Source organism: Pelagibius marinus (assembly GCF_014925385.1).
In the GTDB taxonomy this organism is placed as follows: Bacteria; Pseudomonadota; Alphaproteobacteria; order Kiloniellales; family Kiloniellaceae; genus Pelagibius; species Pelagibius marinus.
Window position 1 is genome coordinate 56,690 of record NZ_JACSDK010000013.1, and the last position, 111,038, is coordinate 167,727.

107 protein-coding genes (1 of these 107 cut by a window edge) are annotated in these 111,038 nt (G+C 67.8%); 56 read left to right on the forward strand and 51 right to left on the reverse strand.

Annotation, left to right across the window (positions count from 1 at the left end; genetic code table 11):
- Both H7X47_RS15020 and H7X47_RS26350 read right to left on the reverse strand, forming a co-directional pair.
- On the reverse strand, positions 1-984 hold the 5' portion of the coding sequence (locus tag H7X47_RS15020; RefSeq protein ID WP_193369531.1) for a DUF4350 domain-containing protein. It extends 327 nt beyond the left edge of the window; 984 of the gene's 1,311 nt are visible here — the first part of the coding sequence; it begins with the start codon at positions 982-984; the stop codon falls past the left edge of the window.
- A 25-nt stretch (positions 985-1,009) separates the two neighbouring features.
- A complete protein-coding gene (locus tag H7X47_RS26350) occupies positions 1,010-1,723 on the reverse strand; it encodes a DUF4129 domain-containing protein (RefSeq protein WP_193369532.1) in 714 nt (237 codons plus the stop codon).
- 277 nt (positions 1,724-2,000) lie between these two features.
- On the opposite strand from H7X47_RS26350, the gene H7X47_RS15030 reads away from it, so the two are divergent.
- From H7X47_RS15030 to H7X47_RS15050, 5 genes are all read left to right on the forward strand, one after another.
- A complete protein-coding gene (locus tag H7X47_RS15030) occupies positions 2,001-2,927 on the forward strand; it encodes a PfkB family carbohydrate kinase (protein ID WP_193369533.1) in 927 nt (308 codons plus the stop codon).
- The gene (locus H7X47_RS15035) at positions 2,927-3,838 is read left to right on the forward strand and encodes a pseudouridine-5'-phosphate glycosidase (RefSeq protein ID WP_193369724.1); all 912 of its coding nucleotides are present in this window, start codon (positions 2,927-2,929) and stop codon (positions 3,836-3,838) included. Before H7X47_RS15030 ends, H7X47_RS15035 begins: the two co-directional genes overlap by 1 nt.
- A gap of 144 nt (positions 3,839-3,982) precedes the next feature.
- On the forward strand, positions 3,983-4,351 hold the full coding sequence (locus tag H7X47_RS15040; protein ID WP_193369534.1) for a VOC family protein: 369 nt from the start codon (positions 3,983-3,985) through the stop codon (positions 4,349-4,351).
- Between the two features lie 313 nt (positions 4,352-4,664).
- A complete protein-coding gene (locus H7X47_RS15045; RefSeq protein ID WP_193369535.1) occupies positions 4,665-5,210 on the forward strand; it encodes a TetR/AcrR family transcriptional regulator in 546 nt (181 codons plus the stop codon).
- A 144-nt stretch (positions 5,211-5,354) separates the two neighbouring features.
- Positions 5,355-5,768: an ester cyclase gene (locus tag H7X47_RS15050; RefSeq protein ID WP_193369536.1), complete on the forward strand. Its 414-nt coding sequence runs from the start codon at positions 5,355-5,357 to the stop codon at positions 5,766-5,768.
- Between the two features lie 389 nt (positions 5,769-6,157).
- Here H7X47_RS15050 and phnF read toward each other — a convergent pair whose 3' ends face one another.
- Complete coding sequence (gene phnF, locus H7X47_RS15055) at positions 6,158-6,880, reverse strand: phosphonate metabolism transcriptional regulator PhnF (protein WP_193369537.1); 723 nt, start codon at positions 6,878-6,880, stop codon at positions 6,158-6,160.
- A 122-nt stretch (positions 6,881-7,002) separates the two neighbouring features.
- Here phnF and phnG point away from each other — a divergent pair, with 122 nt between their 5' ends.
- The 11 genes from phnG (at position 7,003) to H7X47_RS15110 (ending at position 15,414) form a co-directional block, all read left to right on the forward strand.
- Positions 7,003-7,515 carry a phosphonate C-P lyase system protein PhnG gene (phnG, locus tag H7X47_RS15060; RefSeq protein WP_193369538.1) on the forward strand — a complete coding sequence of 171 codons (513 nt, stop codon included), beginning with the start codon at positions 7,003-7,005 and terminating at the stop codon, positions 7,513-7,515.
- A gap of 15 nt (positions 7,516-7,530) precedes the next feature.
- The gene (gene phnH / locus H7X47_RS15065; protein ID WP_193369539.1) at positions 7,531-8,160 is read left to right on the forward strand and encodes a phosphonate C-P lyase system protein PhnH; all 630 of its coding nucleotides are present in this window, start codon (positions 7,531-7,533) and stop codon (positions 8,158-8,160) included.
- Between the two features lie 4 nt (positions 8,161-8,164).
- Positions 8,165-9,265: a carbon-phosphorus lyase complex subunit gene (locus H7X47_RS15070; RefSeq protein ID WP_193369540.1), complete on the forward strand. Its 1,101-nt coding sequence runs from the start codon at positions 8,165-8,167 to the stop codon at positions 9,263-9,265.
- A complete protein-coding gene (locus H7X47_RS15075) occupies positions 9,265-10,203 on the forward strand; it encodes an alpha-D-ribose 1-methylphosphonate 5-phosphate C-P-lyase PhnJ (RefSeq protein ID WP_193369541.1) in 939 nt (312 codons plus the stop codon). Before H7X47_RS15070 ends, H7X47_RS15075 begins: the two co-directional genes overlap by 1 nt.
- Complete coding sequence (phnK, locus tag H7X47_RS15080; RefSeq protein WP_322096493.1) at positions 10,200-10,985, forward strand: phosphonate C-P lyase system protein PhnK; 786 nt, start codon at positions 10,200-10,202, stop codon at positions 10,983-10,985. Before H7X47_RS15075 ends, phnK begins: the two co-directional genes overlap by 4 nt.
- Positions 10,982-11,704: a phosphonate C-P lyase system protein PhnL gene (gene phnL, locus H7X47_RS15085; RefSeq protein WP_227010518.1), complete on the forward strand. Its 723-nt coding sequence runs from the start codon at positions 10,982-10,984 to the stop codon at positions 11,702-11,704. The genes phnK and phnL overlap by 4 nt, the downstream gene beginning before the upstream one ends.
- Positions 11,704-12,861: an alpha-D-ribose 1-methylphosphonate 5-triphosphate diphosphatase gene (locus H7X47_RS15090; protein ID WP_193369542.1), complete on the forward strand. Its 1,158-nt coding sequence runs from the start codon at positions 11,704-11,706 to the stop codon at positions 12,859-12,861. The genes phnL and H7X47_RS15090 overlap by 1 nt, the downstream gene beginning before the upstream one ends.
- Before the next feature lie 17 nt (positions 12,862-12,878).
- Positions 12,879-14,045 carry an alpha-D-ribose 1-methylphosphonate 5-triphosphate diphosphatase gene (locus tag H7X47_RS15095; RefSeq protein ID WP_193369543.1) on the forward strand — a complete coding sequence of 389 codons (1,167 nt, stop codon included), beginning with the start codon at positions 12,879-12,881 and terminating at the stop codon, positions 14,043-14,045.
- Between the two features lie 241 nt (positions 14,046-14,286).
- Entirely contained in the window at positions 14,287-14,775 is a 489-nt protein-coding gene (locus H7X47_RS15100) for a GNAT family N-acetyltransferase (protein ID WP_193369544.1), read from the forward strand.
- Positions 14,765-15,037: a hypothetical protein gene (locus H7X47_RS15105; RefSeq protein ID WP_227010519.1), complete on the forward strand. Its 273-nt coding sequence runs from the start codon at positions 14,765-14,767 to the stop codon at positions 15,035-15,037. The genes H7X47_RS15100 and H7X47_RS15105 overlap by 11 nt, the downstream gene beginning before the upstream one ends.
- 134 nt (positions 15,038-15,171) lie before the next feature.
- Positions 15,172-15,414 (forward strand): PA2433 domain-containing protein, encoded by a 243-nt coding sequence (locus H7X47_RS15110; RefSeq protein ID WP_193369545.1) that lies wholly within the window; start codon positions 15,172-15,174, stop codon positions 15,412-15,414.
- A 93-nt stretch (positions 15,415-15,507) separates the two neighbouring features.
- Here the strand turns inward: H7X47_RS15110 and H7X47_RS15115 are convergent, their stop codons facing one another.
- From H7X47_RS15115 to H7X47_RS15130, 4 genes are all read right to left on the reverse strand, one after another.
- Complete coding sequence (locus H7X47_RS15115) at positions 15,508-16,542, reverse strand: CBS domain-containing protein (protein ID WP_193369546.1); 1,035 nt, start codon at positions 16,540-16,542, stop codon at positions 15,508-15,510.
- A 34-nt stretch (positions 16,543-16,576) separates the two neighbouring features.
- On the reverse strand, positions 16,577-17,026 hold the full coding sequence (locus H7X47_RS15120) for a CBS domain-containing protein (protein ID WP_193369547.1): 450 nt from the start codon (positions 17,024-17,026) through the stop codon (positions 16,577-16,579).
- Positions 17,027-17,303: 277 nt separating this feature from the next.
- Positions 17,304-17,444: a hypothetical protein gene (locus tag H7X47_RS15125; protein ID WP_193369548.1), complete on the reverse strand. Its 141-nt coding sequence runs from the start codon at positions 17,442-17,444 to the stop codon at positions 17,304-17,306.
- 181 nt (positions 17,445-17,625) lie between these two features.
- Positions 17,626-18,972 (reverse strand): alginate export family protein, encoded by a 1,347-nt coding sequence (locus H7X47_RS15130; protein ID WP_193369549.1) that lies wholly within the window; start codon positions 18,970-18,972, stop codon positions 17,626-17,628.
- Positions 18,973-19,252: 280 nt separating this feature from the next.
- Between H7X47_RS15130 and H7X47_RS15135 the strand changes: the two genes are divergently transcribed.
- The 3 genes from H7X47_RS15135 (at position 19,253) to H7X47_RS15145 (ending at position 23,181) form a co-directional block, all read left to right on the forward strand.
- A complete protein-coding gene (locus tag H7X47_RS15135; protein WP_193369550.1) occupies positions 19,253-21,049 on the forward strand; it encodes a calcium-binding protein in 1,797 nt (598 codons plus the stop codon).
- Positions 21,050-21,161: 112 nt separating this feature from the next.
- Positions 21,162-21,839 (forward strand): response regulator transcription factor, encoded by a 678-nt coding sequence (locus H7X47_RS15140; RefSeq protein WP_193369551.1) that lies wholly within the window; start codon positions 21,162-21,164, stop codon positions 21,837-21,839.
- Positions 21,817-23,181: a sensor histidine kinase gene (locus tag H7X47_RS15145; protein ID WP_193369552.1), complete on the forward strand. Its 1,365-nt coding sequence runs from the start codon at positions 21,817-21,819 to the stop codon at positions 23,179-23,181. The genes H7X47_RS15140 and H7X47_RS15145 overlap by 23 nt, the downstream gene beginning before the upstream one ends.
- Before the next feature lie 71 nt (positions 23,182-23,252).
- Here the strand turns inward: H7X47_RS15145 and H7X47_RS15150 are convergent, their stop codons facing one another.
- Positions 23,253-23,678 carry a RidA family protein gene (locus tag H7X47_RS15150; RefSeq protein ID WP_193369553.1) on the reverse strand — a complete coding sequence of 142 codons (426 nt, stop codon included), beginning with the start codon at positions 23,676-23,678 and terminating at the stop codon, positions 23,253-23,255.
- Positions 23,679-23,917: 239 nt separating this feature from the next.
- Between H7X47_RS15150 and H7X47_RS15155 the strand changes: the two genes are divergently transcribed.
- The 5 genes from H7X47_RS15155 to H7X47_RS15175 all read left to right on the forward strand — a co-directional run bounded on the left by H7X47_RS15155 (position 23,918) and on the right by H7X47_RS15175 (position 27,714).
- Positions 23,918-25,234 (forward strand): flavin-containing monooxygenase, encoded by a 1,317-nt coding sequence (locus H7X47_RS15155; RefSeq protein WP_193369554.1) that lies wholly within the window; start codon positions 23,918-23,920, stop codon positions 25,232-25,234.
- Positions 25,231-25,905, forward strand: a complete 675-nt coding sequence (locus H7X47_RS15160; RefSeq protein ID WP_193369555.1) for a DUF1028 domain-containing protein — start codon at positions 25,231-25,233, stop codon at positions 25,903-25,905. The genes H7X47_RS15155 and H7X47_RS15160 overlap by 4 nt, the downstream gene beginning before the upstream one ends.
- A 123-nt stretch (positions 25,906-26,028) precedes the next feature.
- Positions 26,029-26,382 carry an ArsR/SmtB family transcription factor gene (locus tag H7X47_RS15165; protein ID WP_322096494.1) on the forward strand — a complete coding sequence of 118 codons (354 nt, stop codon included), beginning with the start codon at positions 26,029-26,031 and terminating at the stop codon, positions 26,380-26,382.
- Positions 26,379-27,131 (forward strand): hypothetical protein, encoded by a 753-nt coding sequence (locus H7X47_RS15170; RefSeq protein WP_193369557.1) that lies wholly within the window; start codon positions 26,379-26,381, stop codon positions 27,129-27,131. Before H7X47_RS15165 ends, H7X47_RS15170 begins: the two co-directional genes overlap by 4 nt.
- Positions 27,132-27,183: 52 nt before the next feature.
- Positions 27,184-27,714 (forward strand): SRPBCC family protein, encoded by a 531-nt coding sequence (locus H7X47_RS15175; protein WP_193369558.1) that lies wholly within the window; start codon positions 27,184-27,186, stop codon positions 27,712-27,714.
- Positions 27,715-27,744: 30 nt separating this feature from the next.
- Here the strand turns inward: H7X47_RS15175 and H7X47_RS15180 are convergent, their stop codons facing one another.
- The 3 genes from H7X47_RS15180 to H7X47_RS15190 form a co-directional block, all read right to left on the reverse strand.
- The gene (locus H7X47_RS15180; protein WP_193369559.1) at positions 27,745-28,467 is read right to left on the reverse strand and encodes a response regulator; all 723 of its coding nucleotides are present in this window, start codon (positions 28,465-28,467) and stop codon (positions 27,745-27,747) included.
- Between the two features lie 39 nt (positions 28,468-28,506).
- Entirely contained in the window at positions 28,507-31,983 is a 3,477-nt protein-coding gene (locus H7X47_RS15185) for a hybrid sensor histidine kinase/response regulator (RefSeq protein WP_193369560.1), read from the reverse strand.
- A 309-nt stretch (positions 31,984-32,292) separates the two neighbouring features.
- Complete coding sequence (locus H7X47_RS15190) at positions 32,293-32,619, reverse strand: DUF1127 domain-containing protein (protein ID WP_193369561.1); 327 nt, start codon at positions 32,617-32,619, stop codon at positions 32,293-32,295.
- 628 nt (positions 32,620-33,247) lie between these two features.
- Here H7X47_RS15190 and H7X47_RS15195 point away from each other — a divergent pair.
- On the forward strand, positions 33,248-33,970 hold the full coding sequence (locus tag H7X47_RS15195) for a LuxR C-terminal-related transcriptional regulator (RefSeq protein ID WP_193369562.1): 723 nt from the start codon (positions 33,248-33,250) through the stop codon (positions 33,968-33,970).
- A 107-nt stretch (positions 33,971-34,077) separates the two neighbouring features.
- Here the strand turns inward: H7X47_RS15195 and H7X47_RS15200 are convergent, their stop codons facing one another.
- Complete coding sequence (locus H7X47_RS15200) at positions 34,078-34,812, reverse strand: helix-turn-helix transcriptional regulator (RefSeq protein ID WP_193369563.1); 735 nt, start codon at positions 34,810-34,812, stop codon at positions 34,078-34,080.
- A gap of 418 nt (positions 34,813-35,230) precedes the next feature.
- The gene (locus H7X47_RS15205) at positions 35,231-35,947 is read right to left on the reverse strand and encodes a Crp/Fnr family transcriptional regulator (protein ID WP_193369564.1); all 717 of its coding nucleotides are present in this window, start codon (positions 35,945-35,947) and stop codon (positions 35,231-35,233) included.
- Between the two features lie 350 nt (positions 35,948-36,297).
- Here H7X47_RS15205 and H7X47_RS15210 point away from each other — a divergent pair, with 350 nt between their 5' ends.
- Positions 36,298-37,509, forward strand: coding sequence for an AGE family epimerase/isomerase (locus tag H7X47_RS15210; protein ID WP_193369565.1), 1,212 nt, complete (start codon positions 36,298-36,300; stop codon positions 37,507-37,509).
- Here H7X47_RS15210 and H7X47_RS15215 read toward each other — a convergent pair.
- From H7X47_RS15215 to H7X47_RS15225, 3 genes are all read right to left on the reverse strand, one after another.
- Positions 37,506-38,981, reverse strand: a complete 1,476-nt coding sequence (locus tag H7X47_RS15215) for a mannitol dehydrogenase family protein (RefSeq protein WP_319633616.1) — start codon at positions 38,979-38,981, stop codon at positions 37,506-37,508. The two genes, H7X47_RS15210 and H7X47_RS15215, sit on opposite strands and share 4 nt — an antisense overlap.
- A gap of 15 nt (positions 38,982-38,996) precedes the next feature.
- The gene (uxaC, locus tag H7X47_RS15220) at positions 38,997-40,412 is read right to left on the reverse strand and encodes a glucuronate isomerase (protein ID WP_193369567.1); all 1,416 of its coding nucleotides are present in this window, start codon (positions 40,410-40,412) and stop codon (positions 38,997-38,999) included.
- A gap of 130 nt (positions 40,413-40,542) precedes the next feature.
- Positions 40,543-40,875, reverse strand: a complete 333-nt coding sequence (locus H7X47_RS15225; protein ID WP_193369568.1) for an elongation factor Tu — start codon at positions 40,873-40,875, stop codon at positions 40,543-40,545.
- Between the two features lie 178 nt (positions 40,876-41,053).
- Between H7X47_RS15225 and H7X47_RS15230 the strand changes: the two genes are divergently transcribed.
- Complete coding sequence (locus tag H7X47_RS15230) at positions 41,054-41,359, forward strand: DUF2061 domain-containing protein (RefSeq protein WP_227010520.1); 306 nt, start codon at positions 41,054-41,056, stop codon at positions 41,357-41,359.
- 7 nt (positions 41,360-41,366) lie between these two features.
- On the opposite strand, the gene H7X47_RS15235 is transcribed toward H7X47_RS15230, so the two are convergent.
- The 4 genes from H7X47_RS15235 to H7X47_RS15250 form a co-directional block, all read right to left on the reverse strand.
- The gene (locus tag H7X47_RS15235; RefSeq protein ID WP_193369569.1) at positions 41,367-41,627 is read right to left on the reverse strand and encodes a hypothetical protein; all 261 of its coding nucleotides are present in this window, start codon (positions 41,625-41,627) and stop codon (positions 41,367-41,369) included.
- Between the two features lie 76 nt (positions 41,628-41,703).
- Positions 41,704-42,804 (reverse strand): Ldh family oxidoreductase, encoded by a 1,101-nt coding sequence (locus tag H7X47_RS15240; RefSeq protein WP_193369570.1) that lies wholly within the window; start codon positions 42,802-42,804, stop codon positions 41,704-41,706.
- The gene (locus H7X47_RS15245; protein ID WP_193369571.1) at positions 42,801-44,339 is read right to left on the reverse strand and encodes a UxaA family hydrolase; all 1,539 of its coding nucleotides are present in this window, start codon (positions 44,337-44,339) and stop codon (positions 42,801-42,803) included. The genes H7X47_RS15240 and H7X47_RS15245 overlap by 4 nt, the downstream gene beginning before the upstream one ends.
- 18 nt (positions 44,340-44,357) lie before the next feature.
- Complete coding sequence (locus H7X47_RS15250; protein WP_193369572.1) at positions 44,358-44,732, reverse strand: hypothetical protein; 375 nt, start codon at positions 44,730-44,732, stop codon at positions 44,358-44,360.
- A gap of 105 nt (positions 44,733-44,837) precedes the next feature.
- Here H7X47_RS15250 and H7X47_RS15255 point away from each other — a divergent pair, with 105 nt between their 5' ends.
- The 9 genes from H7X47_RS15255 (at position 44,838) to H7X47_RS15295 (ending at position 59,006) form a co-directional block, all read left to right on the forward strand.
- Entirely contained in the window at positions 44,838-45,824 is a 987-nt protein-coding gene (locus tag H7X47_RS15255) for a zinc-dependent alcohol dehydrogenase family protein (RefSeq protein WP_193369573.1), read from the forward strand.
- Between the two features lie 225 nt (positions 45,825-46,049).
- On the forward strand, positions 46,050-47,879 hold the full coding sequence (locus tag H7X47_RS15260; RefSeq protein ID WP_193369574.1) for a long-chain-fatty-acid--CoA ligase: 1,830 nt from the start codon (positions 46,050-46,052) through the stop codon (positions 47,877-47,879).
- Positions 47,880-47,882: 3 nt separating this feature from the next.
- The gene (locus tag H7X47_RS15265; protein WP_193369575.1) at positions 47,883-49,022 is read left to right on the forward strand and encodes a thiolase family protein; all 1,140 of its coding nucleotides are present in this window, start codon (positions 47,883-47,885) and stop codon (positions 49,020-49,022) included.
- Positions 49,022-51,352: a 3-hydroxyacyl-CoA dehydrogenase/enoyl-CoA hydratase family protein gene (locus H7X47_RS15270; RefSeq protein WP_193369576.1), complete on the forward strand. Its 2,331-nt coding sequence runs from the start codon at positions 49,022-49,024 to the stop codon at positions 51,350-51,352. The genes H7X47_RS15265 and H7X47_RS15270 overlap by 1 nt, the downstream gene beginning before the upstream one ends.
- 24 nt (positions 51,353-51,376) lie before the next feature.
- Positions 51,377-53,164 (forward strand): acyl-CoA dehydrogenase C-terminal domain-containing protein, encoded by a 1,788-nt coding sequence (locus tag H7X47_RS15275; protein WP_193369577.1) that lies wholly within the window; start codon positions 51,377-51,379, stop codon positions 53,162-53,164.
- Positions 53,165-53,261: 97 nt separating this feature from the next.
- Positions 53,262-56,099 carry a DEAD/DEAH box helicase family protein gene (locus tag H7X47_RS15280; protein WP_193369578.1) on the forward strand — a complete coding sequence of 946 codons (2,838 nt, stop codon included), beginning with the start codon at positions 53,262-53,264 and terminating at the stop codon, positions 56,097-56,099.
- On the forward strand, positions 56,096-56,260 hold the full coding sequence (locus tag H7X47_RS15285; protein WP_319633617.1) for an acyl-CoA dehydrogenase C-terminal domain-containing protein: 165 nt from the start codon (positions 56,096-56,098) through the stop codon (positions 56,258-56,260). The genes H7X47_RS15280 and H7X47_RS15285 overlap by 4 nt, the downstream gene beginning before the upstream one ends.
- Before the next feature lie 55 nt (positions 56,261-56,315).
- Complete coding sequence (locus tag H7X47_RS15290; protein ID WP_193369579.1) at positions 56,316-57,206, forward strand: serine hydrolase domain-containing protein; 891 nt, start codon at positions 56,316-56,318, stop codon at positions 57,204-57,206.
- Between the two features lie 156 nt (positions 57,207-57,362).
- A complete protein-coding gene (locus H7X47_RS15295) occupies positions 57,363-59,006 on the forward strand; it encodes a reverse transcriptase domain-containing protein (protein ID WP_193369580.1) in 1,644 nt (547 codons plus the stop codon).
- A gap of 29 nt (positions 59,007-59,035) precedes the next feature.
- Here the strand turns inward: H7X47_RS15295 and H7X47_RS15300 are convergent, their stop codons facing one another.
- Positions 59,036-59,509, reverse strand: a complete 474-nt coding sequence (locus H7X47_RS15300; RefSeq protein WP_227010522.1) for a DUF1203 domain-containing protein — start codon at positions 59,507-59,509, stop codon at positions 59,036-59,038.
- A gap of 124 nt (positions 59,510-59,633) precedes the next feature.
- On the opposite strand from H7X47_RS15300, the gene H7X47_RS15305 reads away from it, so the two are divergent.
- Complete coding sequence (locus tag H7X47_RS15305; RefSeq protein ID WP_193369581.1) at positions 59,634-60,434, forward strand: SDR family NAD(P)-dependent oxidoreductase; 801 nt, start codon at positions 59,634-59,636, stop codon at positions 60,432-60,434.
- A 120-nt stretch (positions 60,435-60,554) separates the two neighbouring features.
- Here the strand turns inward: H7X47_RS15305 and H7X47_RS15310 are convergent, their stop codons facing one another.
- A complete protein-coding gene (locus tag H7X47_RS15310) occupies positions 60,555-61,187 on the reverse strand; it encodes a MarC family protein (protein WP_193369582.1) in 633 nt (210 codons plus the stop codon).
- A gap of 270 nt (positions 61,188-61,457) precedes the next feature.
- Here H7X47_RS15310 and H7X47_RS15315 point away from each other — a divergent pair, with 270 nt between their 5' ends.
- A complete protein-coding gene (locus H7X47_RS15315) occupies positions 61,458-61,964 on the forward strand; it encodes a PAS domain-containing protein (protein WP_193369583.1) in 507 nt (168 codons plus the stop codon).
- Positions 61,965-61,979: 15 nt separating this feature from the next.
- A complete protein-coding gene (locus H7X47_RS15320; protein WP_193369584.1) occupies positions 61,980-62,438 on the forward strand; it encodes a hypothetical protein in 459 nt (152 codons plus the stop codon).
- A gap of 281 nt (positions 62,439-62,719) precedes the next feature.
- Here H7X47_RS15320 and H7X47_RS26550 read toward each other — a convergent pair whose 3' ends face one another.
- Positions 62,720-63,040: an EF-Tu C-terminal domain-related protein gene (locus H7X47_RS26550; RefSeq protein WP_367575730.1), complete on the reverse strand. Its 321-nt coding sequence runs from the start codon at positions 63,038-63,040 to the stop codon at positions 62,720-62,722.
- On the reverse strand, positions 63,034-64,041 hold the full coding sequence (locus tag H7X47_RS15330; protein WP_193369586.1) for an aldo/keto reductase: 1,008 nt from the start codon (positions 64,039-64,041) through the stop codon (positions 63,034-63,036). The genes H7X47_RS26550 and H7X47_RS15330 overlap by 7 nt, the downstream gene beginning before the upstream one ends.
- Before the next feature lie 226 nt (positions 64,042-64,267).
- Here H7X47_RS15330 and H7X47_RS15335 point away from each other — a divergent pair, with 226 nt between their 5' ends.
- The 5 genes from H7X47_RS15335 to H7X47_RS15355 all read left to right on the forward strand — a co-directional run bounded on the left by H7X47_RS15335 (position 64,268) and on the right by H7X47_RS15355 (position 67,699).
- Positions 64,268-65,239, forward strand: a complete 972-nt coding sequence (locus H7X47_RS15335) for an ABC transporter substrate-binding protein (RefSeq protein ID WP_193369587.1) — start codon at positions 64,268-64,270, stop codon at positions 65,237-65,239.
- Between the two features lie 55 nt (positions 65,240-65,294).
- The gene (locus H7X47_RS15340; RefSeq protein ID WP_193369588.1) at positions 65,295-66,218 is read left to right on the forward strand and encodes an ABC transporter permease; all 924 of its coding nucleotides are present in this window, start codon (positions 65,295-65,297) and stop codon (positions 66,216-66,218) included.
- Positions 66,215-67,009, forward strand: coding sequence for an ABC transporter ATP-binding protein (locus tag H7X47_RS15345; RefSeq protein ID WP_193369589.1), 795 nt, complete (start codon positions 66,215-66,217; stop codon positions 67,007-67,009). Before H7X47_RS15340 ends, H7X47_RS15345 begins: the two co-directional genes overlap by 4 nt.
- 79 nt (positions 67,010-67,088) lie before the next feature.
- Complete coding sequence (locus H7X47_RS15350) at positions 67,089-67,313, forward strand: AbrB/MazE/SpoVT family DNA-binding domain-containing protein (protein ID WP_193369590.1); 225 nt, start codon at positions 67,089-67,091, stop codon at positions 67,311-67,313.
- A complete protein-coding gene (locus tag H7X47_RS15355) occupies positions 67,310-67,699 on the forward strand; it encodes a type II toxin-antitoxin system death-on-curing family toxin (protein ID WP_193369591.1) in 390 nt (129 codons plus the stop codon). Before H7X47_RS15350 ends, H7X47_RS15355 begins: the two co-directional genes overlap by 4 nt.
- Before the next feature lie 10 nt (positions 67,700-67,709).
- Here H7X47_RS15355 and H7X47_RS15360 read toward each other — a convergent pair whose 3' ends face one another.
- Positions 67,710-68,618 (reverse strand): DMT family transporter, encoded by a 909-nt coding sequence (locus tag H7X47_RS15360; protein WP_193369592.1) that lies wholly within the window; start codon positions 68,616-68,618, stop codon positions 67,710-67,712.
- A gap of 157 nt (positions 68,619-68,775) precedes the next feature.
- On the opposite strand from H7X47_RS15360, the gene H7X47_RS15365 reads away from it, so the two are divergent.
- Positions 68,776-69,711: a LysR family transcriptional regulator gene (locus H7X47_RS15365; protein WP_193369593.1), complete on the forward strand. Its 936-nt coding sequence runs from the start codon at positions 68,776-68,778 to the stop codon at positions 69,709-69,711.
- Positions 69,712-69,732: 21 nt separating this feature from the next.
- On the opposite strand, the gene H7X47_RS15370 is transcribed toward H7X47_RS15365, so the two are convergent.
- Positions 69,733-70,344, reverse strand: a complete 612-nt coding sequence (locus tag H7X47_RS15370) for a LysE family translocator (protein WP_193369594.1) — start codon at positions 70,342-70,344, stop codon at positions 69,733-69,735.
- 193 nt (positions 70,345-70,537) lie between these two features.
- On the opposite strand from H7X47_RS15370, the gene H7X47_RS15375 reads away from it, so the two are divergent.
- Positions 70,538-70,966, forward strand: a complete 429-nt coding sequence (locus H7X47_RS15375) for a YfbO family protein (protein ID WP_193369595.1) — start codon at positions 70,538-70,540, stop codon at positions 70,964-70,966.
- Between the two features lie 16 nt (positions 70,967-70,982).
- Here H7X47_RS15375 and H7X47_RS15380 read toward each other — a convergent pair whose 3' ends face one another.
- Positions 70,983-71,249: a hypothetical protein gene (locus H7X47_RS15380; RefSeq protein WP_193369596.1), complete on the reverse strand. Its 267-nt coding sequence runs from the start codon at positions 71,247-71,249 to the stop codon at positions 70,983-70,985.
- A gap of 427 nt (positions 71,250-71,676) precedes the next feature.
- Between H7X47_RS15380 and H7X47_RS15385 the strand changes: the two genes are divergently transcribed.
- Positions 71,677-72,351, forward strand: coding sequence for a hypothetical protein (locus tag H7X47_RS15385; protein ID WP_193369597.1), 675 nt, complete (start codon positions 71,677-71,679; stop codon positions 72,349-72,351).
- 31 nt (positions 72,352-72,382) lie between these two features.
- Here the strand turns inward: H7X47_RS15385 and H7X47_RS15390 are convergent, their stop codons facing one another.
- Positions 72,383-74,065 (reverse strand): thiamine pyrophosphate-binding protein, encoded by a 1,683-nt coding sequence (locus H7X47_RS15390; protein WP_193369598.1) that lies wholly within the window; start codon positions 74,063-74,065, stop codon positions 72,383-72,385.
- A gap of 93 nt (positions 74,066-74,158) precedes the next feature.
- Between H7X47_RS15390 and H7X47_RS26130 the strand changes: the two genes are divergently transcribed.
- The 5 genes from H7X47_RS26130 (at position 74,159) to H7X47_RS15415 (ending at position 80,615) form a co-directional block, all read left to right on the forward strand.
- Positions 74,159-76,693, forward strand: a complete 2,535-nt coding sequence (locus H7X47_RS26130) for a mechanosensitive ion channel family protein (RefSeq protein ID WP_193369599.1) — start codon at positions 74,159-74,161, stop codon at positions 76,691-76,693.
- A gap of 126 nt (positions 76,694-76,819) precedes the next feature.
- Positions 76,820-78,469, forward strand: a complete 1,650-nt coding sequence (locus H7X47_RS15400) for an ABC transporter substrate-binding protein (RefSeq protein WP_193369600.1) — start codon at positions 76,820-76,822, stop codon at positions 78,467-78,469.
- A 153-nt stretch (positions 78,470-78,622) separates the two neighbouring features.
- The gene (locus tag H7X47_RS15405) at positions 78,623-79,045 is read left to right on the forward strand and encodes a rhodanese-like domain-containing protein (RefSeq protein ID WP_193369601.1); all 423 of its coding nucleotides are present in this window, start codon (positions 78,623-78,625) and stop codon (positions 79,043-79,045) included.
- A gap of 59 nt (positions 79,046-79,104) precedes the next feature.
- Positions 79,105-80,298 (forward strand): O-succinylhomoserine sulfhydrylase, encoded by a 1,194-nt coding sequence (locus H7X47_RS15410; RefSeq protein ID WP_193369602.1) that lies wholly within the window; start codon positions 79,105-79,107, stop codon positions 80,296-80,298.
- Between the two features lie 11 nt (positions 80,299-80,309).
- Positions 80,310-80,615: a hypothetical protein gene (locus tag H7X47_RS15415; RefSeq protein ID WP_193369603.1), complete on the forward strand. Its 306-nt coding sequence runs from the start codon at positions 80,310-80,312 to the stop codon at positions 80,613-80,615.
- Between the two features lie 338 nt (positions 80,616-80,953).
- Here the strand turns inward: H7X47_RS15415 and H7X47_RS15420 are convergent, their stop codons facing one another.
- The 5 genes from H7X47_RS15420 to H7X47_RS15440 all read right to left on the reverse strand — a co-directional run bounded on the left by H7X47_RS15420 (position 80,954) and on the right by H7X47_RS15440 (position 86,816).
- The gene (locus tag H7X47_RS15420; RefSeq protein ID WP_193369604.1) at positions 80,954-81,841 is read right to left on the reverse strand and encodes an ABC transporter substrate-binding protein; all 888 of its coding nucleotides are present in this window, start codon (positions 81,839-81,841) and stop codon (positions 80,954-80,956) included.
- A gap of 163 nt (positions 81,842-82,004) precedes the next feature.
- On the reverse strand, positions 82,005-82,670 hold the full coding sequence (locus H7X47_RS15425) for a DUF6655 family protein (protein ID WP_193369605.1): 666 nt from the start codon (positions 82,668-82,670) through the stop codon (positions 82,005-82,007).
- 165 nt (positions 82,671-82,835) lie between these two features.
- Positions 82,836-84,596 carry an adenylate/guanylate cyclase domain-containing protein gene (locus H7X47_RS15430; protein ID WP_193369606.1) on the reverse strand — a complete coding sequence of 587 codons (1,761 nt, stop codon included), beginning with the start codon at positions 84,594-84,596 and terminating at the stop codon, positions 82,836-82,838.
- Positions 84,597-84,808: 212 nt separating this feature from the next.
- Positions 84,809-85,753: a DMT family transporter gene (locus tag H7X47_RS15435; RefSeq protein WP_193369607.1), complete on the reverse strand. Its 945-nt coding sequence runs from the start codon at positions 85,751-85,753 to the stop codon at positions 84,809-84,811.
- A gap of 13 nt (positions 85,754-85,766) precedes the next feature.
- On the reverse strand, positions 85,767-86,816 hold the full coding sequence (locus H7X47_RS15440; RefSeq protein WP_193369608.1) for a cobalamin-independent methionine synthase II family protein: 1,050 nt from the start codon (positions 86,814-86,816) through the stop codon (positions 85,767-85,769).
- Positions 86,817-86,953: 137 nt separating this feature from the next.
- Between H7X47_RS15440 and H7X47_RS15445 the strand changes: the two genes are divergently transcribed.
- Positions 86,954-87,958 (forward strand): zinc-dependent alcohol dehydrogenase family protein, encoded by a 1,005-nt coding sequence (locus H7X47_RS15445; protein ID WP_193369609.1) that lies wholly within the window; start codon positions 86,954-86,956, stop codon positions 87,956-87,958.
- An 11-nt stretch (positions 87,959-87,969) separates the two neighbouring features.
- Here the strand turns inward: H7X47_RS15445 and H7X47_RS15450 are convergent, their stop codons facing one another.
- From H7X47_RS15450 to H7X47_RS15465, 4 genes are all read right to left on the reverse strand, one after another.
- Positions 87,970-88,593 (reverse strand): sulfotransferase family protein, encoded by a 624-nt coding sequence (locus H7X47_RS15450; protein ID WP_193369610.1) that lies wholly within the window; start codon positions 88,591-88,593, stop codon positions 87,970-87,972.
- Positions 88,594-88,701: 108 nt separating this feature from the next.
- Positions 88,702-89,406, reverse strand: a complete 705-nt coding sequence (locus H7X47_RS15455; protein ID WP_193369611.1) for a glutathione S-transferase family protein — start codon at positions 89,404-89,406, stop codon at positions 88,702-88,704.
- Complete coding sequence (locus tag H7X47_RS15460; protein ID WP_193369612.1) at positions 89,403-90,617, reverse strand: CaiB/BaiF CoA transferase family protein; 1,215 nt, start codon at positions 90,615-90,617, stop codon at positions 89,403-89,405. The genes H7X47_RS15455 and H7X47_RS15460 overlap by 4 nt, the downstream gene beginning before the upstream one ends.
- 99 nt (positions 90,618-90,716) lie before the next feature.
- Positions 90,717-91,334, reverse strand: a complete 618-nt coding sequence (locus H7X47_RS15465; protein WP_193369613.1) for an ABC transporter substrate-binding protein — start codon at positions 91,332-91,334, stop codon at positions 90,717-90,719.
- Positions 91,335-91,437: 103 nt separating this feature from the next.
- Here H7X47_RS15465 and hpnA point away from each other — a divergent pair, with 103 nt between their 5' ends.
- Positions 91,438-92,430, forward strand: coding sequence for a hopanoid-associated sugar epimerase (hpnA, locus tag H7X47_RS15470; RefSeq protein ID WP_193369614.1), 993 nt, complete (start codon positions 91,438-91,440; stop codon positions 92,428-92,430).
- 163 nt (positions 92,431-92,593) lie between these two features.
- Positions 92,594-93,736 carry an adenosyl-hopene transferase HpnH gene (hpnH, locus tag H7X47_RS15475; protein ID WP_193369615.1) on the forward strand — a complete coding sequence of 381 codons (1,143 nt, stop codon included), beginning with the start codon at positions 92,594-92,596 and terminating at the stop codon, positions 93,734-93,736.
- Here the strand turns inward: hpnH and H7X47_RS15480 are convergent.
- From H7X47_RS15480 to H7X47_RS15530, 11 genes are all read right to left on the reverse strand, one after another.
- Positions 93,719-94,441 (reverse strand): phosphorylase family protein, encoded by a 723-nt coding sequence (locus H7X47_RS15480; RefSeq protein ID WP_193369616.1) that lies wholly within the window; start codon positions 94,439-94,441, stop codon positions 93,719-93,721. The genes hpnH and H7X47_RS15480 overlap by 18 nt on opposite strands.
- Positions 94,442-94,455: 14 nt before the next feature.
- On the reverse strand, positions 94,456-96,486 hold the full coding sequence (shc, locus tag H7X47_RS15485) for a squalene--hopene cyclase (RefSeq protein WP_193369617.1): 2,031 nt from the start codon (positions 96,484-96,486) through the stop codon (positions 94,456-94,458).
- 183 nt (positions 96,487-96,669) lie between these two features.
- Complete coding sequence (gene hpnE / locus H7X47_RS15490; protein ID WP_193369618.1) at positions 96,670-97,980, reverse strand: hydroxysqualene dehydroxylase HpnE; 1,311 nt, start codon at positions 97,978-97,980, stop codon at positions 96,670-96,672.
- Positions 97,981-97,983: 3 nt separating this feature from the next.
- The gene (gene hpnD, locus H7X47_RS15495; RefSeq protein ID WP_193369619.1) at positions 97,984-98,835 is read right to left on the reverse strand and encodes a presqualene diphosphate synthase HpnD; all 852 of its coding nucleotides are present in this window, start codon (positions 98,833-98,835) and stop codon (positions 97,984-97,986) included.
- 10 nt (positions 98,836-98,845) lie between these two features.
- Positions 98,846-99,775 carry a squalene synthase HpnC gene (gene hpnC / locus H7X47_RS15500; protein ID WP_193369620.1) on the reverse strand — a complete coding sequence of 310 codons (930 nt, stop codon included), beginning with the start codon at positions 99,773-99,775 and terminating at the stop codon, positions 98,846-98,848.
- A 43-nt stretch (positions 99,776-99,818) separates the two neighbouring features.
- Complete coding sequence (locus tag H7X47_RS15505) at positions 99,819-101,018, reverse strand: glycosyltransferase (protein WP_193369621.1); 1,200 nt, start codon at positions 101,016-101,018, stop codon at positions 99,819-99,821.
- Between the two features lie 120 nt (positions 101,019-101,138).
- A complete protein-coding gene (locus H7X47_RS15510) occupies positions 101,139-101,645 on the reverse strand; it encodes a PAS domain-containing protein (protein WP_193369622.1) in 507 nt (168 codons plus the stop codon).
- Positions 101,646-101,843: 198 nt separating this feature from the next.
- On the reverse strand, positions 101,844-102,386 hold the full coding sequence (locus tag H7X47_RS15515; protein WP_193369623.1) for a PAS domain-containing protein: 543 nt from the start codon (positions 102,384-102,386) through the stop codon (positions 101,844-101,846).
- Between the two features lie 127 nt (positions 102,387-102,513).
- Positions 102,514-103,101 carry an HD domain-containing protein gene (locus H7X47_RS15520; protein WP_193369624.1) on the reverse strand — a complete coding sequence of 196 codons (588 nt, stop codon included), beginning with the start codon at positions 103,099-103,101 and terminating at the stop codon, positions 102,514-102,516.
- A 139-nt stretch (positions 103,102-103,240) separates the two neighbouring features.
- Positions 103,241-104,764 (reverse strand): methyl-accepting chemotaxis protein, encoded by a 1,524-nt coding sequence (locus H7X47_RS15525; protein WP_193369625.1) that lies wholly within the window; start codon positions 104,762-104,764, stop codon positions 103,241-103,243.
- Between the two features lie 28 nt (positions 104,765-104,792).
- The gene (locus H7X47_RS15530; protein WP_193369626.1) at positions 104,793-105,176 is read right to left on the reverse strand and encodes a hypothetical protein; all 384 of its coding nucleotides are present in this window, start codon (positions 105,174-105,176) and stop codon (positions 104,793-104,795) included.
- A gap of 236 nt (positions 105,177-105,412) precedes the next feature.
- Here H7X47_RS15530 and H7X47_RS15535 point away from each other — a divergent pair, with 236 nt between their 5' ends.
- The gene (locus H7X47_RS15535; protein WP_193369627.1) at positions 105,413-106,945 is read left to right on the forward strand and encodes an alkaline phosphatase family protein; all 1,533 of its coding nucleotides are present in this window, start codon (positions 105,413-105,415) and stop codon (positions 106,943-106,945) included.
- Between the two features lie 12 nt (positions 106,946-106,957).
- On the opposite strand, the gene H7X47_RS15540 is transcribed toward H7X47_RS15535, so the two are convergent.
- The 3 genes from H7X47_RS15540 to H7X47_RS15550 form a co-directional block, all read right to left on the reverse strand.
- Complete coding sequence (locus H7X47_RS15540; protein WP_193369628.1) at positions 106,958-109,060, reverse strand: methyl-accepting chemotaxis protein; 2,103 nt, start codon at positions 109,058-109,060, stop codon at positions 106,958-106,960.
- A gap of 267 nt (positions 109,061-109,327) precedes the next feature.
- Positions 109,328-109,837: a DUF1523 family protein gene (locus tag H7X47_RS15545; RefSeq protein ID WP_193369629.1), complete on the reverse strand. Its 510-nt coding sequence runs from the start codon at positions 109,835-109,837 to the stop codon at positions 109,328-109,330.
- Positions 109,838-109,986: 149 nt separating this feature from the next.
- Complete coding sequence (locus H7X47_RS15550) at positions 109,987-110,991, reverse strand: Gfo/Idh/MocA family protein (protein WP_193369630.1); 1,005 nt, start codon at positions 110,989-110,991, stop codon at positions 109,987-109,989.
- Positions 110,992-111,038 lie beyond the last annotated feature (47 nt).

Here is a 111,038-nt window from a genome sequence, read left to right on the forward strand (position 1 = left end):
GATGTCGGCCAGATTTCCGGCGTACTCGAAGAGGCTGGCGGTGTTGGCGATGAGCACCTGCTTGCCGGCCTTGAGGCGCGGGCGCGGCGGCAACGGCGCGCCGAAGCGCCCGGCGGCGGCCCAGACCAGGATGGCGGCGGCGAAAAGACCCTGAAGCACCGCCAGGTTCAGCGGGAAGCTCAGCAGCGCCTTCCAGAGATCGGGCGACAGGGTGAAGCCATGGCTGGTTTCGTCGAAGACCGCCGCGCCGCCGCCCTGCAGCAGGGCGTCGACCATGGCCACGGCGAAGACGGCGTTGTCACCCTCGTCGATGCCGCTGTTGTTGATGATGTCGGGATCGGAGAGGACCCAGACGGTGGTGTCCCCGACCCTGTACTCCCCCAGCAGCACGCCGGCGTCGCTGTGGACGATGGGCGTGATGGTGTCGGACTTGATGAGCTGGGCGCCGTCCAGGCTGGGCGCACTGTCCCAGGCGATGCGGCGCCAGTCCGGAGTCTCTTCGCTGCGCACGATCGAGGCGTCTTCGTCGACGACGTGCAGGATCTTCTCGACATCCTTCACCTCCAGCTCGCGCAGCAACTTGATCCAGGTGCGGTTCTCATAGCCGGGAAAGCCGGACCAGCGCGGCAGCACCAGCAGCACCCGGTCGGTGTCGAACATCAGCTCCATGGACTCGATGGCGTCGGTGCTGCTGTAAGGCTGGGCCAGGATCAGCAGGCCGCCGCCGTCGTAGGCCTTGGCGGCGGAGTCGTTGCGGCTCAGCAGGACCGGAACCTCGAGGTCCTGCAGGATCTCGGTCCAGGCCCGGTGGCCGATGGCGGAGTAGGAATAGGCGTTGGTGCCGTAGGTGCCTTCGGTCTGCGGGTCGGAATAGATGGCGACCAGGGCCGCCGCGGTGAAGGCCATGAGGCCGGCGGCGATCAGCAGGACGACCGCGCGCAGGCTGAAGGTGTCGCCCGAGGGTCCGCGGGGCGGCGCGCTCATCGGGCGTTCTCCCTGCATGGGGGCCTCATGCCGGCGTCCCTTCCATGCCGTTGAAGCGCAGGAAGTCGTCGCGGCAATTGCGGTATTCGGGCTCCCTGGCGCTGCGCCCGCCGAAGTGGTTGATCTCCGAGAGGGCCACCATGCGCGTCAGCGGCGCGGTGGCTTCCCCGGGGATGGCGCTCAGGCGCAGCACCTCCCGGCTGGTCATGGCCGGGGCGACTCGCGGGCCGAGCTCGCGGCGCAGGCGCTCCATGGCGACCAGCAGCAGCAGGTGGATGGCCTCGCTGAAGCGCCCTTCGGCCGCCAGGGCGTCGGCCTCGGCCAGGGTGCGGTGCTCCGCCTCGCGGCGGGCCGGCGGCACCGCCTGCACCTTGGCCGCTTCGGCCGGCGCCACCTTGGGGCTGCGCTTGATGCCGAGACGGCTTTCAAGCAGCTCGCGGGCCAGATTGAAGAGAAAGAAGAGGATGATGCCTGCGACCACGGCGCCCAGGCCCCAGAGGATGGTGTCGACCAGCCAGGGCGGAATGGTCCACTGGTCGACCTCGGGCGCAACCTCGGGTTCCGGCTTCTCGGTCTGATAGCGGCTGTCGCCGAGCACGCGGTCGCGGCTGGCCGCGACGTCCCCAGGGGTATGCAGATTCTGCTGGGCCAGCGCAGGAAGCGCCGTCGCCACCGCCACAAGGACCGGTCCGGCGAGCGCCAGGGCGAGGCACAGCGCCAAACCTTTGATGAGACGCACGGCCCCTGCGCCGCGCGGGGCCGGCCGCCTTGGCCCTGCCTCTGTCTTCAACTCATAGTTCATTCACTGACCGATATACCCCGCAGCGCCCCGGCATTCCATGGCGAAGTTGCCGGGACGGGCCGGGCTTCTCAGCCTCCGGTCCCTTGGCAGGCTTCCAGAAACACGATCATTGTGGCGTTTTTCGGGTGGTGCCCTAGCGTTTGCCTCCCCGGTTGCCTATGGGGCCTCCCTCGGCGAAGCTGCGCCGGTCGGCAAAGTCGAAGGGGAGGAATGCTTGGAAAGCGACAGGCCGCTCAGGGTCACCGTGGTCGGGGCCTGCCACCTGGACCGCAAGGCGCGCGGTGTCGCCCCATTCGTTGCGGGGGCCTCGAATCCGGCGGAGCTGCAGAGCTGTCCCGGCGGCGTGGCGCGCAACGTCGCGGAGAACCTCTGCCGTCTCGGCGCGGAGGTCGAACTGGTGACGCGTCTGGGCGCGGATGCCGAGGGCGACGCCCTGCTGGCGGGCCTGCGGACCTCGCCCCTGGGGCTGGCGGGCGTCAGCCGTTCGCCGGCCGCGCCTACCGCCTTCCACCTCATCGCCCTGCAGCCCGACGGCGAGATGCTGGTCGCCGTCGCCGACATGCGGGTCTACGACGAGATCACCCCGGCACTGATACGGAACCTGCCGGAGAGCGTCTGGGAGTCGGAGGCGCTGATCGCGGACTGCAACCTGCCGCAGGAGACCCTGGCCTTCCTGGCCGGGCTGCGGCAAAAGGGGCGGCGGATGGCGGCGATCGGCGTCTCACCGGCCAAAGCCGGGCGCCTGCGCCCGCATCTGGCGGCCTGCGACTTCCTGCTGGTGAACCGCCGCGAGGCGGCGGTGCTGACCGGGCTGGACCCGGAAAGGGCCGCGCCCGCGGCTCTGGCGGAGGCGCTGCTGGCGGCCGGGGCGGGCGAGGTCGTCCTCACCCTGGGCGCGGCGGGGATCTGCCTCGCCGGGGCCGGGGCGGTTGTGGAACTGCCTACACTGCCGGGCCGCCTGGTCGACGTGACCGGCGCCGGCGACGCCCTGGCGGCGGCCTTCCTGGCGGCACGCCTGCAGGGCCGGGACCTGGAAAGCGCGGGGCGGCGGGCGCTGGCGGCGGCCCGCCTGACCGTGGAGACCACCGACAGCGTCAGCGCCGAGCTGACGCCCGAGAGACTGGAGCAGATCAGCGCGTGATGAAGCCCTTCGTCGAGATCCTGCCGGAGGTGCAGGAGGCCCTAGCCGCCGGCCGGCCGGTGGTGGCGCTGGAATCCACCATCATCACCCACGGCATGCCGGCGCCGCGCAATCTGAAGACGGCGCGGGCGGTGGCGCGTGAGGTGCGCGCCGGCGGCGCCGTGCCGGCCACCATCGCAATCCTCGACGGGCGGATCCGCATCGGCCTGGAGCCGGATGAACTGGAGCGCCTGGCCGGGGAGCGGGACGTGGCCAAGGTGAGCCGCGCCGACCTGCCCGCCGTGCTGGCGGCCGGCGGGGTCGGCTCCACCACCGTGGCGGCGACCATGATCTGCGCCGCGCTGGCGGGCATCCGGGTCTTCGCCACCGGCGGCATCGGCGGCGTGCACCGCGGCGCCGAGCTGAGCTTCGACGTCTCCGCCGACCTGCAGGAGCTGGCGCGCACGCCGGTCGCCGTCGTCTGCGCCGGCGCCAAGGCGATCCTCGACCTGCCCAAGACCCTGGAGGTGCTGGAGACGCTGGGCGTGCCGGTCATCGGCCACGGCTGCGACGAGTTGCCGGCCTTCTACAGCCGTGCCTCGGGCCTGGCGGTGCCGCTGCGCCGCGACAGCGCGGCGGAGATCGCCACCGTGATGCGCACCAAGTGGGATCTGAACCTGGGCGGCGGCCTGGTGGTCGCCAACCCGATCCCGGCGGAGGCGGAGATCCCCGCCGCCGAGATCGCCGGCCACATCGACACCGCCCTGGCCGAAGCGGCGGCGCAGAGCATCCAGGGCAAAGAAGTCACGCCCTTCCTGCTGGCGCGCCTGGAAGAGCTCAGCGGCGGCGCCAGCCTGGACGCCAACGTCGCCCTGGTGCTGAACAACGCGCGCCTGGCGGCGGAGATCGCGGCAGCCTACGCTGCGCTGTAGAAGCGAACTCTGGACCCAGCAGACAGTCAAGCTGGCGAGGACTGGCACTCGCTCCGGCGTCCGGTTCGTTATCGGCGCATGCGCTTGCCCGGGCCTGCAAAACACGTTAGGCCTCGCGCGGACTCACACACCTCAGGAGACCCCATGTTTGACCACGTGGTATTCGGAGTCAGCGACTATGCAGCGAGCAAAGCGTTCTTCCTCAAGGCACTCGAGCCGCTCGGCTTAGCGGTTGTCGCGGAGGGGCCGTGGGGTGTCGAGCTAAGCTCCGACGGCAAGTCTTCCTTGTGCCTGTTCCAAACCGAGGAGAAGCCGGCGTATCTTCACTTGGCCTTCGCTGCCGAAAATCGCCAGCAAGTCGAGGCATTCTATCGCGCGGCTCTGGAGGCGGGCGGTAAAGACAATGGCGCGCCTGGTCTGCGACCGCAGTACCACGCGAACTACTATGCGGCTTTCGTCATTGGCCCGGATGGCCACAATGTCGAAGCGGTTTGCCACGAACCCAAGGCCTAGAAGCCTTTGCAGCCAGATTGAATCAATTCTGTTTGCGAGCGGTGCGACGAGGACGGATCACGCCCGGGGCGACTGTGGGATGACAGCGGGGCGAGGAGCGGCCAAGTGATCCGATGAGCCGCAGGGGAACTGCGCAACCCGCTGCGGCTGCATCACGAGCCGGGCGCGCTCTGCGGCGATGCGGCCCCAGCCGTATTCGACGACGCGCTGCCTTTCGAAACCCGGACACAACCTCTGCAGCGCCATTGAAATATTAAAACGAGTATTCTATTTTCTTGCTATGGGAAGAAACAGAAAATACGAGCGCCAAGACGTGCTGGAAAAGGCGATGCATCTGTTTTGGCGGAACGGTTTCCAAGCCACCTCGATAGGTGAAGTGGCTCAGGCGACCGGAATGAATACGGCAAGCATGTACAAGGAGTTCGGCGACAAGGACGGACTGTTCGCCAACACCCTGGAGCATTACCGGGGCAATGTCATTTCACCTCGCTTCGAGATGCTGTCCAAGGAGCCGAATTTGAACGGGGTGTTCAAATTTCTCCAGAGCGTCGTGACGGGGGCGTCGAGGGACGAGTACAAGGGCTGCCTGATGATGAATCATATGACCCAGAAACATGCGATCAGTTCTGAGGCGTCAGAGATGATCGATGACTTCTGCGTCGCAATGGAATCACATCTTGAGGCGGCTTTCCGGGGTGCGCAGGCTGCCGGCGAACTGCCCGAGGATAAGGATCCGGCAGCTCTTGCAAGCTATGTCATGTGCTGTGTCCACGGCCTTGTGCTCTATGGACGGCATAAGAGCAAAAAAGCTGAAATACCAAAGCTTTATGACACAATTCGTCATGCGATTCTCTCGTGACTCCCGCTGACGCGGGCGCCGGCCTTTTGTAAAATTGACATTTTAAAATGGCCGTTCTAAAATGTCCTTATCGGGTTCCTGTCGCTCCTGACGCGGCTTGGAAACGTGGCGAAGAGACACTTTAGGACAGGGGAGACCACAAGCATGTCGATCACTGATACCGCAAAGAATTTCTTTGAAGCTTGCGAAGCCGGTAAGGGCTGGGAGGTCTGCAAAGCCTGGTGCCATGACACGGCCAGTTTTTCCTGTCAGTCGGGCGCGCTGTCCGAGACGACGACGCTCGAAGGCTATACCGATTGGATGAGAGGGCTTCTGACCCCGATCCCGGACGGGGACTATGAACTGAAGGGGTTTGCCGCGGACGAAGCGCGCAATGTTGTTCTTGCCTATGGTGTGTTTCACGGCACCCACACCGGTGACGGCGGACCGGTCGCGCCGACTGGCAGGTCCCTGGCGGCCGACTATGTCTACTCGATGGAGTTTGACGGCGGCAAGATCCGGCACATGACGAAGATCTGGAACGACGGGCATTCCTTGGCCCAGCTTGGCTGGGCATAGCGCGGCCGCTGACGACGTTCCCCGTGAGGGCTTCATTTGCCTGAGCAGGCGCACTTGTGAGCAGGCGTCCATGGGGGAGCGTCCGCTTTATCCGCTCAGCGGACATCCTCCGGCAATCGCCAATCGTTCGTCCTGGCACTCAGCGGCTGTCGTCATCGCCTCACGGTCGGCTCCGTTTCCTGATGCTGGCCTGACAGGGGCGGACAGTGTCTGCGGGTTCGATGGTCTGCCTTCATGAGAGAGTCCGGTGCCCCCTGATCCGAGACGAGTTCCGGCTCGGTCATTGAGCTCGTGGCGGTCTAGGCGGCGATGCGGCGACCGCGCCCCTTGTCACCCTCGGGACAAGCCCGAGCATGACACCCGGGGTGGTGGCGCGAGAGGGAATGTGATCAGGGCTGTACCACGAGCTGGGCGCGCTCTGCGGCCATGCGGCCCCAGCCGTATTCGACGACGCGCCCCTCGGCGTCGACGTTGACCGATTCGGTGACCAGCACCGGCTGGCTGCGCGGCAGCTCCAGCAGGCGGCATTCGTTGGCGGTTGGCAGGCGCGCGGTGATGCGGGTTTCCTTGCGCGTGTAGTCCTCGACACCGTAGTGGGCCAGCGCCTTGGTGATGGAGCGCGTCTTCTTGTAGACCTCGATCATCTCAGGAAAGCGCTTGGCCGGGAAATGGTGCGCGGCGACCGAGATCGGCCGGCCGTCCACCTTGCCGACGCTCTCGATCAGCACCACCGACGCGCCTTTGCGGAGGTGCAGATTCCTGGCCAGACTCTCGTCGGCGCTGAGGGTGATGGCCCGCACCAGGTCGCCGGAGGGAATGCGCGACTGCTTTTCGATGTTCTCGCTGAAGCGGGTGCGCTTGCCCAGCTTGTAGTCGACCATGCGCTCCTGCACGAAGGTGCCGCGGCCCTGCTCGACGCGCAGCAGCCCTTCCTGCTCCAGGAAGGCGATGCCGCGGCGCACCGTGTGGCGGTTGACGGAGAAGCGCTCGGCCAGCTCCGCCTCCGTCGGCAGCTGCTTGCCGGGGGCGAAGGCCTGCGCCTTGATGTCGCTTTCCAGGGTCTCGGCGATCTGGCGCCACAGCGCCACGCCGTCACGCCTCTGCAAGGTCATCACCGCCATCCTCTTTTCGCGGTTCCGTCATCCAAGTTTCATGAAGTTCTGCTTTACATCTCTTCGGCGCCCCTTCTAACATCAAAACATACAGACGTCTAGACGAATATGGGACTTGTCTAATGGATGCGGCTCCACGCTCGGCCGCCCCGCAAGGGGACGGCCAGTCGGCTCCGGGAGAGCGGGATCCGGCGCAGGCGGCACGCCGGCGCTGGATGTCGGTTCTGGCCAAGGCCAAGCTGAACGAACTGGAAAGCGCCTGGGAAGACCTGGCGCAAAAGCCGGCCTACGACTGGCTGCGCCGGCCGGAGGTCGGCATGGTCATGGTCCGCGCCCGCACCGGCGGCACCGGCGGCCGCTTCAACCTCGGCCAGATGACGGTGACCCGCTGCGCCCTGCGGCTGGCCTCCGGAGAGGCGGGTCTGGGGTACGTGCAGGGGCGTTCCAAGCGCCATGCCGAGCTGGCGGCGCTCTTCGACGCGCTGCTGCAGGACGAGGGCCGGCGCGGAGAGCTGGAGGACAGCGTGATCGCGCCGCTGGAAGCGTCCCACCTGGACCGCCGCACGGCGCGCAGCCGCAAGGCCAATTCCACCAAGGTCAACTTCTTCACCATGGTGCGTGGCGAAAACGAATAGGGGGCAGAACGCGTGATGGCACTGGCAACTTCACTCAACGCCAGCGGCGGCATCGACACCGCGGAGCTGAGGCCCGGCCTCGCCGATCCTGTGCACGACTCCCAGCACATCTTCCGCGGCCTGCTGACGGCGCTGGCCCATCCGGGCCGGCCGGTGACCCTGCCCGGAGACGTCGCGGGGCCGGAGCCGCTGGACCCGGCGACCACGGCGGTGGCGCTGACGCTGCTCGACTACGACACCCCGCTGTGGATCGACTGGATCGCCGATACCCCGCCCTTGCGCGCCTATCTGAAGTTCCACTGCGGCTGCCCCCTCGTGGAGCGCAGCCAGGACGCCGCTTTCGGCCTGGTGACCGACCCGGAGAACATGCCGCGCCTGGCGCTCTTCGCCCAGGGGCGCGACCAGTACCCGGACAGCTCGGCCAGCCTGCTGCTGCAGGTCCCGAGCCTGGAAGAGGGGCCGGCTGTCACCCTGAAGGGCCCCGGCATCCGCGAGACGGCGACCATCCGGCCGGCGGGGCTGCCGGACTGGTTCTGGAACGACTGGCGGCTGAACGCGGCGCAGTTCCCGCTGGGTGTCGATATCTTCTTCACCTGCGGGCGGAGCGTCGTCGGCCTGCCGCGCAGCATCCTGGCGGAGGGCTGAAGCCATGTACGTTGCAGTGAAGGGCGGCGAGCAGGCCATCCTCAACTCCCACAAGCTGATCGCAGAGGAACGCCGCGGCGATACCGAGGTGCCGGAGCTGAGCCTGGCGCAGATCAAGGAGCAGATGCAGCTCGCCGTCGACCGGGTGATGACGGAAGGCTCGCTCTACGACCGCGACCTGGCGGCGCTGGCCATCAAGCAGGCCCAGGGCGACCTCCTGGAGGCGATCTTCCTGCTGCGCGCCTACCGCACCACGCTGACCCGCTTCGGCGAGAGCGAGCCCATCGACACCTCTTGCATGGCGGTGCGCCGGCGCATCTCCGCCGCCTACAAGGACCTGCCGGGCGGCCAGGTGCTGGGCCCGAGCTACGACTACACCCACCGCCTGCTCGACTTCGCCCTGGCGGCGGAGGAGGGCGTCGGCGCGCCCGAGGCGGAGGCCGCCGAGGCCGGCGTCGACGAGAGCATTCCGCGGGTCACCGACATTCTGAACCACGAAGGCCTGATCGAGGAGGAGACCGCCCTGGACGGCGACGCGGGCGCCGTCGCGGACCTGACCCGCGAACCCCTGCGCTTTCCCGCCGGGCGCGACCTGCGATTGCAGAACCTGGCGCGCGGCGACGAGGGCTTCCTGCTGGCGCTGGGCTACTCCACCCAGCGCGGCTACGGGCGCAACCACCCCTTCGCCGGCGAGATCCGCCTGGGCGAGGTGGCGGTGGAGTTCGTGCCCGAGGAGCTGGGCTTTCCCATCGAGCTGGGCGAGATCACCGTCACCGAATGCCAGATGATCAACCAGTTCGCCGGCTCCGCCGGGCGGCCGCCGCAGTTCACCCGCGGCTACGGCCTCTCCTTCGGGCACTGCGAGCGCAAGACCATGGCCATGGCCCTGGTGGACCGGGCGCTGCGGGCGCGCGAGCTGGACGAGACCGTGGAATACCCGGCCCAGGACGAGGAGTTCGTCCTCTACCACTCCGACAACGTGGAGGCCTCCGGCTTCGTGCAGCACCTGAAGCTGCCGCACTACGTCGACTTCCAGTCGGAGCTGCAGCTCATCCGCTCGCTGCGCAGGCGCCACGACGAAGAGCAGCAGGAGGCCGCCGAGTGATGAGCGCCGCACAGCAGCAAGCGACAGAAGGCGATGACGGCTACAACTTCGCCTACCTGGACGAGCAGACCAAGCGCATGATCCGGCGCTGCCTCCTGAAGGCCGTGGCGGTGCCCGGCTATCAGGTGCCCTTCGGCGGGCGCGAGATGCCGCTGCCCTACGGCTGGGGCACCGGCGGCATGCAGGTGACGGCCAGCATCATCGGCAGGGACGACACCCTGAAGGTAATCGACCAGGGCGCCGACGACACCACCAACGCCGTGAACATCCGCCGCTTCTTCGCCCGCGTGGCCGAGGTGCCGACCACCGAGTCGACGGCGGAGGCGAGCATCGTGCAGACCCGCCACCGGGTGCCGGAAGACCCCATGAGGGAGGACCAGATCATCGTCTACCAGGTGCCGCAGCCGGAACCCCTGCGCCCCCTGGAGCCGCGCGAGATCGAGTGCCGCAAGATGCACGCCTACAAGGAGTACGGCCTGATGCAGGTCTCGCTCTACGAGGACATCGCCCGCTTCGGCGAGATCGCGACCTCCTATTCCTATCCGGTGATGGTGGGCGACCGCTACCTCATGTCGCCGACGCCGATCCCCAAGTTCGACAATCCCAAGATGGACGACTTCCCGGCCCTGCAGCTCTTCGGCGCCGGGCGCGAGAAGCGCATCTACGCCATACCGCCCTACACCAAGGTGAAGAGCCTGGACTTCGACGATCATCCCTTCGCGGTCCAGCAGTGGGAGGAGGACTGCGCCCTCTGCGGGGCCGAGGATACTTTCCTGGACGAGGTCATCCTCGACGATCAGGGCGGCAAGATGTACGTCTGCTCCGACTCCCACTACTGCGCCCGGCGGCGCGCGGAGGGCCACGAAGGCAAGCTGTCGGAATCGGCGGCCAGGGCCTACGCGGCCGCGGTAGGCGCCGCCGAAGAAGAGGAGGCGTGATCGTGGACACTTCCTCGCCTCTGCTGCGCGTACGCAACCTGACCCACGCCTACGGCAATCTTCTGGCCTGCTCCGACATCTCCTTCGAGCTGCACAGCGGCGAGGTGCTGGGCATCGTCGGCGAGTCCGGCTCCGGCAAGACCACGCTGCTGAACTGCCTCTCCGCGCGCCTCGCGCCGACCAACGGCATCGTCGAGTACGACCTGCGCGGACGCGGCCTCAGCGATATCTACGCTCTCTCCGAGCCGGAGCGCCGCTTGCTGCTGCGCACCGACTGGGGCGTGGTGATGCAGAACCCGCGCGACGGCCTGCGCATGGACGTCAGCGCCGGCGGCAACGTCGGCGAGCGGCTCATGGCCGTGGGCGCGCGCCACTACGGCGCCATCCGCCAGGAGGCGGAGGACTGGCTGACCAAGGTGGAGATGGACCTGGGCCGCATGGACGACAAGCCCAAGCACTTCTCCGGCGGCATGCAGCAGCGCCTGCAGATCGCCCGCAACCTGGTGACCAAGCCGCGCCTGGTCTTCATGGACGAGCCTACCGGCGGCCTGGACGTTTCCGTCCAAGCACGACTCCTCGACTTGCTGCGCGGGCTGGTGCGCGAGCTGCGGCTTTCTGCCATCATCGTCACCCACGACCTGGCCGTCGCCCGCCTGCTGGCCGACCGCCTCATGGTGATGAAGGACGGCAAGGTGGTGGAGACGGGCCTCACCGACCAGGTGCTGGACGACCCGCACCACCCCTACACACAGCTTCTGGTCTCCTCGGTGCTGCAGGTATGAGCGACATGACAGATGACAAGAAGGATGCGGTGATCCGCGTCGAGAACCTCTCCAAGGCTTTCGTCCTGCATGTGCAGGGCGGGGCGCGCCTGCCGGTCTTCTCCAACTTGAATCTGGAGGTGGCCGCCGGGGAAAGCGTGGCGCTCTACGGCCCCTCGGGGACCGGCAAGTCGACGCTGCTGCGTTCGCTCTACGCCAACTACAAGCCCGGCAGCGGCCAGGTCTGGGTCCGGCACGACGACGACTGGGTCGACATGGCCGGGGCTGCCCCGCACCGGGTGCTGGAGGTGCGGCGCCGGACCGTCGGCTACGTCAGCCAGTTCCTGCGCGTCATCCCGCGCATCTGCTCGCGCGATATCGTCGCCGAGCCGCTGCACGCCCTGGGCGCCGACCTGGACCAGGCCCGCGCCAAGGCCGAGGCGCTGCTGGCGCGCCTCAACATCCCCGAGGCCATGTGGGACCTGGCGCCGGCGACCTTCTCCGGCGGCGAGCAGCAGCGCGTGAACATCGCGCGCGGCTTCGTGGCCGACTATCCCGTGCTGCTGCTCGACGAGCCGACCGCCTCGCTGGACGCCGGCAACCGCGCCGTGGTCATGGACCTGATCGGCGAGGCCAAGGCGCGCGGCGCGGCCATCGTCGGCATCTTCCACGACGACGAGGTACGCGAGGCCGTGGCCGACCGGGTCTTCGACCTCTCCAAGGAAAGGGCCGTCGCCTGATGCCCCGGAAAACGTCAGGCGAACAAGTCCTGAGCAACGCCCGCATCGTGCTGGCCGACGAGGTCGTCCACGGTTCCCTGCGGCTGCGCGACGGCAGGATCGTCGAGGTGGCCTCCGGCGCCACCCCCGTTAAGGGCGCCGAGGACCTGGGCGGCGACTACCTGCTGCCCGGCCTGATCGATCTGCACACCGACCACTTCGAGAAGCACGTGCTGCCCCGCCCCGGCACCCGCTGGGACATGGTCTCCGCCGTCATGGCGCACGACGCCCAGATGGCCGCCGGCGGCATCACAACCACCTTCGACTGCGTCTGCGTCGGGGTCAGCATCAAGCATCCGGAGCGCCGCGAGATCTTCCGCCCGATGATCGACGCGGTGCGCGAGGCCCGCGACAACGACATGCTGCGCGCCGACCACATCGTGCATCTGCGCTGCGAGGTGACCGACGAGGTGGTGGTCGAGCTCTTCGACTCGGTAGCAGACCACGCCGCCGTCGGCATGATGTCGCTGATGGACCATGCCCCGGGCCACCGCCAATATCCTGACATCAGGCGCTTCCGCGAGCGCACGATGAAGAACCTGAAGCTCAGCGAGGCCGAGGCCGACGCCCACATCGAGCGCCTGCTGGCGGCGCAGGAGTACACGGTGCCGCGCAACCGCCGCGACCTCGCCCGGCGCGCCAAAGAGCGCGGCCTGGCGCTGGCCAGCCACGACGACGAAACGCCGGAGCACGTGGCGGAAGCGGCCGAGCTGGGCATCACCGTTTCCGAGTTTCCGACCACCCTGGCGGCGGCCAAAGCGGCGCGTGACAATGGTATGAAAATCATCATGGGCGCGCCGAACCTGATGCGCGGCGGGTCCCATTCCGGTAATGTATCGGCGGCGGAGCTGGCCGCCGAAGGACTGCTCGACAATCTGGCCTCCGACTATGTACCGGCTAGCCTGGTGCAGGCGGCTTTCCGTCTCGCCGACCCGGCGCACGGTCTGGATCTGCCCCAAGCTGTAGCCACGGTCAGCGCCGTCCCGGCGGCGACGGCGGGCCTCGACGACCGGGGCCGCATCGAGCCGGGCCTCAAGGCCGATCTGCTGCGCGTGGCGCTGATCGGGGACCAGCCCTTCGTGAAGACAGTCTGGCGTGACGCAAAACGGGTGATGTGATGCTGCAGGAAGAATTTATGGAACGGCTGGTCTCGGCGGAAGACAACTCGCTGCGTCTCGCCAACGCCGAGGTGGTGACGGCCGAGGCGGTGTTCCGCGGCAGCGTCACCGTGGAAGACGGCGTCATCACCGCGGTGGAGGAGGGCGGCGCCGTGCCGGGCGACGCCCTGGACTGCGGCGGCGAGCTGCTGATCCCCGGCCTGGTCGACCTGCACACCGACCACTGCGAGCGCCACGTGGTGCCGCGCCCCGGCGTCCACTGGGAGCCCCTGCAGGCGGCCATCGCCCACGACGCCCAGGTGGCGGCGGCCGGCATCACCACGGTCTTCGATTCCCTGGTGGTCGGCCTGCGCGACGCCGACCAGACCCGCCGCGACCTGCTGGGCGAGATCATGGCCGCGGTGGAGAAGGGCGAGGAGCTGGGCGTCTTCCGCAGCCAGCACCTCTTGCACCTGCGCTGCGAGGTGACCGACCCGACGCTCTTGGACCAGATCGCCCCGCAGATGGACCACCCGCTGCTGCAGCTCGTCTCGGTCATGGAGCACACCGTCGGCCAGCGCCAGTTTCCCGACCCGGAGAAGTACCGCGAGGTTCTGGTGAAGCTGTTCCACGTGCCCGCGGACCAGGTGGACGAGCGTTTCCGCCGCGATGCCGAGGCTTCGCGCACCTTCGCGCCGACCTACCGCGAGGCGGTGGCCAGGATGGCGGCCGAGCGCGGCATCCCCGTGGCCGCCCACGACGACGAGACCCCGGAGCACGTGGAGGAGGCGTCGCGCCTGGGCATGACCCTCTCCGAGTTTCCAACCACCATGGTCGCGGCGGAGGCGGCCAAGGAACGCGGCATGACCACCATCATGGGCGCGCCCAACGTGGTGAAGGGCGGCAGCCAGTCCGGCAACCTCTCGGCCCTCGACCTCGCCAGGGCGGGCCTGCTGGACGTGCTGGCCTCGGACTACGTGCCGATCTCCCTGCTGGCCGCCACCCTGCGCCTCACCGAGGATGACGTCGGGATGTCGCTGCCCGAGGCGGTGAAGATCGCCAGCCTCAACGCCGCCAGGGCCGCCGGGCTGGACGACCGCGGCGAGATCGCCCCGGGCAAGCGCGCCGACCTGCTGCGCGTGCGCCAGGTCGGCGACCACCCGGTGATCCGCACGGTTTATACCGCGGGCAGGCGGGTGGCGTAAGGCGCCGCGCGCCCACCCCCTCACCCAGCTTCGTCTAGGCTCGCTTCGCTCACCAAGACTGCGCAACCCTCTCCCCCTTTCAGGGGGCGAGGGTTCGTTTTTTTGCCCCTCGGCCCACTTGCGGGGAGAGGAAGGGGCTCGCGTCAGCGGGAGGGTGAGGGGTTGTTGCCACTTGCGCGCTGCGGGCCGACTGGGGCAACTTCCGGCTGGTTCACCAAGAGCAATGATTGTAAGTCCACCCATGATCATCCGAGAAGACGACCTCAGCGGGCCTGAGATATTGGCCCTGCTGGAAGCCCACCTGGACCTCATGCGGTCGATCTCGCCGCCGGAGAGCGTGCACGCGCTGGACCTGGATGGGTTGCGATCGCCCGATGTCACCTTCTGGACGCTCTGGGACGGTCCGGCGCTGCTCGGCTGCGGCGCGCTGAAGCAGCTCGATCCCACCCACGGCGAGATCAAGTCCATGCACACGGCGGCGGCGGCGCGCGGCCGCGGCGTGGCGCGCCGCATGGTGGAGCACATCCTGGAAGAGGCGCGCGCGCGCGGCTACCGGCGCCTCAGCCTGGAGACCGGCGCCACCGAGGATTTCGCCCCGGCGCGCGGGCTCTACAGCCGCTTCGGCTTCGCCACCTGCAGGCCCTTCGCCGACTATGTCCTCGACCCCTTCAGCGCCTTCATGACCCTGGAGTTGCGGGAAGGCGAAGTGGAATCGTCGCGTGGAGCATAAGAACAAGGTGGTGGCGTCGATCAATGCGCCCAGTTCATACGCAGGGGGCGAAAGCCGCTGCGTCGATGTCTTCCGGCGGCCGGACGGGACCTTCGGCTTCGAGGAATACCGCCGCGATGTGGAGGACGCCCGCGGCTGGTTTCCCGTCGGCTTCTTCGGGGAGCGGGTCTTCGGAAGCGCCGAGGCGGCGCTGGATGAGGCACGGCAGAAGGTGTCCTGGCTGGGCGCCGCCGCGCAGCGGCCCGACGCCTCCGAAAGCTGAGGCGATCACGAGTTTGTGATCGCCCGCTGCCCCTTGGCCCGCGAATGGCCCTGGCCGCCGGACGGGGGGATGGGGTTCACTTGGGCTTGCCGCTCTGCCTTGATCTTCACAGCCATCCTTGGAGGAAGTTCGAGATGAAAGCACTTGTATCCGCGGCTCTCCTGTCCCTGGCCCTTGCCGGGCCGGCCTTCGCCTCTCAATGCCCGTCCGACATCGCCAAGATCGACCAGGCGTTGCAGACGGCCAGCCTGAGCGCCGACCAGAAGGCGCAGGTCATGGAACTGCGCAACGAAGGCGAGCGCCTGCACCAGGGCGGCCAGCACGCCGCCTCGGTGGAGACCCTGGCTCAGGCCAAGGAAATCCTCGGCGTCCAATAGCCAGTCCCGGCGGCGGACTCGGTAGGGCGGACCCGGCGGTCGGCCGGGCCCGCCCAGACGCTAAACCGTTTCCGGGGCCGCTTCGCCAGCGGGTCAAGCCGCATGGTGAAAGATCGGCGCGTCGGGCAGCTCGTGAAGAATGTGCCGGTACAGCTTTTCGAACTCTGCCCTGCGTTCCCGCCCGAACAGGGGATCACTGTCGCGCCTGAAGGCCGCGGCGATCTGCCGCCAATCCGCGTCCGTCAAGTACCTTGCCGCCAGGGGCATGAATACCCTCTCTTCCTGGCGCATGTGCGCCCCTTCGAATTCGACGTAGTGCTTCACCGCCTGCCGAAAGCGCTCGCGGCTGGCCGGGTCGCGGGCCAGGTCCGGCAGCGTGGCTCGAAGTCCTGTAAGCAGCAGCTTTCCGGTCTCGTGTTCCTTGACCAACTGGTCGATCACTTCCGACTCGCCGGGCCTCCGGCGGCGCAGGGCAGAGAAGAGGAAACGCTCTTCCTTGGGGTGGTGGATCGTGTCCGGGAAGGCATCCATGTAGTCAAGAATCGCCGAAAGCAATCCGCTGTCCACCTCATGCTCCATTTTGCCGAGGCTTTGTGCGAGATGCCGCAGGCACACAAGAACGCATCCGATTCTGCGGTGCTCCTCGTGCAGGATATTCAGGACTTCCGGCATGTCCTCTCCGCGTGCCGCCGGCGGAGCAATGAAGAATTCGAACTCATGGGCCTCCAACTGCTTTTCATGACGGAGCAGATGGAAGATGTCCCGCAGGTTGATGATGCCCAGGAACTTCTCATCCTCACCGACTACGGGGATCCGCCTGAGACCGTGGCTGTCCAGGCGCGACCAAGCATCGCTGAGCGTCTCATCCGGCCTGCAAGTGACGACCTTACGGGTCATCACGGCATCGATGCGCGACCCGCAGTTGCACGTCTCGCCCGGGCAACAGGCGATGTGCCGCATGATGTCGCTATCGGTAACGATGCCCAGCACCCGCCCTTCGTTGTCGCAGACGACGATGACGCCGACATGCTTGTCCAGAAGCATCGCGGCGGCCTCGGCAAGTGTCGCATCCGAGGGCATTGTCGCGGCCTCTCTGTCTTTCTTGCGAAGGGCTGTCTCAACGAGCATTGTCCGTCTCCTCGTCACAGCCGCGGATCAAGGCTTACTGATATCCGACCCCGAAGAAATAGTGCTCGAGGTCACCTTCCTCGATCTCAGCCGCTTGGTACTGGTGGAGCAGAAGTTCGCGCAAACTGACAAGACCGATCAACCGGCCATCGCCATCAACAACCGGAACCCGCCGCAGGCCCCGCTCAATCATCATTGCCCGAACGTCATCCAGATCATCTTTCCTGCTGCAGCTTGCAACTTCCTGCACCATGATCTTGGAAACCGGGGCGTTGCAGAGGTATGCGCCTCCCTTGCAATTCACGATGTCGCCTAAGATGTCGCTCTCGGTGACGACGCCGAGGACCCTGTGTTCGGAATCGCAGACGACAACCACATCAATATGTTGCGCCGCCAGCAAGGCCGCCGCCTCAGCGACCTTGGCCTGGGCCCCGATTGTCGCTTCCGTCCCGCGTTGCTTTTGCAGAAGATCTTTGATCATCATAGCGGCCCTCCCGCACCGGTCTTGGTGCTTCTGCCGAGCGCTCATGACCACACCGCATATATGGGTACCGGGCCTGCGCCGATCAAGCCGGGATCACAGATGGTCTTCGCCGGGTAGTGGAAGTCGGAGGGCAACGGACATCTGCGGTATCGCGTCGGTGCCGGAACGAGTACCCAGAGACGATCCGGCCGGCGGCTAGAGGGTCATCGCCGCATTTCCGCTAAAGCCTCAGCCTTGAGTTCGCCTGGCTCGCCCGGGATGGCGGTTGTGAAGGCCGTCAACTCTTCCCGGTCGAGTAGATGTAGTCGGCGCCGCGCACGGTCTTGATGCGGGCCAGCAGTTCGCGCAGGTCGACCGGCTTGCCGAGATCGTCGGGGCCGCCGGCTTCGACAAGCCCGACGACCTGCAGCCGCGCCACATCATGGTGCGCCAGAAGAACGGCGAGACCCTCTCCGCCGAGGAAGCCTACTGGACGCTGGAAAGGGCGCCCTCATCAACGGCGACTGTGAAAAGTCCGACTACACCCGCTTCTGGAACATGGCGCGGGCCGAGAGCTTCCAGCCGGTGGGGTGAGGGCAACCGACCGCCTCGCGCCGCTTCTAGAAGTCGAAGCTGACCTCGACTCTGGCTAGGAAGGCAGCGTCGTTCTCTGCGGAATAGGCCTTGCCCGGCAGGAAGACTCCGACAGCCGCCTCGATATCGACCGCTTCGATCTCGCTCAAGCCCAGCACCAGGTCGATCTCGTCGCCAAGGTGGTGGTGGCGCCCGCCGGGATCCGCGTCCAGCGCGGCTTCGCGCAGAAAGTCCGCCGCCTGAGGCTGCCAGTAGCGATGATAGACGAGATCGAGCGAACTGCCTTCGCTCGGGCGCAGGCCGAGCCCGGCGGTCAGCACGACAAGGTTGCTGAGTTCGGGATCGAGGACCTCGCCGTAGTACTTGAAGCGCGTGATTCCGTTGAATCCATCCTGGTTCTCCTGCAGGCCGCTCTGGCGGAACGCATGGTCATGGCCGTCCTCCGGGTCGCTGTCGCCCGATCCGAAGGCGGCGGCCAGGGTGCCCGACAGCCCGAGCGGCGCGTCGGACACCACGGTAACGCCGGCGTCGAGCGCGAAGCCGCTGACCTGGCTTTCGTCTTCGCGGCCGAATACAAAAGCGCTGTCCAGCCACCATCCACCGCCGCCCGGCCAGTCGGCGATGGCCTGCACGCCGAGGAAGGTGAGGTCGTCCGCGTCGGCGTCCCGGTTGTCGCGGATGAGGACATAGCCGTTCGCCTCGAAGGTTTCATCGGGCCTGTAGCGCAGCTTGGCCAGGTAGTTGTCGATCGCGGTGATGGAGTCCTTGTGCAGCAGGTCGTAGTCGAAGAACTGCTCGCGGTTGGCGGCCAGCTCCAGACCAAAGGGGCTGAGGCGCAGAAAGGTGCGCAGGCCATCCAGTTCCTGGTCCATCAACCATTCGCGCCGGTCCCGCAGGCGCGCCCGGCCCACCTGCAGGGAGAGGCTCTCGACGATATCCGAAAAGGTCAGGTAGGCCTCGTCAACGATCAGCTTAGTTTCCGGATCGGGCTCGTCGCCCGGCGCGCGGAAATCGAAATCCCTTTCCAGGTGAACCTCAAGGTAGGCGAAGATGTTCTCCGAGACGTCGAGTCCGAAGCTGACCGCGAGTTCGGGGTTCAGGCGGGCAAGGTCCTGATCCTCCGAGGCGTCGAGATCGAAGTCGCCTTCGTAGTTGAATTCGCTGTCCAGTGCCGCCCCGAAGGACAGCTGCTCGGTGAGCCGGTAGCTGAGCTCAGGCGGGTTCTCGATGTCGAAGAGGATGTGGCGGTCTTCAAGCTCTTCTTCTTCCTGCTGCTCCTGGGCCAGCGCCAGTGGGGCCCATAGCAGCGTCGCGGCGGAGAGCGCTGCAAGCGGACCGAAGGCGGGGCGCCGCGCATGCCGTATCTTTAGCATTGCCGGAAAGCCCTCTTCGGTGATCTCGGACCCCTCTCTGACCTGACTGCATGATGGCCGCTCCTCCACGTGTCATGTCAAGGCAGAAGCGAGCAGCACCGTGAAACATAGGTGCAGTGCAGCAGGTTCCTTACCGATCCGTAAGGTGCGCGGCTGTCCTGCGGTAAGCCCGGTGCTCGCAGACTGCAGGGGCCAGCGCCGGTTCGGTGGACCCGGTCGGAAGCTCCTCTCGCGTATTGCAGCGCTGGTCGGGAGGAGCCCGGAGAAAGGTGGACGAGAAATGGCGATCCTTCCCAACTACGGGGCGGCGGTCTTCGTGCCCGGAGCGCCGGTCGACAATACCTACTTCCCGCTCATCGAAGGCAGTGTGCTGAGCTACAGCGGCAGCAAGGTGGACGAAGACAGCGGCGAGACCGAGACCGAGAGCAACGACGTCTTCGTCACCTTCGAAACGACGAGCATCGACGGAGTGCAGGTCGTCGTGGTGCATGATACCGGCTACCTGGACGGTGTGCTGATCGAGGACACTCTCGACTATTATGCCCAGGACACGGACGGCAACGTCTGGTACCTCGGCGAACTGTCCTACAGTTACGAGTACGACGACGACGGGCAGTACATCGCCACCAGCACGGAGGGTTCCTGGGAGACCGGCGTCGACGGCGCGCTGCCCGGCTGGGCCATGCCGGCGGACCCGCAGGTGGGTGACAGCTACTACCAGGAGTTCCTTGCCGGCGAGGCCGAAGACGAGGGGCTCGTGCTCGGCACGGACGAGGATGTCTCCATCGCCTTCGGTGATTTCGATCAGGTGTTGCAGACCCAGGACACCACCGCCCTGGAACCCGATGTCCTGGAGTACAAGTACTATGCCCCCGGCGTCGGTCAGATCCTGACCGAGGAGGATATCGACGAGGAAGGTGAGCCGGAGCTCAGCGTCGAGCTGATCGGCATCCGCCAGACCGGCCCCGGCGCCCTCGGCGAGGACGTCGACCACCCGGACATCGAGGACTTCACGCCAAACTCGCCGCTCTACGTCACCTATCTCGGCCAGGAAGCTCTCTACGAGAGCGCCCTCGGCGCCTACGTTTTCGACCTGGAGACGCATGAGATCGGCGAGGGTTGGATCCTCTTCGACAGCTCGGAAGACCTGGAGTTCGGCGAGCAGATCGAAGTCGACCTGGAAGAAGGCCAGGGGCTCGGCCTGTTCCTGATCTCCGATGTCGAGGACTACCCCCTCGACCTCTCCGAGTTCGAGGAGGGTGGTCTCTACTTCCAGAACTTCCTTACCGGCGAGGCCGCGACCCTGGACGACAACCTCGCGCCGCTGATCACCGACGAGGAGGGCGTGCCCCTGCCGATCCAGGGCTTTCATGCGCTGGGTGGCGAGGACGGTTTCAATTTCCTCAATCCGGCGGCCGGCTCTCAGGCCACCGAGCTGGATTTCGACTGCCTCGATGTCGGAGGGGAAGACGGCCTCACCGTCGTCGGCTTCGAGGACCTGCGCATCACGGATCCGGACTTCGACGGCGACTACAACGACTTCCTGGTCGCGGTCAGCCGTGACCCGGCGGAAGACCTGCTCGAGTTCGACGACCTGATTGTCGGAGATAACCACAACGATCACTTGATCGGCGGCAGGGAGGACGAGATTCTGCTCGGCCTCGGCGGCAATGATCGGCTCTTCGGCGGCCGCGGCGGTGACGGGCTGCAGGGTGGTGATGGCGACGATCGGTTGTTCGGCGGCGCCGGCGACGACCGGCTGTGCGGCGATGACGGCGACGACTGGCTTTTCGGCGGCCGCGGCGACGACACGCTGACCGGCGGCGCCGGGGACGACCGCATGAACGGCGGCCTGGGGAGCGACGTCTTCTCCTTCGGCCTCGACGAGGGCGACGACATCGTCTACGGCTTCGAGGCCGATTGCGACAGCATCGATCTCAGCGCCACGGCACTCACCTTCCAGGATCTGACCATTCAGCAGATTGCGTCCGGGACTCAGATCGACCTGGGTGCCGGCTCGATCCTGCTGGCGGGGGTGCAGGCGCCCGAGATCGACGAGACCAGCTTCGTGTTCTGAGGCGTGCCGGGGCGGCAGCCGCGCACTCCGGCCGCACGCTCAGGCTGTGGCGGGCCGCGGCAGGTGGTGTAGACTCCCTGTCCGCGGCCCCGCGACGGAGGTGCGAGGTGCTTTGAAAGTACTGCTGATCGAAGACGACGACGAAACGGCCGAATTCATCGAGCGTGGCCTGAGGGAGCAGGGCGACATGATCGACCGTGCCGCGACCGGCCGCGATGGGATGTTCCTGGCCGGCGACGGCGATTACGACGTCTTGATCGTCGACCGGCTTCTGCCCGGCATGGATGGGCTGAACGTGGTACGGCTGCTGCGCGAAGCCGAGGTGACCACGCCGGTGCTGTTTCTCAGCGCTCTCAGCGGGCTGGACGACCGAATCAGCGGCCTTGATGCCGGCGGCGACGACTACCTGGTGAAACCCTTCGCCTTTGCCGAACTGCGCGCGCGGCTGCGCGCGCTGGTGCGGCGGCCGCCGATGGCCGCGACCAGCAACCTGCTGCAGGTGGCGGATCTGACGCTGGACCGGCTTGCCCGCCGGGTGGAGCGTGCCGGCCAGCGCATCGAGCTGCAGCCGCGCGAGTTTCGCCTGCTCGAATACCTGATGGAGCACCAGGGTGAGGTGGTTACCAGGACCATGCTGCTCGAACACGTTTGGGAGTATCACTTCGAGCCGAAGACCAGCGTCGTCGAGACCCACATGAGCCGGCTGCGCACCAAGATCGACAAGCCCTTCGAGGCAGAACTGATCAAGACCGTCCGAGGATCGGGATATGTTCTCACGGCGCCCGACTAAGATCTTCGCCTCGGCCTCGTTCCGCCTGACGATGGCCTATGCGGCGGTCTTCGTCGTCGTCACGCTCACCGTGATCTTCGCCGGCGGCGCCGCAGCGATGGCGATCTTCCGGGCAGAGCTGAAGGACGAGGTGGCCGAGGAGCTGCGCGCACTGGCGGCCGAGGCGGCGCAGGGGCGGGAGACGCTCCTAAACGCGCTGGCGGCGCGCGCGGCCAAGACGGGCGAGACCGGCCTATCCTATCAGCTGGCCGGGCCAAGCGGAGAGGCGCTGTTCGGCGACCTCGGCCTCTCCCGTTTCGAGAGCGACTGGTTCGAATTCGTGCCGGTGGGCGAGGACGACGAAGAGGAATGGCTGGGCAGGGCGGAGCGGCTGCCGGACGGGTCGTGGCTGGCGGTGGTGAGCGACCTGGAACAGGTGCACGACACCTGGGAGCTGATGGTCGCGGGCACCGGCTGGACGCTCGCCATCTCGCTACCGCTGGCCCTGCTGTGCGGCGCCATGATGAGCGCCATGGTGCTGCGGCGCATAGAGGCGATCGACGCGACGGCAGCGCGCATCCGCGACGGTGGTCTGCACGAGCGCGCGCCGCTGCGCGGTAGCGGCGACGAGTTCGACCGCCTGACCGCCAACATCAACGCCATGCTCGACAGCATCGAGGCGCTGACCCGCAACATCCGCGACGTGTCGAGCGGCATCGCGCACGATCTGCGCACGCCCCTGACCCGGGTCAGCAACCGCTTGGAGTCGCTGCAGGAACGCCGGCCGGCGGGCGCGGAGCTCGAGTCTGAGATCGAGGCGGTGAAGTCCGAGATCAGCACGCTGCTCGTCACCTTCGACGCGCTGCTGCGCATCGGCGAGATCGAGGCGGGCACGCGCCGGGCGGGCTTCCGCACTCTCGACTTTTCGGCGCTGTCCGGCGAGTTGGCGGAAACCTATGAAGTGATGGCGGCGGAGAGCGGCAAGCGCCTCAGCAGCCAAATCGCTCCGGGGGTGCAGCTGCAGGGCGACCGCGCCCTACTCGTGCAGATGATCGCCAATGTACTCGAAAATGCCATTGTTCACACCGCGTCCGGCACCGAAATCTCGCTGTCGCTCTCCCCTGCCACCGACGGCGCCCGCCTGGTCATCGCCGACACAGGCCCGGGAATACCGGAAGCAGAGCGCCAGCGGGTCTTCACACGCTTCTACCGCGGCGACCGCAGCCGCCGCACGAATGGCAACGGGTTGGGCATGAACATCGTGCGCTCGATCGCCGGGCTGCACGGGATCAAGGTGACCCTCGCGGACAATGCGCCCGGACTGCGTGTAGAGTTCCTGGTGCCGAGGGAGTCGCTTCGCTAGTCCAGCCCCCCGTAGTTCTCCGGCAAAATCTCGATCTGCAGGCCGTGGCGATAGCGGCGGGAAACGACGGATTATGACGGCTCGTCGGGAATCACCGCCGTGCCGTCGATCTCGACCAGCCATTCGGGGCGGGCCAGGGCCTGCACCACCAGCCCGGTGGAGACGGGGTGCACGCCTTTGATGTACTCGCCGATGGTGCGGTAGACCGCCTCGCGGTGGCGCACGTCGGTGATGTAGACGACGATCTTCACCAGGTGCTCCATGCCGCCGCCGGCCTCTTCGATCAGCTGCTGGATGTTCTGCATCACCTTGTGGGTCTGCGCCGCGGGATCGTGGCTGTCGATGTTCACCGCATCGTCCAGGTTCTGCGGACACTGACCGCGCAGCCAGACGGTCCTGCCGCCGGTCGTGACCACCGCCTGGCACAAGTCGTTGTCCAGTCTCTGTTCCGGATAGGTGTCCTTGGTGTTGAACTTGCGGATGCGGGTATGGGCCATCTCGGTCTCCGTCGGATCAGGCACGAGGTGAAGGGAACTGCGGGGGTCTTCGGCTCTCCATTCTGCCGGCCGGGACAGCTTGACGGCTTTCGGCTGCGCCCTCCAGCCCTATCAGACGCTGTTCTCGGCGAGGCGGCCGAGGCGGGAGGATTTCATATTTTTCCCGGTCGAAGGTATCCCCTAGACTGGCGGCAGATCCGCCGAGACACTTGGAAAGCCGAACCATTGGGGGCCCACGCATGTCCGCTGAGAAAGTAGAGGCCCTCGTTGTCGGCGGCGGCCAGGCGGGCCTGGCCATGAGCGAGCACCTGAGCAAGAGCGGTGTACCTCATCTGGTTCTGGAGCGGCACCGCATTGCCGAACGCTGGCGCTCGCAAAGATGGGACTCCCTGGTCGCCAACGGCCCGGCCTGGCACGACAGGTTTCCGGGCATGACCTTTCCCGGGATCGATCCCGATGCTTTTCCTCCGAAGGAGAGGGTCGCGGACTACTTCGTCGCCTACGCGGAGATGATCGCGGCGCCCCTGCGCTGCGGTGTGGAGGTGAGGGAGGTGCGACGGCATGCGGATCGTCCCGGCTTCCGTGTCGAAACCTCTGAGGGTGTGATCGAAGCCGACTGCGTGGTTGCCGCCACCGGGCCGTTTCAGCACCCCGTCATCCCGGCCATCGTGCCTGAAGAGGCGGGTGTCCTGCAGATCCATTCCAGCGCCTACCGGAACCCCGGCCAGTTGCCGGAAGGTGCGGTGCTGGTGGTCGGGGCGGGATCGTCGGGGGTGCAGATCGCGGAGGAACTGCTGCGGGCGGGAAAGCCCGTCTACCTCTCGGTCGGCCCGCACCAGCGTCCGCCACGCAGCTATCGCGGGCGCGACTTCGTCTGGTGGCTGGGGGTTCTCGGCAAGTGGGATGCCGAGACCCCCGAGGCTGGCGCGGAACATGTCACCATTGCGGTGAGCGGCGCCCAGGGCGGCCATACGGTCGACTTCCGGCGTCTTGCCGAGCAGGGGATGAACCTCGTCGGCCTGACGAAAGCCTTCAAGGACGGCGTGCTGAGTTTCGCGCCGGATCTGGGGGACAATATCGCGCAAGGCGACGCCTACTACCTCTCGCTCCTGGCCGAAGCCGACGCCTATGTCGCCCGCAACGGCCTCGACCTTCCGGAGGAGCCGGAGGCCCGCAAGTTCGCGCCGGACCCGCCCTGCATGGCCGATCCCCTTCTTGCGTTGGACCTGGCGGCGGCCGGGATCGCCTCGATCATCTGGGCAACCGGCTTTGCGCTGGATTTCAGCTGGCTGAAGGTCGACGCCTTCGATCGGGACGGCAGGCCGAAGCACCAGCGCGGGGTTTCATCTGAGCCCGGGGTCTATTTCCTGGGGCTGCCCTGGCTGTCGCGGCGGGGATCCTCCTTCATCTGGGGGGTCTGGCACGACGCCAAGTTCCTGGCGGACCATATCGCCACCCAGCGCAAGTACCTGGCTTACCGTCCTGCCGCGGAGGAGAAAGCCGAAGCCTCATACCCGGATCATTCCCGGCATGAACCACAGGAACCCCGGCCATGACGTTTTCCATTGCGGCGCATTGCCCTGACACGGGCATGTTCGGCGTCGCCGTTTCGTCGTCGTCACCGGCCGTTGCGGCCAGGTGTGCCTTCGTCCGCCCGCGCACGGGGGCCGTGCTGAGCCAGAACATCACGGACCCGAGACTGGGAACGCGCCTGCTCGATCTGCTGGGCGAGGGGGCGAGCGCCGAGGACGCCGTCGCAACTGTGGCGAAGACGGCGGAGCATATCGCCTACCGCCAGCTCATCGCCGTGGACGGGCGCGGCGGATCGGCGGTCTATTCCGGTTCCCATGCGCTGGGCATCGTCGGCGAGGCGCGCGGCCGCGGCGTCGCCAGCGGCGGCAATCTCCTGACCACCGACTCCATTCCGCAGGTGATCGTCGACGCCTTCCTGGCGAGCCGCGGGCACCTTGCCGCCAGGCTGCTGACCGCCCTGCAGGCCGCCGTCGCTGCCGGCGGTGAGGCGGGCCCGGTCCATTCGGCCGGCCTGAGTGTCGTCGGTGAGGTCGACTGGCCGATCGCCGACCTGCGCGTCGACTGGACCGAGAACTGCCCGGTCGCCGAGCTGACCAAGCTTTGGCAGCTCTACGAGCCTCAGCTCGAGGCCTATGTGACGCGGGCGCTGGACCCCTCAGCCGCACCACGCTACGGCGTGCCCGGGGACCGCTAGCCGGCGCACTTTACCGCGCGGTCCCTCCGCCACGGACAGCAGAATCTATCATTCAACTATTTTGTTGACTGATCCGCCGGGCGGCTTTAATTTAACAATATGGTTGAACGAGAAACCCACCCGATGGATGCCATTTTCCATGCCCTCAGCGACGAGACCCGGCGCCGGATGCTTCGCGACCTCGCAGCCGGCGAACGCACTGTCGGCGAACTGGCGGAACCGCATCCGATGTCGCTCGCCGCGGCCTCGAAACACATCAAGGTCCTGGAAAAGGCGGGCCTCATTCGCCGCGAGATCCGGTGGCGGACCCATGTGTGCCACCTGGAGGCCGCGCCGCTGGAACGCGCGCATGACGAGATCGCTTTCTACGAGCAGTTCTGGACACGCAAGCTCGACACCCTGGAACGCCTCCTTCGCGAAGAAGACGCCCAGAATGCCTCCGAGCTCTCCGATCCCCCGAAAAGAGAAGACGAATGACCAGCCAACAATCACTCGCCTGCCTGGCAATAGCCGCAGGCCTCGGCCTGGGTGGGATGATACTTTCCACTGCCGCGGCCGGCACCGCTGGAACCGCTATCGAGAAGATGCCCGCCGACCTCGAAACCCGCTTCGCGCTCAGCGCCGCGCCGGCGCACATCCGCGCGGAGGCGACGGTCTACCTGCTCGATCCCGCGAAAGGCTATGAAGTCGCCAAAGAGGGGAGCAACGGCGTCGCCTGCATGGTGTCGCGGACGGCCTGGGAGCAGGCCGAGTACCGCAACGATATCTATGTGCCGCTGTGCTACGACGCCGCCGGGGTCGAGACCTACTTCAAGGTCCTGATGGACGTGGCGGCGCTGCGGATCGAGGGGCTGGCCCCCGAGGCGCTGAAGGCGGAAATCGAGGCGCGCTACGGCAACGGAACCTATACGGCGCCTGAACAGCCCGGCCTTTCCTACATGGTCGCTCCGGTGTTGCGCACCTGGATGCTTCCCGACATGAAGGTCCACACCAGGCCGATGCCGCATCTCATGTTCTATGCCCCGAATCTGACCGACAAGGATATCGCCGCCAATCTGGCGGCAGACGTGAGCTATCCCTTTATCTTCGCGGAAGGGCATCCGGCGCAGAGTTACATGATCCAGGTCGTCGGTTCTGCTGAGAGCGAAGCGATCCTTACCGCGGAGAAAGACCTTCTCGACAAGCTCTGCGCCTATCGCGATGTCCTTTGCGTGGAGGAGCGTTGAGCGCCGCCGGCTTCCGTCAGTCCGGAATTATCAAGACCGAAAGAGATGCGACATGACTGATCAAAACCAGGCCGATGACTTCGGCACCCTGACCGACAGGTCGACCCTTGTGATCCAGCGCTGGCTGCCAGGCCCGGTGGAGCGGATCTGGAGCTACCTGACCGAGAGCGACAAGCGCCGCAAGTGGCTCGCCTCGGGCGAGATGACGCTGAGCCCCGGCGCGCCGCTGGAGCTGGTCTGGCGCAACGACGACCTCAGCCGCCCGAACGACCCGCGTCCCGACAGCTTTCCCGCCGAGCACCGCTTGGAAAGCCGGGTGATCGCGTTCGACCCTCCGCACAGCCTCACGATCGCCTGGGGCGATGGTGACGTGACCTTCGAACTGCAGCCGAAGGGCGACCGGGTGCTGCTCACGGTGACCCATAGGGGCCTTGTCGAGCGCTCGGGCAAGGTGGGCGTCAGCGCGGGCTGGCACATGCACCTCGACCTCCTGGTCGCCGAGGTATCCGGTACGGAACCCGCCACGTTCTGGTCCGGCTGGTCGGCGCTCAAGGAGGCCTACGAAGACCGTATTCCGCAGTGACGGCCCGCGTCCGCAGAACTGCTGGCGGGATCAGCCCTTCGCCGTTGAATAGATGTAGCCGGCGCCGCGCACGGTCTTGATGACCTGGGGCTTGGCGGGGTCGCTCTCGATCTTGCGGCGGATGCGGGCGATGCGGATGTCGATGGAGCGGTCGAAGGGCTCCCAGTCGCGGTTGTGCGCCAGGTTCAGCAACTGGTCGCGGCTCAGCACCCGGTTGGGATTGTCGGCGAAGGCTTTCAGCAGGTCGAACTCCATGCCCGTCAGCGGGACCTCGCCGCCTTCCGAGTCGAACAGCTTGTGGGAGTCGAGATTGAGGGTGAAGCGGCCGAAGCGCGCCAGGCGGGCGTCGGCGGCTTCGTCGTCGCCTTCCGCCGCCTGCATCTTCTCGGCGCGGCGCAGCACCGCCTTGATGCGGGCCAGCAGCTCGCGCAGGTCGACGGGCTTGGCCAGGTAGTCGTCGGCGCCCATCTCCAGGCCGACGATGCGATCGACCACCTCGCCGGCCGCCGTCAGCATGATGATGCCGACGTCGCTGTTGCCGCGCAGGTAGCGCGCCAGCGAAAGGCCGTCCTCGCCGGGCATGCGGATGTCGAGCAGCACCAGGTCGACGTCGTTCTCGTCCACCACCTCGCGCAGCGCCTCGCCGCCGTCGGCGGGGGTGACGCGGAAGTCGTGCAGCTCCAGGTATTCCTGGATGGTCTCGCGGATGCCGGGTTCGTCGTCGACGACGACAATGTGCTTCTGCCCTTGCATTGCCATGTGTTCCTTAAATCAAGGGGACTGCCGCGTTGTTCATGGGGCCTTGTGCGGGGCGCCCTGCGCCTGCTCGGCCAGGATCTGCGCGATGAGGCCACGCACCTCGTCCAGGTTGAAGGGTTTCTCGATGAAGGGGCGCTGGACCCGCTGCAGGAAGACCCGTGCCGAGGGGCTGAGCGTGTCGCCGGAGACGAAGGCGGTGCGGCGCAGCAGGTTGGGGTCCTTGCGCTCCAGCGCGGCATAGAGGCTTGGTCCGTCCAGCTTGGGCATGCGCACGTCGCTGAGGATGACGTCGAAGGTGTGGCCTTCGATCAGGTCCAGCGCGCGCATGCCGGAATCGGCCGTCATCACGTCGTGGCCCTGGGCCGTCAGAATCTCCGCCAGGGTCTGCACGACATCCGGCTCGTCGTCGATGATCAGGACGCGGACACTGGGGCTGTCGGCCGCCGCCGCCTGGCTCTCCGCCGGCGTCTCGGTCTCCTCGGTGCTGGCCGGCAGCACCAGGGTGAAGACGGTGCCCTTGCCCGGCGTGCTGTCGACGCGGATGCGGCCATCGTGGGCTTCGACGATGCGGTGGCTGACGGCAAGGCCGACGCCGGTGCCCTCGCCGATGTCCTTGGTGGTGAAGAAGGGCTCGAAGATGCGCTTGCGGATCTCCCCGGGAATGCCGGGGCCGGTATCCGCCAGGCGCAGACGCACCTCGTCGTGCGGGGCGTCGTAGGTTCCCTGGATGGTCAGCACGCGCGGACCCGAGACTTCCATCATCGCCTGCTGGGCGTTGACGATGATGTTGGTAACCACCTGGTTCAGCTGGTCGGAATCGGCCCAGACCGGCGGCACTTCGGGGCCGATGTCCAGGTCCACCTCGATGTTGGCGGTGCGCAGCGAATAGCCGGTGACATCCAGGGTTGCCTGCACGATGTCGCAGAGGTCGACAGCGCGGCGCTCCGGCGGACGCTGGCGCGCCATGGCCAGGAAGGACTTCACGATGCGCGAGCAGCGGTCGGCGGCGTTGCCGATCTTCTCGGCGCGCTGGACGGTGCGCGGATCCTTCGCGGTCTCCTTCATCAACTGGGCATGGCCGACGACGACCGACAGCGGGTTGTTCAGCTCGTGCGCCACGCCGGCCAGCAGCGACCCCAGGGCGCTCAGCTTCTCGCTCTGGTACAGCGCCTCGCGCTGGCGGGCCATCTGCTCTTCCACCGCGCGCCGCTCCGTCAGGTCGTGGGCGCTGGCGACAATCATCTCCTCGCCCTGGTATTCGATGAGGCTGGCGGTCAGTGAGACCCAGATGATCTGGCCGTCGGAGCGGCGCAGCTGCACCTCAAAGCCCTCGACCGTGCCCTGGCTGCGAAGCAGTTCCAGGTAGCGCAGGCGGTCTTCCGGATTGACGTAGAGATCGCGGATGTAGGAAGGCTCGCCCGAGGTCTGCATCTGCCCGAAGACGCGCCGCGAGGCCGGGCTCTCGTAGATCACCAGCCCGTCTTCAGCCCGCACCATGGCCACCGGCACCGGCGAGGACTCGAGAATCGAGCGGACCAGGCTTTCGCTTTCGCGCAGGGCCCGCTCCATCTCCTTGCGGTTGGTGACGTCGGTGCGGGTCACCACGATGCCGCCCTGTCGGGTCGGCTGGTTGGAGAACTGGAACCAGCGCCCGTCGGCCTGCTGGAACTCCATCTCGGTGGAGAACTGGTGGCGCAGCTTCTTGCGCTCCTCCAGCCATTCCTCGACACGGCCCTCGGCGCCGACGTACTGGCCGCGCTCGGCGCCGACGCGGATGAAGTCCAGCCAGGGGGCGCCCGGCTGCAGGGCGTCGGCGCTCATGAAATTGAAATCGCGGTAGCGCCGGTTGCACATCACCAGGCGGTCCTTGGCGTCGTAGAGCGCAAAGCCCTCGGAGAGCGATTCCACCGCGTCCTGCAGGGTCTCGCGGGCCTCGAGCAGCTCGGCCTCCTTGGCCATCTGCTCGGTCAGGTCGACCACGGTGCCGATGGAGAAGGTGCGCTCGCCGATCTTCGCCAGGCGGGCCGAGACGGCGCCCCAGAACTCCTTGCCGTCGGCCTTCTTCAGCCGCGTCACGCGGCCGTCCAGGCGGCCTTTCTCGACCAGCTCGTCGGTGCAGGCCGCGCGCTCCTCCGGCGAGGCGAAGGAGCGTTCGGAGCGGTAGTGCTCGGTGACCGGCCAGCTGTAGCCCAGCAGCTCCGCCGCGGCCGGGCTGTGGTAGAGCACCTCGCCGCTCTCGGTGTCGGTGAGCCACAGCGGCAGAGGATTGTTCTCCACCAGGACGCGGAACTTCTGCTCGCTCTGACGCAGCGATTCCTCGATGCGTTTCAGCTTCGTGATGTCGGTGCGGACATAGACGCGCCCGCCGCCGTGGATCGGGTGGGTCGAGGTCTGCAGCCAGGTGCCGTCGTGCAGCTGAAACTCCACCGGTTCCTTCTCGGCGGCGATGACCTTGTCCAGCCAGATGCCGTCGTCTTCGTCTTCCGTACTGGCGTCCACCGCCCGGCCGTCGAAGATCTTCATCTTCGCCCGGCCCCTCAGGTAGTTTTCCAGGGTCGATGTGCCGACCATGTCCTCCGGGCTGGCGTCGTAGAGCGAGGCGTAGGAGGCGTTGCAGAGAATCAGGCGCTGGTCCTCGCCGTAGATGGCGAAGCCGTTGGGGATGTTGTCGACGGCATCGCGCAGCAGGCGCCAGACCCGCTCCAGTTCCTCCTCGGCATTGATCCTTTCGCTGATGTCGTGCAGCTCGGTCACCACGCTGCGCACGCCGGCCAGGGTGATGACGCTGGCCATGACCTCGACCGGCAGCAGTCCGCCGTCATTGCGGCAGGCGGTCAGGGAAAGGGCGGCGGGGGCGGTTCCCTCGCCCGGCTGCGCCAGCAGCCCGGCAAGGGTGTCGCGGTAGGCGGCGCGGCTTTCGGGCGCCAGCAGGACATCGGCGAAATTGCGCCCGGCGACCTCTTCGCAGGCGGTGCCGAAGAGGGACTGGGCGGCACGGTTGCAGGCGGTGATGTTCCCTTGCGTATCCGACAGCACGATGGGGTGGGAGGCCTGATCGATGATGCTGCGCCGCTGGCGCAGGATCTCTTCCTCCTCCAGCACCTCGGGCCGCGCGGCGCCGAGGCTGAGCAGCATGCCGGTCACCGCGCCGGCCGCAACGGCGATCTCGTCGCGGCAGCGGACGGTGGTGCCGTCGGGCCGCTGCAGGCGGTAGTCCAGGCTGGCGCCGCCGTCGGCCGCGGCCTGCCGCAGGGCCTGGCGGTAGGCGGGCCGGTCTTCCGGGTGGATCAGGCGGTCGAAAGGGTTGTCGCCGGCGCAGAGCATCTCGGCGTCGTGGCCGGTGATTTCTTCGGCGCGCCCGCTCACCGAGTCCAGGCGCAGGCTCTCCGCCTCCAGGCGGCCACGATAGAACACCGCCGGCAGCCGCGCCGCCATGAGCGCCAGGAAATCGGAGTCGGTCCCCTGCGGCGGCGGTTCCTGCGGTCGGGTTTTGGATTTCGGCGCGGACATGGCGACCCCTTGCGCGGCCCCCTGCCTCACCGCACGAACGCTATCCCGGGGGCGGTCCGGAGGCGCAGGCGGGCTGCCTGCCGGGGGCGCCAAGCAGATTAGCCGAGGGGCGCACCAGAGAAAAGGCAGCTTGGCGACCGGCGGCCGGGGCGCTGAACTGCCGGTCAGCCGCTCATTCGACGCCGCACGCTTTGAGGGTTCTCCCATCCCATGACCTGCCCAAGGTGGCTTTGCAGACGCAGGCGTTCCCCGCCGGCGTTCCGGGCGGGCCGCCGCTTCCCCCTGCGGGCGGCCCGTCCGGGTAGAGGGTTAGAAAGGTTGGCGCCCGGAGCGGGGGCTGCGCTGCAACTCCGCCTGGCACGCCGAGGAAATGATCGAGGCCCGGTTCAGGCCGATGTCGCGCAGGGTCCGGTCATCGAGCCGGGACAGCGCGACAGCGGTCTTGCGGATCCGCCGCGTCTGGTCGTTGGGAACGAAGGCCCGCCGCAGCAGGGTTCCCAGGAAACCGCCCAGCCGGCGGATCGCCCGCGCCGGGATCGCGTCGCGTCGCGGGGCATAGGGGGCCGCGCCGAAGGGGCTGACGGGTTTGTTGCCGGTCAGGATCATCGGCGAGCCGAAAACTTCGGAGTTGCTCATGTCACGTCACCAGGTTCGTCGATTGCTGATTGCTCGCCCGGACCGCCGGCCGCCGGGTCCTCTCTCGGCCTGCCGTTCAGTCGCTAGGATGGAGATATAGAGGGGCGCTGTTTCTTGCCGATGTCGCAGCCCCGGGGTTTCGGTATCAATTGTTCGCGCCCCGCCGCGGGCTGCGCGGCCCCCGGCCGCGCCACGACGTTTCCGCTTCCCGGCGGCGGAAATCTATAGATTTCAGCTAGTTGCGGCCGCCGGCCGGAAGGCGGCGGAGCGCCCTTGCCGCGCCTTTGCGGCGCGGGTCCTGAAACAATTGAAACATTGGCGGATGTGGGACTGAGGCTTTCAGGCTGTGAGATATCGGGCGCCGGGCCGGAATTCTTGAGGGCTTTTGCGGGAGAATCGAGGGCCATTTGCCGGGATTTTCGGGCTAAATGCTTGGCCGTAATGTGAAAAATCCAAGCTCTCTCTTATGTGGTAATCCGCACAGACCCTCCACCGGTCGCAGCGTAGCCTTCTCCTATCAGCGACACGCGGATTCCTTTGCCCCCTGGGCGAACGCTGGGGATCCGGCCTGTCGGAGGTTGACGCCAAGGGGTTGGTGGCGCCTAAAGGGGAAGGGAGAGCAAATACCATGTCTGAAGTGAACACACTGCTGATCGGCCGAAACCGGCTGTTCCTGGAAGGGCTGAAGAGCTTACTGCGCGGCAGTTCCTTCAACGTCTGCGGCGAGGCGCTCTGCGTCGGCGCGATGGAGGAGGCCGAAGACGCGCCGGAACTCATCCTCATCGAACTGCGCGACGAACTCTCCGAGGTGGTCGAGGATCTGCGCCAGCTGCGCGAAGATCTGCCCGAGACGCCGGTCGTCGTGCTGACTGACGAGCGCGATCCGCGCACCCTGGCGGGCTGTCTCAATGCGGGGGCCGCGGCCTTCCTGTTGAAGGACATCTCGCTGGAAGCGCTGATCCACTCCCTGAAGCTGGCCATGCTGGGTCAGAAGGTCATGCCGACCGACCTTGCCGCCGCGCTCATCAACGGGGCCGCCGGGGTGCAGTCGGTCAACGGCAAGAGCATCGAGAACTACGGTCTGTCGGACCGCGAGCTGGAGATCCTGCGTTGCCTGGTCAACGGTGACGCCAACAAGGTGATCGCCAACCGTCTGGACATCACCGAAGCTACGGTGAAGGTCCACATGAAGAGCCTGCTGCGCAAGATCAAGGCGGGCAACCGGACCCAGGCGGCGATCTGGGCGCTGAACCACGGCCTGGCTCCCGGCCTGCCTTTCGGCAAGTCCGAGCAAGCCCCGGTCTCCGCGCCGGCGTCCAAGGAAGTGGTGATGTCGCAGATGATGGGCTAGGCGAACCTGGCCCATCTTCGTTCTCTTGCTCTCTCGGGGCGCGCTGGCCTCTTCGGGTTCGGCGCGCCGATGTCTGGGGCCCCGCGGGCTGCCGCGGCGTTCAGCGCTTAGTCCCAGACGCCGCCGTCGTGATCCTTGCCGTTGCCTTTGTCTTTGACGCTTCTGGCGCCGTCCTGCTGCAGAGACTCCAGCAGCGGCAGCAAGACGGTGGCGGCCAGCACCGCCGCTTCGGTCCTGTTGCGGCAGTCCAGCTTGATCAGAATGGCGCGGACCATGGACTTCACCCGCGCTTCGCTCTCCTCCAGCGCTTCGGCGATGCTGCGGTTGCTGTCGCCCTCGGCCAGCAGGGCCAGGATGGCTTTCTCGCCGTCGCTGAGGCGCGCCAGCATTTCCAGGTAGACGCTGTTGTCGCTGCTGCCGCTCCCGGCGGCTGGCATGACCGAATAGCCGTCCTCGGCCAGCTTCAGGCTTTCCTCCAGGTAGTTCAGGCCGCGGTCCAGCAGGATCAGGCCGTCGGCGCGCTCGGGCAGTTCGCCCAGCATGGCGCACTTTGATTCCGGCACAGCCAGGAGCACCCGCGTGCGCTGGCCCGACCAGCGCCCGATCTGGTCCTCCAGGCCGTGGAAGCGGCTGCCGTCGTTGGCGGCGAGGATAAGGTAGTCGGCCTCCGGCTCGCCCCGGCCGTTGGAGGGAAAGATACAGATGTCTCCGACGCGGGTGTTGGGCACGCTGCGCAAGGCGTCCAGAAGAGGGCCGGGCTCGATGCCGGCCGCCACCACGGCGCAGCGGCGCTGCCGCGGCGCGGCCTCTTCCTGGGAGTCACGGACGTGCGAATCGTTCATCTGGACAGGACCTCCAACCAAAGGTGAACCCTCAAAGTCGGGCGCCTGGACCATCCTCGGCCCGTTCCGCACCCTGGCTGGTCGAAGCCTAGCACGCTGCACTTCCGCGTTCCCTGGCACAGGCATAGTACTACCTAGGGGGTAGCCGGCGGTCCCGATCGGGCCCGAAGCAGCCGGTTGCAGACGGTGATGTTTCCCGGAAAACCGCAAATTTCTATCGGTAGGGGCGTTTTCTGCGCCGCCTTGTGACTTATCCCACAGAGCGGCGGGGCCACGGCGTCTACCTTGGGCGCGTCATTGTGGAGGTCCTCCCTCAAGCCACGATGACGGACCTTCTAAGGTGAGCCCAAGCCCCGTCCGCCGCCCATCGGACGGGGCTTCTCCTTTTCACCGGTGTCGGGCTGCGAAAAGCGCCGCTTCAATCGCCGGTCACGTCGTGGACCAGGCGTTCCAGCTCTTCCATATCGCTGATGATCAGCGTGCGGCCGTCGCGCGAGATCAGGCCGCTCTTGGTCAGGTCGTTCAGCTCGCGGGTCACCGCTTCGCGGTGCGTGGAGATGCGGCTGGCGATGTCGGCGTGGGTCGGCGCCGGCGAGATGCGCGCGGTCTTGCCGTCACGCTCGCTCTCGCGGGCCAGGCGCAGCAACTCGGAATGGATCCGGTTCTTCACCGCCAGGGTTGAGAACTCGAAGATGCGTTCGCTCAAGGAGCGGACGGTGCCGATCAGGTTCGTCAGCATGGCCATGGAGACCGCCGGGAACTCCTCCAGGATCGAGCGGAAGGTCTCCGCCGAGACCGAGCCGATCATGACGTCGCTGAGCGCGATGACGTTGGCCGAGCGCGGCGCGCCGTCGATGGCCGCGAACTCGCCGAAGCATTCGCCGGCGTGGATGTCCCGGAAGGCCACTTCCTTGCCGGCGCTGGAGAAGAGGATCACCCGCACGGTCCCGGAGACCATGAAGTAGACGTCGGTGGAGCCTTCCTGGTGGCCGATGATCTGCTGGTTGGCCGTGTAGTTCCGCCAGTTCACGCGCTGCGTCAGGCGCTCGATCTCACGCGGATCGAGATCGCGGAAGATCTCGATGCGTTCGAGAGCGTAGCCTGTGCCGCCCGATAGCTTTTGGTTGGCCGTCATGATTCCCATTCATGCCGCTTCGGCTTGGCGCGCGCCCCCATAACCGGGAAGACAGGACCGCCGAGCCGTTGAACCGCTTTGCGAAGCCAGAATGCACCTCTCCGCAGACGCGGACCCGTTTTCCCACCTGATGCTCCCATTCCATCCTGGGAGCACTGGATGAAGGCCACTAAACCTGCGCAATAGTACCCGCCGGCCTCGCGGATGCAACTGACCGTTCGTTGCAGATTTCCTGCAATGCCCGCCGCGGGCCCTCGCCGCGCGTTGCTGACAGCTTGCTTTGTGAAGGGCATCGCAGTATGGAGGCGCCAACCCGCCCCGTCTGCAGCCAGAAACCGCTCCGCCAAAAAATGTCACAAGCGGCCGAAGCTTTCCCCGTGGAGCCTTTGCACCCCTGGCTGACGCAGGTGCTGTTGCCGTTCTGGGCCGAGACCGGATTCGACCCGGAAAACGGCGCATTCGTTGAGAAATTCGAGCCCGACGGCACGCCGAGCACGGCGGACTTCACCCGTGTCCGGGTGCAGGCGCGCCAGATCTACGTCTTTTCCCACGCCGCCCACGCCGGCTACAGCGGCGTCGGCCTGGCGCGCGCCCGGCAGGCCTTCGACTTCCTTGAAGCCCACGCCTGGGACCGGGAGGCGGGCGGCTGGTTTCAGCGCCTGCGCCGCGACGGGCCGCCGCTGGACCGGACAAAAGACAGCTACGACCACGCCTTCATGCTGCTGGCCATGGCCTGGCTGTACCGCGCCGGCGGCGATGCGCGGGTGTTGAAGCGCGCCGAGCAGACCATCGAATTCCTGGATGCGCACCTGGGGCAGACCCGCGACGGCGCCTTCGACGGCTATGCCGAGTGGGAAGTGGCGCCGGGCGAAGCCCTGCCGCTGCCGCGGCGCCAGAATCCGCATATGCACCTGCTGGAAGCTTTCCTGGCGCTCTATGAGGCCAGCGGCGCCGAGCGGTGGCTGGCGCAGGCGCAGCGCATCTTCGGCCTCTTCGAGCGGCATTTCTTCGATGCCACTTCCGGCCAGCTCATTGAGTACTTCGACCGCGACTGGCGCGAGATCCCGCAGCCGGAAGGCCCTGGGGGCCGGCGGCGGCGCGAACCCGGCCATCACTTCGAATGGGTCTGGCTGCTGCACCGCTACGCCGGGCTGGCGCAAGACGACCGCGCGGCGGCGGCTATGCGTCCGCTCTTCGACTGGGCCTGGGACAAGGGCATCGACCGCGCCGGCGCGGCGCCCTTCGTGGTCTACGAGGAGTTGGATCCCGCCGGCCGGGTCCTGGGCGGCGGCAGCAAAAGACTTTGGGCGCAGACCGAGGCGGTGAAGGCCTGCTTGGCTGTTTACGAACGATTTGGGGACGACTCGGCGGCCGAGGGCGCTGGCCTGCTGCTGGGCGGCCTGTTCCGCACCTTTGCCGGGCTCGACCATCCGCGCTGGCGCGAGCAGGTCGACCGCGAGGGCAACCTGATCCGCGAGGGCATGCCCTCCAGCAGCCTCTATCATCTCTTCCTGGCGGTGGCCGAGGCGATCCGCGTGCTGCCCGCAGCCGAGGACTCTTAGACTTCCAGCCTTTGCAGCGCGGCGGCCACGGTGGCGCGGCTGCCGTGGTCGACGAGGGACTGCAACGCCGCGGTGACGGCCGCGCGCAGCCGAGGGTCGGCGGCCAGCTCTGCGTCGAAGACTTCGGAGATTCCCAGGAAGCCCTCGACGATCCCGGCGGGCGCGGCGCCGGCTGCGTAGACGGCGCCGAGGCGCGCGGCCAGCGGGTCGCGCACGTCGATCTCGCGGCCGCTCTCGTCCTGGCCGCCGGCGTAGCGTATCCAGGCGGCCACCGCCAAAGCCAGGATGTCGATCGGCGCGCCGTCGTCGAGGCGCTGGCGGAGGCTGCCGAGCAGGCGCTGCGGCAGCTTCTGACTGCCGTCCATGGCGATCTGCCAGGTGCGGTGCTGCAGGCCCGGGTTGGCGAAGCGCTCGATCAAGGCCGCCTTGTAGCCTTCCAGGTCGGCGCCGGCCGGCAGCTTGAGGGTCGGCCCCGCCTCGCGGTCCATGAAGCACTTGGCCAGGCGGCGGAAGTCGGCGTCGGCCATGGTGTCGGCCACGGTCTCGTAGCCGGCCAGGTAGCCCAGGTAGGCGAGCAGCGAGTGGCTGCCGTTCAGCAACCGCAGCTTCATCTCCTCGTAGGGCGCGACGTCGCGCACCATCTCCGCACCGGCCTCCTCCCAGGGCGGGCGGCCGTCGGCAAAGTCTTCTTCGATGACCCACTGGGTGAAAGGCTCGGCCACCACCAGGCCCTCGTCGCGCAGGCCGAGGCGTTCTTCGGCCCGGGCGCGGTCGGCCTCGGTCGTCGCCGGCACGATACGGTCGATCATGGTGGCGGGAAAGCGCGCCTCGTCCTCGATCCAGGCGGCGAGGCCCGGGTCCTCCAGCGCCGCCAGCTCCAGGATCAGGCCGCGCAGCAGGCGGCCGTTGTGCGGAAGGTTGTCGCAGCTCAGCAGGGTGAAGGGTTTCGCGCCCGCCGCCCTGCGCGCCCTCAGGCCCGCCAGCAGAAAGCCGGGCAGGGAGCGCGGCCGGCCCGGGTTGGCCAGGTCGTGGGTGATGTCCGGATGCTCGGGGCGCAGCTTGCCGCTGGCCGGGTCGTGGCAGTAGCCCTTCTCGGTGACGGTGATGGAGACGATGCGGGTCTGCGGCGCGGCCAGGCGCTGGATCAGGGCCTCGGGCGACTCGGCGGCGAAGGTCACGGCCTTGACGGCGCCGATGACGCGCAGCGCCTCGCCCTCGGGGCCGCGCTCGGCCAGCGTGTAGAGGCCGCCCTGCGGGGCGAGCTGGTCGCGCACGCCGGGGCCGCGCAGGCTGACGCCGTGGATCGCCCAGTCCCCGCTGTGCTTTGCAAGGATGTCGTCAGTGTAGACCGCCTGGTGGGCACGGTGAAAGGCGCCGAGGCCCAGGTGCACGATGCCGATGCCGCAGGCGGCGCGGTCGTAGGCCGGTTGGGCCACCTCGCGCGGCAGCGCGCCGCGTGTCGCTTCACTCAATCTTTTTGTCATGGGCTACAGCTTATAGGCCTGCTTCACCAGGCGGTAGGTCAGGTCGTGGGCGACTTCCAGGGCCTCGTCCTCCTCCAGGCGGTGGGTGCAGACCAGCTCGGCCAGGTAGGCGCAGTCGACGCGGCGGGCGACGTCGTGGCGCGCCGGGATGGAGAGGAAGGCGCGGGTGTCGTCGTTGAAGCCGACGGTGTTGTAGAAGCCGGCGGTCTCGGTCAGCGCCCTGCGGTAGCGCAGCATGCCCTCGGGGCTGTCGTAGAACCACCAGGCCGGACCGATCCTCAGGCAGGGATAGTGGCCCGCCAGGGGCGCCAGCTCCCGGCTGTAGCTGGTCTCGTCCAGGGTGAAGAGAATGATCGAGAGGCCGGGCTCGTTGCCGTAGCGGTCGAGCAGCGGCTTCAGGCCGGTGACGTAGTCGGTCGGCAGCGGCATGTCGGCGCCGACATTGCGCCCGAAGTCCGCGAAGAGGCGGGCGTTGTGGTTACGGAAGGAGCCGGGATGGATCTGCATGACCAGGCCGTCGTCCAGGCTCATGCGCGCCATCTCGGTGAGGATCTGGGCGCGGAACAGCTCGTGCTCCTGGGCCGAGCTCTTGCCCCGGCGGATGCGCTCGAAGAGCTGCGCGGCGGCGATGCTGCCCAGGTCGGCGGTGGCCGCTGTCGGATGGCCGTGGTCGCTGGAGGTGGCGCCCATCTCGGCGAAGAAGGCGCGGCGCTGGGCCAGGGCGGCCAGGTAGCCGTCCCAGGTGGCGGTGTCTTCCCCGGTGATCTCGCCCAGGCGTTCGACGTTTGCCTCGAAGCCCTCGAAGTCCGGGTCGACCACCGGGTCGGGGCGGAAGGCGGTGATCACGCGGCCGTTCCAGTTGCTGTCGCGGATCACCTGGTGGTGGGCCAGGTCGTCGGTCGGCGATTCCGTGGTCGCCAGCACCTCGATGCCGAAGCGTTCAAAGAGCGCGCGCGGGCGCATGTCGTCTTGGGCCAGGCGGGCGCTCAGCTGGTCGTAGATGCGGTCGGCGCTTTCCGGCGTCAGGCGTTCCTCGATGCCGCAGACCACGGAGAGCGCGTGGTCGAACCACATCCGCGAGGGTGTGCCGCGGAAGAGATGATAGTGCCCGGCGAAGCTGCGCCAGATCTTGCGCCCATCGGTTTCCACCGGCCCGCCGTCGGCGCGCGGAATGCCCAGGTCCTCCAGCTTCACGCCCTGGCTGTAGAGCATGCGGAAGAGGTAGTGGTCGGGGATGATGAAGAGCTCGGCGGGGTCGCCGAAGGGCGCGTTGTCGGCGAACCAGCGCGGCTCGGTATGGCCGTGCGGGGAGACGATGGGCAGGTCCTTGATCTCGTCGTAGAGCCGCCGCGCCACCGCCCGCATCGCGGGGTCCGGCGGAAAGAGGCGGTCTTCGTGCAGTCGCAGGGCCTCGGCCATGAAATGTCGTCTCCCGTGTCTCGCCGCCCGGTCTGCGCCAGGCGTTTCGACGTTGTTCTATACTAGTATGGTAGCCTGAGCTCAAGGGGCAAGGCGGGTTGGGGAGGCGCAGCTTCTTGCGCGAGAGCCGTTAGCCCACGGGCTGCAGGAGGTCCGGGTTCAGCACCTTGGTCACCCGCCCATAGCCAACGATCCAGTTGCCCTCCTGCACAGTGAAGTCAAAACCTTCATAGAGGCGCCCGCGCTGCAGTTCGGGCGCCAGAAAGGTCATTTCCGACCTCACCGTATCGCCTGGCCGCACCTCCTCGACATCGGGAAAGCTGTGGCGGGCGTCGTTCAGGCTGCCGGGCAGTCCGAAGTCGTGGTTTGGGAAATAGCCGCTGCGGCAGGGGATATTCTTGCCCCCTTCCTCGGTGGGGAGAAAGCGGATCTCCGCTTCGATGTCAGGTGTGGGCTGGGGCATGGCCACTGCTCCGAGGTGTTCCTTCTGTCCAGAAAAGCGTAGTTTCCCGGGCTTTGGGCCGGGTTGTCAAACGGACTACAAATACCCTTTCGGTATGCGATTTAGAATTATCCTAATTGATAATCATTCGCAATTGAGCTATATAAGAGGCCTGGAACCGACCCGAGGAGACCGTGAGATGAGGCTGGATCTGGTGAAAACCCTGAGTTTCGCCGTGCTGCACTTCAGCGTCGGCTTCACCGTCACCTTTGCCCTGACCGGGTCGGTGGCGATCTCCACCGGCGTCGCCCTCATCGAGCCGGCGGTGAACACGGTGGTCTTCTTCTTCCACGAGCGGGCCTGGCAGCGCTTCACGGCCTCCAAGGCCCGGAGGGCGGCCGTTCCGGCCGCGGCGCCCGGCGGCGGCCTGGGCCCTGCGCCCAATCTGCCGTCCTTGGGCTCCTGGGGGCTGGCGCAGGGCGCCTGCGCCAAGCCGGCGGAGTGATGCGCCGCTAACGCAGGCCGCCCAGGTTGGCGATCAGCGCCTCGCGCGCCTGCTCGATCTCCCGGCCGATCTTATGGGCCATGTCCTCGTCTTCGCTGCAGACGTTGCGCGCGGCGTGGCCGTAGGAGGCTTCGCACTCGCGCATGGCCTCGATCACCAGTTCCTCGATGATCTTGTCGATGGCCTCTCTCTGGCCAGGCGAGAGCGTGGCGCCGACGATTTCCTCGATGTTCAGGACCGCCTTCTGCGCTTTCTGCTTCAATTCCATGCCTTCTTCCTCCCCGGGAACGATGATCTTTGGCGGCAGCTTGCCATAGGCGAGGGGGCCTGACGACCCCGTGCCCTTAAAGCGCCGAGAGGGGCTCTATACTCCGGGCCGCCGCCAGCTCGCCGAAGATGCGCCAGTTGGGCGCGTCGAGGGGGATGCCGTCGGCGCTGCGTTCCCGCTCCACCGCCCACTCGCGGTCGCCGGCGGCCATGACGCGCTCGCCCGGCAGGGCCGCCTGGCCGCGCAAAGAGTCGAGGTATTCGCGCAGCTGGGCCTGGAAGATGTCCTCGGCGACGAAGGCCGAGGGCTTCAGGGCCAGGAAGAACTGGCCGAGGCGGCGCGGCTCCGACCAGGGGGGCTGGAACATCTCCACCATCTGGTGGCTGAGACACATGCCGCTCAGGCCGGCGGAGAGGATCTCCACCATGCCGGCCAGGGCCGCCCCCTTGTAGCCGTAGCCGCTGCCGCCCAGCGGCAGCAGCGACTTGGCGGCGTGGGGGTCCCGGGTCATGCGGCCCGCGTCGTCCACCACCACCTCCGCCGGCAGCTCCCTGTCGAGGGCGCGGTACTGCAGGATGCGGTTCATTGGGATCGAGCTGCTGGCCATGTCGATGAGGTAGGGGCGCTCGCCCGCGACCGGCGCGGCGAAGCTGAGGGGGTTGGTGCCGTGAAAGCCCTCGCGCCCGCTGTGCGCCAAAACGGCGCTGGTGGCGTTGCAGGTGGCGAGACCGATGTAGCCTGCTTCCGCGGCGGCCAGGGTGTAGCAGCCGGCGGCGGCGAAGTGGGAGGAGTTGGAAACGCTGACGGCGCCGACCCCCGCCTCCGCGGCCAGCGTCATGGCCTCTTCCATGGCGCGGTAGCCGGCGGCGGTGCCAAGGGCGTGGTCGGCGTCCAGCCGCCCGGCCGCCGCCGCGGTCTTTTCGAAACGCATCTCGGGGCGGCCCTTCACGCGGCCGCCCTCGACCACCTTGGCGTAATGCGGCAGCAGGCGCACGCCGTGGCTGTCGACGCCGCGCAGCGAGGCACCGACCAGGGCACGGGCGGTCGCCTCGGCGGAGGCCTCGTCGGCGCCGGCGGCGGCCAGCACCGCGCGGACGAAACGGTCCAGGTCCCCGGCCGCGACGCGCGCGGCCCCCGGCTCCTGCTGTTGCTCCTGCTCTCCGGCGACTTCGCTCACATCACCGCGCCGATCTGCCAGGGAATGAATTCGGCGTCGCCGAAGCCCAGCGCCTCGGACTTGGAGGGTGTGCCGCTGGCGATCTCCAGCACCTTCTCGAAGATCTCGCGCCCGACCTGCTCGATCGTCCTGTCGCCCTCGGCGATGCCACCGCAGTTGATGTCCATGTCTTCGGACAGGCGGGCGTACATGGCGCTGTTGGTGGCCAGCTTGATGGAGGGCGAGGGCTTGAAGCCGAAGACCGAGCCGCGCCCGGTGGTGAAGCAGACCACGTTGGCGCCGGAGGCGACCTGCCCGGTCACCGAGCAGGGGTCGTAGCCGGGCGAGTCCATGAAGACGAAGCCCTTGGCCGTCACCGGCTCGGCGTACTTGTAGACGCCGACCAGGTTGGTGGTGCCGCCCTTGGCCGCCGCGCCCAGCGACTTCTCCAGGATGGTGGTGAGCCCGCCGGCCTTGTTGCCGGGCGAGGGGTTGTTGTTCATCTCGCCGCCGTTGCGCCGGGTGTAGTCCTCCCACCAGTGGATGCGCTCGATCAGCTTCTCGCCGACCTCGCGGCTGACGGCGCGGCGGGTCAGCAGGTGCTCGGCGCCGTAGATCTCCGGCGTCTCGCTGAGGATCGCGGTGCCGCCGTGGCGCACCAGCAGGTCGGCGGCCTGGCCCAGGGCCGGGTTGGCGGTGATGCCGGAATAGGCGTCCGACCCGCCGCACTGCAGGGCCAGGGTCAGCTCGCTGGCCGGCAGGGTCTCGCGCACCGCCGCGTTGGCCGCCGGCAGCATGGCCTTGATGCGCTCGATGGCCTCGTCGACCGTGCGCCGGGTGCCGCCGGTCTCCTGGATGGTCAGGGTCTGGAAGCGCTCGCCGGTCGAGAGGCCGTAGGCGTCCAGCAGGAAGGGGATCTGGTTCACCTCGCAGCCGAGGCCCACCATCAGCACCCCGGCCAGGTTGGGGTGCCGGGCATAGCCCCAGAGGGTGCGCTGCAGGGCCTCGTAGCCGTCGCCGCTGTCGGCCATGCCGCAGCCGGTGGAATGCACGAAGGCGCAGACGCCGTCGACGTTGGGGAACTCGTCCAGGATGCCGGTCCTGTTGAAGGCCTCGGCGATGTAGCGCGCCACGGTGGCCGAGCAGTTCACCGAGGTCAGGATACCGATGTAGTTGCGCGTGCCCGCCCGTCCGTCGGCGCGGCGGTAGCCCTGGAAGGTGGCGCGCTCGCCCTCCGGCACCATCTCGGTCGGCTTCGCGCCCTCGCAGAAGGCATAGTCGCGGTCGAACTCGCCCATGCCGCAGTTCTGCACGTGGACGTGCTCTCCGGGCGCAATATCCTTGGTGGCGAAGCCGATCACCTGGTCGTACTTCACCACCGGCGCGCCTTTCTCGATGGCGCGGGTCGCGACCTTGTGGCCGGTGGGAATGCGGTTCGCCGTGGTGACGCCTTCGCCCGGAACTTCGGTGCCTTCCAGGATCTCGGCGCGGCTCACCACCACGTTGTCGTTGGGGCTGAGGCGGATGGTGAGGCCGGCGCCGGTCGGGGATGTCATTGCAGTGGTTCCTTGAAGTCAGCCGGTGGTGTAGCTGCGGCAGAGCGCGTCCAGGTGACAGCCGTAGGACGATTCCAGACGCAGGAAGGTCAGTTCACCCTTCTGTACGGCCGCGCGCAGATCGCTGAGATAATCCCGGCCTTTTTCCGAGACCGCGTTTTCCATCGAGGTGACGCGGGCCAGGTCGCTGAGGTTCGGCGCCTCGATTTTCTGGACGTCGAAGATGACGTTGCCCAGCAGCAGGTTATTGCAGCGCAGATGCTCGACGCCTTCGAGCTTCAGCGTGCAGGTATCCTTGTCATGGGTCTCGATGGTCAGCGTGAAGGTCTTGTCGCCGGGCATCTCGATCTTGCGCAGTTCGCCGTCGCTGACTTCCGGCAGGATTTCGGTCATGGGCTGGTCTCGCGGTAGGTCACGGGGTTGTAGGGGGCATGATCTGCATCATTAGCGCCTCGGCCGCCGTCTGGCTATGCTGCGGCCATGGCGGACGATCATAGCATGCACGCGATGGTCCTGCGGGAAAAGGCGGCCGGAAGGCTTGAGGCCGCCGATCTGCCGCGCCCGGAACCGGGTCCCGGGCAGATCCGCGTGAAGGTGGCGGCCTGCGGGGTCTGCCGCACCGACCTGCACGTGGTCGACGGCGAGCTGCCGGACCCCAAGCTGCCCATCGTGCCGGGTCACGAGATCGTCGGGACGGTGGACGCCCTGGGCGAGGGAGTCGAGACCTTTGCTCTGGGCCGGCGGGTCGGCGTGCCCTGGCTCGGCTTTTCCTGCGGCGCCTGTGGCTACTGCACCTCGGGGCGCGAGAACCTCTGCGGGGCGGCGCGCTACACCGGCTACCAGATCGACGGCGGCTATGCCGACTACTGCATTGCCGACGCGCGCTACAGCTTCGCCCTGCCGGAAGGCTACAGCGATTGCGAGGCGGCGCCGCTGCTCTGCGCCGGACTCATCGGCCACCGCGCCTACCGCATGGCCGGCGAGGCCAAGCGCCTGGGCGTCTACGGCTTCGGCGCGGCGGCCCACATCATGATCCAGGTCGCCCTCTGGGAGGGGCGGGAGGTCTACGGTTTTACCCGCCCCGGCGACGACGAGGCCCAGGCCTTCGCCCGCGGCCTCGGCGCCACCTGGGCCGGAGCTTCCGGCGAGGCGCCGCCGGAAGAGCTGGACGCCGCCATCATCTTCGCCCCTGTCGGGGCCCTGGTGCCCGAGGCGCTGAGGCGCACGGCGCGCGGCGGCACCGTGGTCTGCGCCGGCATCCACATGAGCGACATCCCGAGCTTTCCCTACCGCATCCTCTGGGAGGAGCGGCAGATCCGCTCGGTCGCCAACCTGACCCGGCGTGATGCCGAGGAATTCCTGGCGCTGGCCCCCAAGGTGCCGGTGAAGACCCATGTCCGTGACTACCCCCTGGCCGAGGCCAACCGGGCCCTCGACGACCTGCGCCGGGGGCGCCTGCAGGGGGCCGCCGTCCTGCGGCCCTGAATATTCCACAGATGACATGGGGGGCGGGGTGCGCTCTCCCTTGAAAGCGCCCGAAAAAGTGCCGACCTTAATGGTTAACGGCTGCTTAACCTAAGCGCCCGATCCTTACCGATCGTAAGGGAGTTCGGCGCTACCCTCGCGTTAGGACCCGGTAGCCTGCTGCACCCCCGGCGGGCTGCCCCGAAGCAGGGGTCTTGCGGGGGCGACTAGGTGCGAGGTTGGAAGATGACCCTGGGTCCCGAAACCGACCTTTGGGATGCCCACCACCCGCGGGCGGCGCAGGGCGCGCGCCCCTGGGACCGCAGCTATCCGGCGGGCATCGCCTGGGATGAGCCGGTTCTGCAGGAACCGCTGGCCCTGGCGCTCGACCGCGCCGTGGCGGCCTTCGGCGAACGTCCCTGCCTGGATTTCCTCGGCCGGTCCTATTCCTATGCCCAGGTCGGTGACCTGGTCGCCCGCACCGCCAAGGGCCTGCAGGACCTGGGCGTCGCCAAGGGCACGCGCGTCGCGCTCTTCCTGCCCAACACTCCCTACTACGTGGTCGCCTACTTCGCGGTGATGAAGCTGGGCGGCATCGTGGTCAACGTGAACCCGCTCTACGCGGAGGAGGAAGTCCACGAGCTGCTGGCCGATTCCGGCGCCGAGTTCGCCGTCACCATGGACCTGAAGCTGCTGCTGCCCAAGCTGACCTCGGCGCTGGCCCCCGACACCCGGAAGAAGTGCGCGCTGAAGAAGATCATCGTCGGCGCCATGGGCGACATCCTGCGCTTTCCCACGCGCCAGCTCTTCGCCGTCGCCAAGCGCGGCGAGCTGGCCAGGCCGCCCGCCGGCGACGACCGCTACCTGCGCTTTTCGAGGCTGATCGACAACGACGGCGACTTCACGCCCGCCGAGGTCGGCATCGGCGACGTGGCGGTGCTGCAGTACACCGGCGGCACCACCGGTCTGCCCAAGGGCGCCATGCTGACCCACGGCTCGATCTCCGCCAACGTCAGCCAGCTCCACACCTGGTTCATCGGCGTCGAGCCCGGCACGCAAAGGGTGCTGGCGGTGCTGCCGCTGTTCCACGTCTTCGCCATGACGGTGAACATGCACCTGGGCATCCGGCTCGCGGGCGAGATCATCCTGATGCCGCGCTTCGAGATCAAAACGCTGCTGCAGACCATCGCGCGCCGCCGGCCCACCTTCTTCCCCGGCGTGCCGACGCTGTTCAACGCCATCCTGCACTACCCGAAGCTGGAGCGTTACGACCTCTCCTGCATCGAGGTCTGCATCTCCGGCGGCGCCGGCCTGCCGGCTCCGGTGCACGAGGGCTTCGAGAACCTGACCGGCGGGCGCCTCTTCGAAGGTTACGGCCTTTCGGAGGCCTCGCCCGTGGTCACCTGCAACCCCATCGCCGGTTCCACCAAGGTCGGCTCCATCGGCCTGCCGCTGCCGGGCACGGAGGTGGTCATCCGCTCCCTGGACAACCGGGACCAGGAGGTGCCGCTGGGCGAACGCGGCGAGATCTGCCTGCGCGGCCCGCAGGTCATGGCCGGCTACTGGCAGCGTCCGGAGGCCTCCGCCGAGACCCTGCGCCACGGCTGGCTGCACACCGGCGACGTCGGCTACATGGACGAGGACGGCTACACCTACCTCATCGACCGCCTTAAGGAGGTCATCGTCTCCGGCGGTTACAAGGTCTATCCGCGCCACGTCGAGGAAGCCATCCACCGCCATCCCGCGGTGGCCGAGGTCATCTGCTGCGCCAAGCCCGACGAGTACCGCGGCGAGGTCCCCAAGGCCTTCGTGCGCCTGAAGGAGGGCGAGACGCTGAACGAGGAAGATCTGCGCGCTTTCCTCGCCGACAAGCTGTCGCCCATGGAGATGCCGCGCGAGGTGGAGTTCCGCGAAGAGCTGCCCAAGACCATGATCGGCAAGCTGTCGAAAAAGGAACTGATTGCTCACGAGCGCGCGAAGCACGACGAAGAGCGTGCCAAGCACGCGGGACAAGAGCAGAATGAACAGGGTCCGGCGGGCGAATCGCCGCCGCTGGAAGAGACGAAAGGTCTTTAGACGATGGAAAAGAACGTTGTGATCGCCGGCTATGCCCGCTCACCCTTCACCTTCGCCCACAAGGGCGAGATGGTGAAGCTGCGCCCCGACGAGATGGCGGCGCAGGTGGTGCGCGGCCTGCTTGAAAGGACCGGCGTCGAGCCCAAGGACATCGAAGACCTCATCGTCGGCTGCGCCTTTCCCGAGGGCGAGCAGGGCCTGAACGTGGCGCGGCTCATCGGTTTTCTGGCCGAGCTGCCGATCTCGGTCGCCGGCACCACGGTGAACCGTTTCTGCGGCTCCTCCATGCAGGCCATCCACATGGCCGCCGGCAACATCCAGATGAACGCCGGCGAGGCCTTCATCTGCGCGGGCATCGAGTCCATGAGCCGCGTGCCCATGGCCGGTTTCAACCCGCTGCTCAACCCCGGCCTCGCCGAGCGCTTCCCCGCCGCCTACATCTCCATGGGCGAGACGGCGGAGAACGTGGCGCGGCGCCACCAGATCACCCGCGCCCGCCAGGAGGAGCTGGCGGTGCTCAGCCACCGCCGGGCCGCCGTGGCGCGCAACGAAGGCAAGCTCGCCGACGAGATCGTGCCGGTGCAGGTGAACGGCGCGGCCGTGGAGGCCGACGGCTGCATCCGCCCCGACACCTCGATGGAGGCCCTGGGCGAACTGAAGCCCGCCTTCGCCACCGACGGCAGCGTCACCGCGGCGACTTCCTCGCCGCTGACCGACGGCGCCTCGGCGGTGCTGGTGACTTCGGAGGACTACGCCAAGGCGCACGGCCTGAGGCCGCTGGCCCGGGTGAAGTCCATCGCCGTCGCCGGCTGCGACCCCGAGGTCATGGGCATCGGCCCGGTGGCCGCCACCAGGAAGGCGCTGGAGCGCGCCGGGCTTTCGGTGGGCGACATCGACATCGTCGAACTGAACGAGGCCTTCGCCGCCCAGGCCCTGGCCTGCGCCGACGAACTGGGCCTGGACCTGGAGAAGACCAACCTGGACGGCGGCGCCATCGCGCTGGGCCATCCGCTGGGCGCCACCGGCGCGCGCATCACCGGCAAGGCGGCGGCGCTGCTGCAGCGCGAGGGCAAGCAGTTCGCGCTCTCGACCCAGTGCATCGGCGGCGGCCAGGGCATCGCCACCATCCTGGAGGCCGCCTGATGCCCATTCAACAGGCTGCGGTGATCGGCGCCGGCGTCATGGGCGCCGGCATCGCCGCGCATCTCGCCAATGCCGGCGTTCCGGTGCTGCTGCTCGACATCGTGCCGGAAGGTGCGGAGAACCGCAGCGCGCTGGCCGAGGGCGCCGTCGCAAAGCAGTTGAAGGCCGACCCGGCACCCTTCATGTGGAAGCGCGCCGCCAAGCTGGTGACGCCCGGCAACCTGGAAGACGACTTCGACAGGCTGGCCGACTGCGACTGGATCATCGAGGCGGTGCTGGAAGACCCGGAGGTCAAGCGCGATCTCTACCGCCGCCTGGAAGAGGTCCGCAAGGACGGCGCCATCGTCTCCTCCAACACCTCGACCCTGCCGCTGAAGCTGCTGACCGAGGGCATGCCGGAACGCTTCTGCGCCGACTTCCTCATCACCCACTTCTTCAATCCGCCGCGCTACATGCCGCTGCTGGAACTGGTGGCCGGCGAGAGGACGCGGCCCGAGGCGGTGGCGGAGATCGCCGCCTTCGGCGACCGCGTGCTGGGCAAGGCCATCGTTCACTGCCACGACACGCCGGGCTTCGTCGCCAACCGCATCGGCACCTTCTGGCTGCAGTGCGCGGTGGTGGAGACCCTGGACCGCGGCGTGACGGTGGAGGAGGCCGACGCCGTTCTGGGCCGCCCGCTGGGCGTTCCCAAGACCGGCGTCTTCGCGCTCCTGGACCTGGTGGGTCTCGACCTCATGCCCAAGGTCGACGCTTCCATGGCCGCGACCCTGGCCAAGGACGACGCCTACCACGCTCTGCGCCGGCCCTTCCCGCTGCTGGAAAAGCTGATCGCCGAGGGCTACACCGGCCGTAAGGGCAAGGGCGGCTTCTACCGCCTGAACCGGGAGGGCGGCGGCAAGGTGAAGGAAGCCGTCGACCTCGCGACCGGCGACTACGCGCCGGCGGCCAAGGTGTCGTTGAGTTCCGTCTCCGCCGCGCGCAAGGGCGGCCCCAGGGCACTGGTCGAGCACGCCGACAAGGGCGGGCAGCTTGCCTGGGCGGTGATGTCCCAGGTGCTGAGCTACGCCGCCTCGCTGCTGCCGGAGATCGCCGACGACGTGCCCTCGGTCGATCGCGCCCTGCGCACGGGCTACAACTGGAAATTCGGCCCCTTCGAGCTGCTCGACAGGATCGGCGTGGACTACGTCGCCGCGCGCCTGAAGGAAGAGGGCCGTCCGATACCGGAACTGCTGGAAAAGGCCGCGGCCGCCGAGGGCTTCTACCGGGTGAAGGACGGCCGCCAGCAGTACCTCACCGTCGCCGGCGACTACGCCGATGTGGAGCGTGCCGAGGGCGTGCTGCTGCTCTCCGACGTGAAGCTGAAGGGCGAGCCTCTGGCCAGGAACGGCTCGGCTTCCCTCTGGGACATCGGCGACGGTGTCGTCTGCCTGGAAGTCCACACCAAGATGAACACCATGGACCCCGAGGTGTTCAAGATCATGGCCAAGGCCATCGAGATCGTGCCGAAGGGCTATAAGGCGCTGGTCATCTACAACGAAGGCTCGCACTTCTCCGCCGGAGCCAACCTGGGTCTTGCCATGTTCGCCGCCAACGTCGGCGCCTGGCCGATGATCGAGGACATGGTGGCCGAGGGCCAGAAGGTCTACACCGCCCTGAAGCGCGCGCCCTTCCCGGTGGTGGCCGCGCCTTCGGGCCTGGCGCTGGGCGGCGGCTGCGAGATCCTGCTGGCCTCCGACGCCGTGCAGGCCCATGCCGAAAGCTACATCGGCCTGGTCGAGGCCGGCGTCGGCGTGGTGCCGGCCTGGGGTGGCTGCAAGGAGCTGCTGGCCCGCTACGCCCATGATCCCAAGCGCCCCAAGGGGCCCATGCCGCCGGTGGCCGCCGCTTTCGAGACCATCGGCCTGGCCAAGGTGGCGAAGTCGGCCTACGAGGCCAAGGAGCTGGGCTTCCTGCGCGGCAGCGACCACATCACCTTCAACCGCGAGCGCCTGCTGGCCGACGCCAAGCAGAAAGCGCTGGATCTGGTCGAAGGCTACCGGCCGCCGGAACCGGCCGAGTTGTTCCTGCCCGGGCCCTCCGGCAAGGCCTCGCTGGCCTTTGCCCTGCGCGATCTCTACGCCAAGGGCGTCGCCACCGAGCACGACATGGTGGTGGCGAGCGAGCTGGCCGAGGTGCTGACCGGCGGCCCCAAGGCCGACTTCACCGAGGCCATGAGCGAAGACGACATTCTGAAGATGGAGCGCGCCGCCTTCATGCGCCTGGTCAGGACGCCGGGCACCATGGCGCGGGTCGAGCACACGATTGAAACCGGGAAACCCCTTCGCAATTGATGCTGCGGAACTAGGAACGATCAGATGGTGAGTTATACGGCCCCGCTCGACGACATCCGCTTCCTGCTCTACGACCTGCTCGACTACGAGGGGCAGGTGGCGGGCCTGCCCGGCTGCGAAGAGGCGAGCCGCGAGCTGGTCGACGCGGTCCTGGAGGAAGGCGCCAAGTTCTGCGAGAACGAGTTGCTGCCCCTGAACCGCTCCGGCGACGAGGAGGGCTGCGCCTTCGAGAACGGCGTGGTGCGCACGCCGAAGGGCTTCAAGGAGCTTTACGAGGCCTTCTGCGAGGCCGGCTGGAACGGCCTGTCGCTGAACCCGGACTACGGCGGCCAGGGCCTGCCCAAGACCCTGCAGTTCGTCATGACCGAGCTGATCTGCTCGTCCAACATCTCCTTCGGCATGTACCCGGGCCTGACCCACGGCGCCTGCAACGCGTTGGAGCTGCACGGCTCGGACGATCAGAAGCAGACCTTCCTGCCCAACATGATCCACGGCCGCTGGTCGGGCACCATGTGCCTGACCGAGCCGCACTGCGGCACCGATCTGGGGCTCATCCGCACCAAGGCGGAGCCTGTCGGGGAGGGCAAGTACAAGATCACCGGCACCAAGATCTTCATCTCCGCCGGCGAGCACGACATGAGCGAGAACATCGTCCACCTGGTGCTCGCCAAGCTGCCCGACGCGCCGGAGGGATCGAAGGGCATCTCGCTGTTCATCGTGCCCAAGTTCCTGGTGAAGGAAGACGGTTCGCCGGGCGCGCGCAACGGTGTGGCCTGCGGCTCCATCGAGCACAAGATGGGCATCAAGGCGTCCTCCACCTGCGTCATGAATTTCGACGAGGCCGAAGGCTATCTCGTCGGCGAACCGCACAGCGGCATGGCCAAGATGTTCACCATGATGAACGTGGCGCGCCTGGACGTCGGCATCCAGGGCCTGGGCCTGGCGGAGACCGCCTACCAGTCGGCGGCGGCCTACGCCAAAGAACGGCTCCAGGGCCGCTCGCTGGCCGGGCCGCAGCAGCCGGACAGGCCCGCCGATCCGATCATCGTGCACCCTGACGTGCGCAAGAACCTCCTGACCATGCGCGCGCTGAACGAAGGCGCAAGGGCGCTGGCGCTTTGGGTCGCCATCGCCGTCGACGTGGCCGAGAAGCACCCCGACGACGCCAGGCGCCAGGAGGCCGACGACCTGGTCGCCCTGATGACGCCGATCATCAAGTCCTTCTTCACCGACGCCGGCTTCGAGGTGACCAACATCGGCATGCAGGTCTTCGGCGGCCACGGCTACATCCGCGAGCACGGCATGGAACAGCTGGTGCGCGACGCCCGCATCGCCCAGATCTACGAGGGCGCCAACGGCATCCAGGCCCTCGACCTGGTGGGGCGCAAGCTGGGCCAGAACATGGGCCGCCTGCTGCGCCGCTTCTTCCATCCGGTGCAGGACTACATCGAAGAGGGCATGACCAAGCCGGAGCTGGCCGAGTTCGTCGCGCCGCTGGCCAAGTCCCTGAGCCGCCTGCAGCAGGCGACACTGTGGATCGGCCAGCAGGGCCTTAAAGATCCCGAGGAAGCCGGCGCGGCGGCCACCGACTACCTGAACCTCTTCGCCTATACGGCGCTGGCTTATCTCTGGTGCCGCATGGCGGAAGCCAGCCTGGCGAACCTGGAAGGCGATCGGGCGGAATTCCACGAAGCGAAACTGGCCACCGCGCGCTTCTTCTTCCAGCGCCTCTTGCCCAAGAGCTCCGGCCACTTCTCCGCCATCATGGCCGGCAAGGCGCCGCTGATGGAAATGAAGGAAGCGGCGTTCTAGGACGCGTGAGCGATCGCCGGACACAATTGCCGGTTGTTTGCGCAGAAGACGCCCGATAGCCTGTCCTTCCAGTCTGGCGGGGAGAGGCATCGGGGGCGTGGACACGATTTCCAAGACGGGCGCGGCCGCGTTTCCGAGGGTGCGCTTTGTGGGCAAGTGGCGCGCCTACCAGGCACGGGTCCTGGCCGAGCTGGAAGGCCACCTGGATGACGCGCGGCTCAACATCGTTGCGGCGCCCGGTGCGGGCAAGACGGTGCTGGGCCTGGAGGTGGTCTGCCGCCTCGGCCGTCCGACACTCATTCTCTCGCCTACACGCGCCATTCGCGACCAGTGGCTCGCGCGTCTGTTCGATCTCTTCGAAGCGGAAGACGGCAACTGGCCGGCGGGCTGGGGGACCCGGATCGCCACGCCCGGCTGGATCACCTCTACCACCTACCAGTCTCTGCACGCGGCGCTGCGCGGCCTTGTCGATGAAGATGAGGCTGACGAGAGTGCCGAGACTGAAGACGCCGACGATGAAAGGGCGGAGGAGGACAGCAAGGCCGCCGAAATGGCGGCAGCGGGCGAGGCGCTGCTGCAGGCGCTCGACCGCGCCGGGATCGAAACCCTGGTCCTGGACGAAGCGCATCACCTGCGCCGGGCTTGGTGGGAGAGCCTGCAGGACGCCATCGCCTACCTGCAGGAGCGGCGGCCCGGCCTGCATGTCGTCAGCCTGACCGCCACGCCGCCCTATGATGTCGAGCCGGCGGAATGGGACCGATACGCCGAGATCTGCGGGCCCGTCGACGCGGAAATCTCTATTCCCGAACTGGTGAAGCAGGGCGACCTTTGCCCGCATCAGGATTTCGTGCACTTCAGCGTTGCCGAAGAGGCCGTCATCGCCAGCCTGGAGGCCTTTGCCCGGGAGGTGGAGCAGCTGGCTTATGGCTGGGCCCGCGATCCGGTCGTCCTTGCCTGGGTCCGGGAGCACGACTGGATCGCCGAGCCGGAGGCCAGGGAGGCGGAGATTCTGGCCAGGCCCGGCGCCTACTGCGGCCTGCTGGCGGTGATGAAGTCGAATGGCCAGCCGTTGCCGTCGCCGGGGCCGGAGATCCTGGGTATCAAGGCGGCCGAAGTTCCAGCGCCCGGTGCGCGCGTTCTAGAGGCATTGTTCCAGGAGATCGTGATCGGCGAGCCGCCGTTCTCCGCTGGCGAGATGGGTGAGCGTCTGCGCCGCGAACTGCGCGCCGTCGGCGCCCTTTGGCGCCGTCGCGTGCGCCTCCGCAAGAGCGAGCACCTGGCCCGCGCGCTGACCGGAACGGCCGCGAAACTGGACAGCATCGAAGCCATCGCGCGCGCCGAGGCCGCCACCCTGGGCGAGGGGCTGCGGCTGGTCGTGCTGACCGACTACGTCCGCGCCGCGGCAATCACTCGGCCGGCGGATCAGTCGAGCGATGCGCTGGGTGCCGGCCCCATCCTGCGCCGCCTGGGGCAAGCCGGTCTCGCGCCGCTGCTGCGCCCCGCCATGGTGACCGGCAGCTGGGTGGTGATCCCGGACACCGTGATCCCGGACTTCCGTGTCGAGGCGATCGGCCACGGCCTGGCGGAAACTGAGCTCACCTTCCAGCCCCTTCCACACATTCCCGGCTGGTCACGAGTGCTGGTAGAGGGCGGCAAGACCTCGCGGCGCCTTCAGGTCGTCACCAGTCTCTTCGAGCAGGGCAGCCTGCGCTGTCTCGTCGGCACCGCCGCGTTGCTTGGCGAAGGCTGGGACGCTCCGGCGACGAACTCCTTGGTCCTCGCAACCTCGGTCAAGAGCTACATGCTGTCGAACCAGATGCGAGGCCGGGCGATCCGGAAATCCAAACGCCATCCGCACAAGGTCGCAGCGATCTGGCATTTGGCGACGATCTTGCCGCCGGGAACGGAGCTGCTGAACGTCGAGGAGTCGCTGTGGGACCTGCTGCGCTCGCACCGGCGCGAGGCGTTGGCAAGCGGTACCCTGGACGAGGCGCCGTCGCGGCTGGGTTACGACGCGATTGCGCTGTTCCGCCGCTTTGCGGGCTTTGCCGGAGTCTCCCACACCCAGCCTCCGGTCATCGAGTCAGGGATTATCCGGCTGGGCATCGAGACGCGGCATTGGACGGTGGCAGCCGTTCGCGATTGGAATGCGGTCATGCTGAAGCGGGCCGCCGACCGCGCCGCCGTGGCGCGGGCCTGGTCGGAGGTCTTTTTCGATGCGGGCAAACTGCAGAAGCCGACCACCGGTGCGGTGCTGCCGCCGCCTGAAGGGCCCAAGGGTATCCGGCGCGTCGCGCTGGGCTGGGCCCTGGCGGGCTTAATCGGTGCGCTCTTTCAGGTCGCTCTGCTATCGCTCCATACCTTGCGCGCGGGCTGGCGGATCGCACTCGTGGTTCTCGGCCTGGGCCTGCTCGGTGCGGCGCTCTATCACAGCAGGGCGATTTGGTACAGCATCACGGCGGGCTCGCCGAGACGCTACATGGTGAGCATCGGGCGCTGCCTGCTGGACGCCTTGAGCGTGGCGGATGTCCTGGATCAGCCCAGGCGGACGATGGACGTGCGTGTCGAGGAAGAAGGAGGCCCCGGCGACAGGACCTACTGCCGCTTGTCCGGCAGCACACATCTGGATGAAGTCCGCTTCGCAGAGGCGTCGGTGACCTTTTTCGGAGAGATCGGCAACCCACGGCATATCCTGATCCGTTATCACCGGCGCGGCTTCGTGAGGCAGGTGGATTACCACGCGATACCGGCTGAGATCAGCGCCAGCAAGGAGGCGCTGAAAATGCTGGAGAGGTCCTGGTCGGCGCGCTTGGGGCGCTGCGAGATCGTGAATACCCGAACGCGCGAGGGGCGGCTATTTCTTCTGCGCGCTAGGGTCCTGTCCTACTCCTCTGTCTTCAAGAGCCAGGCGAAGCGGAAGCAACGCTGGGAGTGATCCTCGTCATTGAAGTGAGCATCGTTGAGGCTCTTCGAGAGGCCAAGCTCGCCACCGCGCGCTTCTTCTTCCAGCGTCTCTTGCCCAAGAGCTCCGGCCACTTCGCCGCCATCATGGCCGGCAAGGCCCCGCTCATGGAAATGAAGGAAGCGGCGTTTTAGGCGCACCTGGGTTCTCTGATGGCGCTGTGGCGTCGGGGCGTGCTACCGCTTCTACATGTCCGAATGTCATATCGCCGTTGTTGACGACGAGGGGATCCTTGAAGCGGGGGCCTCGACCGCCGTGGTGCCCTGGTGGTCTTTCACCAAGACGCTGATCGCCGTTGCCGTGCTGCGGCTCGAAGAGCGCGGCGAGGTGGCCTTGGACGCGCCCCTGGACGGCTATCCCTTCACGACGCGTCAACTGCTGCAGCACCGCGCCGGGGTGGGCAATTACGGCGGCCTGCGCGCCTATCACGACGCGGTGGCCCGCGGCGACACACCCTGGTCCCGCGACGAATTGCTGGCCCGGGTGCCGCCGGAGGACCTGCGCTATCCCCCGGGCGAGGGTTGGGCCTACTCCAACGTCGGTTACCTGCTGCTGCGCCAGCTTGTCGAACAACGCTGTGATGCCGGGCTGCACGCCGTCCTGCAGGCCCTGGTGCTGGAGCCGCTGGGTCTGTCACAGGCGCGGCTGGCCGAGACGGTGGCGGATATGGACGGCTCGGCCTTCGCCGGCAACCACGGCTACGATCCGGGCTGGGTCTACCACGGCTGTGTCATCGGCCCGGCAAGCGAGGCGGCGCTGGCCCTGCACCGGATTTTGACCGGCGACCTGCTGTCGCCTGCGTCGCGGACCGCCTTGCTGGACCGCCATCCTATCGGCGGGCCGCTGCCGGGGCGGCCCTGGCGAACCACCGGCTACGGCCTGGGCCTGATGATGGGGGACGTGCTGTGCGACGGCATGACGGCGCCGCGCCGGCTGGCCGGCCATTCCGCCGCCGGGCCGGGCAGCGTCGGGGCCGTCTACCACGCAGCGGAACGGCAGCGCACCGCGGCGGTCTTCACCGCCGATCCGCAGGAATACCGCGCCGAGTTCCTGGCGGTGCAGCGCCTCTTTCTGGTCTGACGCTGCGCGTCACGCCCGCTCGCTGCCCGCTCCGTCCCGCACAGTGAATTCCGGGTCTTTCAACCCCGGGAAACTGGCGGGGTGTGATTTCAATGTGTAGGCTCGGCCGTTAGAGCCGGGTTCCGGCGCATCCACGCAACTGAGAGCGTTGGATCGATGCGGACCGAAGAACCGACAGTCTGGCCTTTTCCCAGCGTCAAGCGGCGCACGCTGCTGCGCGCCCTGCTGTACGGCGCGGCAAGCGGCGCGGCGCTCGGCACGCTCGGCCTTTCCCCCCGCGCCGGCGAGCTGGCGAGCGAAGAAATCGTGCTGACCATGCTGGGCATTCTGCAGCCGGCCTCCGCCGAGGAGGTGTTCTGCATCCTGGAACTGCTCCACGACGCCGCCGCTGCCGAAGGCATGGCGCTGGATCTCGAACGGCCCCGGGCCGGCGAGATTTCCGAGGCCGTCGAGGCGCTGCAGCGCCAGGGCGCGATCCTGCCGGTGCAGGCGAATCCGGTCCGGCGCTATTCAATGACCGCCGCGGGCAACCGCAGGCTTAGCCCCCGGCTCAGGGCCACGCGGGATACGACCCGGCTGTTCTTGCTTCACGGTCCCCGCGCGCGCATCATGGAGATGTCGCGCGAGGGACGCGAAGGGGAGTCGGGCGGCGCTTCGCCGCCTTCAAACCTAAGGTCTCTCATCGATTCACTCGGCCGACCCCTTGGGTCGACCGAGGACGATGGCAACCAACCGCCCACGCGGGCGTGGCCGGTTGCTCGCCATCGTCTGTGGTCCCGACACTGTCGAACCAGCCCCCTGGCGCTTTCGCGCGACACCTCGCTCCGTTTCCTTTCCTTCGACAGCCTCGAGCAGTTGCGCCTTGCCGGCGGCACGAGTGGAATGGTGTCCAGGTTGCGTCTCTCGCCGCAGGGTATCGCCCTTTCTCTCGGGGTTTCCCTGCAGTTTCTGCGCTGGCTGCGCGATACCCGCTACGACCGGCACTACCGGAGCTTTGCGATCCCGAAACGCGGCGGCGGCAAGCGCTGGATCGAGAGTCCGCGCATCTTCCTCAAGGTGACCCAGCGCTTCGTGCTGCACCACATCCTGAGCGGCCAGCCCGTGCATGACACGGTGCATTCCTTCGTGCCGGCGGTGCAGGCCGGGGAGCTGCGCAATTCCATCACCAACGCCCGGCGCCACCTGGCGAAGCCCTATGTCGCGAAGATCGACATCAAGGATTTCTTCGGCTCGCTGCGCGGTTACCTCGTCGACCAGGCATTCCAGGACACCGCCTTACTTAACGCCGATGCCCGCCGCCTCCTCAGCAGTCTCTGCACGCGGCGCAACGCCCTGCCGCAGGGCGCGCCGACCAGCCCGATGATCTCCAACCTGATCCTGCGCCGCTTCGACGAGAACATGGCCCGCTTGTGCAGCGAGCTGGACCTCGTCTACACGCGCTATGCCGACGACATCACGATCAGCGGGGCGGTGCGGGAGGACGTGGAGCTTGCGGCCTGGTTCGCGCGCAAGGGGCTGACGGGCGAGCCGCTCACGCTGCCGGTGAACGAGGACAAGTCGCGCATCCTCTCCGCCGGCCAGCAGCAGCGCGTGACCGGCGTCATCGTCAACGAACGCGGGCTGCCGCCGCGCCGGATGCGGCGGCGCGTGCGGGCCATGTTCCACCAGGCCGCCCTCGACCCGGCAAGGCTGCGGGAGGAGCGCGCCCGGCTGGGTGGCTATCTCGCTTATTTCCGGGCCTTTCCCGACTACCCCTCCGGCGAACTGGCCCGCTATGCGCGGGTCCTGGCGCAGAAGTAAGAGGCGCCGAGGCCGGCCCTGGCCGCCCGCTATCCCCGCTCTAGGCGGCACTGGAAGCAGTTGTTGCTGGCCGAGCGCAGGTGGATGTAGGCGATCTCCGGGTCTTCGAACAGTTCGGCGGCGCGGGATTCGATCTCCGTGGTCGGGATGACCTTGCCGCTGCCGTAGACGATGCGGTCGTCGTGGCCGTAGCCGCGCATGAGAATGACCTCGCGCCGCACGAAGATCCCCGGCTTGCCCGCCGTCTCGCCGTAACGCGGGCAGTCTTCGGCGTGGACGAAGATGGGGCCGACCTCGGCGTAAGGCTGCGGGCCGGGGAAGGGGCGGTGGGCCAGCACCAGCATGGGGGCGTCCCCGGCGATGTCGTCCAGGCAGTGGCGGCAGGGATTGCCGCCGCCGTCGGAAGTCATTCGCTCGGGCGCCTGGCCGTTGGCGTCGGGGGCGCCGCGGCGCCAGGTCTGGACGAGGTCGCTGTCGAGGGCGACGAAACGCAAGTCGATCATCAGGTCTACTCCAGGAAGCGGGACGGGCAGATTTCAGCAGCCGGGCCCCGGGGCCTCTATCCGCTTCTTGCGCGCGCCCGTCGAAACTGCTCCCCTGCTGCGCGGACCAGAACGGAGGGGCGACATGCGCGGGGCGAAGCGGCCAAAGATCAAGCGGCTTTCGGAGCTGTCGGCGGTGATCGTCGGCGGTACTTCGGGCATCGGCCTGGCGGCAGCGGAGGCCCTGATCCGCGCGGGCGTGCCGCGCCTGCGCCTGGTCGGCCGTAATCCCGAGCGCGCGGCCGCCGCCGTGGACCACCTGCGCCGCTTCAAGGGCGAGGCGGAGATCGCGGCCCTGCTGGCCGACTGCGCCGACCCCAAGGCGGCCAAGGACATGGCGGAGACGGCGCTGGCCGGCATGGGCGGCATCGACCTGCTGGTCTGCTCGCCGGGCGGCAACAACCTGCCGGAGCTGCTGTTCCGCCAGCCCATCGCCCAGATCAACCGCACCCTCATGGAGGACATGGCGCCGACGCTGAACGCCTGCCGCGCGGTGCTGCCGGCGATGATGGAGGGTGGCGGCGGCTGCATCCTCAACCTTGCCTCCGACGCCGCCAAGGTGGCGACGCCGGGCGAGAGCGTCATCGGCGCGGTCATGGCGGGTATCGTGCAGTTCACCCGCGGCCTGGCCATCGAGGGCAAGCGCAACGGCATCCGCGCCAACGCCATCACCCCCTCGCTGGTGGAGGGTACCGCGCTCACCGACCGGCTCATGGCCGAGGGCACCTTCTCCAAGAAGCTCTTCGAGAAGGCGCGGCCCCTGGCCGACCTGGGGCCCACCACGGCGGAGGATCTGGCCGAGCTCATCGTGTTTCTCGCGGGGCCCGGCGCGGCCAAGATCACCGGTCAGGCGATCTCGGTCAACGGCGGCATCAGCGCCGCCTGAGAGCTGCGGCTTCATCGTTTGAGACGCCCGCTGGCGCGGGCTCCGCACCATGAGATTCATAGCTGGACCTCACCCTGAGGAGGCGCGTCAGCGCCGTCTCGAAGGGTGACTAAGCGAAGACTAGCCGCCCAGCAGGCCGCTGCTGGCGATGCCGTCGAAGAGGAACTGCACGGCCAGGGCGGCCAGCAGCACGCCCATGACGCGGGCGACGACGTGCAGGCCGGTAACGCCCAGCAGGCGTTGGATCTGCACGGCGATCAGCATCAGCACGAAGGTGGCCAGCAGCATGCCGGCTAGGCAGCCGACGACGATGGCGATGGTCGCGGGATCACCCTCGGCGTCGGCGACCAGCAGGATGGTGGCGCCCATGGTGCCCGGCCCGGCGATCAGCGGCGTGGCCAGGGGGAAGACCGAGATGTCGGCCTTGGCCGTGGCCTCGCGGTTCTCGTCCTCGGTGGTGGTGACGCCGCCGGAGGGCCTTGCGAAGACCATGTCGATGGCGATCAGCAGCAGCAGGATGCCGCCGGCGGTCCTGAGCGCCGGCAGGGAGATGCCGAAGAGGTGCAGCAGCGAGTCGCCGAAGACGGCGAAGGCCAGCAGGATGCCCAGCGCGATCAGGGTGCCTTTGAGCGCGATGGCCCGCCGTTCCTTGGTGCTGTTGTGCGGCGTCAGCGCGGCGAAGAGCGCCGCCACGTCGAGCGGGCCCATGGTCGCGAAGAAGGTGGCGGTGGCGACGAGCGCGGTTTCCAGCATGGTCCCTGGGGGGTTCGGCGGTGACCTGGATAAGGCGATGACTTGGGCGCATCCTGGCAGGGGCCGGTGGGCGCGTCCAGGGGCGCGGACCGGGGGCGCAGGCCGGGGATTTTCCGCCATAAGTGGCATGCCCCGGGACTTACCTGTGCTATGGTCACTCCCGGGCGTGTCGCCGCAGGGGTTGCCATCGTACCCGCCGGCAATGCCTTAGCGGTTGTGCATCGTGATTTCAGCCAGCGGACCATGCTTCCAGCCATCAAGAGCCAAGCCTTGCGGACCCTCCTGACGCACTATCTCGAGGTGCGGGGGGACAAGCGCATGCCGTCGCGCCGGGATATCGACCCGGCCTGCCTGGGGCCGGTGCTGCCGATCATCTGGCTGAGCGAGTACGAGCCGGCCGCCGGCACCTTCCGCTATCGCCTGGCGGGCGAGGAGGTGAACGAGATCTTCGGCGGTTCGGTCGCCGGACGGCTGCTGTCGGATTTCGTCGCCGGCGACCGCTTCCTGGTGGTCAACAAGAACTTCCTGAGAGTGATCCACGACGAGGCGGCCCTGCTGGCCAGCGGGCCCATCTACCGCTGCACCGACCGCATCGCCATGGGCGAACGCCTGGTGCTGCCGCTCAGCAGCGACGGGGTTGCCGCCGACGGCCTGCTGGGCGCCACCGCGCGCAGCGCCCTGGTCGATCTCGACGTGATCTCGATGAACGAGCAGACGTCCACCTTCGTCCCCATCGACGACCTGGAACGCGCCGTGAAGAGCGCGGTGGGGGACTGAGCGGGCGGGGGCGCCATGGCCCGGCGCTCGCTCAGGCTGGGGTCCTGGCCGCTGCCGCTGCGCTGGCTGCTCGCGGTTCTTGTCGTCCCCACAATTCCCTTCATCACCACCGTTCTGTTGAGCGCCGTCTTCTCCGGGCTTGGGTTGATGATCCCGACGGTGGTCGCCGGCGTGCTGTCGGAGATGATCCTGCCCACGGTTCCGGTGGCCTGGCTCACCATCCTGCCGCTTTACTTTGCGCTCGGCAGGTGGTGGCGCCACTCCAGATGGAGCTACATTGCTGCCGCTGTGCTGGCTGCCCTGTTCCTGCTGCTCGCCAAGACCGGCCATCTGCTCTTGACCGGCCCCGTCGACCGGCTGTCGTTCCCCCTGCTTGGGATCTGGTTCGCGGCCACCCTGGTGACGGCGGCCCTCATCGGCGCGATGGTCTGGTGGGTCCTCTGGTGGGGCCGGGAGAGTGAACAGGCCAAGTGAGCGGGCCGGCCAGGCCAACACGAAATGCCGCTTTGCCGTTCACAAGGTGCCGCTCCGTTGTTTCCGGATCACGCTCGGTTGTCATCCCGGACAAGCGAGCGTTCGCGAGCGCGATCCGGGATCCATGGGAGAAGCCGGGCGCCTGGCTCTACCATGGACCCTCGGGTCAAGCCCGAGGGTGACATTGGAAGTTGGTGGCGCCGGTCAATCCTTTGGGTTCTCGCCGACTACGGCCTCGCGGGCGTTGCGGACCAGTTTGTCATACTCCAGCTTTAACGGCATCAGCAGCTTCGTCTCCAGACGTCCGTGATCATTCCCGTAGCGACTGTGCGTGAACCTTCCTTGAGTTCGAACTTTGCTCCGATCGTTAGGCAAGAGGCAACGTTCTCAGGAGAAGCGAAGACAATCGTTGTGTCGGCTTCGTCGCCTGGGTTCATTTTTCCCGAGCCGGAAATCCACTTGATGGCGATATCGCTGGAGAATTCGCCGATATAGAATCGGGGCCGATAGTTCGCCTCGATTGGAGCAGGCCTTCCACCTTCTTCCGCCGTCAGGAGTCGAAGCCGCGCAGCAATATCGGCGTTGGACTGGGAGCTCACCACCCCGGCCGGCCCGTCAGCGGATAGCGCGGGTCGCTGTAGCCGGGGGTCGAGGGGTGGCCCGGGGCGACCAGGGAGTTCAAGAGCGCCTCGTCCTCTTCATCGAAGCCGTGATCGAGGGCGCCCAGGTAGCCCTTCCACTGCTCCAGGGTGCGCGGGCCGGCCAGCACCGAGGTGATGATGGGGTTGGCCAGCACCCAGTTGACCGCGAAGTCGGCCGCCGTCATGCCCTTGGCTTCCGCGTGCTTCTGGATCTTCTGGGCGATGACCAGGGATTCCTCGCGGAACTCGCTCTGCATCATGCGGGCGTCCTTGCGGCCGGCGCGGCTGCCCTTGGGCGGCGCCTTGCCGGGCTGGTACTTGCCGGTCAGCACGCCGCGCGCCAGCGGGCTGTAGGGCACCACGCCCAGGCCGTAGTACTCGCAGGCCGGCAGGATCTCCACCTCGGGCATGCGGTTCATGGCGTTGTAGTAGGGCTGGCAGACCACCGGCCTGTCGATCCCGGCCTGGGCTGCCAGGTGGACCATCTCGGCGATGCGCCAGCCGCGGAAGTTGCTGACCCCCCAGTAGAGCGCCTTGCCGGAGCCCAGCACGTCGGCCACGGCGCTGACCGCTTCTTCCAGCGGCGCCGAGTAGTCGTCCAGGTGTAGGTACCAGATGTCGACGTAATCCACCTTCAGGCGGGCCAGGCTGTCGTCCATGGCCTTCAACAGCCACTTGCGGCTCAGCCCCTGCGAATTGGCGTGGCTGTCCTTCACCGGGTTGCCGCCCTTGGTGGCCAGGACCCAGGAATCGCGGTCCTTGGCGATGGCGCGGCCGACGATCTCCTCCGACTTGCCCTGGGCGTACTGGTCGGCGGTGTCGATGAAGTTCACCCCGGCGTCGCGGGCATGGTCGATGATCCGGCGGGCGGCCTTTTCGTCCGTCTGGTCGCCGAACATCATGGTGCCGAGGCAGAGGGGGGAGACGGAGAGGCCGCTGCGGCCGAGCTTGCGGGTTTCCATAGGGGGCACCTTTCGCGGGGCGTTCTTGGGATTCCTGGAAGGATTCCAGGCCCTGGGAGGGGATTTGCGGGCGAGTTTAATCTTTCGCCCGGCCGGACGGCAACCGGCGGCGGAACCGCGCGGTCCCCGCGAGGGCCTTGGACGGCGGGTCGTTTGCATGCTAAGCCAAAGGTCTGAAATTCCGCCCGCCGGGCGCCCAATAAGAACACCAGGGAGCGAGACCAAGATGCGTCTACGAACCGCCATTACCGGCCTGACCGCGGCCGCGCTGACCGCCGCCGGACTGACCCTTTCCGCCGGGGCCCAGGAGATCACCGTGGCGACCACCGCCATCGTCGAGCATCCGGCCCTGGACGCCGCGCGCGACGGCGTGCGCGACGAGCTGGCCGCCGCCGGCTACGTGGAGGGCAAGAACCTGCGCTTTCTCTACGAAAGCGCCCAGGGCAACCCCGCCACGGCGGCGCAGATCGCCCGCAAGTTCGTCGGCGAGGCGCCGGACGTGATCGTGCCGATCTCCACCCCCTCGGCCCAGGCCGTGGTCTCGGCGACCGACGACATTCCCGTGGTCTTCACCGCAGTGACCGACCCCGTGGGGGCCAAGCTGGTCGGCGACCCGATGATGCCGGGCGGCAACGTCACCGGCATGTCCGACCTCTCGCCCATCGGCAAGCACCTTGACCTGATCAAGCAGATCAGCCCCGACGCCAAGATCGTGGGCGTGCCCTTCAACCCGGGCGAGGCCAACTCGGTGACCCTGCTGGAGCTGATCAAGAAGGAGGCCCCGGCGCGTGGCCTGACCATCGTCGAGGCGCCGGCCACCAAGTCTTCCGAGGTGCTGGGCGCCGCCCAGAGCCTGGTCGGCAAGGCCGACGTCATCTACGTGCCGACCGACAACACCATCGTTTCGGCCTTCGAGGCGGTGGTGAAGGTGGGCGTCGACAACAAGGTCCCGGTCTATGCCGGCGACACGGACTCGGTGCCGCGCGGTGCCATCGCCGCCGTGGGCTTCAACTACTACGACATCGGCCGCCAGACCGGGAAGATGGTGGTCCGGATCCTCAAGGGCGAGGCCCCGGGCACGATCCCCGTGGAGGGCGTGGAGATCACCGAGCTCTATGTGAACCCCGCCATGGCCGCGAAGATGGGGGTCACCATCCCCGACTCCGTCATTGCAAAAGCCAAGGAGGTGGTGCAGTAAGCGCCCCATCCTTCGGCTTTGATGAGGCCGCGCCCCGCGGGGCGCGGCGGGCGGCATGAACCTAGTCTCCTTCCTCGGGGCGATCGAGATCGGCTTCGTCTTCGCTCTCGTCGCCCTGGGGGTCTATCTCTCCTTCCGCATCCTGAATTTTCCGGATCTGACGGTCGACGGCAGCTTCCCGCTGGGCGCCGCCGTGGCGGCGACCCTGATCATCGACGGGGTCGACCCCTATCTGGCGACGGGGCTGGCCATCGTCGCCGGCATGCTGGCCGGGCTGGTGACGGCCATCCTCAACCTGCGCTTCGGCATTCTGCACCTGCTGGCCTCGATCCTCACCATGATCGCGCTCTATTCGGTGAACCTGCGCATCATGGGCCGCCCGAACCTGGCGCTGATCACCGAGCCGACGGTGCTGACCCCCTTCGAGGGCCTGGGCATCTCGGGGCTCTACCTGAAGCCCCTCTTCGGGGCGGTGGTGATCGCCGTGGTCGCGCTGCTGTTGGGCTGGTTCCTGATCACCGAGTACGGCCTGGGCATGCGCGCCACCGGTGCCAACCCGCGCATGGCCCGCGCCCAGGGCATCGCCACCGCAAAGGTGACCGCCACCGGCATGGCGCTCTCCAACGGCCTGGTGGCCCTCGGCGGCGCGCTTTTCGCCCAGATGAACGGCTTTGCCGACATCACCATCGGCACCGGCACCATCGTCGTCGGCCTGGCCGCGGTCATCGCCGGCGAGGCGATCTTCCGGGTGCGCGGCGTGGTCATGGCGGTGGCGGCCTGCATCTTCGGCTCCATCGTCTACCGCCTGGCCATCGCCTTCGCGCTCAACGCCGACTACCTGGGCCTGACCTCGGCGGACCTGAACCTGGTGACCGCCGTGCTGGTGGCCCTGGCCCTCATCCTGCCGGGCGCGCGCAATCCCTTCAAAGCGCTGCTGGCGCGGCGCAACGGGGTGAACGGCGGGGGAGGCGGCGCATGATCCGGGTCGAAGACCTGAAGGTCACCTTCAGCCCCGGCACGGTGATGGAGACCCGCGCCCTGCAGGGCCTCTCCACCGAGATCGCTGCCGGCGAATTCGTCACCGTCATCGGCTCCAACGGCGCCGGCAAGTCGACCCTGCTGAACTGCCTGACCGGCGAGGTGCCGCCGACGTCCGGGCGCATCGTCATCGACGGCACCGACGTGACCTCCTGGCCGTCGCCGCGCCGCGCGGCGCTGGCCGCCCGGGTCTTCCAGGACCCCCTGGCCGGCACCTGCGAGGGCCTGACCATCGAGGAGAACCTCGCCCTGGCGGCCTCGCGCGGTTCGCGCCGCGGCCTCGGCAAGGCGCTGACCCTGGCGCGGCGGGACGAGTTCCGCGACAAGATCGCGCGCCTGGGCCTCAACCTGGAAAACCGCCTCGGCGACCGCATGGGCCTGCTCTCCGGCGGCCAGCGCCAGGCGGTCAGCCTGGTCATGGCGACACTGCGGCCGACCAAGATCCTGCTGCTGGACGAGCACACCGCCGCGCTGGACCCGCGCATGCAGAACTTCGTCCTGGAACTGACCCGCGACCTGGTGGAGGCCGAAAAGCTGACCACCCTGATGGTCACCCACTCCATGCGCCAGGCCCTGTCCCTGGGCAGCCGCAGCCTCATGCTGCACGAGGGCCAGGTGGTGCTGGACGTCTCCGGGGAGGAGCGCGCGCGCCTGCAGGTCGGCGACCTCATGGCCCTCTTCACCAAGGTGCGCGGCGAGGAGTTGGACAGCGATTCCCTGCTGTTGAGCTGATCTCCAAGGCAGAATTATACAGATGTAAAATTATACGTCTGTGATACAGTGGCCCTTCCACCTTCGGAGGGCGAGCGCCATGGGCGACTCTGTAAAGATCCGCAAAATCGGCAACTCCCTGGGGGTCACGTTGTCGGAGCAGGTCCGTGAGATGGGGCTGAAGGAAGGCGACAGCCTCTTCGTCGTGAAAACCCGCGACGGCATCGAACTGACGCCTTACGACCCGGATTTCGCCGAGGCGCTCGACGCGGCCCGCGACTTCATGCACCGCTACCCCAATGCCATGAAGAAGCTGGCCCAGTGAGCGAGCCACGCTGGCTGAGCCTGGCGATAGTCCATGCCCTGCACAGCGAATCCGTTGCCCGCTTCGGCGGCACGGACGGCACACGTGATGCGGGCCTCCTGGAGTCCGCCCTGGCGCGGCCTCAGCACAGAGCAGCCTATGAAGAAGGTGTGTCGCTCTTCGCGCTGGCCGCCGACTACTGCTTGGGCATCGTGAAGAACCATCCTTTTTTGGATGGGAACAAGCGCAGCGGCATCCTGGCGGCGGCGACCTTCCTCTCGCTCAACGGCCATGACTTCAGACCGCCGGAGGCGTCCATCGTTCAGATGATCGTCGCCCTGGCTGCGAGCGAGGTAGATGCGGAAGCGCTGACCGAGTGGTTCGAGGAGTTCTCCAAGGCGCGCTGACCTTGTCGACTTAAGGCCTGACCCGCGCGGCCGCCTGCACCGGCTTGTGGCGGGCCAGGTAGAGCGCGCCGCCGCAGATCATCGCCGCCCCGGCGATGGCGGCGGGACGTGGCCATTCGTCGAAGAACACCAGACCCAGAAGGGCGGCGAAGACCAGCCCGCTGTATTTGATCGGCACCAGCTTGGCGGTCTCCGCCATGCGGAAGGCGCGGATGTTGCAGTACTGGCCGACGATGGCGAGCGGCCCCATGGCCAGCAGGATCAGCAGGTCGTGCAGCGGCAGGCGCTCCCACAGCCAGGCGGTGAGCAGCAGAAGCCCCAGGCAGGCGCTGCCGTTCACCAGGGTCAGGGTGCGCTGGGGTGTGTCGTTCACTGCGGCGAAGCGCAGGAACACCACTTCGGCACCCCAGGCGAAGGCCTGCAGCAGGGCCGCCAGCGCGCCCAGCGAAATCCAGCTCGGCGCGCCGGGGTCCGGCCCGGCGACGATCACCGCGCCGCTCAGGCAGACGATACCGGCGCCGATATCCGGCAGCGTCAGGCGCTCGCGCAGGAAGGTCGCGGCCAGCAGCACTGCGAAGACCCCGTTGGTCATGGCGATGGACTGGGCGTTGGCCAGGGGAATATGGGTCACGGCATAGGTGCCGAAAGCGACGCTGGCGACGCCGCAGGACGCGCGCAGCGCGTGCATGAGGTTCAGCCGCCGCTTTGCCGGACCGACCACCTGCGCCACGCTCTCGCGGGGCCCATAGGTCCCCAGAAAGAACGGCAGGATGGTCATGAAGCCCGCGAAGTAGCGCAGGAAGGCCACCTGCAGCGGCGGCACCGCATCGCTCACCAGCTTCGGCAGCATGAACATGAAGGCGAAGAGGAAGGCGGCGACGATGGCCCAGGCCATGGCTTTGACGAGATCGCGGGACACGAGGGCGCTTTTCTCCAGGGTTCTCGGTTGATTTCCGGGAATGACGACGCTGACGACGCCGCAGCGAGGAGACCATCGGCTATAACGCTGATGAATGGAAGATGCTGTTATGGTATATCTGTCATTCAACTGTGCATGGCATGGAAGGGGCAGGACGATGGCTTCGGAAGGCGATCTGGCGGCAATGGATTGGGACGATCTCAGGGTCCTCAATGCGGCTGCTGAGTGTTTGAGCCTCTCAGGGGCGGCCCGGCATCTCGGCATCAGCCAGCCGAAAGCCAGCCGGCGGCTGCGGGCTCTGGAGGAAGCCTTGGGGGCCAGGTTGTTCGACCGCCTGCCCAGCGGCCTGGCGCCGACGCCGGCCGGCCAGCGCCTGATCCCGCTGGTGGCCGAGATGGCGAAGGCCGCCGACGCGGTGGCGCGGCTGCGCCCGGCCCTGCCGGAAGAAGCCCGGGGGACGGTGCGGATCTCCGCCATGGAAACGGTATCGCGCTTTCTCTCCCAGCGGATGGACCGCCTCTTTGCCGCCGCGCCGGGTGTCGAAATCGAAATCCTGCCGGCCCATGCCGACGTGAACCTCTGGCGCCGGGAGGCCGATCTGCAGGTGCGTGAGTGCCTGCCGGAGGGGGCCGATCTGGTGATGCGCCGCTTGGGCGACGTCGCCTATGCCGTTTATGGATCCCGCGACCTGGTCGCCGCGCAGCCTGCGGCGCGGACAGAAGCGCGCTACCGGGACTGTGAATGGATCGGGTTCAGCGAGGACCGGCTGTTCTTCCCACGGCAGAAGAAATGGCTGGATGCCCGCCTGGCGCGGCCGCCGCGCTTGCGCTCCACCGACATGGATGTGGTGCTGGAGGCTCTGGCGGCGGGTGCCGGCTTGGCGGTGGTGCCCTGCTGCCTGGCGGACAACGATCCGCGGCTGGTACGGCTGACGCCGCCGATCGAGGGAATCTGTCGGCCTCAGCATCTGCTGAGCCACCGCGACATGCTACGCGAACCGGCCGTGCGCGCCGTCGCCGATGCCCTGCAGTTACTCTTCAAGGCTGAGCGGCGTTGCCTGACCGGCGAGGGCGCTCTGGCGGCGGCCGAATAGCAGCGGCGGGACGGGAGGAAGTTAGCGGGCGGCGATGGCGGTGGCGGCATCGGCCATGACGCCGGCGCTGAGGCGGTTGACCGCCCGCACCGCCCTCGGAGTCTTCAGCAGACGGCGTGCCTGCACCGCCAGCAGCGCCCAGCCCAGATCGACAGCGGTGAGCACGGCGAGCATCGTCGCCGTCAGCTCGGCCCAGCCGGCCAAGGTCACGGAGCCGAGGTCGATGATGGCGGGCAGCAGGGCCAGGTAGAAGACCATGATCTTCGGATTGCCGAGGGTGACGGCCATGCCGGCGGCGAAGAGCCTGCGCCCCGACCTGGCGGTCGGCAGCGCCGCGTCCTTCACCTCTGCCGGGGCGAACCACATGCGCCAGGCCAGGTAGAGCAGGTAGGCGACGCCCAGGTATTTGATGACGGTGAAGAGCAGCTGCAGGCTCTCGGCGATGGCGGCCAGGCCCCAGACGGCCAGCGACAGCCAGATCGCCTCGCCGATCCACATGGCCGCCAGGAAGGGCAGCACCCCGCGCCAGCCGCCGGTCAGCACGCGCGCGACCAGGGCGGCGATACTGGGGCCGGGCGAGCCGGCCGCGACCATCAGTGCGCCGGCGAAGATCAGAAGCGAGGAGAGTTCCAAGGCCGATACTTTGCGTTGTGGACCTCGGAAGATAGGGACTGCGCCTCACGGACGGCAACTCACTTTCGCCTGAGCGCGCTCATGGCTGCCATGCGCGCTGCGGGCGCTGGGGCAATTGCGGAGCGATTTCCCGCCAGGGCTGTGATAGCTTCGGGTGCCGCCGACGGGCGCGGCACGCCTGCCGGGGGAATGCATGGATCAGGCGAAACGGGCGGCGTTGATCGCCAAAATCAAGGCCATCGGCGGTTCCGATGAAGGCGACCATGAAGCGGTCGTCGGCATCGAGGACTTCTTCGAGGGCAACGACGACCTCGGCTCGATCGGGGCGAACCTGCCGCAGCACCCGGGCCTTGCGCGTTTCCGCGAGGTGCTCTCGTCGATCCGCGACCGCGCCGACGTCTCCGATCTCGTTATTGCCATCTGGGAAGTGGACGACCGGGAAGGCGGCGATTGGCCCTATGCCGAGAAGGTCTATCTGGCGACCAGCGAGGACGACGAAGCGGTTGAGGCCTGGTTTCAGCCTTTGGGGCCGGATGAGATCTGGGAAGTCCAGCCCGAGACCCTGCGGCCCAGCCCGGAGCTGGAGCCGGGGTATCGTCTGCTGGCTGTCTGGTGGGACTGACGTTGCCGCGCGGCGCCTAGGAGTCCTGCTGTTTCTTCTTCTTCAGTTCGTCGCGCAGGCGTTGCTGGAACTTGCCGCCGTCGGTGCGGGTCACCAGGAACTGGCGCACGGCCTCGCCCGCCGACTCGCGGTCGTAGGGCTCCCAGCCGTCGACCTTTTCCAGGAAGTGGTTGAGGGCGGCCGGGTCGAGACGCCCGCGCAGCTGGGCAAGCTGGCGCAGCAGGGCGCGGCGGGGGTCGTCGGACTTATCGGCCATCAGGAAAACCTGCTTCAACACTGTCATGACGCCGTCCTGGGCGGGCGCGGCGTCCCTTTTTTGTCACCCCGGCGGCTTTGTCAGCTTACGGGGGCAAGCGGTAAGCTTCGGTTAACGGGCCGGGGCGCGTCGGGAGCGGCCAAAGGCGTCTTCTCTTCGAGTGAACGCGGGGGAGAGCGGAGGCTGCGGCTTGCCTGGCGTCGGAGGCGGTGGTAGAAAAAGCACCGATCACGAACAAAGAATATGCGATTTCAGTTGGTTAGGTCTTTATGCCGGCCCGCAGCCGACAGCGGCCCTTCCGCAGCAGGAAGGGACACGCCGCCCGCGCCGAACGGCTGCGCCGGCAAGCCCGCCACGAGTCGCGCTAGAAACTTGATGCAAAGGCGTTAATCGGAACATGTCTCTCGGACTGCATGAAAACCGGCAGCGGCGGCGGCGCCGCTTCTGGTGGGGAATGACCAAGTGGTCCCTGGCCCTGGCGCTGATCATCGCCGCCGGCGCCTATTCCTATCGTTTCGGCTCCCAGCTCGCCGAGCACGAGGTGGTGAAGGCCAAGGAGCAGATCGCCACGCTGGAGACGGAGGTGGCCGGCCTGCAGCAGCAGAGCGCGGCGCTGGCCACCGACCTGGCCAAGGCGCGGGAGACCATCTCCGGCTGGGAGGCCCGCTACCAGCGCGAGGTGCCCACCGGTTTCGTGCGCGAGATGATGCAACTGGTGCAGCAGAAGCTCGAGGCCGGCGCCGATCAGGAGCGCCTCGCCTTCCTCGTATCCGCGGCCGACAAGCCGCGGGTCTGCGACGAGCACCCGGAGACCAAGCGCTTCATCGTCACTACGGAGCTGCAGGAGGGCGGCGCCAACGATGCCGTGAGCTTCGGCGAGCGCAGCATCACCGTGACCGCCGCAGGCGAAGCCGCGCGTGACTCCAGCGGCAACCTGGAAGCCTGGTATGACCCGGAGAAGCCGCTCACGCTCGCCTTCACCCACCTGGGCGGCAAGACGGTGACCGCCAAGGGCGCGCTGCCGCTGCACTACTCGGTGGTTTCCGGCGACAACGAGTTCCGCTTCACCGCGCTGCCGGGGGCCCGCGGCTTCCTGACCGTCACCGCCGACCGCTGCGACTACCCCTAGGCGACCTCAGTTCATTCTTCGAAACGCGCGGTCAGGACCTGCTGGCCTGGGCCTTGGCGCGCAGACCGCTGAGGGTCGCGCTGGGCGTGATCGCTTCCGGGTCGAGGCGCAGCTCCAGCAGCGCCGGCTTCCCGCTGGCCTGGGCGCGTGCGAAGGCCTCCGCGAAGTCCGCGTCCTTTTCCACCACCTCGCCATGGGCGCCGTAGGCGCGCGCCAGGGCGGCGAAGTCCGGGTTCACCAGGTCGGTGGCGCTGACCCGTGCCGGATAGTTGTTTTCCTGGTGCATGCGGATGGTGCCCAGCATGCCGTTGTTGACCACGATGACGATGATGTTGAGGCCGTATTGCACGGCGGTCACCAGTTCCTGCCCGTGCATCATGAAGCAGCCGTCGCCGGCAAAGCAGACCACCGGGCGTTCCGGGTGGACGGCCTTGGCCGCCACCGCCGCCGGCAGGCCGTAGCCCATCGAGCCGGAGGTCGGCGCGAGCTGGCTGCGGAACCGGCGGAAAGGGTAGAAGCGGTGCACCCAGCCGGTGTAGTTCCCGGCACCGTTGGTGATGATGGCCTCCGGCGGCAGGGCCTCGCGCAGCCAGTCCATGACCTTGCCCATCTGCAGCTTGCCGGGAATCTCCGTCGGCGTGTGGTGGGCCAGGTAGTCGGCGCGCGCCGAGGCGGTCCAGTCTTTCCAGGCGCTGCCGTCGAGCGGCGCCATCTCGCCCAGGGCGCGCACGAAGGCGGCGCCGCCGGCCTGAATCGCCAGGTCGGGGCGGTAGACGCGGCCCAGTTCCTCCGGGTCGGGATAGACGTGCACCAGCGGCTGATCCGGGTTGGGGATCTTCATCAGGCTGTAGCCGCTGCTGGTCATCTCGCCGAAGCGCGCGCCCAACAGGACCAGCAGGTCGGTCTCCCGCACGCGGGCGGCCAGCTTGGGGTCGACGCCGATGCCGACCTGGCCGACGTAGCTCTCGTGGGTGTTGTCGAAGTAGTCCTGGCAGCGGAAGGAGGCGGCGACCGGCAGGCCGGCCGCGCCGGCGACGGCCTCCAGCCCCGCCTTGGCCTCGCTGTTCCAGCCGCCGCCGCCGACAATGATCAGCGGCCGCCTGGCCCGCTCCAGGCGCTGGCGGAACTCCGCCATCAGCGCCGGGTCCGGGTAGCCGGCGCTGGCGTGGTAGGGCCTGGCGATCAGCGGGGCCGGCACCGGCGTGGAGAGCATATCTTCCGGCAGGGCCAGCACAACCGGGCCGGGGCGGCCCGAGGTGGCGGTGTGGAAGGCGCGGCTCACCATCTCCGGGATGCGCTGGGCGTCGTCGATCTCGGCCACCCACTTGGCCATCTGGCCGAACATGCGGCGGTAGTCGATCTCCTGGAAGGCCTCGCGCTCGGTCATGCTGCGGCCGACCTGGCCGATGAAGAGGATCATCGGCGTGGAGTCCTGGAAGGCGACGTGCACGCCGGCACTGGCGCTGGTCGCACCCGGCCCGCGGGTGACGAAGCAGATGCCTGGGTGCCCGGTCAGCTTGCCGTAGGCGTCGGCCATCATGGCCGCGCCGCCCTCCTGGCGGCAGAGATGATAGGTGATCTCCGGCGTGTCGTGCAGGGCGTCGAGCACCGCCAGGTAGCTCTCGCCGGGCACGCCGAAGGCGCGGTCGACCCCCTCGGCCACCAGTTGATCCACCAGAATTCTGCCGCCGTTGGCCAGGTTGCTGCTGTCCATGTCTTTCCGTTCAATCGCCTGAGCTTTCTGAGCCCTGCAGACTAGAACAACGACATGGCGGTGCAAGGGCGGCTTTCACAGTGCGAAGCCGCCATGTTAGGTATTCCTGAGTTCTCCAAGAGGAACCTCGTCTTGCGCCGCGCCGCCCTTCACCTCCTGTTGCTTTTGACCGCCTGCCTGGGACTGGCAGCGGCGCCGCTTTGCGCCGGGGCGCAGACGGCCGGGGGGCAGACGACCGGGCAGCAGGCCGCGCCGGCGGACCCCGCCGCCGGCGGCGGGGTGCCCGGCGAGATCTCCGCGGTGGTGTCCGAGCAGTGGACCCGCCAACTGGACCTGATCGAACAGCAGCTGCACCGGGTCGACACCACCGCCGACAACGCCAACCGCTTTCTCGACCTGACCGCAGGCATCCGCTCGGAGGCCGAGCAGGCCGCCGCGGCGTTGCAGCCGCTGGTCGAGAACCTGGAGCGGCGTCTTGAAGCGCTTGGCCCGGCGCCGGAAGAGGGCGCGCCGGCGGAGGCGCCGGAAATGGCCCGGCAGCGCCAGGAATTGCAGGGGGAACTGCAACAGCTCAAGGCGAAGGTCAGCCAGGCCAACCTGGCCATCGTCCGGGCCGACGAGTTGGACAAGCTGGCCGGTTCGCTCACCCAGCAGAAGCGTTTCGAGGCCCTGTTCCGCACCTATCCGCCGCCCTGGTCGTCGGAGACGCTGCGGCCCAGCCTTCCCGAGTTTCTCGGCGTCGTCGAGAAGATGCTGCGCTCGCCGCTCGACTGGTGGCAGAGCCTGGGAGAGGCGGAACGCCGCCAGACGGTGTCCCTGCGCATCGCCGCGCTGCTGGCGCTGGCCCTGGTGGTCGGCTGGTTCCTGCGCCACTGGCTGTTGAGCCGCTATGGCCGCGACCCGGGCGTCAGCGAGCCGAGTTACGGCACCCGGCTGGTGGCGGCGATCGCCAATGCCGTCGCCCGGGGCATCGTGCCGGCGCTGATGTTCGGCGGCCTGCTCTACCTCGCCTGGGCCAGCAGGGCGCCGGAGCACAGCCTGTTCTGGGCGCTGATCTCCATCCTTTTCGCCGTTCTGGCCTTCTTCAGCCTGGCCTGGGCGTTGCCCTACGCGGTGCTGTCGCCGGACCTGCCGCAGTGGCGGCTGCTGCCGGTCTCGCCGGAAAACGCCCGCAAGCTCGGCTGGCGATTTACCCTGCTGGCCGCCCTCTTCGCTGTGCGGATCTTCATGACCGCGGCGCACGCCCAGATCGGCGTCTCCGACAGCTATTACTCCCTGGCCACCTTCCTGCTGAGCTTCCTGCCGGCCCTGGTGCTGATCGATATGTCGCGCCAGCGCTTCTGGCATCGGGTGGCGCGCCAGCCCGAGGAAGACGAGACCGAGGCAGGCGGGGCGGCCCCCGCGGCAGCGGCGCCGCAGTCCGCCTTCTGGCATTTCGTGCGCCGGCTCGTCGCCCTGGCCGCCGTCGTCAGCATTTTCGCCGCGCTGCTCGGCTATGCCGACCTGGCCGACTTCCTGGTCACCAACCTGCTGCTCAGCATCATCACCCTGGCGGCGCTGGCCATCCTGCGCGGGCTGGCGCGGGAACTGATCGGCGCCGGCCTGCGCTCCGGCTTCATGCGCGAGGCGCTGGAGATCCGCCACGTGGCGCGCAACCGCATCAAGTTCTGGCTGCGCGCCCTGCTGGATGCCAGCCTGCTGCTGCTCGGCGCGTTGATCATCGCCGCCATCTGGTCCTCGCCCTTCGGCGAGTTCTGGGCGCAGGCGCGCCGGATCCTGTCCGGCGTCACCGTGGGCGGCGTGACGATTTCCTTCTCCGACCTCGCCGTTGCCCTGGCGGTCTTCGGGGCGATCCTGCTGATCACCCGCCTGGGACAGCGCTTCCTTACCAGCAAGGTGCTGCCGCAGACCGGCTTTGACACCGGCGTCCAGAATTCGCTTTCCGCCGGCTTCGGCTACATCGGCATCCTGCTGGCCGCCGTTTTCGGCATCTCGGCGCTGGGCATCGACCTCTCCAACATCGCGCTGATCGCCGGCGCCCTCTCTGTCGGCATCGGCTTCGGCCTGCAGGCCATTGTCAGCAACTTCGTCTCCGGCATCATCCTGCTCATCGAGCGGCCGATCAAAGCGGGGGACTGGGTGCTGGTCGGCGGCAACGAGGGCCTGGTGAAACGCATCACCGTGCGCTCCACGGAGCTGACCACCTTCCAGCGCGCCTCTGTGATCATTCCGAACTCCGAGTTCATCTCGACCTCGGTGATCAACTGGACCCACAAGGACACCTACGGCCGCATCGAGATTTCCGTCGGCGTGGCCTACGGTTCCGACGTCGAGAAAGTTCGCGAGGTGCTGTTGAACTGCGCCAGCCACCACGAAAAGGTGCTGACCTCGCCGGAGCCCCAGGTGCTGTTCATGAACTTCGGCAACAGCAGCCTGGATTTTGAGCTGCGCTGCTTCACCAACGAGGTCAGCTACCGCCTGATCATCTCAAGCGACCTGCGTTTCGCCATCGACAAGGCCTTCCGCGAAGCCGGCATCGAGATCCCCTTCCCGCAGCACGTGATCCATTTCGCCGACCAGGCCAATCCCTTGAAATCCGCCGAACCCGGGCAAACGCCGCCGGCCTAGACTTGGCTTTCGGGCCACGCCTATCATGGCGCGTCAGGGTAGGGGTTGTTGGCGGTTGTTCTCGTCGGCGCCGCGGCGGCCGGCCGGCTCCGCAAGGCTGGCCTCTGCCGCAGGAAAGGGGCCGGGATGGGCGAAGGACGCCGACATCCGCTGATCGACGAACTCTCCGGGCAGCTTGCCGCCGGACGGCTGGCGCGCCGCGATTTTCTGCGCCTGGCGGTCCTGCTGGGTCTCTCGGCAGGCGCCGCCGCGGCGCTGGCCGGCGAACCGCAGCCGGCAGCGGCCGCTTCGCCGATGCCGCCGCGCGGCGGGCGCCTGACGCTCGGCGGGCGCGTGCACGCCCTCGGCGACCCCCATGCCCTGGCCTGGCTGCAGCCGGCCAACCTGGTGCACCAGGTCTGCGAGCCTTTGACCCGCACCGGCTTCGACAACATCACCCGCCCGCACCTGCTGTCCCACTGGCAGGTGGCCCCGGACCTGAAGACCTGGGACCTCTTCCTGCGCGACGACGTCACCTGGCGCAGCGGGCGCCGCTTCACTGCGGACGACGTCATCTGGAACCTGCGCCGCATCCTCGACCCGGCGACGGGCTCCTCGGCGGTCGGCCTGATGCGCGGCTACATGCTGGCCGAGAAGCTGCAGGACGGCGAGGCCACCCACCAGCTCTGGGACGCCCAGGCGGTGGAGAAGGTCGATGACTTCCATGTGCGCCTCAATCTGAAGCATCCCCAGCTGGCGGTGCCCGAGCACCTCTTTCACTACACCAACGTCATGCTCGACCCGGAGGAGGACGGGCGCTTCGGCGTCGGCAGCAACGGCACCGGCGCCTTCTGGCTGGCCGAGTGGCAAGTGGGCGAGCGGGCCGTGCTGCGCGCCCGCGAGGACGCGGGGCCGCGCGGCGCCTTGCTCGACGAGCTGGTCTTCATCGACCTGGGTGACGAGCCCGCCGCGGCCAGCGGCGCGCTGGTCTCCGGCCAGGTAGACGGCCTGGTGCGCTGCGATTACGCCGTCGCCGAGGCCCTGGCCGGCCGCCCGGGCCTGCAGGTGCACCGGACCCGCACCGCCGCCACCGCCATGCTGCAGATGAAGGTCGACCGGCCGCCCTTCGACGACGTGCGGCTGCGCCGTGCCATGCGCCTGGCCATCGATGCCGGGGAGGTGACGCGCCTGGCCCTGCGCGGCTTCGGGGAGCCGGCCGAGCACCACCTAGTGGCGCCGGTGCATCCCGGCTACGCGCCGCTGCCGGTCCTGCTGCGGGACCCGGCCGCCGCCCGCGCCCTGCTGGCCGAGGCCGGCTACCCCGAGGGCATCGAGGTCACCATCACCTGCAAGAACTGGCCGCAGTGGGAGCTGGACGCCGTCCAGGCCATGGTGGCCCAGTACGCCGAGGCCGGCATCCGCTGCACCATCGAGATCCTGCCGCCGCCCCGCTTCTGGGAGGTCTGGGACAAGGCGCCGCTCGCCTTCGTCGAGTGGGCACCGCGTCCCCTCGGCTTCATGCTGTTGGACCTCACCGTGCGCTCCGGCGTGCCGTGGAACTCCACCGGCTTCTCCGACCCGCGGACCGACGCGCTGCTGCAGCGCGCCGGGGCGGAGATCGACATCGACGCGCGGCGCAAGGTGATGCGCCAGATCGAGCTCCGAATGCAGGAAGTTGGTCCTATGGTGCAGCCCTCCTGGCTCTCGGTCGTCACCGTCATGTCCGAGAAGGTGGGCGGCTTCCGCCTGCATCCCACCACCCTGCTTTTCGCCGAGGACTATTTCCTCAGAACTTGAGGGATTTTCTGGGCTCGCTGCTTCTCGTGGTGTGAAATAGGCTGTTGCGTCTGCCCGCCCGGGGCCTAAACTCCCCGCCCCAGTAAACGATGGGTTTGAACCACAGGCCGGCCCCGATGGGAGGGGCCGGGGGCGGGAGATGGAGAGCGAGTCATGAACGAAGGCTATGCAGGCGATCTGCGCCCGGCGGAAGCCTGGGAGCTGCTGGAGAAGGAGCCCAAGGCGGTGCTGGTCGACGTGCGGACGATGCCCGAGTGGGGCTTCGTCGGCGTACCGCGCCTCGACGGCATCGGCAAGGAGACGCTCTGCGTTTCCTGGCAGGTCTTTCCGGACATGTCGCATAATGAAAGCTTCGTCGAAGAGGTCGCGGCCAAGGGGGTCGCCAAGGACCAGCCGGTGCTGCTGATCTGCCGCTCCGGGGCGCGCTCGCGCGCCGCGGCCATGGCGCTGACCGCCGCCGGCTTCGGGCCCTGCTACAACGTGGCCGAGGGCTTCGAGGGCGACCGCGACGGCGCCATGCACCGCGGCAGCGTCGGCGGCTGGAAGGTGGCCGGTCTGCCCTGGGCCCAAGGGTAAGGACGAGGGATAAGAACAAGCGGGCCGGGATGTCCCGGCCGACAACGAAGAACAAGATCATGCCGAAAGACAACACCACCACCCGCCGCTGGCGCCCGCAGACCGAACTGGTTCGCGGCGGCCTGGCGCGCAGCCCCTTCGAGGAGACCAGCGAGGCGCTCTACCTCACCTCGGGCTACGTCTACGCCACCGCCGAGGATGCCGAGGCCGCCTTCAAGGGCGACAAGGACCGCTTCGTCTACTCGCGCTACGCCAATCCCACGGTCTCCATGTTCGAGGAGCGCCTGCGCCTCATGGAGGGCGCCGAGGCCTGCCGCGCCACGGCCAGCGGCATGGGCGCGGTCTTCGCCTCGCTGATGTCGCAGCTCAAGGCCGGCGACCGCCTCGTCGCCTCGCGCGCGCTGTTCAGCTCCTGCGCCTACATCATCGCCGAGCTGCTGCCGCGCTTCGGCGTCGAGAGCGAGCTGGTCGACGGCACGGATCTCGCGGCCTGGGAGCGGGCCCTGGCCAAGGGCGCCAAGGCGGTCTTCCTGGAGACGCCCTCCAACCCGACGCTGGAGGTGATCGATATCAAGGCGGTGAGCGAGCTGGCCCACGCCGCCGGCGCCACGGTGGTGGTGGACAACGTCTTCGCCACGCCGGTGCTGCAGCGCCCGCTGGAGCTGGGCGCCGACGTGGTGGTCTACTCCGCCACCAAGCACATCGACGGCCAGGGCCGCACCCTGGGCGGCGCGGTGCTCTGCACCAATGCCTTCATCGAAGACCACCTGCAGATGTTCTACCGCCACACCGGCCCCTCCATGAGCCCCTTCAACGCCTGGGTCATGGTGAAGGGCCTGGAGACGCTGGACATCCGGGTGGCGCGCCACTGCGCCAACGCCCTGGCGGTGGCCGAGTTCCTGGAGCAGCAGCCCGGCGTCACCCGGGTGCTCTATCCGGGCCTCGCCAGCCACCCGCAGGCCGAGCTGGCCAAGCGCCAGATGAAGGGCGGCAGCACCCTGGTGGCCTTCGAGGTAGAAGGGGGCAAGGCCCGCGCCTTCCGCCTGCTGAACGCGCTGCGGCTGATCGATATCTCCAACAACCTCGGCGATTCCAAGAGCCTCGTCACCCACCCGGCGACCACCACGCACCAGCGCCTCTCGCCGGAGGCCCGCGCCGAGCTGGGCATCAGCGACGGCCTCCTGCGCCTCTCCGTCGGCCTGGAAGACGCCGCCGACCTGGTGGAAGACCTGGAACAGGCGCTGAAGGCCTGAGGTGCGATCAGGTGTCGATGAAGAAGTTCAGTGTTCTTCTCCGGGGCGACAACTTTCTGATCGATGCAGGAGATTCGCCGCAGCGGCTGGGCTTCTACACACTCCGCTACGTCGAGGCCGAGGACGAAACCGAAGCCGAAGAACGGGCCGTTGACCTGCTGCGTCAGGATACGCGACTGCGAGAGGCCGTGCTGAACGATCCTTCCGATCCTCCGACGCTCTTCGCTGAAGAGATCGACGAGCTGGACTCGTTCGATGGTATCGAGACCCTGACGCCAGGGCTCGCCTTCTTTGACGAGCAGCAGACGGAAAACTGATTGATTCGCTGCTGACACCGTGCAGGCCCGATAGAGATTCTGGAGCGAACGCGGAAGGCTTAGGTCACTCCCTCACGTTGTCACCCTCAGACTTGCCACGCCAAAGCTGTCGTCCCGGCACTTGTTGCCGGGACCCAATGCCTTATCCGCTTGATGATTGGGCCCATCTAGAGCCCCGGGTGCTTGCAGCAGGCGAAGACCTATACGTCGTAATTATCGCCTTGGGCATACGTCAATAGGTCCCGGGGTCAAGCCCTGGGACGACAGAGGTGCATGGAGGACCGCGACGTGGATCTCCCGCAGGGTCGTGCCCATTCATGATAATGCAGGACGGCGGTTCAGCCCGCCGGCGGCTTCACGCAGACCTGATCGTAGGCGTAGCGCTGCTTGATCAGGCCGTTGTACTCGAAGACGTCGAGCGTCACCTCGTAGGCCGGCTCGGTGATTTCTACGTGCGGGGTCCAGCAGCCGAGCTTCTGGTAGGTGGCGATGCAGTCGGCCAGCACCGCCTCGTCGATCTTCGGGAAGTAGGGTTTCTCCGCCTTGGCGATCTCGGCGGCCGGGGTCTCGTTCATGTAGGCGCGGGTCTTCTTGTAGGCGCGCACGAAGGCCTTGGCCATGTCGGTCTGCAGCCACTCGCGCGTGGCGGCCAGGCTGGAGAAGCCGCAGGGGCCGATCTGCGGGCCGACCTGGGCCACCACGTGGCCGATGCCGTCGGCCTGGAGCTGCTGGGGGAAGGGACCCTGCTGCTGCACGTACTGTCCCTGGCCGTCGCGGAAGGCCTTGTCGATGTCGGCGGCGCCGCCCGGGGTGATCGGCTTGATCCTGTCGAAGTCGATGCCGGCCTTGTGGCAGGCGTAGTTGAACATGGCGCGCGGCTGGCCGCCCTTGAACATCACCACCTCGGCGCCTTCCAGCTTGTCCCAGGTGAAGTCCGGGTCGGCCTCGCGCCCGGTGATGAAGAAGCCGTCCATCTCGTTGACCTGGGCGAAGTGCACCACCGGCGGCGTCTTGCCCTCGTTCAGCGGCCCGAAGGCCTGGCTGAGCGCCGACTGCACCACGTGGGCCTTGCCTTCGACCAGGCCCTGGATGGCGGAGACGCCGGGCTGGGCGACAGACCACTCGGGGTCCAGCCCTTCCTCCTTCAGGAAGCCGCCGGACATGGTGGAGATCAGCGGCGAGTAGAAGGCGGAAAACAGCGTGAACTGGATGTTGATCTTTTCCAAGGCGTTGTCCCCCGAGTTGAGAAGACGGCCGCACTGACGGCAGCCTTGCCTTCAGCCTAGCCGCGCGCGGCGCCCCGGTTCAAGGCAGCAGGCCGGATATCTGTCGGCGAGGGCGCAAAACTGATGGCACGCAGTCTCCGGTGTCGCCTGGCGGCGGCCTCTTCTAAGGACCGGCCTCGTAGTCGGGCAGGATGCCGTCGAAGGTGCTTTCGCCCACCCAGTCGTCGTTCTGAGGTTCGGGCATGAGGTCATTGTCTTCCCACCCCACAAACAGCAGCGCCACCCAGTCGGTGCGCTGCGAGAAGCCATAGAGCGGACCCTGTGAGCTGCGCAGGGCGCCCGTTTCGGCGTCATAGCTGATCAAAGCCAGCTTCACCACGCCCTGCTGGCGGTCCCGCTTGAACAGCGCAAGCTCGGGAATGTTGAGTTCGCCGGCCAGCGGGATCGGAATCGGGATGCTGGGAATGCCGACCAGCGTCTTCTTGCGATCGACCGACAGCGCGCCGATGCGCGGCTCGAAAACCACATCGGCGTCGCCGCGCGCGTCAACGAGCCTGCCGCCGTGGCGCAGGATGCGGTCGCGCAGGCTCGCCACCAGATATTTGCTGTCAGTACCTTCGACGTAGCTGGAGTCGACAAAAACCTTGGCGTTCTCGGGCAGTTGAATCGCGAGGCTGTCGCAGACCCTGTCAACCGCACTGGAGAACAGCAGTTGCTCGGCGGCGGTGCGGCCGGGCTCGCTCACACGCATCTCCGAGCAGGCGACCAGCGCCGGCAGCGCCAGAGCGGCGGCCAGGACGGGCAGACGGATCGACAGCGAACAATACATTGGCATGGGCAACAGCTTCTGACAGGACCGACGCCCGACACCCGGCATTCATCCCGGACTGCCAGAGGCCGTGGCTCGAATGTCAGGAGAAAGTCACAGTCTCGGCCGGACGCATTTCGCCGCCTTGCTCAGGACTTTGAGCTTCCTAACCGCCTGCTCGCAGGCTCAGGCCGCCAGTCCCGCCCGCCGCAGAGCCTCCGACCAGGCCGCGAAATCCTCGGGGCGCCGGATGGGGAAAAGGCTCTGCAGGTTTGAAAGCCGCAAAGTCGGGGCCAGTCGCCGCAGGTCGTCCATGGCCTGTTGCGCCTCTTCGGTCTTTCCCAGCAGCGCGGCGCTGGCCGCAACGACGCAGGCCGCGAGCAGCAGGTGGGCGTTCGCACGCAAGGCCCGTTGCGCGCAGGCCAGGGCTTCCGCGTGGCGTCCGGCGAAGAAATGCGCCGAGGCAATGGCGGAGTGCATGGCGAAGATGTGCGGGTCGTGGGGCGAGAAGCGGATGGCGTGCTCGAGGTGCCGGATGGCGACTTCGGGCTCGCCGAGCCAGACCTTCACCCAGCCGCTGAACAACCAGGCCCAGGCCTGGTTCGGATCGAGATCGAGGGACTCCTCGATCAGGCCGGCGCCTTCCTCCAACTCGCCCGCGACGAAGGCGAGGCCGACCCCCGCCGTGCAGAGGGCGACGGGATCGTCCTTGCCCAGCTTAGCCGCTTGACGCGCCATGCGGATGGTCTCGGCGATCTCCGCCTCGGCGTCGGCGACCCAGCCGCTGGCCTTTCGCATGGAGTAGCAGCGTGCCGCCATGCCATAGGCCGCGGCGAAGTCCGGATCCAGCTCGATGGCCTTGGAGAAGAGCTCAAGCGCCTCGCGGTTTGCCTCCCTGTTCCAGAGGTGCACCGACGCCATGCCCCGCAGGTAGTAGTCGTAGGCGTCCAGGCTCTCGGTCGGCTTGTGCTTGGCGCGCTCGATCTCGGCCTGTTCCAGGCGCGGCGCGATGGCGCCGACGACGCTTGCGGTCATCTGGTCCTGCAGCTCGAAGACGTCTTCCAGTGCGCCGTCGAAGCGATCGGCCCAGAGATGTGTGCCGCTTGCGGCGTCGATCAGCTGTCCGGTGATGCGCACCCGGTTGCCGGCCTTGCGCACGCTGCCTTCCAGCACGTAGCGCACGCCGAGTTCTTCGCCGACCTGCTTTACGTTCACCGCGCGGCCCTTGTAGGTGAAGCTGGAGTTGCGGGCGATGACGAAGAGCCAGCGCATACGCGACAGCGCGGTGATGATCTCCTCCACCATGCCATCGGCGAAGTAGTCCTGGTCCGGATCGCCCGACATGTTGTCGAAGGGCAGGACGGCGATGGAGGGCCGGTCGGGAAGTTGCAGGGGTTCGTGCGGCGCCGCCGCGGGGCCGGCGGCGCCGGCCGCTTCCGATAACCAGCTCCAGACACGGACCGGCCGGCTCATGTTCTTCAGGTGCTGCTCGCCGAGGTCGCGAAAGCTTGCCTCCAGGCGGTTCGCCACGTTCTGATAGACGACGTCGGAGAGGCAGAGGCCGCCGGGCTCGGCAATCCCCTCCAGGCGGGCGGCGATGTTGACGCCGTCGCCCAGGATATCGTCGCCGTCGATGACGATGTCGCCGAGGTTGATGCCGATGCGATAGCGGATGCGTCGCTCCTCGCCGACCGTCGACTCGTGGTCCTGCAGAGCGAGTTGCAATTCGACGGCGCATTGCACGGCGTCGAGCACGCTGGCGAACTCGACCAGCAGGCCGTCGCCCGTGGTCTTGACGATGCGGCCGCCATAACGGGCGATCCTCGGGTCGATCAGCGCGTCGCGGAGGTCCTTCTGGCGCGCGATCGTTTCCGACTCGTCGGCCGCCATCAGCCGGCTGTAACCGACCATGTCCGCGGCCAGTATGGCTGCCAGGCGATGCTCCATGAGCGCCCCCCTAAGCGCCTCTCTGAGCGACCAGATTAGGGAACTGCCCTGAAGGAATCTACGGCATAAGCGCCGGCCAGGGGGCGCGGCGGGTCTCAGAGGCTCTTCGCCGCCTCGCTCAGCTACTCCAGCTTCTCCATCGCCGGCTCGCGGCCCAGGTATCCCAGGCCTCTGCCGCGCGGGCGCGACCTGCAGGGCGCCGGACGCTAGCGCTACAGGGCTGGCGGCGCGGTGCGGCGGATCTTGCGCTGGTTGGCGATCTGCCAGATCAGGTAGCCGACGATCGCGGTCAGCACGATAGCGCCGCCGATGATCGTGCGCGGCGTCGGCGTCTCATCGAGGGCCAGCCAGACCCACAGAGGCCCGAGGATCGTCTCGGCGGTGCCGAGCAGAGCCGCGAAGGCGGAGGGGATGAGCCGCGCGCCCTGGGTGAAGAGGGCCATGCCGAGCCCCAGGGTCACGCCGAACACGGCAAGGATGGGCAGTTGCCAGCCCGCCACCGCCACGCTGCCGGCCGTCGCGAGGCTCATGGCCAGCGCCACCGCGCAGCCGATGGCCGAGCCGGTACAGACTGCCGGGGTCATGCGGATGCCGGCCTTGCGCCGGGTGATGACGGTCGCAGTGGCGAAGGAAAGCGCGATCAGCAAAGACAGACCGTCGCCGAGGGCAGATACCCGCCCCGTCAGCGAGTCCGAAACCATGACCGCGACACCGGCGATCACCGCGGCGATGGCGAGGCCGGTCACCAGCCGCAAGGGTTCACCGAACAGCACGCGGGAAATGAGCGCGGCGATGAGCGGCACGCCGGCTTGCATCAGCAGTACGTTGGCCACGGTGGTGAACTGCAGCGCGACGACGAAGGCCGTCGAGGCGATGGCGAAGCAGAGACCGACGGCGACTCCGGCGGCCCCCATGCGGGCGAAGAGCGCGGCAGTGCCCGTCCACCCGTCGCGCAGCAGCATGAAGGCGAGCAGGAACAGCGTCGCCGTGCCGGCGCGCCAGAAGATGGTGGTCCAGGGATTCTCGATCTCGGCAAGCCGCGCCAGGATGCCGCCCAGGCTCCACACCACGGCGGAGGCGAAGACCAGCCAGGCGCCGAGCGGATGGCTCTCGTGGTCCGGTGCCGTGAGCGTAGGCTGATCGATGGTCCGGGTCATAGGCGCCTCGCGGCTAGATGCTCTTCGCCGCTTGGCTCAGCACCTTCAGCTTCTTCATCGCCAGCTCGCGGCCCAGGTGCCCCAGGCCGCAGTCCGGCGCGGCGACGAGGCGTTCCGGCGGCAGGTGTTCAAGCGCGACCTGCAGGCGCTCGCGCACTTCCTCCACCGTCTCGACGCGGCTGCGGGCGATGGCGATGACGCCGAAGATCACCGTGGTGTCGCTGAACAGGTCGAGCAGCGAGAGATCGTTGTGGCGGTGGGCGTCCTCGATGGAGACCGCGTCGACCAGCGACTCGTCGACGGCCTTGGCAAGATCGAAGTAGGCGCGCGGGTCGGCCTTAACGTAGTCCTCCTGGTCCAGGTAGTTGGGATAGCCGCAGCACATGTGCAGGGTCCTGGTGACACCGGCCGGCACGCCCTGCCAGCAGCGTTCGATGTTCTCCAACCCGTAGTCCAGCGCTTCCTTGGGCTTGCGTGCGAAGAGCGGCTCGTCGATCTGGATGTAGGTGCAGCCCGCCCCGGCCAAGGCCAGGACCTCCCGGTTCAGCGCCTCGGCCAGGTCGCGGCCGAGGGTGATAGGATCGCCGTAGTGTTCGTCGGCCGTGGTGTCGGTGATGGTCATGGGGCCGGGCAGGGTCATCTTCACCGGGCGCTCGGTGAAGGACTGCGCCAGCTTCCAGTCGTCGGGCAGGAAAGGCGCCTTGACCTTCACCGGGCCGCGCACCGTTGGCAGGTCGGTCTCGTAGGCGCCGCCGCGCAGCACCCGGTGGGTCAGGTTCTCGAAGTCGAAGCCCTCCAGGTGGCGGCAGTGATAGTGCACGTAGTTCTCGCGCTTTACCTCGCCGTCGGTGGGGATGTCGATGCCGCAGGCCACCTGATCCTCGATGACCTCCTTGACGCCCTGGGCGATGACCTTCTCCGCCTCGGCGCCCAGCTTCACGATGGCCTGCACGTAATCACGCGTGGCGACGCTGGAGTCCATGGCGCCCGGGTCGAACCAGTCGGGAATGCGCACGGACTTCGGCTTGGGATAGGCCCCGATGGTGGTGGTCAGCAACGGCATTTCTACTCTTCCCCCCCGGAATCGCTCTCATGGCTTTAGCAGAGCCCCGCAGTGGCCGCCAGGGAAAGGGTCGCCCATTGCGGCTGGGCCGTGTCGGGCTATGATCGGCGCTGTCTTTAGAGAGGGAGAAATCGACGATGCGCGCCTGGCAGATTGAGAACACCGAGGGCCTGGACGGGCTGAAGCTGGCGGAACTCGAACTGCCGGATCCCGGCCCCGGCGAGGTGCGGGTCCGCCTGCGCGCCAACGCCATCAACTACCGCGATCTCAGCGTGATCAGCGACCCGGTGGCGCGCGATGTGGAACTGCCGCGCATCCCCAACTCCGACGGCGCCGGGGAGGTGTTGGCGGTGGGGGCCGGCGTGACCGGTTTCGCGCCAGGCGACCGGGTTGCCGGCTGCTTCTTCCAGAACTGGATCGACGGGCCCTGCACGGCGGAGGCCATGGCCTCGGCCATGGGCGGGGAGATCGAAGGTGTGTTAGCCGAGGAACGCAACCTCCGGGCCGACGGCCTGGTGAAGATCCCCGACCACCTGAGCTTCGCCGAGGCGGCGACGCTGCCCTGCGCGGGGTTGACCGCCTGGCGCGCCCTGGTGCCCGTCGGCAAGCTCAAGGCCGGCGACACCGTGCTGCTGCTCGGCACCGGCGGCGTCTCCATCTTCGCCCTGCAGTTCGCCACGCTGATGGGGGCCAGGGTCATCATCACTTCCTCCAGCGACGAGAAGCTGGCAAAGGCGAAGGCCCTGGGCGCCTGGCAGACGGTGAACTACCGCAGCACGCCGGACTGGGAGAAGGCGGTGCTGGAGATGACCGAAGGCCGTGGCGTCGACCTGACGGTGGAGGTGGGCGGCGCCGGCACCCTGCAGAAGTCCATCGCCGCCACCCGCATCGCCGGGACCATCGGCTTTATCGGCATCCTCGCCGGCGGCGAAGTCAATCCGCGCCCGATCATGAGCAAGTCGCTGACCGTGCAGGGCATCTACGTCGGCTCGCGCAATCTCTTCCGCGACATGAACCGGGCCATCGCCGCGGCTGAGCTGCGCCCGGTCATCGACCGCAGCTTCGCCTTCGAAGACGCGCCCGAGGCCTACCGGACGATGAAAGCCGCCGGCCACTTCGGCAAGCTGGTGATCGAGATCTGAGTCTCGGGGGGCTATCCGCCGGTCAGTACCTTGAACTGCTCGGCGTCGTTGAGGCGCGGGAAGGGGCCATCGGGAACCGGCACGCCGAGAAAGGCGCAGAGCGGTTCCCAGCCTTCACGCACGTCGAAGACCAGCAGGCGTTCAGCCGGGATGGTCCGGCACACCTCCGCCTCATGGGCGCGGAACACCGCCTTGGCATGCTCCGGGTCGTCGGCGCGGCCCCCGAAGACCTTGGTGGAGACCAGGGGGGCGCCCATTTCCAAGGCCGCGCGGACAGCCGGCACGGTGACCTCGTCCTGCGCGGCGATCAGCCTCAGAATGGTGTTGCTGAAGCTCGCGTACCAGGCATCCACGTCGCGCGTGCTGAGCAGGACCTTGGCATCCGGATAGAACCCGGCCAGTTCCCGCCAGAAGTAGGCCGAGGGCCAGTCGACGGTCGCGCGATAGCCCGCCAGGAGTTTGTCCCAATCGACCGCAGCGCCGGCGGTGGCCTGTTTCCAGACGGGAATCTGTTCGGGATGGGCGAAGACTTCCGCCATGTGGTGGCAGGGGCCGAAGCCCAGCTGTTCCAGCGCGCCTTTCAGCGACAGCGTGCCGGTGCGCCCAAAGCCGGCGCCGATGACCGATAGCCCCATGATCTAACCCTTCGTGGCCGTGACCCCCGGCAAGCGTCGAGGATCGCCAATCGGCGCCGGGCGTGCAACTGACCCCAGGTTGTCGACGGCGGTTGTCAAGGCGGCGAGCTAGTTCCCCGCGCCCTTCAGGTGCCGGGCACCCTGGTTGAACAGCAGGGCGTTGCTCTGGGCGGTGTGCTGGCCGCGGTTCTGACGGTCCTTGTAGAGGTCGATGGCGCGCTGCACGGCCGGGCGCTCCTTGATACGCCGGCGCCAGTCCGCGACTTTCGGAAAGTCGTCGAGCGAGGAGCCCAACGGCTTGGCGATGAAGACCCAGGGAAAGGCGATCATGTCGGCGATGGTGTAGCTATCCCCCAGGATCCAGTCGCGGTCTTCGAGGCGCCGTTCCAGCACCGCCAAGTTGCGCTCGTATTCCCCGAGGTAGCGCTTGAAGCCGTAGTCCTGGCCTTCGGGCGCGTAGTTCTTGAAGTGGCTGAGCTGGCCGGCCATGGGCCCCTGGTTGCCGACCTGCCAGAACATCCACTCCAGCAGCTCCTTGCGGGCCAGCGGTCCCTCGGGCAGGAAGCGCCCGGTCTTCTCGGCCAGGTAGAGCATGATGGCGCCGCTCTCGAAGACGCTGACCGGATCGCCCTCGACGTCGTGGTCGACGATGGCCGGCATCTTGGCGTTGGGGCTGATGGCCAGGAACTCCGGCTTGAACTGATCGCCCTCGGCCAGCTTCAGCAGGTGCGTGGTGTAGGGCAGGCCCAGTTCCTCCAGCAGGATGGCGACCTTCCAGCCGTTGGGCGTGGGGGCGTAGTAGAAATCGATCATGCGGCGTCCTCTCCGGCGCGCGGCGGTTCGGCGGCGCCGCCGTTCTCGATCAGGGCATCGATCTCGGCGGGGCTGTAGCCGGCCTCCGCCAGGATTTCCCGCGTCTGCCCGCCCAGCGCCGGGGCGCCGAAGCGGTGCTCATTCGGCGTGGCGGAGAACTGCGCCGGATTGCGCGCCTGGCGCAGGCGCCCGGCGGCGGGGTGGTCGTTCTCGAAGACGATGCCGTTGGCCTGGACCTGCGGGTGGCGGATCGCCTCGCGCCGGGTCAGCACCGGGGCGCAGGGCACGCCGGCGGCCTCCAGGCGCTCGATCCACTCCGCCGTCGTGCGCTCGCGCAAGACCTCCTGGGTCAGCTCCAGGCGCGCGTGCTTGTGTTTGTCCAGGCCCTCGGAGTCCTGGAAGCGCGGGTCCTCGGTCCATTCCGGCCGCTCCGCGGCTTCGGCGAGGCCGAGCCATTCCTTGTGGCGCATGACGGCGACGGAGATGTAGCCGTCCCGGGTCTCGTAGATCAGGTCGATCCAGCTTTGCGCCTCCTCCTTTTCCATCTCGTCGCCGACGAAGGTGTGGCCGCCCATGTCGGAGCCCCAAAGGAAGGCGAGCACGGTGTCCAGCATGGAGAGGCGCACGTGCTGGCCCTCGCCGCTGCGGCTGCGCGCCAGCAGCGCGGCGCAGACCGCCTGGGACATGGCGAAGCCGGTCAGCTTGTCGGGCAGGATGGTGCGCACCAGGCGCGGACGTTCCTCGTCGGAGCCGGCCTGCACGGTGGTGAGGCCGCTGAGCGACTGGATCAGGGGATCGAAGACCGGCTTGTCGGCGAAGGGCCCCTCGAAGCCGAAGCCGGCGATGGAGACGTAGACCAGGCGCGGGTTGATGGCCTTGAGATCCTCGTAGCCGAGGCCGAGGCGGTCGGTGACCCCGGGGCGGAAGTTCTGCAGGAAGACGTCGGCATCGCGCACCAGCCGCTTCAGCGCCTCGAGGCCTTCCGGCGTCTTGAGATCGAGAGCGATGGAGCGCTTGTTGCGGTTGTTGTTGAGGAAGGAGGCCGAATAGCCGTTGCGGCGCGTCGCCACCTGGCGGGTGTGGTCGCCGCCTTTCGGCACCTCCACCTTCACCACGTCGGCGCCCTGGTCGGCCAGGATCATGCTGCCCAGCGGCCCCGACACCATGGTGGTCAGATCGACGACCCTGAAGCCGTCCAGCGGTCCCGGCATGGATTCTCCCCTCCCCAGCAGGTCTTTTTGCGGTCATTGCCCCTCTATATAGGGGCTGGCCGGCCGGAGCCCAAATGCGGTTGCGGAACGCGTGAAGTCTCAGTCGTTCGCGAAGCCGGCGGTCTTGTCCTTCAAGGTCTGGATCAGGGCCTCGACACCCAGCTTCCTCATGATGCTGCTGTATTCGCCGCGCCGCGCCGCCAGCTCCGAGGCGGTGCCGCCCAGGATGGTGTCGACGATGCGCCAGCTGCCGTCGTCCTGGGGTTGCGTCAGGTAATTGATCTCCACCGCCTCGCCGTCGCTCTTGACGATCTGGTTGCGCACCAGGACGGCGCCGCGCCGCGCTTCCTCTTCGCCCAGTACCTCGAAGCGTTCGCCGCCGAAGCCGTCGAAGCGGTCGGCGAAGACGCCGACGCTGTAATCGGCGAAGGCCTGGGTGAAGGCCGCCTGCTGGGCATCGCTGAGCCGCGACCACTGGCTGCCCAGGGTGATCCGCGCCATGGCGGGGAAATCGAAGATTTCGGTCAGGGTCGGCTCCAATTCGGCGTAGCGCCCGGCAAAGCCCAACGCCTCGGCCTGTTGCATGACCTCCAGCAGGGCGGCGTTCAGCCGCTCCACCGTGGCGCTCGGACTGCCTGGGGGCGTCTCGGCGGCGGTGGCCGGCGCCGGTAGGAGCAGCAACATCAGGATGGAAACCTTAAGTAGCAGCGATCGCATGCGCTTTCCCAATTTCAGGCTCTTTCACATGTACGGGCCGCGCCGTCCGGTGCAAGACATTTGTGGTTTGTGGTCGCGCCGGATAGGGGGCAAGCTGGTACCTATGACCATTCTCGTTACCGGAGGCACGGGGTTCGTCGGCTCCGCCGTGGTGCGGGCCTTGGTCGCCTGCGGCGAGAGACCGCGGTGTCTCGTGCGGCGTGACAGCGACCGGCGGAACCTGGAAGGCCTGGCTCTCGATGTGGTGGAGGGCGACCTGACGGACGGCGAGTCCCTGGAGACTGCCGTCAAGGGTGCCAAGGCGCTGTTCCACGTCGCCGCCGACTACCGCATCTGGGTGCGCCGGCCCGAGACCATGCTCCACACCAACGTTGAAGGTACCCGCCGGCTGATGGAACTGGCGCTGCGCCACGGGGTGGAGAAAATCGTCTACACCTCTTCGGTGGCGGTGCTGGGCAAGGCGGCCGCCGGGGCGCCGGCCGACGAGGAGACGCCGGTCGGCCTGGACGACATGATCGGTGTCTACAAGCGCTCCAAGTACCTGGCCGAGGAAGAGGTCCGCCGTCTGCAGCGCGAGTCCGGGCTGCCGGTGGTGATCGTCAATCCTTCGACGCCCATCGGCCCGCGCGACGTGAAGCCGACCCCGACCGGGCACATGGTGCTGGCGGCGGCGCGGGGCCGGATCCCCGCCTTCGTCGATACCGGCCTCAACGTCGTGCACGTCGACGACGTCGCGGCGGGCCACCTGGCGGCCTATGAAAGGGGCGAGGTCGGCCAGCGCTACGTGCTGGGCGGCGAGGACCTGGGCCTGGGGGAAATCCTGGGCGAGGTGGCGGCCCTGCGCGGGGTTCGCGCGCCGCGCCTGCGCCTGCCGCGCCGCCCGCTGTTCCCCCTGGCCTATGCCGCCGAAACCTGGGCGCGGGTGGCCGGCGGGCAGGAGCCGCTGCTGACCGTCGACGGCCTGAAAATGGCCGCTAAACCAATGTATTTCTCCAGCGCCAAGGCGCGCCGCTGCCTCGGCTACCGCCCGCGCCCGGCCAGGGAGGCCCTGCGCGACGCGGTCGGCTGGTTCGAGCAGGCGGGCTATCTGGCTTAAGGCCCCGGCGCCCAGGGTTCGGGACCCGGGGGGCCGCTCAGGCGGCGAAGTGCCCCTAAATCCCCACAGTCTGTAGGGTGGTGTTGCGGCGCAAAAGCGTTAGACTGTCGCCCGGAAAAACGGTATTTGCCTGCGATTCCCCTCATTTCCCCGGAGTGACGCCTTGGCGGTTCCCCTTATTCAGCAGTTGCGCGTCGGCGCCTACATCATGAAGCAGCGCCTGAAGGGCAACGATCGCTATCCGCTGGTGCTGATGCTGGAGCCGCTGTTCCGCTGCAACCTGGCCTGCCCGGGCTGCGGCAAGATCGACTACCCCGAGGATATCCTCAACCGCCGCCTTTCGGTGGAGGAGTGCATCGAGGCGGCGGAGGAGAGCGGTGCGCCGGTGGTTTCCATCCCCGGCGGCGAGCCGCTGATCCACAAGGAGATGCCGCAGATCGTCGAGGAGCTGGTGAAGCGCAAGCGCTTCGTCTATCTCTGCACCAACGCGCTGCTGCTGGCCAAGAAGATCGACGAGTACAAGCCCAGCAAGTACCTGACCTTCTCCATCCACCTGGACGGCCTGGAGGAGGAGCACGACCGGGCGGTCGACCAGAAGGGCGTCTTCAAGCGCGCGGTGAAGGCCATCGAGATGGCGCGCGACCGCGGTTTCCGCGTGAACGTGAACTGCACCCTCTTCAACAACGCCAAGCCCGACGAAGTCGCCGAGTATCTGGATTTCGCCCGCGATCTGGGCGTCGAGGGCGTGACCATCTCCCCGGGCTATGCCTACGAGCGTGCGCCCGACCAGGAGCATTTCCTCAGCCGGCGCGGCACCAAGGAGCTGTTCCGCGAGGTCTTCCGCCGCGGCAAGGGGCGCAAGTGGCGCTTCTCCCAGTCCAGCCTGTTCCTCGACTTCCTGGCCGGCAATCAGTCCTACGAGTGCACGCCCTGGAGCAACCCGACGCGCAATGTCTTCGGCTGGCAGCGGCCCTGCTACCTGCTGAACGAGGGCTACACGCCGACCTTCAAGGCGCTGATGGAAGAGACCGAGTGGGAAAGCTACGGCACCGGCCACTACGAGAAGTGCGCCAACTGCATGGTCCACTGCGGCTATGAGGGTACGGCGGTGGCAGACACCGTGGCGCATCCGCTGAAGGCTCTGAAGGTGGCGTTGAACGGCGTTACCACCGAGGGCGAGATGGCTCCGGAGATCGATCTCTCCAAGCAGCGCCCCGCGGAGTACACCTTCGAGGAGTTCGTCGCCGAGGCCCAGAAGCAGCCGGTGCAGCAGAAGCCCGGCTCTTCCTCAGAAGCGGCCGAATAGCACCTCTTTCACGTCCTCCAGCATACGCAGGCGGGCGAGCGCCAGTTCGCTCTGGCGCGCCAGCCTGAGCGTCGCCGGAATTTCCGTCGGGCGGCGCAGCAGCGTCGCGAGCGCACGGCCGACGTCGGGCCGCCCGTCCGGCTTCACCGCCTTCTCCACCAGCGCCGGCAGGCTGTCCTTGGCCCTGTCGGCGACGGCACGTACGGCCAGGAAGGGCAGGCCGGCCTCCGCGGCGGCGGCGGCCACGGACACTGATTCCATGTCCACCGCCAGGCAGCCGCTATCCGCGAAAGCCGCGGCCTTGTCGGCGGGGCTGCGCAAGGTGCGCGGGCTGCCCAGGATCGCACCCTCCCTGTAGAGCAGGGCGTTGTCCTCCATCGCCGCGACGAGCTGGCCGCGCCAGGCGGCGTCGGTGATGTAGTCTGTCCCCTCGGGGTCGCGCAGGCCGTGGGCGACGATCAGGTCGCCGCAGTCCAGGTCGGCGGCCAGGGCCCCGGCGATGCCGAAGCTCAAGAGCGCCTGGCAGCCGCTGGCGATGAGCTCGGCGCTCCGCTCGGCGGCCCGTGCCGCGCTGGCGCCGGCGCAGAGTACCTCGGCCTCCAGGGCCGCGTCGGCGAGCAGGACCGCGGCGACCTCGCTCTCGGAAGCCAGCCCGGTGACGACACCGATCTTGCGGGAAGTTGCAGCCTGTGGGGCAGGATCCACCGCGCTGGCCCGGGCTACATGCCGTAGCTGACGCGCCGCTGATTGCTTTGCATCAGGTTGCGGTAGCGCGCCAGGGCCCAGAGCGGGAAGTAGGCGCTGTAGCCGTGGTACTTCAGGTAGAAGACCCGCGGGAAGCCGTTGCCCGTCCAATAGTCCTCGGCCCAGCGCGCGCCTTCGCGCGGCAGGCGCTGCAGATAGGCGATGCCGCGCTTGACGGCGTCGCTCTCTATCTCGCCGGCGGCCATGAGGCCGAGCAGCGCCCAGGCGGTCTGGGAAGGGGTGGAGGATTTCACCTCGTCGCGGCGCTCCAGCCAGTAGGTGGCGCAGTCCTCGCCCCAGCCGCCGTCGGCCTGCTGGCGATCTTTCAGCCAGGCGACGGCCTTGCGCACATAGGGCGCCTGCATGTCCTCGCCGCAGGCGTTGAGGGCACAGAGCACCGACCAGGTGCCGTAGACGTAGTTGACGCCCCAGCGCCCATACCAGGAGCCGTCCTCCTCCTGCTCGCGGCGCAGGTAGTCGAGGCCGCGGCGCACCACGGTGTTGTCGCGGCCGTAGCCGAGCTGCGCCAGCATGGACAGGCAACGCGCCGAGACGTCCGCCGTCGGCGGGTCGAGCAGCGCGCCGTGGTCGGCGAAGGGGATGTGGTTCAGATACTCGAAGGCGTTATCGGCGTCGAAAGCGCCCCAGCCGCCGTTCTTGCTCTGCATGGCGATGACCCACTTGGCGGCCCGCTCCATCGCTCCCTTGCTGGCCTCGGAGCCGGCGCGGTCCATCGCCATGACCACCACCGCCGTGTCGTCGACGTCCGGATAGTGGGCGTTGTTGTACTGGAAGGGCCAGCCGCCAACCGGCGCCTCTGCGCGCCGCCAGGCCCAGTCGCCGCGCACTTCCGTGATCTCGCGCTCCAGCATCCAATCGAAGGCGCGGATGACGGTGTCGCTGTCGCCCGGCTCGCCGGCCTCCAGCATTGCGTGGGCGGCCAGGCAGGTGTCCCAGATCGGCGACAGGCAGGGCTGGCAGGTGACGCTGCCGTCCTGGCGGTAGAACAGCAGACGGTCGATGGCCTCGCGGGTCAGGCGGTAGTCCGGGTCGTCCCAGGCATAGCCGAGCGCGTGAAAGGCCATGGCGGCGTTGGCCATGGCCGGGAAGATGCCGCCCAGGCCGTCCTCGCCGTTCAGGCGTTCCTTGACGAACTCCATGGCCGCGTGGATCGCCTTCTGGCGCTTGGCGCGCGGGCGCAGGGGATCGCTGAGGCGCAGCACCCGGTCGATGCCGGCGAAGATGGCGCCCAGGGGGCTGCCCGTCGCGTTCATCTGGTAGTGCGCGTGTTCCGGCGCTTCGAGGAAGAGCTCGCGGATGGAGACGCCGCGCGGGTTGGCCGCCTCCGGCTTCTTGTCCATGACGATGAGCAGCGGCGCGATCACCGTGCGCGACCAGTAGGACACCTTCGACAGGTGGAAGGGGAACCAGCGCGGCAGCAGCATGATCTCGACCGGCATCTCCGGCACCGCACGCCAGGGCACCTGGCCGAAGAGGGCCAGGGCGATGCGGGTGAAGACGTTGGACTGCGCGGCGCCGCCGCCGGCGAGGATGGCGTCGCGGGCGCGCCGCATGTGCGGCGCCTCGGGATCGTCGCCGGCCAGCTTCAGGGCGTAATAGGCCTTCACGCTGGCGGAGATGTCCATATCGCCGTCGTGGAACAGCGGCCAGCCGCCGTCCGTTCCCTGGATGGCGCGCAGGTGCATGGCCAGCTTCGGTTCGATGTCGCGGAACTTCGGCGTATCGGTCTGCCCCAGGAAGTGCTGCAGGAAGATGTACTCGGCCGGGATGGTGGCATCGGCCTCCAGCTCGAAGAGCCAATGGCCGTCCGGGCGCTGCTCGGCCCGCAGGGCGGCCCGCATCTCGTTCACCAGCGCGTCGACCGCGTCGATATCGGGCAGGGGCGCGGGCTGACAGGGGGTGGGCTGACAGGGGGCGGGCCGACAGGGTGCACAGGGGCGCGCGGTGGCAGCGCTGGGATCTCTGGCTACGGTACTACTGGTCATTTCTTGTTCAGCCGCAAGGCCTCATGCAATGAATCCGAAATCCCCCGTCGACTTCCTTCGAGCGCCTTTTTGTTCCCCCGGACGCCGCCTGCGAATCAGCGGTTCGCCGGTGGGAATTCTGACCAAGCGGAGGGGCTGTGGCAAGCCCCTGGCGCTGCGGGGGCAGGCGCTACGCGGCGGGGATCAAGGCTTTGCGAGCAGCCGTGCGGCGGCGGTGCCTGATCGTACGGCCGATTCGATGGTCGCCGGGTAGCCGGTGTCGGTCCAGTCGCCGGCCAGTGCCAGATTGCGCCAGCGGGTGCGCGGGCCGGGCCTGAGCTTCAGGGCCGCCGGGGTCTGGGCCAGGGTGGCGCGCTTTTCCTTGATGATGCGGACCAGGGGCTCGGCCTGGGAGTCCAGCCCCAGGGCCCGGGCGGTGTCGCGCCACAGCAGTGCCGCGACCTCCTCCGCGGGGCGCTCGGCCAGGTCCTCGGCGGCGCTGACCGTCAGGCTCACGACGTCACCGCGCAGGAACAGCCAGTCGGCGGCTCCGCCGACCAGGCCCAGGATCGGCAGGTCGGGCGCCAGCCGGCGTTGCGGGGTGGCGCCCTCGGGCAGGCGGATGTGGGCGTTGACGATGGGCCGGGCGTCGCGCGGCGCCTGCAGGCCGGGCAGCAGGTCGGCGGCGCCCGCCGGCGGCAGCGCCAGCACCACGGCCTCCCCCGGCTCGACGGGCACCTGCTGCTCGCCGAAGTCCAGCGCGGTGACGCGGTCTGCCTGGAAGGTCAGGGCGCGCAGGCGCCGGCCGAAGGCGACCGCACCGCCCTGGGCGCGGATGGCCGCCAGGGCCGGGTCGACGAAGGTCTCGCTGAGACCGTCTCTGGCGATGAAGGGGTGGCAGGCGGCCGCGCCCTTGGCGAAGGATTCCCGCACCACCAGCCACAGCAGCCGGGCCGAGGCCTCGCGCGGGTGGGTGTTGAGGGCCGCCACGGTGAGCGGCACCCAGAAGCGCTCCCACAAGGGACCATTGTCGCCTCCGCTCTTGGCCAGGCAGTCGGCGACGGTATCGTCCGCGCCGGCGAAGGCCAGCTTCCAGGCGGCCAGGTAATCGCCGGCGGCGGTGCCGGGGATGCGCCTGGCGGCGCTGAAAATCCACCAGGGGATGGGGCCGTTGCTGGGCTCCACGGTCCAGCTCTCGCCGCTGGCCAGGTCCAGAAAGGGAAAGGCGGCGCGGTCGGGCCGCGTCAGGGTGTCGCCGGCGCCGATCTCCGCGACGAAGTCCAGGGCGGCGGTGTTGGCCGCCAGCAGCATGTGGTTGCCGTTGTCGATGCTGCGCTCCAGCTTGGCGTCGACGTAGGAGCGGCAGCGCCCGCCGGCCTGGGACGCGGCCTCGTAGAGCGCGACCGGTCGGCCCAGCTTGCCCAGTCGCAGCGCCGCCGACAGCCCGGCGAGGCCGGCGCCGACGACGTGCACGCGGCCCCGGGAAGGACGGTCGCGGGAAGCTGTCTCTGTCATGGCTCAGAAACAGCTCCTGAGGGCGACCCAGAGCTTCTCCGCCTTGGGCAGGCTGACCCGCAGCGTGATGTCCTGCCAGTCGTTCTGCTGCAGGCGGGTCAGCAGGCGGCGGTACATGGCCAGCATGATGCGCGCCGGGCGCATGGGGCCGCGCGCGCAGCGGGCCATGAGGCGCTCGGCCTCGGCGAAACGCGCCTCGGCCAGGGCCGCCAGGTCGCGACAGACCGCCGGCAGGCGCGGGTCGGCCAACACCGTCATCGGGTCGGTCGATTCGATGCCATGGCGCTGCAGCAGCTCGCGCGGCAGGTAGAGGCGGCCGCGCCCGGCATCCTCGGCCACGTCGCGCAGGATGTTGGTGAACTGCAGGGCGTCGCCCTCGGCCAGCGCCAGTTCGCGCGCTTCCGGCTCCGTGGCGCCGAAGGCATGGACCGACAGCACCCCGACGGCGCCGGCGACGCGGCGGCAGTAGAGGCGGAAGTCGGCCAGGCTGGGCGCGCGGATGTCCTCGCGGGCGTCCATCTCCATGCCGTCGATGACGGCCAGGAACTCTTCCTTGGGCAGGCCATAGTCGCGCAGCGGCCCCAGCAGCGCCTCGGCCGTCGGCCGGCTGGGCGCGCCTGCGTAGAGCCGCTCGATCTCCTCGCGCCAGGCGGCGAGCGCCTGCTGCTTTTCCGCCGGCGTGCCGCCTTCGTCGGCGATGTCGTCGACCTCGCGGCAGAAAGCGTAGATGGCGTACATGGCCTCGCGGCGCGGGCGCGGCAGCAGGCGCATGCCCCACAGGAAGGAGGAGCCGGAGCGGGTCGCCACCTCGCGCACGTGGGCCTGCGCGGTTTCGATCGTCGCGGCGGTGGTCATGCCTGTTCCATCATCCCCGTTGATCTGCCGGCTGCTGGCGCCCGAAGAGGCGCCCGAACTGCACGCCCAGCACGCCCTTGAGGCCGCAGAGAATGAAATCGGCGCGGCTGAGGGCGACCCGCCCGGCCAGGGGGTCGCCTTGGCGCAGCAGGACCGTCAGCCGCTTGGCGAGCTGCACGATGACCGCCGATTCCATGGCCAGGCGCGTGGAGCGCAGCCGGCCCGGCAGGGTCTCGGCCTCCTGCAGCAGGCTGTTGACCCCATCCAGGCAACGGTCCAGCACGCGGCGGAAGCCGGCCGGGCTCGCCGTCAGGTCCAGCACCGTCACGTCCAGGCCCTCGGCGGCCAGCCAGTCGCCGGGCAGGTAGACCCGGTCGAGGTCGTGGTAGTCGTCCTGGCAGTCCTGCAGGTGGTTGAGGATCTGCAGGGCTGTGCAGAGCGCGTCGGAGGCGCCGTAGCCCGCCGGGTCCTCGCCGTGCAGGTCCAGCAGATAGCGGCCCACCGGATTGGCCGAGAGCCGACAGTAGCCGATCAGCTCGCCCCAGTCGGCGTAGCGCAGCTTCACCGCGTCCTGCTTGAAGGCGGCGATAAGGTCGGTGCCGCGCGCCGCGGTGATCTTGGTGGCGGCCAGACTCTTGCGCAGGTGCGATGCCTTTTCCAGACCGGGCCGCGGTGAGGTGGTGGGGCCGGCGGCGGGGTCGGTGAGTTCCGCCTCGAAGGCCGAGAGGCGGGTGATCTTGTCTTCGGGCGCCAGTTCCGGGTTGTCGGCGATGTCGTCGATGGCGCGGGCGAAGGCGTAGTAGGTCGCGACGTGCGGACGCAGCGCGGCCGGCAGCAGCCAGGAGCCGACGGGGAAGTTCTCGTCCGCCGCGCCCTTGCCGGACGGCGTTTCGACGCCGGGGGCGCTGTTGCCGGTGGAGCTGTCGCGGGTCTCAGTCATCAAGCTCAATCATAGACGGGCAGGGCCGGGTGTGCCAAAGGCCCTAGCCCGCGTGGCGGCCTTGGACGCGGCCCTTCCACTGGCCGCCGACGCCGCGCCAGTGACGCCAGGCCGAATCGAAAGTCATGGCGCTGTATAGGCCAGCGGCCAGCGGCAGCAAAGGCGCAATCCACCAGGGCTGGCGGTAGAGCCGCAGCGTCGGCAGCAGGGAGAGGCTCATCAGCAGCCAGGTGAACCCGGCAATGATCGCCGTCCAGGGCTGCTGGTGCCAGGGCGCGGCGAGCAGCAGCAGCGGCGGCGCCAGGTAGGTGAGCGCCATGCCGGCCAGGGTGCCGGCGAGCAGCAGCGGGGAGTGGTGAAGCTGGGTGTAGGCGGTGCGCGCCACCATGTCCCAGATCGCCCGCAGCCCGCTGTAGGGGCGGATTGAGCGGGCACCCTCGGCCAGGCCCAGCCAGATGCCGCCGCTTTCGGGCGGGCGGCTCGCCTTCACCGCCGCGGCCAGGGAGCAGTCGTCGATCAACGCGTCGCGGATCGCCGCCACGCCGCCGATTCGCTGCAGGGCCGCGCGGCGCAGCAGGATGCAGCCACCGGCCGCCGCCGCGGTCTTGGCCTTGGGGTCCTTCACCCAGGCGAAAGGGTAGAGCTTCTGGAAGAAGTAAATGAAGGGCGGGATCAGCAGGCGCTCCCAGAAGCTCTGGCAGGTCAGCGCGACCATGAGGGAGACCAGGTCGCGGCGTTCGGTCTCGGCCTTGGCGACCAGGCGGCGCAGCGTATCGGCCGGCTGGTGGATGTCGGCGTCGCTGAACCACAGGAAGTCGCCCGCCGTCCCGGCGGCCTGCGATCCCTGCTGCAGGGCCCAGAGCTTGCCCGTCCAGCCCGGCGGCAGGGCCTCGGCGCGCAGCAGCTCGAAACGCCCGGGATGGCGGCTGCGCTGCGCCGCCGCGCGGGCCAGTGCGGCGGTGTCGTCGTCGCTGTGGTCGTCGACCAGCAGCACCGTCAGGCTGCCGGGATAGTCCTGCTCCAGCAGCGAGGTCAGGCTCTCGGCGATGACCTCGGCCTCGTTGCGGGCCGGCACCACGGCGGTGACCGCGGGCCAGGAGCCGCCGGGCCGCGAATCCACGGGCTGGGAATCGCGCGGCCTTGGGCTGCCGGTCAGGCGCTCGGCCGAACGCCAGAATCCGCCGCGCAGGGTCAGCAGGTAGACCCAGATCAACAGCGAAAGCAGGGCGATTCCCAGGAGCATCGAGGGCTCCGGAAGTGACGAAAACAAGGTTTGGCGCGTCCCCTTCGCAGCCGGCCGCTCGGTCGTTCGATGGTGACGCTCCCCGCCGGGGCAGGGAGCCGCGCGACGCGGAGCCGGAGGCTACTTCTTCCTCTCTCGGCGCGAGTTTACATTGAGAGACATGAGGCGATCCAGCGACCTTCCGTCGCTGGACAGCGGCAGGCAGAGAGCCTCGACATCGACATGGGCGCGCCGCCGGGCCGCGGATTCCGGCCAGTAGGCGTAGACGGGCCCGGCATGGGCGACGCAGGCGTCGAACAGCTGCTTCGAGCGCTCCCGGACCAGTTCCGGCACCCTGGCCTGGGAAGACAGGCGCCCCGTCTGCTCGCCGTAGGAGTCGACGAGATACTGGCCGAACAATCGGATGAAGTAGTCGGTGCCGTCGTCGATGACATCGACCATGAGAATATGCGGCCACAGGGCCACGAGCTTCTCAGGCACGAGATCGGCGCGCCGCGGGAAAGGCGCGTCACCCTTGATCATCAGCCAGTAGCTCAGTGCCTGCGTCAGTACCGGCGAGCAAAACTCGAAGCCCTCGGTGACTTCAAGGGGCCCTATGGCCTTTTTCCCCGCCCTTCTTGTCTCCACCCGATGCATATCGTCCCTAGGAATTCCCGGCTCCCACACCTGCGGCTACCCCCCGCGGGTCATCCCATGAAACCCTATTCAACCCCAATTTCTCGTTGAAACGCGATGATATTCTTCTCTTCTGCGCGATATATAGACCGGCCTTCTGGAGCGGCCCCCGGCGCAGGAGAACATGCCGCCTCTTCTTGAAATGGATGGTCACGAAAAAGAGCATCGGGGTGTGTGAACCGCCGTGCTGCTGAATTGTTTGTGCGAGTGCAGAATCGTCTTCCGGGCGCTGGGATTTCTGTTGAAGAAGAGCACGCCGGCGAGCATGAGGTTCACCGTCTGCCCATCTTCGCTCAGGGGTAGCATCAGCCGCTTGGCGTAGAGCGCCTCGGCTTCGTCCGAACCGAAGAGCACCTCGGTGTAGATCGGCTCCTTTTCGGTCCTGACCCGCTCGTGCAGTTCCATGGCGAAGTCGACGAAGGGGCCCGTCACCAGATCGTCGAGGTAGCGGTTGGTAAGCGGACAGCCGAAATGCGACTCGATTTCCGTGCCGGCCAGGCGGTAGCGGATGCGGAAGCCCCTGGCGGTCTGGGCCGGGACCATCTCGGTGAGTGTCAGATGCGGCAGAAGCTGCGGAATGTCGACAGGATCGATATCTGCGCGGGTCGGCACCTTGCGCCCGCGACTACGTTCCGTCCAATAGGAATACAGCTCGGCGAGCAGCGGCTCGTCCAGTATTTCCGCGAATGACATACCTGCTGCCCCCGCACCCACAGCCTCTCTTGCGGAGGCCCGTTGGGCCGGATTTCTCCAAGTTGCGACCCATAATGGAAGAGTCCCCAACCTCCCCCACGCGCAGGTTAGCACCTCGACGATTTGATTATAAGCCTTTTGCGAGGGCCGCGCAGCGATCCAGGAAGAGCCGCTTTGCCTTGCCCGGCGGCCAGGGCTTCAGCGTGATGTCGTCGAAGCGCTTGTGATGGCCGAAGAGGCGGCGTGCCTCGCTGGGGGAGAATCCGGCCAGCTGGGTCGCTTCCAGGTAGGCGGCGATCCGGTCCGCGCGCTTGATCAGATGCTTCAGCTCCTGCGGCTCCTGCGCCGGCAGTCCGAAGCGCAGGCGAACCGCCGTCATCAGCCGGGCTTCCAGGGCCTTGTAGTCGACCCCGACAGCGGCCTTGAAGGGGGTGATGAGGTCGCCGATGACGTATTCGGCGGCGTCGTGCAGCACCGCCGACAGATGCCCGGCCGCATCCAGCTTCGGTCGCAGGCGCCCGGCGATGTCGTCCACCAGCAGGCTGTGCTGCGCCACCGAGAAGGCCGAATCGCCGCTGGTCTGTCCGTTCCAGCGCGCCACGCGGGCCAGGCCGTGGGCGATGTCTTCAATCTCGATGTCGAGGGGCGAAGGATCCAGCAGGTCGAGCCGCCGTCCGGAGAGCATGCGCTGCCAAGCCCGCTTCACGTCCTTCATGCCTGACCTCGTCCTTTCGCCGCTGAATGCCCGCGACGACTAGGCATAGGCAGACGCGCCGCCCGAGGCAAGCCGTCAGGCGGCGCGTTGCAGGTCTGTCGGGCGGGAAAGTCCCGGGAAAGGCCCGCAAAGGGCCGGGTCAGCTGCCGTTGGCGCGCAGACCGTTCAGCAGATCGGAGAGGTTCTCGTCCAGTTCGGCGGTGTGGCGGGTGACGAGGGTCGAGGCCTCCATCACCTTGTTCACCGACTGACTGGTGGTCTGCGAGTTTTTCCGCACCGAGGCCATGGCCCCGTTCATCTCGCGGCTGCCGCCGGCGGCGTCCTGGATGTTGCGGGAGATGTCGCGGGTCGTCGCGTCCTGCTCCTCGACCGCGCCGGCGATCTTGACGGCGTGCTCGTTGAGCTGGTTGATGATGCCGCGGATCTCGCTGATGGCGTTGACGGTGATCTTGGTCGAGCCCTGAACCTTCTCGATGCGCCCGGTGATGTCCTCGGTCGCCTTGGCGGTCTGGGTGGCCAGGCCCTTGACCTCGCTGGCCACCACGGCGAAGCCCTTGCCGGCTTCGCCGGCGCGCGCCGCCTCGATGGTGGCGTTGAGGGCCAGCAGGTTGGTCTGCTCGGCGATCTCGGCGATCAGCGAGACGACTTCGGAGATGCCGGCCACCGCGTCGGCCAGTTCGGCGACCTGTTCGGTGGTGACGTCGGTCTTGCCTTCGGCCTGGGAGGCGATGTCGGCGGTCTCACGCACCCGCGCGGTGATCTCGCTGACCGAGGCGGAGAGCTCGGTGACCGCCCCGGCGATGGTGTCCATCTTCTCGGCGGTGGTGTCGGCGGTGCCGGCGACCTGCGTCGCCGTGCCCTCGGTCTCCTCGGCGCGCTGCAGCATGACCTTGGTCTCGCTCTGCATGTCGTCCAGGGAAGCGCGGATCTGCGTCACCGCGCCCTTCACCTTGGCCTCGAACTTGTCGGCCAGGGACTGCAGCAGTTCCTGACGCTCTTCGGCCGTACGGGCCTGCAGCGCCTGCTGCTCGCGGCCCAGTTTCTCGGTCTCGGCCGCGGCGGCCTCGGCCTTCTCCACGGCGGCGGCGGCCCCGTCGAAGAGGCTGACCAGCTTGTGGCTGAGCAGGATCAGCACCACGACCTCCAGCACCACGATGACCGCGTGAAAAACCACACGGGCGAAGTTGGCGCCGTCGGGGAAGACCGCCCAGGGCATCAGGAAGTTGAGGCTCAGGTGGTGGATCGCGGTCGCCGCGGCGGCCACCAGGATGGTGCGCCAGTCGCAGAAGGCGACCAGCATGGCCAGGGCGGCGAAGTAGATCATGTGGAAGTCGATCTGCCAGGGACCGGCGGCCGCCAGGACCATCAGCGAGACCTGCACCACGGTGGCCACGGCGATGACGTAGCGGGTCGTGGCGGCATCGCCGCCGACGGCCTTCCAGACGCCCAACGCAAAGACGGCGACCACCAGGGCCGCCAGGGTCGGCGCCAGCCAGGCGTTGCCGTTCAGCCAGGCGGTGGCGGCCACGGCGGGCACCACCGCGAAGATCAGCAGGCTGGACCACTTGGCCGCGGTGCGGCGGATGGCGGCAATGCCCTCAGCGTTGTCGCTGGAGGCATTGATTGCGGCGTTCATCGTTGCCGAGGCAATCGTCTTGAGCATCTTGTCGACCTATCGGTGGCGCGAGTTGCTAATTCTTCGTCTGCTGTATGCCGGCGATCAGGCAGCCCGCGGCGCTGCGTGGATCGACGACCAGCCAGGCGCCGGCGCGGCGCAGCCGCGCGGCGAAGCCGGCCTGGTCGCTGCGGGCGACCAGGACCGATCCCCATCCCCCGCCGCGCACCACCAGGCCGTCCGCCTCGGCGACTGCGGCCAGGGCTGCTGCCCGATCGGTTCCCGGCGCGAAGACCGCGGCCAGGGTGCCGCTGGCCGCGCCGGGCAGATCGGCCGCGGCGAAGACCGGCAGGGTGCTTACCGCCAGCAGCAGGCCGAGCGCCAGAGCGCCGCTGCCGATGCGAAGCGGGGCCCGGGTCGGCTGTTTTCGCGGTTGCTTGAGGGACTTGTGGGGTGCCATGCGCAAGCTTTCCTTCCGATCGGCGATTCAGCCAGGAAGGGCTTGCTTTCCGGTTAAATTCTGAATGATTTGGCTCAATCTCTGCGTCGACTGTTTACTCTAGGGAGAAGGGCGATCACCTTCTTAGACCTGAGGTGGCCTTCGCTCTGCGGTGGAAGGTTGCCAGCCGGCGCAAAGCGTGGTGAAAGGCGGCGGCCTCTTGGGCAGAGGTGAGACCGCAAAGGGCGAATCCGGCGATGACACCGAACATCCTGCTGATCACGGCCGACCAGTGGCGCGGCGACTGCCTGGGCCCGGCCGGCCATCCGGTGGTCCGCACCCCGGCCATCGACGTCCTGGCCGACGCGGGCACCTGCTTCCTGCGACACTACGCCCAGGCGGCGCCCTGCTCGCCGGCCAGGGCCTCGCTCTACACCGGGCTCTACCAGATGAACCACCGGGTGCTGCGCAACGGCACACCGCTGGACGCCCGCCACGATAATCTCGCCAGGGCGCTGGGCCGCGTGGGCTACCGGCCGACCCTCTTCGGCTACACCGACCAGGCGGTGGACCCGCGCACCACCACGCCGGACGATCCGCGCCTGACCACCTACGAGGAGGTGCTGCCCGGCTTTACCGCCGAAGTGAAGCTGCCGGAGGACAACGCCGCCTGGTTCGCCTGGATGCAGGGACGGGGCCACAAGCTGCCGGCCGACCCCTGGGACCTCTTCCTGCCGGCCGGCGGGCGCCCGGCGCTGCCGACGACGCAGCCGCCGCGCTTCAGCCAGGACGAGACCGAGACGGCCTTCCTGACCGACGCCTTCCTCGATTGGCTGCCGGGCCAGCCCAAGGACGGACCCTGGTGTGCCCACATCTCCTTCCTGCGCCCGCACCCGCCCTTCGTGGTGCCGGAGCCCTTCAACGCGCTCTACGACCCGGCCGCGGGACCGGCCTTCCGGCGCGCTGCCTCGCCGGGGGAGGAGGCGGCGCAGCATCCCTACCTGGCCTACTGGCTGGAGCGCACGGCGGGGGGCAGCTTCTGCTTTCTCGACGAGGGCCAGCGCCTGGTCGCCGACTGGCCCGAGGAGGCCTTCCGCAATGTGCGGGCCACCTACTGGGGCATGATCTCGGAGGTCGACCGCCAGATCGGCCGCCTCGTCGAGGGGCTGAAGGCGGCAGGCGCCTGGGACGATACGATCATCGTCCTCACCTCCGACCACGGCGAGATGATGGGCGACCACTGGACGCTGGGGAAATTCGGCTACTTCGATCAGGCCTACCACATCCCGCTGATCGTCCGTGACCCGCGCCATCCGGAAGGCTTCGGCGGGCGCGTGACCGCCTTCACCGAAGCGGTCGACGTGCTGCCGACGGTGCTGCAGGCGGCCGGCGCCGAGCGCGCCGGGCCCGCCGACGGCGTTTCCCTGGCGCCCTTCCTGCGCGGCGAGACGCCGGCGGCCTGGCGCCAGGAGGCGCATTGGGAGTTCGACTTTCGGGAGGTATCGAGCGGCAGGTCCCAGTCGGCTCTGGGCCTCGACCTGGACGACTGCTCGCTCGCCGTGATCCGCGACGCGCGCTACAAGTACGTCCACTTCGCCGGCCTGCCGCCGCTGCTGTTCGATCTGCAGCAGGATCCCGACGAACTGCGCAACGTGGTCGAGGACGCCAACTACCAGGCGGTGCGTGTGGCCATGGCGGAGAAGCTGCTGGCCTGGCGCAGCCGCCACCTCGACCGCACCCTTACCGGCCTGTCGCTGACGCCGGGCGGTCCCTACGACGCCCGCGCCTGAGCGCTCACCCGATCAGGCGCTGCGCACCTCGCTCAGGAAGCTGTCCACCTTGCCGCGCAGGGCGTCGGCCTGACTGGACAGGTGCCTCACCGCCGAGAGCATCTGCTCGGAGGCGGTGCCGGTCTGCTGGGCACCCTCACTGACGCCGGAGATGTTCTCGGTCACCTCCTGGGTGCCGTTGGCGGCTTCCTGCACATTGCGGGAGATCTCGCTGGTCGCGGCGATCTGCTCCTCGACCGCCGAGGCGATGGAGGCGGCCACTTCGTCGATCTTGGTGATGGTGCTGCCGATGGCGTCGATGGCGCCGACGGCCTCCTTGGTCTCCGACTGCACCCGGGAGATGTGCTCGCCGATGTCGCTGGTCGCTTTCGCGGTCTGGGTGGCGAGCGACTTCACTTCCTGGGCCACGACGGCAAAGCCCTTGCCGGCCTCGCCGGCGCGTGCCGCCTCGATGGTGGCGTTGAGCGCCAGCAGGTTGGTCTGCTCGGCGATGTCCTGGATCAGATCGATCACCGCGCCGATCTTCTCCGCGGCCTCAGCCAGTCCCTGCACCTGGTCGGTGGCTTTGGAGACTTCGTCGACGGCCGACTTCGCCATCTTCGCGGACTCCGACACCTGCGAGCCGATCTCCTGGCTGGAACCGCTCAGCTCCTCGCTCGCCGAGGCCACGGTCTGCACGTTGGCGGCGGACTGCTGGGCCGCGGAGGCGACGGCCCCCGCCTGCTGGCTGGTCTGCTCGGCCACCGAGCTCATCGACTGGGCGGTGGTCTCCAGCTGTGTGCTGGCGCTGGTCACCGCTTCGACCACTTCGCCGACGTCGGCGCTGAACTTGTCGGCCAGCTCGTTCATCGCCCGGCGCTTTTCGGCCTCGGCGCGCTTCTCGGCTTCCTGTTGCTCCTGACGCAGGCGCTCGGTCTCGATGGCGTTCTCCTTGAAGACCTGGACGGACTGCGCCATCTCACCGATCTCGTCGTGCCGCGTGATCCCGGGGACATCCACCTTCAGATCGCCCTTGGCCAGCTGCGTCATGGCGCCGGTCATGGTCCGGATCGGCTTGGCGACGCGCCAGATCGCAACCCAGAAGGCGATGCCGCCGATGCCCAGGCAGAGGACCAGCAGAGCCGCGTGAAGGAAGAACGACTTCTGGCCGCCTGCGGCCGAGCGTCCGGCGAAGTCGCTGGACACGTCGCCGGCAATGCTCGCCATCTTGGTCAGTTCGTTGATGGCGCCCGTTGCTTTCTCGATCCATATGCCGGCGCTGACCGGGTAGCCGTTGCCCGCGAGGCCGGCCTCGTAGATGCTCAGGCGGAGTTCTTGATAACTGCCGAAGAACAGTTCCTCGACCTTCTTGGCTTCCTCGACGATCAGCGGCGAGGCGTTCTCCGAGGCGAGATAGATCTGCACCTGGTTCCAGGCCTGCTCAAGATGGCCGCGGAAATTCGCGAGCCGCTGCAGAGCTGCGGGTTCGATGCGCGAGCCTGAGGAGAGGATGCCGCCGATCACCGCGCGTTCGCGCCCGGCGTATTCGCTCATCACCCACAGCGCCTGCTTCAGGTCGCTCAGCATCTGGATCTGGGTCGCGATGGTGTCCGGCCGGAACTGGCTCACCTGGCGCAGGTGCTGCGATGTCATGATAAGGCCGGTCATCGTCGGCACCCAGGTCTTGGTGACCTCGGCGTCACGTTCGATCTTCGATTTCGCAAGATCGGCATCGACGCGGCTGCGCAGCTCCACGACCTTCTGGTAGGCGGCCTTCAGCTTTGCCACCAGATCGTCCTTGCCGGCGAACTCAGGCTCCTTCTCCAGCTCGACGAGGGCCTCTTCGAAGGCCTTGGTCGAGGCTGCCCGGCGCTGGTCGATGGCTTCGCGCTGCTCCGGCGTCGCGGCGTCCCAGGAGGACAGGGCGGCGTTGGTGATGCCGCGCTCCGCCGCCCAGTTGGCGGCACTCTCCAGGAACAGGTCGGCCGTGTGATTGTTGGCCTGTACCAGCCGCGCCTCGCTCATCTGGCGCCAGGCGTCGAGGGCGCTGTTGGTCGTCAGGACGACGACGATGCCCACCAAGAGGGCACTGACAGCAAGCAGGCTACCGCGGATCGTGATGCGGATCTTGGACATTTTCTTCTCCATCCCATACCCCGGCGGCTCGGCGTTGGAAGCCGGGTCTTCGTCGAGAGGTCTTTAATGGAGACCGCTAATGTTTAAAAAATTCTATTTCTTTGATGAAAAGACAGAATATTTCGCCGTATTTACTGAAATACACGCCGTAGTCGTGCGTATACTTGTTTTGGAATACCGTCAGGGGCGCGAGATCTTTTAGGAAAAGCCCGGAAGAGTTGATTCTGCCTGGACGCTCGACTATCGCGGCTGCCGCTGCGCGACCGCTCAGATCCTGCTGATCCGTCTGTGGAGCCAGGTGAAGGCGTAGAAGTAGCTGATCCACAGCACGACAGAGAGACCGTAGAACGTCAGCGTCCGCCACGACCACAGCGGCCATGAGCCGGCGGGTCCCATCGCGATGATGTTCGGGTGCCAGGAGAAGAGCTGCGAGCGCCAGCGGTTCCACATGACGGTGACCTCTGTCTTTCGATCCGACGCCGTCTTGGCGTCGTTGAATACCCGCTCGCTGTTACGCTTGAACCACCACCAGGAATCTTCGTTCTCCAGCTCGACCCCGGCGTCGGCCTTGTTTCTCATATAGACGTACTGCACGTCCCGCGTTCTTCCCTGGGCATCGGGATCGGTCCGGCGCACCTCGGTGCCGCTGACGAAGCCGGTGGTCCAGGTCGGCCTTGCGTATTCCCACCAGGACCAGCACGCGATCCCGACGACGAGCGCCAGGATCGACGCGGCGACGCCCCCGGAACGCCATAGTATGAAAGCGAAAAGGAGCACGACAAGCAGGAGGACGTATCCGAGCGAGAACCAGATCTCGAGCATAATGGAACTTTCGCCGTTGAAGGTGGGAGCGCTGGCCTGTGCGGCACACTGTGCGATCCACGCCTCACAGCGTCAAGCGACAGACCTTTGAGCCTTGTGTACGGCTATCCGCCCGGTCTCTCCCAGGTGCCGCTGTCGCCGGCGCGGAACAGGGCGTCGAGGATACGCATCATCTGCACGGCGTCCTCTACGCCGTAGGGCAGTTCGGCCTCGCCCATCACCACGCGGGCGAAGGCATCGCATTGTTCGCTGTACTGGTCGCAGGCGGCGATGGTCTGGGTCTTGCGCAGGCCGTCGCCGGGTTTCGTGCCCTCGTCGATGAATACCCGTGTCTCCCCGCCCGGCGGGGCGTTGAAGGGAATCTCGATTTCCAGGCGCGCCTTGGTGCCGACGGCATGGACGCGCTGATAGGCGGTCACCTGCGTCGACACCGTGAAGTCGCTGCGCCGCCCGTCACCGAAGTCGAGGATGGCGCTGGCCAGACGGTCGGTGCCGAAGTCGGGGTCGCGTTCGATCAGGGCGAAGACCCGCTCGGGCTCGCCCTCGAAGAGGAAACGGCTGATCACCGTCGGGTAGCAGCCGATGTCGAGCAGCGCGCCGCCGCCGGTCTCGATCTTGTTGCGGATGTTCTGGGGGTCGCGGTTAGTGTAGGAGAAGAAGCACTGGATGGCGCGCAGTTCCCCCAGCGCGCCGGCGCGGATCTGCTCGCGCACCCAGAGCCACTGCGGATGGAAGCGCACCATGAAGGCTTCCATGACCGGCACTTTGCCGTCGATGGCGCGCAGGCGCTCGGCGTCGGCGGCGTTCATGGCGATGGGTTTCTCGCAGAGTACCGGCTTGCCGGCCGCTGCCGCCTCAAGGGTCAGGTCGACGTGCAGGTTGTTGGGCAGCGGATTGTAGATGGCGTCGATATCCGGGTCGGCCAGCAGTTCGGCATAGGACCCGTAGGCCTTTTCGATGCCCAGGTCCCGCGCCACCGCCGCCGCGCGGTCCCGCTCGCGTGAGGCGATCGCCGCCACCCTGCCGTATCGCGAGCGCTGGATGGCAGGGATGACCAGGTCGATACCAATCTTGGCGGTGCTGAGAACGCCCCAACGTATCTTGTCCATATCTCGTCCTTTCGTGCAGGCCGCGCCCGATGGAGTTATCGACAAGA

Bases quoted from the DNA above. Each gene is read 5' to 3' on its own strand.
- H7X47_RS15035 (WP_193369724.1), top strand. From the start codon at position 2,927: ATGAAGCCCTTCGTCGAGATCCTGCCGGAGGTGCAGGAGGCCCTAGCC.
- H7X47_RS15040 (WP_193369534.1), top strand. From the start codon at position 3,983: ATGTTTGACCACGTGGTATTCGGAGTCAGCGACTATGCAGCGAGCAAA.
- H7X47_RS15050 (WP_193369536.1), top strand. From the start codon at position 5,355: ATGTCGATCACTGATACCGCAAAGAATTTCTTTGAAGCTTGCGAAGCC.
- phnF (WP_193369537.1), bottom strand. From the start codon at position 6,880: ATGACCTTGCAGAGGCGTGACGGCGTGGCGCTGTGGCGCCAGATCGCC.
- phnG (WP_193369538.1), top strand. From the start codon at position 7,003: ATGGATGCGGCTCCACGCTCGGCCGCCCCGCAAGGGGACGGCCAGTCG.
- phnH (WP_193369539.1), top strand. From the start codon at position 7,531: ATGGCACTGGCAACTTCACTCAACGCCAGCGGCGGCATCGACACCGCG.
- H7X47_RS15070 (WP_193369540.1), top strand. From the start codon at position 8,165: ATGTACGTTGCAGTGAAGGGCGGCGAGCAGGCCATCCTCAACTCCCAC.
- H7X47_RS15075 (WP_193369541.1), top strand. From the start codon at position 9,265: ATGAGCGCCGCACAGCAGCAAGCGACAGAAGGCGATGACGGCTACAAC.
- phnL (WP_227010518.1), top strand. From the start codon at position 10,982: ATGAGCGACATGACAGATGACAAGAAGGATGCGGTGATCCGCGTCGAG.
- H7X47_RS15090 (WP_193369542.1), top strand. From the start codon at position 11,704: ATGCCCCGGAAAACGTCAGGCGAACAAGTCCTGAGCAACGCCCGCATC.
- H7X47_RS15095 (WP_193369543.1), top strand. From the start codon at position 12,879: ATGGAACGGCTGGTCTCGGCGGAAGACAACTCGCTGCGTCTCGCCAAC.
- H7X47_RS15100 (WP_193369544.1), top strand. From the start codon at position 14,287: ATGATCATCCGAGAAGACGACCTCAGCGGGCCTGAGATATTGGCCCTG.
- H7X47_RS15110 (WP_193369545.1), top strand. From the start codon at position 15,172: ATGAAAGCACTTGTATCCGCGGCTCTCCTGTCCCTGGCCCTTGCCGGG.
- H7X47_RS15115 (WP_193369546.1), bottom strand. From the start codon at position 16,542: ATGCTCGTTGAGACAGCCCTTCGCAAGAAAGACAGAGAGGCCGCGACA.
- H7X47_RS15120 (WP_193369547.1), bottom strand. From the start codon at position 17,026: ATGATGATCAAAGATCTTCTGCAAAAGCAACGCGGGACGGAAGCGACA.
- H7X47_RS15130 (WP_193369549.1), bottom strand. From the start codon at position 18,972: ATGCTAAAGATACGGCATGCGCGGCGCCCCGCCTTCGGTCCGCTTGCA.
- H7X47_RS15135 (WP_193369550.1), top strand. From the start codon at position 19,253: ATGGCGATCCTTCCCAACTACGGGGCGGCGGTCTTCGTGCCCGGAGCG.
- H7X47_RS15145 (WP_193369552.1), top strand. From the start codon at position 21,817: ATGTTCTCACGGCGCCCGACTAAGATCTTCGCCTCGGCCTCGTTCCGC.
- H7X47_RS15150 (WP_193369553.1), bottom strand. From the start codon at position 23,678: ATGGCCCATACCCGCATCCGCAAGTTCAACACCAAGGACACCTATCCG.
- H7X47_RS15155 (WP_193369554.1), top strand. From the start codon at position 23,918: ATGTCCGCTGAGAAAGTAGAGGCCCTCGTTGTCGGCGGCGGCCAGGCG.
- H7X47_RS15160 (WP_193369555.1), top strand. From the start codon at position 25,231: ATGACGTTTTCCATTGCGGCGCATTGCCCTGACACGGGCATGTTCGGC.
- H7X47_RS15165 (WP_322096494.1), top strand. From the start codon at position 26,029: ATGGATGCCATTTTCCATGCCCTCAGCGACGAGACCCGGCGCCGGATG.
- H7X47_RS15170 (WP_193369557.1), top strand. From the start codon at position 26,379: ATGACCAGCCAACAATCACTCGCCTGCCTGGCAATAGCCGCAGGCCTC.
- H7X47_RS15175 (WP_193369558.1), top strand. From the start codon at position 27,184: ATGACTGATCAAAACCAGGCCGATGACTTCGGCACCCTGACCGACAGG.
- H7X47_RS15180 (WP_193369559.1), bottom strand. From the start codon at position 28,467: ATGCAAGGGCAGAAGCACATTGTCGTCGTCGACGACGAACCCGGCATC.
- H7X47_RS15185 (WP_193369560.1), bottom strand. From the start codon at position 31,983: ATGTCCGCGCCGAAATCCAAAACCCGACCGCAGGAACCGCCGCCGCAG.
- H7X47_RS15190 (WP_193369561.1), bottom strand. From the start codon at position 32,619: ATGAGCAACTCCGAAGTTTTCGGCTCGCCGATGATCCTGACCGGCAAC.
- H7X47_RS15195 (WP_193369562.1), top strand. From the start codon at position 33,248: ATGTCTGAAGTGAACACACTGCTGATCGGCCGAAACCGGCTGTTCCTG.
- H7X47_RS15200 (WP_193369563.1), bottom strand. From the start codon at position 34,812: ATGAACGATTCGCACGTCCGTGACTCCCAGGAAGAGGCCGCGCCGCGG.
- H7X47_RS15205 (WP_193369564.1), bottom strand. From the start codon at position 35,947: ATGACGGCCAACCAAAAGCTATCGGGCGGCACAGGCTACGCTCTCGAA.
- H7X47_RS15210 (WP_193369565.1), top strand. From the start codon at position 36,298: ATGTCACAAGCGGCCGAAGCTTTCCCCGTGGAGCCTTTGCACCCCTGG.
- uxaC (WP_193369567.1), bottom strand. From the start codon at position 40,412: ATGGCCGAGGCCCTGCGACTGCACGAAGACCGCCTCTTTCCGCCGGAC.
- H7X47_RS15225 (WP_193369568.1), bottom strand. From the start codon at position 40,875: ATGCCCCAGCCCACACCTGACATCGAAGCGGAGATCCGCTTTCTCCCC.
- H7X47_RS15230 (WP_227010520.1), top strand. From the start codon at position 41,054: ATGAGGCTGGATCTGGTGAAAACCCTGAGTTTCGCCGTGCTGCACTTC.
- H7X47_RS15235 (WP_193369569.1), bottom strand. From the start codon at position 41,627: ATGGAATTGAAGCAGAAAGCGCAGAAGGCGGTCCTGAACATCGAGGAA.
- H7X47_RS15245 (WP_193369571.1), bottom strand. From the start codon at position 44,339: ATGACATCCCCGACCGGCGCCGGCCTCACCATCCGCCTCAGCCCCAAC.
- H7X47_RS15250 (WP_193369572.1), bottom strand. From the start codon at position 44,732: ATGACCGAAATCCTGCCGGAAGTCAGCGACGGCGAACTGCGCAAGATC.
- H7X47_RS15255 (WP_193369573.1), top strand. From the start codon at position 44,838: ATGCACGCGATGGTCCTGCGGGAAAAGGCGGCCGGAAGGCTTGAGGCC.
- H7X47_RS15260 (WP_193369574.1), top strand. From the start codon at position 46,050: ATGACCCTGGGTCCCGAAACCGACCTTTGGGATGCCCACCACCCGCGG.
- H7X47_RS15265 (WP_193369575.1), top strand. From the start codon at position 47,883: ATGGAAAAGAACGTTGTGATCGCCGGCTATGCCCGCTCACCCTTCACC.
- H7X47_RS15270 (WP_193369576.1), top strand. From the start codon at position 49,022: ATGCCCATTCAACAGGCTGCGGTGATCGGCGCCGGCGTCATGGGCGCC.
- H7X47_RS15275 (WP_193369577.1), top strand. From the start codon at position 51,377: ATGGTGAGTTATACGGCCCCGCTCGACGACATCCGCTTCCTGCTCTAC.
- H7X47_RS15290 (WP_193369579.1), top strand. From the start codon at position 56,316: ATGTCCGAATGTCATATCGCCGTTGTTGACGACGAGGGGATCCTTGAA.
- H7X47_RS15295 (WP_193369580.1), top strand. From the start codon at position 57,363: ATGCGGACCGAAGAACCGACAGTCTGGCCTTTTCCCAGCGTCAAGCGG.
- H7X47_RS15300 (WP_227010522.1), bottom strand. From the start codon at position 59,509: ATGATCGACTTGCGTTTCGTCGCCCTCGACAGCGACCTCGTCCAGACC.
- H7X47_RS15305 (WP_193369581.1), top strand. From the start codon at position 59,634: ATGCGCGGGGCGAAGCGGCCAAAGATCAAGCGGCTTTCGGAGCTGTCG.
- H7X47_RS15310 (WP_193369582.1), bottom strand. From the start codon at position 61,187: ATGCTGGAAACCGCGCTCGTCGCCACCGCCACCTTCTTCGCGACCATG.
- H7X47_RS15320 (WP_193369584.1), top strand. From the start codon at position 61,980: ATGGCCCGGCGCTCGCTCAGGCTGGGGTCCTGGCCGCTGCCGCTGCGC.
- H7X47_RS15330 (WP_193369586.1), bottom strand. From the start codon at position 64,041: ATGGAAACCCGCAAGCTCGGCCGCAGCGGCCTCTCCGTCTCCCCCCTC.
- H7X47_RS15335 (WP_193369587.1), top strand. From the start codon at position 64,268: ATGCGTCTACGAACCGCCATTACCGGCCTGACCGCGGCCGCGCTGACC.
- H7X47_RS15340 (WP_193369588.1), top strand. From the start codon at position 65,295: ATGAACCTAGTCTCCTTCCTCGGGGCGATCGAGATCGGCTTCGTCTTC.
- H7X47_RS15345 (WP_193369589.1), top strand. From the start codon at position 66,215: ATGATCCGGGTCGAAGACCTGAAGGTCACCTTCAGCCCCGGCACGGTG.
- H7X47_RS15350 (WP_193369590.1), top strand. From the start codon at position 67,089: ATGGGCGACTCTGTAAAGATCCGCAAAATCGGCAACTCCCTGGGGGTC.
- H7X47_RS15365 (WP_193369593.1), top strand. From the start codon at position 68,776: ATGGCTTCGGAAGGCGATCTGGCGGCAATGGATTGGGACGATCTCAGG.
- H7X47_RS15375 (WP_193369595.1), top strand. From the start codon at position 70,538: ATGGATCAGGCGAAACGGGCGGCGTTGATCGCCAAAATCAAGGCCATC.
- H7X47_RS15380 (WP_193369596.1), bottom strand. From the start codon at position 71,249: ATGACAGTGTTGAAGCAGGTTTTCCTGATGGCCGATAAGTCCGACGAC.
- H7X47_RS15385 (WP_193369597.1), top strand. From the start codon at position 71,677: ATGACCAAGTGGTCCCTGGCCCTGGCGCTGATCATCGCCGCCGGCGCC.
- H7X47_RS15390 (WP_193369598.1), bottom strand. From the start codon at position 74,065: ATGGACAGCAGCAACCTGGCCAACGGCGGCAGAATTCTGGTGGATCAA.
- H7X47_RS26130 (WP_193369599.1), top strand. From the start codon at position 74,159: ATGTTAGGTATTCCTGAGTTCTCCAAGAGGAACCTCGTCTTGCGCCGC.
- H7X47_RS15400 (WP_193369600.1), top strand. From the start codon at position 76,820: ATGGGCGAAGGACGCCGACATCCGCTGATCGACGAACTCTCCGGGCAG.
- H7X47_RS15405 (WP_193369601.1), top strand. From the start codon at position 78,623: ATGAACGAAGGCTATGCAGGCGATCTGCGCCCGGCGGAAGCCTGGGAG.
- H7X47_RS15410 (WP_193369602.1), top strand. From the start codon at position 79,105: ATGCCGAAAGACAACACCACCACCCGCCGCTGGCGCCCGCAGACCGAA.
- H7X47_RS15425 (WP_193369605.1), bottom strand. From the start codon at position 82,670: ATGTATTGTTCGCTGTCGATCCGTCTGCCCGTCCTGGCCGCCGCTCTG.
- H7X47_RS15430 (WP_193369606.1), bottom strand. From the start codon at position 84,596: ATGGAGCATCGCCTGGCAGCCATACTGGCCGCGGACATGGTCGGTTAC.
- H7X47_RS15435 (WP_193369607.1), bottom strand. From the start codon at position 85,753: ATGACCCGGACCATCGATCAGCCTACGCTCACGGCACCGGACCACGAG.
- H7X47_RS15440 (WP_193369608.1), bottom strand. From the start codon at position 86,816: ATGCCGTTGCTGACCACCACCATCGGGGCCTATCCCAAGCCGAAGTCC.
- H7X47_RS15445 (WP_193369609.1), top strand. From the start codon at position 86,954: ATGCGCGCCTGGCAGATTGAGAACACCGAGGGCCTGGACGGGCTGAAG.
- H7X47_RS15450 (WP_193369610.1), bottom strand. From the start codon at position 88,593: ATGGGGCTATCGGTCATCGGCGCCGGCTTTGGGCGCACCGGCACGCTG.
- H7X47_RS15455 (WP_193369611.1), bottom strand. From the start codon at position 89,406: ATGATCGATTTCTACTACGCCCCCACGCCCAACGGCTGGAAGGTCGCC.
- H7X47_RS15460 (WP_193369612.1), bottom strand. From the start codon at position 90,617: ATGCCGGGACCGCTGGACGGCTTCAGGGTCGTCGATCTGACCACCATG.
- H7X47_RS15465 (WP_193369613.1), bottom strand. From the start codon at position 91,334: ATGCGATCGCTGCTACTTAAGGTTTCCATCCTGATGTTGCTGCTCCTA.
- hpnA (WP_193369614.1), top strand. From the start codon at position 91,438: ATGACCATTCTCGTTACCGGAGGCACGGGGTTCGTCGGCTCCGCCGTG.
- shc (WP_193369617.1), bottom strand. From the start codon at position 96,486: ATGACCAGTAGTACCGTAGCCAGAGATCCCAGCGCTGCCACCGCGCGC.
- hpnE (WP_193369618.1), bottom strand. From the start codon at position 97,980: ATGACAGAGACAGCTTCCCGCGACCGTCCTTCCCGGGGCCGCGTGCAC.
- hpnD (WP_193369619.1), bottom strand. From the start codon at position 98,835: ATGACCACCGCCGCGACGATCGAAACCGCGCAGGCCCACGTGCGCGAG.
- hpnC (WP_193369620.1), bottom strand. From the start codon at position 99,775: ATGACTGAGACCCGCGACAGCTCCACCGGCAACAGCGCCCCCGGCGTC.
- H7X47_RS15505 (WP_193369621.1), bottom strand. From the start codon at position 101,018: ATGCTCCTGGGAATCGCCCTGCTTTCGCTGTTGATCTGGGTCTACCTG.
- H7X47_RS15515 (WP_193369623.1), bottom strand. From the start codon at position 102,386: ATGTCATTCGCGGAAATACTGGACGAGCCGCTGCTCGCCGAGCTGTAT.
- H7X47_RS15520 (WP_193369624.1), bottom strand. From the start codon at position 103,101: ATGAAGGACGTGAAGCGGGCTTGGCAGCGCATGCTCTCCGGACGGCGG.
- H7X47_RS15525 (WP_193369625.1), bottom strand. From the start codon at position 104,764: ATGCTCAAGACGATTGCCTCGGCAACGATGAACGCCGCAATCAATGCC.
- H7X47_RS15530 (WP_193369626.1), bottom strand. From the start codon at position 105,176: ATGGCACCCCACAAGTCCCTCAAGCAACCGCGAAAACAGCCGACCCGG.
- H7X47_RS15535 (WP_193369627.1), top strand. From the start codon at position 105,413: ATGACACCGAACATCCTGCTGATCACGGCCGACCAGTGGCGCGGCGAC.
- H7X47_RS15540 (WP_193369628.1), bottom strand. From the start codon at position 109,060: ATGTCCAAGATCCGCATCACGATCCGCGGTAGCCTGCTTGCTGTCAGT.
- H7X47_RS15550 (WP_193369630.1), bottom strand. From the start codon at position 110,991: ATGGACAAGATACGTTGGGGCGTTCTCAGCACCGCCAAGATTGGTATC.